Consider the following 111356-nt stretch of genomic DNA (forward strand, 5'->3'; position numbering starts at 1 on the left):
GATGGCGAAGGAAAAGTTTGACCGTTCGAAACCGCACGTGAACATCGGCACGATTGGTCACGTTGACCACGGCAAGACGACGCTGACGGCGGCGATCACGAAGTATTTTGGCGATTTCCGGGCCTATGACCAGATCGACGGCGCGCCGGAGGAGAAGGCGCGCGGGATCACGATCTCGACGGCGCACGTGGAATACGAGACCGACGCGCGCCACTACGCCCACGTCGACTGCCCCGGCCACGCCGACTACGTCAAGAACATGATCACGGGTGCCGCGCAGATGGACGGCGCGATCCTGGTGGTGAACGCCGCCGACGGGCCGATGCCGCAGACGCGCGAGCACATCCTGCTGGCGCGCCAGGTGGGGGTGCCGGCGCTGGTGGTGTTCCTCAACAAGGTCGACCAGGTCGATGACGAGGAGCTTCTGGAGCTGGTCGAGATGGAAGTGCGCGAGCTTCTGAGCTCTTACGATTTCCCCGGCGACGACATCCCGATCATCGCGGGCAGCGCGCTGGCGGCGATGGAAGGGCGCGACCCGGAGATCGGCGAGAACAAGATCCGTGAGCTGATGGCGGCGGTGGACGAGTTCATCCCGACGCCCGAGCGCGCGGTGGATCAGCCGTTCCTGATGCCGATCGAGGACGTGTTCTCGATTTCCGGCCGCGGCACGGTGGTGACGGGGCGCGTGGAGCGCGGCGTGATCAACGTCGGCGACGAGATCGAGATCGTCGGCATCCACGACACCAAGAAGACCACCTGCACCGGTGTCGAGATGTTCCGCAAGCTGCTCGACCGCGGCGAGGCGGGCGACAACATCGGTGCGCTTCTGCGCGGGATCGACCGCGAGGGCGTCGAGCGCGGGCAGGTTCTGTGCAAGCCGAAATCGGTGACGCCGCACACCAAGTTCGAGGCCGAGGCCTATATCCTGACCAAGGAAGAGGGCGGGCGGCACACGCCGTTCTTTGCCAACTACCGGCCGCAGTTCTACTTCCGCACGACGGACGTGACCGGCACGGTGGAGCTTCCCGAGGGCACGGAAATGGTGATGCCCGGTGACAACCTGAAATTCGCTGTCGAGCTGATCGCCCCCATCGCCATGGAAGACGGCCTGCGCTTCGCCATCCGTGAAGGCGGCCGCACCGTCGGCGCCGGCGTCGTCAGCAAGATCATCGAGTAATCCGCCAAGCCTGGCGAAAGGATTGAAAAGGGCGCCCCCGGGGCGCCCTTTTTGCGTGGCTGGGGCAACATGCCGCGCCTGCGGGCCTGCGCGGCATGCGCGGGCCGCCCGCCGCTATTGGGGCTGTTCTGGCCCGCGTCGGGCCGGGATTGGCCAATGTTTTCAACGCCTGTGTGGGCTTTCTGCGCGTGCGAAGCCGCTGTTGCATACAGCGGTATCCAGTTAACTATTTGAAATATTGACTTTTTTTCGGGATCGGGCAGGCTTTGCCCCCGGGAGGATCGTCACAGATGAGCGCAGGCGAACATGCCGTCTTTCAAGGGCGCACCGAGAAGAAGTCGGGCAGCATCACGCCGGTGCAGGCCGCGCAGTTGCACGCGACGCTGGGTGATGCCGACCGCCCCGCGCCGGGGCCGGGAGAGGACATGCCGCCGCTGTGGCACTGGTGCGCGTTCAACCCCACCACGCCGCTGGCCGGTCTCGCGCGCGATGGCCACCCCGTGCCCGGCGGGTTCCTGCCGCCGGTGCGGCTGGCGCGACGGATGTGGGCGAGTGGCTCTCTGAGGTTCCTAGCCCCGCTCAGGGTGGGCGAGGCGCTGCGGCAGCAGTCGCGGCTCGCGCGGGTCGAGGAGAAGGAGGGCCGCACCGGTCCGATGGTGCTGATCACGGTGGAGCACGAGGTGTCGGGCGCGCGGGGGGTGGCGATCGAGGAGGTGCAGAACATCGTCTATCTCGACATCCCCGAGAGCTTTGCGCCGCCACCCAAGAAGCCGATGCCCGGCAACCCGTCGCTGAGCGAGACGCGCATGTTGAGCGAGGCGCTGCTGTTTCGCTACTCGGCGCTCACGTTCAATGCACATCGCATCCACTACGACCTGCCCTATGCAAGGGAGGTGGAGCATTATCCCGGCCTCGTCGTGCACGGGCCGTTGCAGGCCACATGGCTGATGGAAATGGCCTGCCGGGCGCGGGGGCGGTGCCCGTCGGCGTTCGAGTTCCGGGCGGTGCATCCGATGCTGCTCACCGGTGGGCGAGCGGCGCAGGTCATGGCCGAGGAGGCGGAGGCCGGTGCGCTGCGGCTGATCACGGGGCAGGACGGCCATCAATGCACGCAGGCCACGGCGCGCTGGGAGGAGACGGCATGAGCGGGGTACTGAACGGTATGCGCGTGGTCGAGGGATCGGCCTTTGTCGCGGTGCCGTTGGCGGGCATGACGCTGGCGCAGATGGGGGCCGAGGTGATCCGCTTCGACCGGATCGGCGGCGGTCTCGATGCCGGGCGGTGGCCGCTGGCGCCAAGCGGGCAGAGCCTGTTCTGGGCCGGGCTCAACAAGGGCAAGAAATCCATCGCCGTGGACATGCAGCGACCCGAGGGGCGCGAGCTTGTGACAAGGATCATCACGGCGCCGGGCGGGGATGCGGGGATGTTCCTGACCAACCTGCGGGTGCGCGGATGGATGGATTACGAGACGCTGTCGCAGTACCGTGCCGACCTCGTCATGGTGACGCTGATGGGCGACCGGCACGGGCGGCCGCAGGTGGATTACACGGTCAATCCGTCGCTCGGCGTGCCGGACATGACCGGGCCGGCCGGCTGGACCGACCCGGTGGCCCACGCGATGCCCGCGTGGGATGTGGCGGCGGGGCATCTGGTGGTGTCGTCGCTTCTGGCGGCAGAGCGCGAGCGGCTGCGGCGCGGGCGCGGGCAAGAGGTGGAACTGTCGCTCAAGGACGTGGCGGCGGCCACCATCGGGCATCTCGGGCTGATCGGCGACGCGGCGGTGAACGGGTGTGACCGGCCCAAGGCGGGTAACGCGCTCTACGGGGCCTACGGGCAGGATTTTGTCTGCGGCTGCGGGCGGCGGGTGATGGTGATCGGGCTGACGTTGCGGCAGTGGCGCGGGCTGGTCAAGGCCACCGGCAGCGAGGCCGCGATGGCGGCACTGGCCGAGCGGACGGGGCGCGACCTGTCTGACGAGGGCGCACGGTGGCAATTGCGCGCCGAGATCACGGCGATCCTTCGCCCGTGGTTCGCCGCGCGAAGGGTGAGCGATTTTGCCGCCGATTTCGATGCGGCGGGGCTGACATGGTCGGTGTTTCGCACGGTGCGCGAGGCGCTCGACGAGGATGCGGACCTCGGGCCGGGGAACCCGATGTTCTCGGTGCTCGATCAGCCGGGTTTGGGGCGGTTCCCGGTGCCGGGGCACCCGGCGGCGTTTTCCGCGCACGCGCGCGCCGCGCCTGCCCCTGCGCCCGCGCTCGGGGCCGATACCGAGGCGGTACTGGGCGACGTGGTGGGGATGTGCGAGACCGAGATCGCGCAACTCTTCGACAATGGCGTGGTGCAGAGCCCGCGTTATTCGGCGGTGGCGGCGGGGTGAGGGCAGGGGTTGGCGTAGAGCACTCGTCGGGTAAGCCGAGTATCGACGGGCCGCGGCGCGGCGATCCAACTCTGGTTCTGCCGCGCTTTATGGCAGCCAAATCCGAAAAAGGCCCGAGCGGGACGCAGGTTCCAGCCAAATCGCCGGGCCGTGGGTGCGGCCCGTCGATGCGCGGCGGCGCGTAAACGCGCCTTTACTCCGCGCATTGGCACCAAGACCTGAACGACCGCTCCAGGCCAGCACCAGACCCATGCACCCCCCGTCACACCGCTCGGGCGCGCATGCCGTCATCGGCGGCGCTGGTGGGGACAAGCGCGCGCACGAGGTCCTGCATGTCGAGGACGCCGACCTGCCGACCCTCGCGCATGACCCGGTAGCTGAGCGCGGTATCCCCGCCCGAGACCGCGATCACCGATTCCAGGGTGTCGTCGGGGTCCACCTCTCCGGCGAACGGCCCCTCGTCCGTCGCGTTCTCTGTCATGACCGAGCGCACGCGCAGCACCCGCGCGCGGTTGATGTCGCTGATGAAGTCGACGATGTAGGGGTCGTTGGGGTGTAGCAGAATCTCCTGCGGTTCGCCCTGCTGGACCACGCGGCCATCCTTGAGGATGACGAGGTGATCGGCGAGTTTCAGCGCCTCGTCGAGATCGTGGCTGATGAACACCACGGTTTTCTGCAACTCCGCCTGCAACTCGAGCAGGAGATCCTGCATGTCGGTGCGGATAAGCGGGTCGAGCGCCGAGAACGCCTCGTCCATCAGCATGATGGGCGAGTCGGAGGCCAGCGCACGGGCGATACCCACGCGCTGTTGCATCCCCCCCGAGAGCTGGTGCGGATACTGCCCGCCCTGGCCGCCGAGGCCCACGCGATCGAGCCACTTGAGCGCGTCGTCCTGGTAGTCGGCCCGGCTCTCGCCGCGCACGGCGCGGGCCATGCCGGTGTTTTCCAACACGGTGCGGTGCGGCAGGAGTGCGAAATGCTGGAACACCATCGACATCTGCTGACGCCGTAGCCGCCGCATGTTGCGCTCGTCATAGGCGAGCACGTCCTCGCCATCCAGGAGGATCTGGCCCGCGGTCGGCTCGATCAGCCTGTTGAGGTGGCGGATGAGCGTCGATTTGCCCGAGCCCGACAGCCCCATGATGACGGTGATCTCGCCGTCCTGCATGTCGACATTGATGTCCTGAAGGCCCAGAACGTGGCCGTGCTTTTCCCACAGTTCCGGCTTGCCCACGCCTGCGTGGACATGCTCGAGCGCGCGCGCCGGATCGGGGCCGAAGATCTTGTAGAGATTGCGGATCGAGAGCTTGACGTGTTTGTCCATCGGTGCGGCCCCGTTCATGAGTTTCTCTGCACGGCACTTGCGGCATTGACGCGGGCCAGCGCCGCCTTGGTCACCCGGTCGAGGATCACCGCCAGAAGCACGATGCCCAGACCGGCGATGAGGCCCACCCCCAGCTCAAGGTTGCGGATGCCGCGCAGGACCAGCACGCCGAGCCCCGGGGCCGAGACCAGAGAGGCGATGACCACCATGGCGAGGCTCATCATGATGGTCTGGTTTACCCCCGCCATGATGTTGGGCAGCGCGAGCGGGATCTGCACCCCGTAAAGCTTTTGCCGTTTGGTCATGCCAAAGGCGTCGGCGGCCTCGATCACCTCCTTGTCCACCAGCCGGATGCCGAGATCGGTCAGGCGGATGACCGGCACGATGGCGTAGAGGATGATCGCGATGCCGTAGAGCTTGGGTTCGGTGACCGAGAACAGGAAGATCAGGGGAATGAGATAGACGAAGGGCGGCAGCGTCTGGAGCATGTCCAGAACCGGGATCGTCAGGCGCTGCATCGTGTCGCTGCGTGACATGGCGATGCCTATGGGCACGCCGAATAGCACGCAAAGGAAGGCGCAGACGAAGATGATCGCCAGCGTTTGCATGGCGAAATTGTAGTGGTCGATGAACGCGAGGAAGAGGATCGAGAAGGCCACGAAACCGACGAGCTTCAACGATTTCGAGGCGAAATAGACGACCGCGAGCAAGAGCGGGATCATGATGAACCACGGCGTGTTCTGGAACGTGTAGAGTGCGCCCTCCAGAAACCAGCTCAGTGGTTGGGTGATCGGGTCGAGCACGATCTTGAGCGAATCCTTGATGTCGAGAAAGCCGGTCTCGACGCCCTTGGTCACGTCGCGGGTGCGGGCGATGGCCGGGCAGGCCTTGTTGAGCGCGTCGAGAGAGGGGAAGGGCAGTTTCCAGATGGAGGTGCCCGCGCCCCCGCCCCCGGCCCCCTGCGCCAGCAGTTCGGCCATGCTCATCGGGGCGTCGGAGGCGTCCTTGTCGCACCATTCCCGCAGGCCGAGCCCGTCGAAGATGAAATCATATGTCGCCATTGTCCGGCTCTCCCTGCGCAGGCCCTTGGCGGGCCTTGTCTTGTTCGTTGGGCGGGCGGGGCCGCGCGCGTGGCACGGCCCCGCCCGGGGGTATCGATCACTTGATGATGCCGCTCAGCTTCTCGCCGGCCTCGTCGTTCACCCAGCCCATCCAGGTGTCCTTGTTCTGGGTCAGGTAGTAGACGGCGGCCTCTTCGGCGGAGGCGCTGTTATCCGCCTGCCATGCCAGCAGGTTGCTCAGCTCCTGGGTGCCGAAGGAAATGTTGCTGACCAGGTCGAAGATCTCGGGGTTGCGCTCGGCGAAATCCGAGGTGACGACGGTCAGAACCGGTGCCGCCGGGTAGGCCGACTTGCCCGGATTGTCGCAATCCTGCGTCTGGTTGCAATCGTGGACTTCGGGGATATGCGGCCCCATGTCCACGGCCACCATGTTGTAGCGGCCCAGCACGGCGGTCGGGCCCCAGTAATAGCCGAACCACGGTTCCTTGTTCTCGTAGGCCGAGGCCATCGCGGCGGGCAGCGTGTCGCCAGAGCCGTGGTTGAACACCTCGATGCCGTGGCCCTCGAAGTCGAACGCCTTGACGAGGTTGTCATTGGCGATCCGGCAGCCCCAGCCGTCGGGGCAGTTGTGGAAACGCCCGCCGACCAGTTCGGGGTTGGCCAGAATGCCTTCGATGGTGGCGAATTCCGGGTGCTCCTCCACGAGGTAGTCGGGCACCCACCAGTTCTCGCTGCCGCCTTCGGAGAAGACATCGGCGGCCTTGAGCACCTTGCCCTCTTCGTTGAGCTTGAAATAGGCCGGGGCCGAGTTGACCCACAGTTCGGGCACGACGTCGGGCTCGTTGTTCTCGGCCAGCGAGGTGATGGCGGTGGTGGTGGCCGAGGGCACGAGCGTCACGTCGCAGCCATAGCCCTGTACCATCAGGAACTCGGTGATCTTGGTGATGATCGAGCCGGAGGCCCAGTTCATTTCCGCCACGGAGACCTCGCCGCATTCGGCATGGGCCGCGACCGGCGCGGTCAGCGCGCCGAAGGCCAGTGCAAGTGTCAGTTTTTTCATGGTCTTACTCCCTGTTGAGTGGGTTGGTTGATGGTCGATCGTCGGAATGCGGGTCAATCATTGTCGTCCCCCGCGGCACCTGCCCCGGCACGCGATTGCGGCGAGGGCGGAACGGTGATGCGCAGCGCCAGGGCGTCTAGCGCCTGCCAGTCCCCGAGGGCGACGGCCGTGACGGTCGCGGCCTCGTGGCGCGTGGCGCCCGGTGTGGCCGGATCATGTTTGGGCGCGATGGTGATGACTGTCGCCTCGCGATGGTCTCGCTCCGGCATGGCGAAAGCCGACATGCGGCCCGCTGCGTCGAGCAGTACCTCGAAATCAGCCCAACCGATCGAGAGCCCGAGGTCAAGCCGCCCGGCCGCCCGCGCCACGAAGGGCAGGGTGACGAGCGGGTGCGCCACACGCTCCACGATCAGGGCCCCGTCCCCCGGTCCCTCGGGCAGCCCGGCGAAATCGGCGAGGGCTGCGCCGGTGCGCAGGGGGCAGTGGGCGTGCGCCCGCGCCGCCCAGCGATCGGGGGACGGGGCCGGGCGGGCCAGCGTGGCCGCGTCTTCGAGCCATCCGAGGATGATCTTCGGCCCGGCAAACCCTGCGCGCGACAGCCACGCGGCGGCCCATCCGGCCTCCTCTGCCTCGCCCCAGCCGAGCCCCGCGCCGCGCGCCGCCTTGAAGCACAGCGCGTTGATCTCCGACAGCGACAGCCGCACCGTCGCGGCCTGATGCCCGTCAGGGGCGGAGGCGCTGCGCGTGGGATCGTTGGGCGGCAGCATCACGGTGCGTCCTCCCGGTGCAGATCGTCGGGGTAGGGCGCGTCCTGGAACAGGCTGATGCGCACCCAGCGGTCCGAGCGCGGATCGAACCGCGTCGCGCCGAAGAACGCCAGCTTGCAGCGAAGCAGGTCGATGGGCAGCATGTCCGCGGCGATCAGGTTGTCGCGGATCTCGGCGAAGGGGTGGCGCGCGGCGATCTGTGCGCGGCGCGTGATGAGGCGGTGTTCGGGGTGGGCGAGCAGCAGGCGTGCGACGGGCGTGTCATCGGCCTCGTTGCGCAGGGCGTGCCAGAGCGCGGCGGCCTGCCGCCCGGTGTCGAGCGGCAACTCGCGGTTTGCGCCGTCCTCTTTGAGTCGCTCGCCAAGGCGCGGCTCCAGTTTCTCCTCGGAGATGTACCAGAAGCGGGCGCAGTGCGCGGGATCGCTGTAATCGGTGTGGATGGCCCAGTCGTAATGCTCTTGCAGGATGGCGCGCAGATCGGAGACGGGCATGGTGCCGTCGATGCCGAAATGCGCCTCCTCATCGGCCTGCATACACGCGCCCAGCCCGTCGATCAGGTCGCCATGCGGTTCCAGCATCGCCGCGAGCAGGGCCTCCTGTGCCTCCATCGGCAGGTGCGCCTGCGCCCAGCGCCAGAGCGTGTCCCAGGGGTGGGGGGCGGCAGTGTCCCATTCGGTCGCGACGAATTTCTCCAGCCGCGCCAAGCCGCCCTGCAGATCGCCGAGCTTGGTTTGCTGAATGGGGTGCGCGCTCTGCCAGTCGGTGGCGTTTTGCACCGCCGCCGCGAGCGCCGTGTGAAAGCCGGCAAGTGTCGCCGCGTCCGCAGTCTCTTGCGCGCGCACGCGGGCCAGTGCCTCTTCGCGGGCCATCATCCAGTTGTTGAGCAGCACCGGGTGCCGCACGAGGAAGGGGGCCATGCCGAGGCCGGTGGAATTGCCCACCCCCAGCCCCCGGCGCAGGTCGGGGCGCAGGCGCACCGCGCGGTCGCCGCCGCGGGCGCGGGCCAGGTGCTCGACCAAGTCGGTGGTAAAGGCGCGGGTCAGCCAGACCGACAGCATCTCGGCCTGGAACGGGGCCGAGAGCGCGGGGCGCCCGGCGATCATCGCGCGGTCGGCAGCGCCGAACTTGCCCGAGCCGTAGACGGCGGTGGTGCGCATGAGATAGCCGGTCTCGCGCAGCATCGTCTCGTCCGGCTGCCGCCCCGTCGCCAGCCGCTCGACCACATGGTTGAAGAGCCGAACCGACCGGTTCGCGCGGCTGAGCGACAGCTCTCGGGGCGTGACGCGCCCGGCCTCCTGCAGCGGCACGTTGGCCGCGAGCCGGTCGAGATCAGCCGCGTCCGGTGTGCCGTCGAAGAGCGCGAAGGTCGCGTCCCACGCGGTGGCGATCACACGGTCGGAGCGTTGGTCGGCGGGCAGGTCGTGGCCAAAGGCCACGAGGCTGAGGCTGCCGCCCGGAGTGCGCATCCGGTAAACCGCGCGGCCCACGCCGCGCGCGTCCATGTCCCACACGGGGCGGTCGAAGGCCCAGCCCTCGGCCTCGACCCGGCGCAGCAATTGGCGCAGGAACGACAGCCGCGTCGGGTGGCTGCATCCCATCCGGTCGAGGCGCATGACCTGCGCCGGGGAGCGTCGGAACGCCGCCGCCTGCGGCATGGGGTTGCGGCTCTCGCAGGTCACTGCGCGGCCTCCTTGCAGCGGGGGGCAAGGCTGCCGAAGCTCTCGGCGAAGAAGCGTGCCCAGTTGCCGCCCATGATGCCCGTCACCTCCGTCTCGCTCATGCCGGTGGCGCGCAGCCCTTGGGCGATATTATCGAAATCGCGATTGTCGCGGAACCAGTCGGGCATGGGCGGAAAGCCGGGATTGTCGGCGCTGCCCTCGCCGAAGTCGCGGCGTTTCGTCCAGCGGCCCGCGCGCATCCAGTCTACCACGCTGTCGGGTTGATCCTGGCACAGGTCCGACCCGATGCCGACGCGGTCGGTGCCCATCCGCTCGGCGGTGCGCGCGATCATCTCGCAAAACTCCGTGAGCGTGCAGTCGCCGCCGCCCTTGAGGTGGTGGGGGTAGATCGAAAAGCCCAGCATCCCGCCGCTTTGCGCCAGCGCGTCGAGCACGCGGTCGGACTTGTTGCGCAGGGCGGGATGCCAGCTTGCGGGGTTGGCATGGGTGATGGCGATGGGGCGGGTGGAGTGCTCGATGGCCTCGAGCGTGGAGCGCTCGCCGGAATGGCTCATGTCCACGACAAGCCCGACGCGGTTCATCTCGGCCACCACCTCGCGGCCCATGCGGGTGAGGCCGGTATCCTCGGCCTCGTAGCATCCCGTCGCCAGCAGCGACTGGTTGTTGTAGGTCAGTTGCATGAAGCGCAGGCCCAGCCGGTGCAGCACCTCGATCAGGCCGATATCGTCCTCCATGCAGGAGGGATTCTGCGAGCCGAAGAAGATCGCGGTGCGATTGGTCGCTTGGGCCAGCGCGATGTCATCGGCGGTGAAGCCCTGGAAGATCAGGTCGGGGTAGCGCTCGAACCAGCGGTTCCACGCCTCGATGTTGAGCACCGTTTCGCGGAAATTCTCGTGGTACGTGATGGTGACATGCACCGCATCGACATTGCCCGCGCGCATCTGGCGAAAAATTGTCTCTGACCAGTTGGCATATTGCAGGGCGTCGATGCGGGGCGGTGTCATGCGGGCACCCCCGAATGGATGTAGGACGTCTTGACCGTGGTGTAGAATTCCTGCGCCGAGCGGCCCTGTTCGCGGGGGCCATAGCTCGATGCGCCGCGCCCGCCGAAGGGGACGTGGTAATCGGTGCCGGCGGTGGGCAGGTTTACCATCACGCAGCCCGCGCGCGCGTTGCGGCGGAAATGCGTGGCGCGGGCGAGCGAGCGGGTCATGATCCCGGCGGTCAGGCCGAATTCGGTGTCGTTGGCCATGTGCAACGCCTCGTCGTAGCTGCCCGCCTTGAGGATGCAGGTGACGGGCGCGAACATTTCCTCGCGGTTGATACGCATGGCGTTGTCGGTGCCCGCGAAAACGGCGGGGGCCATGTAATAGCCGTCGGTCGGGCGCTCCAGCCGCGTGCCGCCGCAGAGAAGCTCTGCGCCCTCGGATTGGCCCAGCTTGATGTAATCGAGATTGCCGCTGAGTTGCCCTTCGCTGACGACGGGGCCGATCTGCGTGCCGTCTTCCAGCGCGTGGCCCACCTTTAGCGCCTGCGTGGCCGCAACGAGTTTCTCGACGAAGGCGTCATGGATGCCGTCCTGCACGATCAGCCGCGATGCGGCGGTGCATTTCTGCCCGGTGCCGCCAAAGGCCGCGTTCGCGGCATGGGCCACCGCCAGATCGAGATCGCAGTCGTCGCAGATCACCATCGGGTTCTTGGAGCCCATTTCCATCTGGATTTTTGTCATGTTGGCCATCGCCGCCGCCGCGATGCCCCGGCCCACGGGGACCGATCCGGTAAAGCTGATGGCGTCCACGCCTCGGCTCTCGACAAGGCGCTGCCCCACCTCGCGCCCCGGCCCCATGACGAGGTTGAACAGCCCCCCTGGCAGGTCCTGCCGCGCGATGATCTCTGTCAGTGCCACGGCGCTGGCGGGTGTCTGGTTGGCGGGTTTCCAGATCACGGCGTTGCCGAAGGCCAGCGCCGGCGCGATCTTCCACGCGGGGGTGGCGATGGGGAAATTCCACGGGCTGATGATCGCCACCACGCCCACCGGCTCGCGGCGCACGTCGATCTCGATATCCGGGCGCACGCTATCGGCGGTGTCGCCCAGTTGGCGCAGCGCCTCGGCGGCGAAATAGGTAAAGAACTGCCCGGCGCGATAGGTCTCGCCCTTGCCCTCGGCCAGCGGCTTGCCCTCTTCGCGGGCGATCATGGCCCCGATTTCCCCGGCGCGGGCCATCAGCTCGGTGCCGATGGCCATCAGCACGTCATGGCGTTTCTGCGGGCCGGTGGCGCCCCATTGGGCCTGTGCCTTGCGGGCAGCAGAGAGGGCGGCGTCGAGCTGCGCCGCGTCGGCCTGCGCGTAGTGGCCGATCATGTCCGAAAGGTCGGACGGGTTGCGATTCTCGACGGTGCCTGCGCCGTCCTGCCAGTCGCCTGCGATGAAATTGCGGGTCTCGTTGGTCATGCTCGTCCTTTTGGTTGTCGCGGGGCCTCAGGCCGCCGCGATCCGGTCCAGTAGCTCTTGTGGTACGGCGACGCCCTCGGTCTCGATGCGGGCGCGGTTGGCGGCGCGGCGGGCGCCGGGCAGGCGGGCGCCCTCTTGTTCGGCGATGCTCTGGGCCAGCCGCGCCATGGCGGGGCCGAAGGCGTCGCCGGAGAATGCCGCCGGGTCGATCGCGATGAAGAATTGCCCGGTGCCGGGTGGCCCGCCCTTGGGGCCGGAAAACGGGCTGGCGTCGAGCCCGAGATTGCCCCCGGAGAGGGCGGCGGCGAATATCTCGACCATCAGCCCCGCGCCGAAGCCTTTTTGCCCGCCCGCGGGGCGCATCGAGCCTGCGAGCGCGGCCTCGGCGTCCTCGGTCGGGTTGCCGCTCGAGTCGAGCGCCCAGCCCGGCTCGATCTTCTCGCCCTGGCGCGCGCGCAGCACGATCTCGGATTTCGCGATGGCGCTGGCGGACTGGTCGATGACCAGCCGTGCGCCGCCCGCATCATCGGGCACGGCGAGCGCGAAGGGGTTGGTGCCGATCACCGGGCGGTGGCCGCCGGTGGGGGCCATCGAGGCGGGGGCGTTGGTGAAGCAGAGGCCCACCAGCCCGTCCCCGGCCAGCCGCTCGGCATGGTGGCCCAGCACGCCGCAATTGTAGGAGCGGTGCACGGACATCGCCGCGATGCCCTGATCGCGGGCGGCAGAGGTGAGGGCGGGCCAGCCCGCGTCGATGGCGGCATGGGCAAAGCCGTGCGCGGCATCGACCCGCACCGCGCCGGGGCGGGGCTGTGTGAGCTGTGGCTCGGCGTCGCCCAGAACCTTGCCGCAGCGCAGATGCTCGGCATAGACGGGTACGTACATGAGGCCGTGACTGCGGATGCCGTCGCGTTCGGCGAGTCGGGTGGAGCGCGCGACCGGGGCCGCCTGCGCGGGTGAGGCTCCGGCGCGCAGGAGTGCGTCGCGCGCCAGGGTTTCGATGGTGTCGAGATCCAGATGCTGTGCCGTCACGCGGGCCCCCCTTTGCAACGACCCGAGAGTGTGGAGGGGGAGAGATAAGGTCAATCGAATTTAACTTGAATGAACTTCAGTTAATCTGAAATATGGGTGCATGATCGGCATCACCTCCCTGCGCGTTTTCGTGCATGTCGCGGATTGCGGCAATATCCGCGACGCGGCGGCGCGGCTCTATCGCACGCCCTCGGCGGTTTCGATGACGCTCAAGAGCCTCGAGCAGGACCTGGGCGCGCCGCTGTTCGAGAGCGACCGCAAGAATCGGCTGACCGCGCTGGGCGCGGAGGTGCGGGGGATCGCGGCGGAGATGCTGCGCGAGCACGACCGCGCGCTGGAGCGGGTCGAGGCGGTGGCAACGGGACGGCAGGGGCGGCTGCAACTGGCGTCGGTGCCCTCGGTTGCCGCCGAACTGCTGCCGGGGCTCCTGGCGGAGTTTCTCGATGCGCGGCCCGGGGTGACGATCGAACTGGTCGATACCGACAGCCGCAGCGTGCACGCGATGGTGGCGGATGGCACGGTCGAGCTGGGCATCGCGGGTGTGGCGGCCCCCGCTGCGGGGCTGAGCTTTGCGCCGCTGTTTCGCGATCCGTTCCGGCTGGTTTGCCGGCGGGGTCACAAGCTGGCGGCGCGGGCGCACCCGTTGGGCTGGACCGATCTCGCAGGGGAGCGGATCATCGGCAACAACGCCGCGGCGGCGATCGTGGCGGAGGAGTACCGGGCGCTGGTCGCCGCCTCGACGCTGCGGGCGCGCAACGTCATTTCGCTCCTGGCGCTGGTGCGGGCGGGGGCGGGGGTGACGCTCTTGCCGCAGCTGGCCACGGTGTCGCTGACGCCGGACCTGGTGGCGCTGCCGCTGGCGGATCCGGCGGCCGAGCGCGAGGTGGGCGTGGTGCTGCGAGAGGGGCGCAGCCCGAGCCCGGTCTGCCGCGCCTTTCTCGGCGGTCTGACCGAGGCCTGCCGCGCCCCGATTTCCGCCGCGCGCCCGCTTGACGGAGCGGGCGAAAGACAATAACACCGCCGCCACGATAGGGGTATAGCTCAGCTGGTAGAGCGACGGTCTCCAAAACCGTAGGTCGCGGGTTCGAACCCTGCTGCCCCTGCCATTTCCTCCCGCTCTCGCATTTCGTCGCGCTACGGCTGCGCTGGCTTGTGCGCGCGGGGCCGATTGGCTAAACGGCCCGTATTCTCATCCCGGGGCCGCCCATGAAACAACTGTTGAAGCGCGCCATTCCGCATTCTTTGCGGCGGCGTGTCCACGAGGGCAAGCGGACCCACATGCGCGCGGCGATGAAGCGGATCGCGGGGCGCGGCGGGCTCGACATCGGGACGGTGATCGACGTGGGGGCCTCTGACGGGCGCTGGTCGGCGCAGGCGATGGAGTATCTGCCCCCCTGCGATTACGTGCTGGTCGAGGCCAACCCGCACCATCGCCCGGCGCTGGAGGCGTTCTGCGCCACCCATCCGCGCACCCGCTTTGTTATGGCGGCGGCAAGCGACCGGGCGGGCATGGTGCGCTTCAACGCCGACGACCCGTTCGGCGGCAAGGCCGAACCCGGCGAGGGGCAGGCGGCGCTCGAGGTCGAGGCGGTGCGGCTCGACGACGTGGTGAGCGCGGGTGACGGGCCGTTCGCGATAAAGCTCGACACGCATGGCTACGAGGTGCCGATCCTCGAGGGGGCCGAGCGGTGCCTGAAAGAGGCCGCGCTGGTCATCATCGAGACCTACGGCTTTCGCATCGCGCCAGAGGCGCTGCTGTTTCACGAGATGGTCGCACTGATGCGCGAGCGTGGCTTCGGCGTGGCCGATATGTCCGATCCGCTGTGGCGGCCCGGCGACCGGATGTTCTGGCAGGTGGACCTGTATTTCCAACCGCTGACGCGCCCGGAATTCGCGCGCGCGACCTATGCCTGAGACCGCCGTGGACCGGCCCACGATCGTGGAGAATACGTCTAAACTGTGGTGAAAATGCGAATCTCCACAGTTTTGACGCTTGTTTGCCACGTTTGTGCCACATTTGCGCCTCATCCACGCCACCAATCGGCATGGGCCTTGCGCTATATGCTGATCCGCGTGGGGGCGTGGAACGGGATGAAGAGTGCTGCCGTCATGACATATCGCATGGAATCGGGGACCGCCCCTGCCGACCATTTCGCTGCCGGTCTCGAGGAATACGAGGGCCGGACGCCCGAGGACGCGGCGACCACGGAGATCGCCGTGCGCAACGCCGTGCACACCATCGAAAAGCTGATGCGCGAGGAGCGCAAGCGCCGCGTGCGTGCGGGGCTGCCCGAACTCGTGCTGCCCGACGAGATCGCGGCGGAGCAGCAGGCGCACGCGCGGCGCAGGTCGGGAATTCGAAAGACGGCGCGCGTGGGCGACACGCTGGCGCGGTTGCGGGCATGGCGGCCCGGCCCCGTGCACGCGGCATGGGCCGCGGCCTTCGTGGCGGTGCTCATGTGGCCGAAGGGGGTGCTTGTCGCGCTGTTCGCGGCGTTCGTGATCTGCCTGGCCTGCGTGGCGCTGTTTGGCCCCGAGTTCCTCGAACGGTCGCGCGACCGCGCGGCGCGGCTGTTTGCGCGGCGCGACGATGGACGTGGCGCGCGCGGGGACACCGGTGATGAAGAGATGCCCGAGGCGCGCCCCGATCCGTTCGACCGGCTGCATGACCTGCGTGGCTGAGGCGGTGCTCTGCCCTTGAATTCGGCGCGTGGCCCGCGTATGTCGCGCCATGACGATTTCAGGAAAGACCGTGCAGATGGCTCAAACCAACCCGCTCCAGTTCATTCAGCAGGTCCGTTCGGAAGTGGCCAAGGTGGTCTGGCCCGCCCGGCGCGAGGTGCTTCTGACCACTGTGATGGTGTTCATCATGGCGACGCTGACGGCGATTTTCTTTGCGCTGGTCGATCTGGCGATCCGCGGCGGGTTGCAGGGCATTCTGGGGATATTCGGGTGAGCCGCCGTCGTGAGGGGCGTGCCGGCGGCGAGAAAGGCCTTGAAATCAGCACGAAACGGGGATAGTTCGCCCCACACTCCGGATGTTGGCGCGCGGCGATTCGTGTTGCGCGCCGCTTTTCATTGTGGGGATGGCGGCTGCAGCCGCTTGAAAGTTCAAGGAAACACGGCGCAAAGCCGGTGAATACAAGGGCATGGATCGGCGATGGCAAAGCGGTGGTACTCGGTGAGCGTTCTCTCGAATTTCGAGAAGAAGATCGCCGAGCAGATCAGGCAATCGGTCGCCGATACCGGTCTCGAGGACGAGATCGACGAGGTTCTGGTACCTACCGAGGAAGTGATCGAGATCCGCCGCGGCAAGAAGGTCACCGCCGAGCGGCGATTCATGCCCGGCTACGTGCTGGTGCACATGGAGATGTCGGACCGGGGCTATCACCTGATCAACTCGATCAACCGGGTTACGGGCTTTCTGGGACCGCAAGGGCGCCCGATGCCGATGCGCGATGCCGAGGTGAACGCGATCCTCAACCGCGTTCAGGAAGGCGAGGAGAGCCCGCGCACGCTGATCCATTTCGAGATCGGCGAGAGGGTCAAGGTCAACGACGGCCCGTTCGAGGATTTCGACGGGATGGTCGAGGCCGTGGACGACGACAACCAGCGCCTGAAGGTGTCGGTGTCGATCTTTGGCCGGGAGACGCCGGTCGAACTGGAATTCACACAGGTCACCAAGCAGACCTGACGATGTGAGCCGTGGGAGGCGAGGCGGCCGCGGCCGCCGGACCGGACCACACAACGCAAGAGCCGGAGGGGCGCGCCCCGACGGTGTTGGAAGCGAAGGAGAGGCCATATGGCCAAGAAACTGATCGGGAAGCTCAAGCTGCAGGTGAAAGCCGGGCAAGCCAATCCCAGCCCGCCCGTCGGCCCGGCACTGGGCCAGCGCGGCATCAATATCATGGAATTCTGCAAGGCGTTCAACGCGCGTACCGCGGACATGGAGCCCGGTGCGCCGTGCCCGACCGTGATTTCCTATTACCAGGACAAGTCGTTCGACATGGAGATCAAGACGCCGCCGGCGTCGCATTATCTCAAGCAGGCGGCGAAGCTGAAATCCGGCGGCAAGACCCCGGGCCGTGCCACCGCGGGCACCGTGAGCACCAAGCAGGTGCGCGAGATCGCCGAGGCCAAGATGCAGGACCTCAACGCAAATTCTGTCGAGGCGGCCATGCAGATCATTCTGGGCAGCGCGCGCTCCATGGGCATCGAGGTGAAGTGATGGCAAAGCTTGGAAAACGGACCCGCGCGCTGCGCGAAGCTGCCGCTGGCAAGGACAATCTCAGCGTCGAGGACGCGGTCGCGCTCATCAAGGGCAACGCCACCGCGAAATTCGACGAAACGGTTGAAATCTCGCTGAACCTGGGCGTCGATCCGCGCCACGCGGACCAGATGGTTCGCGGCGTCGTGGGCCTGCCCAACGGCACCGGCAAGACGGTGCGCGTGGCGGTCTTTGCCCGTGGGGCCAAGGCCGAGGAAGCACAGGCCGCGGGCGCCGACATCGTGGGCGCCGAGGACCTGATGGAAACCGTCCAAGGCGGCACGATCGAGTTTGATCGCTGCATCGCCACGCCCGACATGATGCCCGTCGTGGGCCGTCTGGGCAAGGTGCTGGGCCCGCGCAACCTGATGCCGAACCCCAAGGTCGGCACGGTGACGATGGACGTGGCGCAGGCCGTCAAGGACGCCAAGGGCGGACAGGTGCAGTTCAAGGCCGAGAAGGCCGGTGTGGTGCACGCGGGCGTCGGCAAGGCGTCGTTCGACGCCGAGAAGCTGGCCGAGAACGTGCGCGCCTTTGTCTCTGCCGTGCAGAAGGCCAAGCCGACGGGGGCCAAGGGCACCTACGTGAAGAAGATCTCGCTGTCGTCCACGATGGGCGCGGGCGTGACGATCGACATCAACAGCGCCGCTGTTGAGTAAGAATTCGCGCCCGGATCGGTGATCCGGGCCGAATGGCGGGGCCGTATCCCGGCCCTGTCCTGTCCGAGACGGAGGGTTCGCCCGGTGGTTTGTAAGCCAGGGGTGTATAAATCCTTCCCGAGATGGGGAACGAGATGAGATTTCCGGCGGCGGCATTCGCTCTCGGGTGATCTTGGCCTCGGGACCCTGACATTGGACCCGAACGCCGCCCCATGGAGGGTGGCAAAACTGAGCCGGGGGGAAACCCCCAGATTTGGAGTGAAACTGTGGATAGAGCCCAGAAAGAGAAAGTGGTCGATGAACTCGGCCAGATCTTCGAAAGCTCTGGCGTCGTGGTGGTTGCCCACTACACGGGTCTGACAGTTGCCGAGATGCAGGATCTTCGTGCCCGTGCCCGTGCGGCCGAGGCATCGGTCCGCGTCGCCAAGAACAGGCTCGCCAAGATCGCCCTTGAGGGCAAGCCGTGCGCAAGCATTGCTGACTTCCTCTCGGGCATGACCGTGCTGACCTTTTCCGAGGACCCCGTGGCAGCAGCCAAGGTGGCCGAGGATTTCGCCAAGGATAACAAGAAATTCGAGATCCTTGGCGGGGCAATGGGCAGCACGGCTCTGGACCGTGCCGGTGTCGAGGCCACGTCGAAACTGCCGTCGCGCGATGAGCTCATCGCGACGATTGCAGGCATGATCGGCGCACCTGCCTCGAACATCGCGGGGGCCATTGGCGCACCTGCCTCGAACATCGCGAGCATCCTCTCGACGATCGAGGAACGGGCCGAAGCGGCCTGAGGCAAACTGTCAAACGCGTGTGGGGCGGTGCCCCGACGTTGGAACACATCTAGATACGGAAAGAGCTGAACAATGGCTGATCTGAAAAAACTCGCGGAAGAGATCGTCGGTCTGACGCTTCTCGAAGCACAAGAACTGAAAACCATCCTCAAGGACGAGTACGGCATCGAGCCCGCCGCCGGCGGCGCGGTCATGATGGCCGGCCCCGCAGGCGACGCCGGTGGCGAAGCCGCCGAGGAGCAGACCGAATTCGACGTGATCCTGAAATCGGCCGGTGCGTCGAAGATCAACGTCATCAAGGAGGTCCGCGCGATCACGGGCCTTGGTCTCAAGGAAGCCAAGGACCTCGTCGAGGCCGGTGGCAAGGCCGTCAAGGAGCAGGTCTCCAAGGACGAAGCCGAAGAGATCAAGGGCAAGCTGGAAGCAGCCGGCGCCGAGGTCGAACTCAAGTGATCGCCGCACAACGTGTGGCATGACCATAGGCTGGGCCCGGAAAATCCGGGCCCGGCCGAACCTGTCTCAGAGAGGCCCTGGCCGTGCCGGGGGTTCTTTCAGGCGAGGTTCGTGCGATCGGGAGGCCTCTGGTGGGACAGGGGCCGGGAATGGATCGCCCCGCCCTCTCGGAAGACCGCGGCGCTGTAGCCCGACAGCGTAGGCGGCCGGTGAGAAACGAAAGGTGAGATCAATCATGGCTCAGACCTACCTCGGCCAGAAGCGTTTGCGCAGGTATTACGGCAAGATTCGTGAAGTCCTGGAGATGCCGAACCTCATCGAGGTTCAGAAATCCTCGTATGACCTGTTCCTTAATTCCGGCGACCAGCCGGAGCCGCAGGACGGCGAGGGGATCAAGGGCGTCTTTCAATCGGCCTTTCCGATCAAGGATTTCAACGAGACCAGCGTGCTCGAATTCGTCAGCTACGAGCTGGAGAAGCCGAAATACGACGTCGAGGAGTGCATGCAGCGCGACATGACCTATGCCGCGCCGCTCAAGGTCAAGCTGCGGCTGATCGTGTTCGATGTGGACGAGGATACCGGCGCGAAATCCGTCAAGGATATCAAGGAGCAGGACGTGTTCATGGGCGACATGCCGCTCATGACGCATAACGGCACCTTTATCGTCAACGGCACCGAGCGCGTGGTCGTCAGCCAGATGCACCGTAGCCCTGGCGTGTTCTTTGACCATGACAAGGGCAAGACGCACAGCTCGGGCAAGCTGTTGTTCACCTGCCGCATCATCCCCTATCGCGGCTCGTGGCTCGATTTCGAGTTCGACGCCAAGGACATCGTGTATGCCCGCATCGACCGGCGCCGCAAGCTGCCGGTGACGACGCTGCTCTATGCGCTCGGTCTCGATCAGGAAGGCATCATGAATGCCTATTACGACACCGTCGACTACAAGCTGAAGAAAAAGAAGGGCTGGGTCACCAAGTTCTTCCCCGAGCGGGTACGCGGCACGCGCCCGACCTATGACCTGGTGGACGCCAAGACCGGCGAGGTCATCTGCGAAGCGGGCAAGAAGGTCACGCCGCGCGCCGTCAAGCAGCTCATCGACGAGGGCAAGGTGGCCAACCTGCTGGTGCCCTTCGACCAGATCGTGGGCAAGTTCGTTGCGCGCGACATCATCGACGAGGAAACCGGCGCGATCCATGTCGAGGCGGGCGATGAGCTGACGCTGGAATACGACAAGGACGGCACCGCGACCGGCGGCACGCTTCAGGCGCTGCTCGACGCCGGGATCACCGATATCCCGGTGCTCGACATCGACGGGATCAACGTGGGCCCCTACATCCGCAACACGATGGCGGTGGACAAGAACATCAGCCGCGAGAGCGCGCTGATGGACATCTATCGCGTGATGCGCCCCGGCGAGCCGCCCACCGAGGAGGCCTCGACGGCACTTTTTGACACGCTGTTCTCGGATTCCGACCGCTACGATCTTTCGGCGGTGGGCCGCGTCAAGATGAACATGCGCCTCAACCTCGACAAGCCCGACACGCAGCGCACGCTGGACCGCGACGATATCGTGGCCTGTGTCAAGGCGCTGGTGGAGCTGCGCGACGGCAAGGGTGACGTCGATGATATCGACCACCTCGGCAACCGCCGGGTGCGTTCGGTGGGCGAGCTGATGGAGAACCAGTATCGCGTGGGTCTTCTGCGGATGGAGCGCGCGATCAAGGAGCGGATGAGCTCGGTCGAGATCGACACCGTGATGCCGCAGGATCTCATCAACGCCAAGCCCGCGGCGGCGGCTGTGCGTGAATTCTTCGGCTCTTCGCAGCTGTCGCAGTTCATGGACCAGACCAACCCGCTGTCGGAGGTCACCCACAAGCGGCGCCTCTCGGCGCTCGGGCCGGGGGGTCTGACGCGCGAGCGGGCGGGGTTCGAGGTGCGCGACGTGCACCCGACGCACTACGGCCGCATGTGCCCCATCGAGACGCCGGAAGGGCCGAATATCGGCCTCATCAACAGCCTCGCCACATTCGCGCGGGTCAACAAGTACGGCTTTATCGAGACCCCGTACCGCCGCGTCGAGAACGGGCAGGTCACCGACGAGGTGGTCTACATGTCCGCCACCGAGGAGATGCGCCACACCGTGGCGCAGGCCAACGCGACGCTCGATGAGGATGGCAGGTTCGTCAACGAGATGGTCAACACGCGGCGGTCGGGCGAATACATGCTCGCCCCCGTGGAGCACGTGGACCTGATCGACGTGAGCCCCAAGCAGCTCGTCTCTGTGGCTGCCTCGCTGATCCCGTTCCTGGAAAACGACGACGCCAACCGCGCGCTCATGGGCTCGAACATGCAGCGGCAATCGGTGCCGACCCTGCGCTCGGAAGCGCCGCTCGTGGGTACCGGCATCGAGAGCAAGGTGGCCGAGGATTCCGGCGCTGCCATCATGGCGCGGCGCGCGGGCGTGATCGACCAGGTGGATGCGCAGCGCATCGTGGTGCGCGCCACCGAGGATCTCGAGATCGGCGATCCCGGTGTCGATATCTACCGGCTGCGCAAGTTCCAGCGTTCGAACCAGAACAGCTGCATCAACCAGCGTCCGCTGGTCAAGGTGGGTGACACGGTCGAGAAGAACGAGGTCATCGCCGACGGCCCCTGCACCGACATGGGCGAGCTGGCGCTGGGCAAGAACGTGATCGTCGCGTTCATGCCGTGGAACGGCTACAACTACGAGGACTCGATCCTGATCTCGGAACGGATCGTGCGCGACGACGTGTTCACCTCTGTTCATATCGAGGAATTCGAGGTTGCCGCCCGCGACACCAAGCTGGGACCGGAAGAGATCACCCGCGACATTCCCAACGTCGGCGAGGAGGCGCTGCGCAACCTCGACGAGGCGGGGATCGTCTATATCGGGGCCGACGTGCAGCCCGGCGACATCCTGGTGGGCAAGATCACCCCCAAGGGCGAAAGCCCGATGACGCCCGAGGAAAAACTGCTGCGCGCGATCTTTGGCGAGAAGGCGAGCGACGTTCGCGACACCTCGCTGCGGGTGAAGCCGGGCGATTTCGGCACCGTGGTCGAGGTGCGCGTGTTCAACCGCCACGGCGTGGAAAAGGACGAGCGCGCGCTGCAGATCGAGCGCGAGGAGGTCGAGCGTCTGGCGCGTGACCGCGATGACGAGATGGCGATCCTCGAGCGCAACATCTACGCGCGTCTTCAGCAGCTCATCCTCGGCAAGGTGGCGGTCAAGGGGCCCAAGGGCGTCAAGGCCAATTCCGAGATCACCGAGGAATTGCTCAGCACGCTGACCCGCGGCCAGTGGTGGCAGCTCGCGCTCAAGGACGAGGCGGATGCGCAGGTGGTCGAGGCGCTGCACGAGCAGTTCGAGGTGCAGAAACGCACGCTCGAGGCCCGCTTCGAGGACAAGGTCGAGAAGGTGCGCCGCGGCGATGACCTGCCGCCGGGCGTGATGAAGATGGTCAAGGTCTTCATCGCCATCAAGCGCAAGCTGCAACCCGGCGACAAGATGGCCGGGCGCCACGGCAACAAGGGCGTGATCTCCAAGGTGATCCCGATGGAGGACATGCCGTTCCTCGCCGATGGTACGCCGGTCGATGTCTGCCTCAACCCGCTGGGCGTGCCCAGCCGGATGAACGTGGGCCAGATCCTCGAGACGCATATGGGCTGGGCCGCGCGCGGCCTCGGGCTGCAGATCGACGAGGCGCTCAAGGACTATCGCCGCAGCGGCGATCTGACCCCGGTGCGCGAGGCGATGCGTATCGCCTATGGCGACGAGGTCTACGAGGAGGGCATCGCCGGCATGGACGAGGGTGCTCTTGTCGAGGCGGCGAGCAACGTGACTGGCGGTGTGCCGATCGCGACGCCGGTCTTTGACGGCGCCAAGGAGCCCGATGTCAACGACGCGCTCAAGCGTGCGGGCTTTGACGAGAGCGGCCAGTCGCAGCTCTTCGACGGGCGCACGGGCGAGCAGTTCTCGCGACCGGTGACCGTGGGCGTCAAGTACCTGCTCAAGCTGCACCACCTGGTGGACGACAAGATCCACGCGCGCTCGACCGGGCCGTACAGCCTGGTGACCCAGCAACCGCTGGGCGGCAAGGCGCAGTTCGGCGGCCAGCGCTTCGGCGAGATGGAGGTCTGGGCGCTGGAAGCCTATGGCGCCGCCTACACGCTGCAGGAGATGCTCACCGTCAAGTCCGACGACGTGGCGGGCCGCACCAAGGTCTACGAGAGCATCGTCAAGGGCGAGGACAATTTCGAGGCCGGCGTGCCGGAATCGTTCAACGTGCTCGTGAAAGAGGTGCGGGGTCTCGGCCTCAACATGGAACTCCTGGATGCGGAGGAGGATGAGTAAGCGCCGCGCGCCGGACCCTTTGAAAGGGTCCGGCCCGTTTTCTTTGCAAGAAAACGGCGCTGTTCCTCCCTCTACCGCCAGCCTCTAAGGATTTTAAAATGAACCAGGAACTCACGAATAACCCGTTCAACCCCGCGGCCCCGGCCAAGGTGTTCGACGAAATCAAGGTCAGCCTTGCCAGCCCCGAGCGTATCCTCAGCTGGTCCTATGGCGAGATCAAGAAGCCCGAGACCATCAACTACCGGACGTTCAAGCCCGAGCGTGACGGCCTGTTCTGTGCGCGCATCTTTGGCCCGATCAAGGATTACGAATGCCTGTGCGGCAAGTACAAGCGCATGAAGTATCGCGGCGTCGTGTGCGAGAAATGCGGTGTCGAGGTGACGCTGCAAAAGGTCCGGCGCGAGCGCATGGGCCATATCGAGCTGGCCGCGCCCTGCGCGCATATCTGGTTCCTGAAATCGCTGCCGTCGCGCATCGGCCTGATGCTCGACATGACGCTGCGCGATCTGGAACGGGTGCTGTATTTCGAGAACTACGTGGTGATCGAGCCCGGCCTGACCGATCTGACCTATGGCCAGATGCTGTCGGAAGAAGAGTTCATGGACGCGCAGGACGCCTATGGCATGGACGCCTTCACCGCCAATATCGGCGCCGAGGCGATCCGCGAGATGCTGGCCAATATCGACCTCGAGAACGAGGCCGAGACGCTGCGCGCCGATCTCAAGGAAGCGACCGGCGAGCTCAAGCCCAAGAAGATCATCAAGCGGCTCAAGGTGGTGGAATCCTTCCTCGAATCCGGCAACCGCCCGGAATGGATGATCATGACGGTGCTGCCGGTCATCCCGCCGGAACTGCGCCCGCTTGTGCCGCTGGACGGTGGCCGGTTTGCCACTTCGGACCTCAACGATCTCTATCGCCGGGTCATCAACCGCAACAACCGCCTCAAGCGGCTGATCGAGCTGCGCGCGCCCGACATCATCGTGCGCAACGAAAAGCGGATGCTGCAGGAGGCGGTGGACGCGCTGTTTGACAACGGCCGCCGCGGCCGGGTCATCACCGGCGCCAACAAGCGTCCGCTCAAGTCGCTGTCGGACATGCTCAAGGGCAAGCAGGGCCGTTTCCGCCAGAACCTGCTGGGCAAGCGGGTCGATTTCTCGGGTCGTTCGGTGATCGTGACCGGCCCAGAGCTCAAGCTGCATCAATGCGGCCTGCCCAAGAAGATGGCGCTGGAGCTGTTCAAGCCGTTCATCTACTCGCGGCTCGAGGCAAAGGGCCTCAGCAGCACGGTGAAGCAGGCCAAGAAACTCGTGGAAAAAGAGCGCCCCGAGGTCTGGGATATCCTCGACGAGGTGATCCGCGAACACCCGGTGATGCTCAACCGCGCACCGACGCTGCACCGGCTGGGCATCCAGGCGTTCGAGCCGATGCTCATCGAGGGCAAGGCGATCCAGCTTCACCCGCTGGTCTGTGCCGCGTTCAACGCCGATTTCGACGGCGACCAGATGGCCGTGCACGTGCCGCTGAGCCTCGAGGCACAGCTCGAGGCGCGGGTGTTGATGATGTCCACCAACAACGTGCTCAGCCCCGCCAACGGCGCACCGATCATCGTGCCGTCGCAGGACATGATCCTCGGGCTTTACTACGTGACGCTGGAGCGCGAGGGGATGAAGGGCGAGGGCATGGTGTTCTCGTCGCTCGATGAGGTGCAGCATGCGCTCGACGCGGGCGAGGTGCACCTGCACGCGCGCGTGACCGTCCGTGCCCCGCAGATCGACGAGGAGGGCAACGAGACCTTTGCCCGCGTCGAGACCACCCCGGGGCGCGCCAAGCTCGGCGCGCTGCTGCCGCCCAACGCCAAGGCGCCGTTCAGCCTGGTGAACCGGCTGTTGCGCAAGAAGGAGGTGCAGCAGATCATTGACACCGTCTACCGCTACTGCGGTCAGAAGGAATCGGTCATCTTCTGCGACCAGATCATGACCATGGGTTTCCGCGAGGCGTTCAAGGCCGGGATTTCCTTTGGCAAGGACGACATGGTGATCCCCGAGGAGAAATGGCCAATCGTCGAGGAGACACGCACGCTCGTGAAGGGGTTCGAGCAGCAGTACATGGACGGTCTCATCACGCAGGGCGAGAAGTACAACAAGGTCGTCGATGCCTGGTCGAAGTGCAACGACAAGGTGACCGAGGCGATGATGAACGCCATTTCCGCCGAGAAGCGCGACGAAGACGGCGGCGTGATGGAACCCAACAGCGTCTATATGATGGCCCACTCCGGTGCCCGTGGCTCGGTCACGCAGATGAAGCAGCTGGGGGGCATGCGCGGCCTGATGGCCAAGCCCTCGGGCGATATCATCGAGACGCCGATCATCTCGAACTTCAAGGAAGGCCTGACCGTTCTCGAATACTTCAACTCGACCCACGGCGCGCGTAAGGGCCTGTCCGATACCGCGCTCAAGACGGCAAACTCGGGCTACCTGACCCGTCGTCTGGTGGACGTGTCGCAGGACTGCATCGTGCGCCAGCACGATTGCGGAACCGAACGCGCGATCACCGTGGAGGCAGCGGTCAATGACGGCGAGGTAATCGCCTCGCTCGCCGAGCGTAGTCTCGGGCGGGTCGCCGCCGACGACATCGTCGATCCGGTGTCGGGCCGCGTTCTGGTCGCTGCCGGTCAGCTCATCGACGAGCGCATGGCCGACATACTCGACGAAACGGCGGTGCAGACCGTGCGCCTGCGCTCGCCGCTGACCTGCGAGGTCGATGACGGTGTCTGCGCCATGTGCTACGGGCGCGATCTGGCACGCGGCACGCTGGTCAATATCGGCGAGGCAGTGGGCATCATCGCCGCGCAGTCGATCGGCGAGCCGGGCACGCAGCTTACCATGCGGACCTTCCACATCGGCGGCGTCGCGCAGGGCGGGCAGCAATCGTTCCAGGAATCGAGCCAGGAGGGCGTGATCGCGTTCGAGAACGCGCAAACGCTGGTCAATTCGCGTGGCGAGACGCTGGTGATGGGCCGCAACATGAAGCTGCGCATCATGTCCGATGCCGGCGTGGAGCTTGCCGGGCACAAGCTGGGCTATGGCACCAAGCTGTTCGTCGAGGACGGCGAGCGCATCACCCGTGGCCAGAAGCTGTTTGAGTGGGATCCCTACACCCTGCCGATCCTCGCCGAGAAGCCCGGCAAGGCCAAGTTCGTCGATCTCGTCACCGGCGTCGCCGTGCGCGATGTCACCGACGAGGCCACCGGCATGACCCAGAAGATCGTGACCGACTGGCGTGCGGCACCGCGCGGCAACGAGCTCAAGCCCGAAATCTTCATCATCGGAGAGGATGGCGAGCCGGTGCGCAACGACGTGGGCAACCCGGTGATCTACCCGATGTCCGTCGATGCGATCCTGTCGGTCGAGGACGGCGAGACCGTCGAGGCAGGTGACGTTGTGGCGCGCATCCCGCGCGAGGGCGGCAAGACCAAGGACATCACCGGCGGTCTGCCGCGGGTGGCGGAACTGTTCGAGGCGCGCCGACCCAAGGATCACGCCATCATCGCCGAGATCGACGGTTATGTGCGCTTTGGCAAGGACTACAAGAACAAGCGCCGCATCAGTATCCAGCCCTCCGACGACAGCCGCGAGCCGGTGGAATACATGGTGCCCAAGGGCAAGCACATCCCGGTGCAGGAGGGGGATTATGTCCAGAAGGGCGACTATATCATGGACGGCAACCCGGCGCCGCATGATATCCTGGCGATCCTGGGCGTCGAGGCGCTGGCCAACTACATGATCGACGAGGTGCAGGAGGTCTATCGTCTGCAGGGCGTCAAGATCAACGACAAGCACATCGAGGTCATCGTGCGCCAAATGCTCCAGAAATGGGAGATCGACGAGTCGGGCGACACGACGCTGCTCAAGGGCGAGCATCTCGACAAGGTCGAGTTCGAAGAGGCCAATGCCAAGGCCGAGGCCCGTGGCGGACGTCCTGCCACCGGCGCGCCGATCCTGTTGGGCATCACCAAGGCGTCGTTGCAGACGCGCTCGTTCATCTCGGCGGCGTCGTTCCAGGAGACGACGCGCGTGCTGACCGAGGCCTCGGTGCAGGGCAAGCGTGACCGGCTCGTGGGGCTCAAGGAGAACGTGATCGTCGGGCGCCTGATCCCGGCGGGCACGGGCCGGGCCACGGCAGAGGTACGCCGCGTCGCGCAGAGCCGCGACAACGTCGTGATCGAGGCCCGCCGCGAGGAGGCCGAAGCCGCCGCCGCGCTGGCCGCGCCGGTGGTGGATGACGATGTGAGCGCCGACGACGTGTTCGACAACTTCGTGGAAACGCCGGAGGGCCGCGAGGACTGATCACCTCGGCCAGACGAGACAGGAAAGCCCGGCCATCTGGCCGGGCTTTTTTTGTGGACGGCTGTCAGGCGCAATGGTCGATGCTGCGGGTGCGCAACTTGTGTGCAAATGGCAGGGGTGAGCCTGGAGGGGACATTGGGGTGAGCCGCGCCATCGCATGTCCGCGGGCAGGCGATCCATCGGTCTTTTCAGTGCGCTTTATCCATCCATACCCGCAAAACATGCGATCGGCGCGCTGGCTTGACCATATCGCCTGTCCGGGGGGCGGACATGCGATGGCGCGGCGGGCTTCGCCCTTGATTCCGCGCCGGGACCAGAGAGGCAAACGACCGCAACAGGCCAAACCGCGCTCTTCACAACGGATTCAGGCATAGACTGTTCCGGCTCGCATACCCGGCATCGCGGATCGCAAGCGCGGCGAAATTCGGCGCCGCTGCTTTCTTGACGGGGTGCTGCCATGCAATGAAAGCGGCCCCGAAATCTGTTCAGGACGCCGCCTGTTTCCCCTCCAGCGCGTGCAGTTCGTCGAGCGGGATATGGCAATGGATGACGTGGCCGTCCGCCGTCTGCCGCGCGGGCGGCGTGTCTGTCTCGCAAATGGCGCCGCGTTTCACCGGGCAGCGCCGCTGGAACGGGCAGCCCCGTGCGGGCGGCGCAAGCTCGACGGCGTCCTCGGCCAGAAGCCGCGGTGCGTGGTCGGGATCGGGGGCGAGCACCGCGCCGAGCAGGACATCGGTGTAGGGGTGATGGGGCGGGGCAAAGACCGCCTCGGTCGGCCCCGCCTCGCAGATGCGCCCCTGGTAGAGCACCGCGACCCGGTCCGACAGCGCGCGCACAACCGTCAGATCGTGGCTGACGAAGATGAAGCCGGTGCCGTGGCGCGCCTTGAGATCGCCCAGCAATTCGAGCACGGCGGCCTGCACCGAGACGTCGAGCGCCGAGGTGATCTCGTCGCACAGCACGGCCTCGGGCCCGGCGGCAAAGGCGCGCGCCACCGCCACGCGCTGTTTCTCGCCCCCCGAGAGCTGCCCCGGCAGGCGGTCGAGGTAATGCGCGCCGAGGCGCACGGTCTCGAGCAATTCGGCGGCGCGGTCGTGGCAGGGCTGTCCGTGCAACCCGAAATAGAGCCGCAGGGGCTGGGCGAGGATGTCGCCCACGGATTGGCGCGGGTTGAGGCTCTCGTCGGGGTTCTGGAATATCATCTGGATGCGGCGCAGGGTTTCGGGACGGCGGCGTTCGGCCGAGGTGGCCAGATCGGTTCCGTCCTCCAGCGCGATCCGCCCGCTGGCGGGCGGCAGTAGCCCGGCGATCGCGCGCAGGATGGTGGATTTTCCGCTACCCGATTCGCCCACGAGGCCGAGCGTCTCGCCGTGCCGGAGCGTGAGGTCTATACCTTCGACAGTGGCCGGGGGGCGGGGGGTGCCACGGAGCCGTGCCAGAAGGCCGGGGCTGTCATAGCGCACCGAGAGCGCGCGTGTGGAGAGAAGCGGCGGGCCGTCGGTTGCCGCGCCGGGCGCGGTGCTCTCCGACGGGGCGGGGGACGCCACCTTTTCGGGATAGAGGCAGCGCGCGCGCTGGCCGTCGCGTGTCTCGGCCATCGGCGGCGGCGCGGCGCGGCAGTCATCGGTCGCGAGGGCGCAGCGCGGGGCAAAGGCACAGCCCGTTCGCGGTATGTCGGGCGTGGGCGGTCGCCCATCGAGTGCGCGGGGCAGGGTGCGCGCGCCGAGCCGGGGGATCGCCGCCAGCAGCGCCGCCGCGTAGGGATGCGAGGGTGCGGTCAGCACCGACCTCGCCGGACCCGCGAGCACCGTCTCGCCCGCGTAGAGCACATGCACCCGGTCACAGACCTGTGCGATCACACCGAGATCGTGGCTGACATAGACCATCGCCATGTCGCGCTCGCGCGCCAGCCCGCGCAGCAGCGCGAGGATATGGGCCTGCGTGGTCACGTCGAGCCCGGTGGTGGGCTCGTCGAGCAGCAGGGCCTCGGGCTCGCCCGCCAGTGCCATCGCGATGGCCACGCGCTGTTGTTGCCCGCCCGAGAGCTCGTGCGGGTAGCGCCGCAGGATCGTGTCGGGATCGGGCAGGCGCACCTGCGCGAGCAGGTCGCGTGCGCGCGTGCGGTGGGTGGCCGGGTCGTGGTCGCAATGGAGGCGCAGCGCCTCGGCGATCTGCGTGCCGATGCGCTGCGTGGGTGTCAGCGCCTGCCCGGAGTTCTGCGGGATCAGGCCCAGCTTGCCGCCGCGGATGCGCGCGAGGGCAGGGGGCGCGAGGGCGAACATGTCCTGCCCGTCGAACCGCGCCGCGCCACCCAGCCGTGCCAGCCCGTGGCGCAGGTAGCCCATCGCCGCCAGTGCCAGCGTGCTCTTGCCCGAGCCGCTCTCGCCCACGATGCCCACGCTCTCGCCCCGGCAGACCGCCAGATCGACCTCGTGCAACACCGGCAGCATTGCCCCTGACCGCCCGCGAAAGCCCACGCTGAGCCCGGAAATGTCGATGAGGGGGGGCTGTGCGCTCATCTCAGATCACTGCCTTGCGGCTGCGGTCCAGCCCCAGCGTCTTGGCCAGCGCGTCGGCGGTGAGGTTGATGCCGATGATGAGCGTTGAAAGTGCGACCACCGGCGCGATCACGCCCAGCGGCGCCAGCGACATGTAGACCCGCGCATCCGACACCATCAGCCCCCAATCCGGGCGCGGCGGGGCCACGCCAAAGCCGAGGAACGACAGCGCCGAGAAGCCCAGGAGCATCCACGACCAGCGCATCGCGCCCTCCACCAGCAGCGTGTCGGTGACGTTGGGCAGGATCTCGCGGCGCACGATATCGAACGGGCGATGCCCGCGCGCCCGCGCCGCCGAGACGAAATCGCGGGCCACCACCTCGTGCGCGGCGGCCCGCGCCACCCGGATCACCGGGATGCCGAAGAAGAAGGCGAGCGTGGGCAGGAGCACCTCGCCGCCGGTGCCGAACACGGTGATGAGCACCAGCAGCGGCAGGATGCCCGGCAGGGCGAGGAATGCGTCCACCACCCGCATCGCCACCTCGTCCGGCCAGCCGCCGCGCAGCCCCAGCCACACGCCGGTCAGCCCGCCCCAGATCATCGCCACCGGCGTGGCGATGCCGGTGATGACCAGCGCCTCGCGCCCGCCCAGCATGACGCGGGTCAGCACGTCGCGCCCGAGGTGATCGGTGCCCAGCCAATGCGCCGCCGAGGGCCCTGTAAGAGTACCGGTGGCGTCCATCGACTTGTAATCGTAGGGCACGATCCACGGGCTCGCGAGCGCCAGCGCAAGGTGAAGTGTCACCAGCGTCAGCCCGATCGCCCCCGAGGGTCGCGCCATCATGTCGCGCAGCACGCCGCGCGCGCGCCCGGCGGTGGAGAGCGCCGCGCCGCTCATCGCTGCCTCGCGCGGTGGCTGCGCAGGCGCGGGTTGAGCGCCAGGCTGAGGATGTCGGCCACGAGGTTCACGCCGACATAGGTCGCCGCGACGATCATCGTGATCGCCTGCACGACCGGCAGGTCGCGGTCGGAAATGGCATCGACCAGCAGGCGACCGAGGCCGGGATAGTTGAACACCACCTCCACCACCACCACGCCACCCAGCAGCCACGCCACGGTGAGCGCGATGACGTTGATCGCGGGCAGCAGTGCGTTGGGCAGCGCGTGGCGGAACACGATGCGCCAGTAGGGCACGCCCTTGAGCGTGGCCATCTGCACGTAATCCGAGGCCATTGCCTCGATCACGGAGGCGCGGATCATCCGCATCACGTGGGCGATCATCAGCATGGTCAGCACCGTCGAGGCGAGGATGAACTCGGGAAAGAACTCCAGTGGCGGCGCGTCGGCGGGGGTGAGCACGATGGCGGGCACCCATCCCAGCCAGATGGCGAAGACGAGGATCAGCACCGTCGCGGCGACGAATTCAGGGATCGTCATGGCGAGGATCACGCCGGTGGAAAACAAGAGATCCGGCCAGCGGTCGCGGGTGAGCCCCGCCACCACCCCCAGCGTGATCGCCAGCGGGATGCCGACGGCCAGCGCACCCGCCGCCAACAGCAGCGAGTTGCGCACCCGGTAGCCGACCATCTGGGCGATGCTTTCCTGTCCGCCCGCCGACATGCCGAAATCGCCCTGCACGACACCCGCCGCCCACTCGGCATAGCGGGCGAGGGCGGGGGTATCGAGCCCCATCGCCTTGCGGCAGGCAGCGAGCGCCTCGCCATGGGCGTCACGTTCGAGGATGGCGGTGCAGGCATCGCCTGGCAGCGCCTCGACCCCGAGAAAGATGATGACCGACACCAGCCACACGGTCACCAGACCGAGCGCGAAACGCCGTGCGATCAGCCCGTACATGCCGTCGTGTCTCCCCAAGCCGGCCTTTGAACGGGCCGTTTGCGTCTCAAGCCTAGACCAGCCCCGTGGTTCGCGTCGATAGAGGGGCTGTGCTGCGACCATACTTTGCGATCAAACTCGCGTGTGGCAACGGAAAATATTCTCTTGTTGTTGAGAATCAGGTGCGTTTGGCTCGATGAGGGTGCAAATTTTGCGCGTATTCACCGCGTTTCACCCTTTCACGGGCAGTGGTTCACGCTCCCGACCCGCCAGCCCTTCCCGTGCCAGTGCAGGTCCGTCACCGACAGCGGGTCGATGCGGTGGCCGAACGCCTCGTAGGCCGTGATCCCGAGCGCCGCCTGCACCTGTGTCAGGATGGTGCCCATATGCGCCACGGCGACAATATCGCGCCCGGGATGCGCCGCACGCAGGCGCGCGACCGCACGCCCGACACGGGCGGATACCTCGTGCCAGCTTTCGCCGCCGGGCGGGCGCACATCGCCCGGCGCGTCCCAGAAGGCGCGCAGGCGGGGCTGGTCGGGGATGGTGTCGAAGCGCTGCAATTCCCAATCGCCGAAATGGATTTCGCGCAGGTCCGGGTCGTCCGCGAGGCGCGGGCGCGGGCCCGCGATGGCGTCGGCGGTGGCCCGCGCGCGGGCGAGATCGGAGGAGATCACCAGCGCGTCCCCCGGCAGGTGTGCCGAGAGCCGTGCGAGCCTGGCAGTATCGCCCAGATCGGCGGGCAGGTCTGACCAGCCGACCATGCCGGTCGCATGGGTGGGCCCATGCCGGACCCAGAAGACACGGCTCATGGCAGGTGTCCCTTGAGCACCTGCGGCAGGCCAGCGATGACGTTGACCACCAGCCCCGCGCGCGCTGCGAGCTGCTGGTTGAGTGCGCCCTGCGCGTTCTGAAACCGCCGCGCCAGCGCGTTGTCGGGCACCACCGACAGGCCGACCTCGTTGGAGACCACCACCACCGGCGCCGCACAGGCGTCGAGTGCGTCGAACAGCGCGGCCTCGGCCTCGACCATATCGCTGTCGGCCAGCAGGTGATTGGACAGCCACATGGTCGCGCAGTCGAGCAGCACCACCTCGTCCGCCCGCGCCGCGCCGAGCGCCGGGGCGAGATCGCGAGGCGCCTCGAGCGTGCGCCACGCGGGGCCGCGCCGCGCGCGGTGGCGGTCGAGCTTGGCGCGCATCTCGGCGTCATGCGCCTCGGCCGTGGCGAGATACAGCCTCGCACCGCCCGCTGCGGCGACAAGCCCCTCTGCAAAAACGGATTTTCCAGAGGCCGCGCCGCCGAGAACGAGGCTGAGCCGTGGTAACATGAGTCACAAACTCTCCATATTGTGATCCGATCACCTCTTGTCTGCGTAGCACCGAGTGAATTGCTCGGAAAGAGCGCATCCGCACCAGACGCATGACAGGGGGATCACATGCCGCTCGATGCACCGCAGACAAGTTCCATGTCCCGCACCGCGATGAAGGCGGAGATGCTGGACGCAGAAACCGAACTCGCGCTTGCCTATGCGTGGCGCGACCATCGCGACGAGCAGGCGCTGCATCGGCTCATCAACGCCTATATGCGGCTGGCGATCTCGATGGCATCGAAGTTCCGCCGCTACGGGGCGCCGATGAACGACCTGATCCAAGAGGCGGGGCTGGGCCTGATGAAGGCTGCCGACAAGTTCGACCCCGATCGCGGCGTGCGGTTCTCGACCTATGCCGTGTGGTGGATCAAGGCCAGCATCCAGGATTACGTGATGCGCAACTGGTCGATGGTGCGCACCGGCTCGACCTCCAGCCAGAAATCGCTGTTCTTCAACATGCGCCGCGTGCAGGCGCGGCTTGAGCGTGAGGCGATGGCCAATGGCGAGGAGCTTGACGGCTACCAGCTGCGCGAGATGATCGCGCACGAGGTGGGCGTGCCGCTTCGGGACGTGGAGATGATGGAGGGGCGGTTGTCGGGCTCCGACTTCTCGCTCAACGCCACGCAATCCACCGAGGAAGACGGGCGCGAGTGGATCGACACGATCGAGGACGAGGGCGCGCGCGGCGATGTGGGTGTCGAGCACGATCTCGACATGGGCGCGCTGCGTGGCTGGCTCGCCGAGGCGATGACCCACCTGAGCGAGCGCGAAAGTTTAATCGTGCGCGAGCGCAAACTGCGCGAGGCGCCCCGCACGCTCGAAAGCCTGGGCGAGGAGCTCAACCTAAGCAAGGAGCGGGTGCGACAGATCGAGGCGGCGGCGTTCCAGAAAATGCGCCGCTATCTTGAAAGACACGCCGGCGAGGTGCAGAACCTGCTCGCATGAGCCTGCGCCTTGCCCTCGCGTTTGTCCTGAGCCTGGTTGCCCTACCGGTGGCGGCACAGGACGTTGTGGTCCTCGGCGAGGTGCATGACAACCCCGCCCACCACGCCGAACAGGCGCGTCGTGTGGCTGCGCTTGCGCCCCGCGCGCTCGTCTTCGAGATGCTGACGCCCGGGCAGGCGGCGCGCGTGACGCCCGCGTTGATTGCCGACGTGGACGCGATGGAAGAGGCGCTTGACTGGGCCGAGAGCGGCTGGCCGGATTTCTCGATGTATCACCCGATCTTTGCCGCCGCCCCCGAGGCCACCGTTTACGGCGCGCAGGTGCCGCGCGACGCGGCGCGGGACGTGTTCGAGGTCGGCGCGGCAGAGGCGTTTGGGCCGGAGGCCGCGGCCTATGGTCTGACCGAGCCGCTGTCTGATGCGGAGCAGGCGGGGCGCGAGACGATGCAGAAGGAAGCCCATTGCAACGCCCTGCCCGAGGAGGTGCTGCCCGGCATGGTGGCGGTGCAGCGGCTGCGCGACGCGGTGCTGGCGCGCGCCGTGGTCCGGGCGATGGAAGAAACCGGCGGACCGGTGGCTGTCATCACCGGCAACGGCCATGCGCGGCGCGACCACGGCATGCCCGCCTATCTTGCCCGCGTCGCCCCCGATCTGACGGTATACGTGCTGGGCCAGACCGAGGACGGCGCGCCGCTTGCGAGCGGATTTGACGAGGTGATCTCGGCCCCGGCGGCGGCGCGCCCCGATCCCTGCGCCGCCTTGCGTTGAGCCGCGCGACCTTGCACCGCCCTGCGCCGCGCCATACTGTCGGCTCCGAATTGGCGGGAGACACGGCCATGCTGGCCTCACGGCGCATTCTTCTGATCGTCGGCGGCGGGATCGCCGCCTACAAGGCGCTCGACCTCATCCGGCGGCTGCGCGAGCGCGGGGCGGAGGTGGTACCGGTCCTGACGCGGGGCGGGGCGGAATTCGTCACGCCGCTGTCGGTTTCGGCGCTGGCGGGGCGCAAGGTGTTCTCGGATCTGTTCGACCTGACCGACGAGGCCGAGATGGGGCATATCGAGCTCAGCCGGTCCGCCGACCTGATCGTGGTGGCCCCTGCCACGGCCGACCTGATGGCGAAGATGGCGCATGGCCACGCCGATGACCTGGCCTCGACGCTGCTGCTGGCCACCGACACGCCCGTGCTGCTGGCGCCCGCGATGAACGTGCGCATGTGGCAGCATCCCGCGACGCAGCGCAATATCGCGACGCTCAAGGCCGACGGGATCGGATTTGTCGGCCCGGACGTGGGCGACATGGCGTGTGGAGAGCACGGGCCGGGCCGCTTGGCCGAGGTGCCGCAGATCGTGGACGCGATCGGGGCGGCGTTGGCCGATGGGCCGCTCGCGGGCCGCCGCGTGCTGTTGACCTCGGGGCCGACGCACGAGCCCATCGACCCGGTGCGCTATATCGCCAACCGATCCTCCGGCGCGCAAGGTGCCGCGATTGCGCGGGAATTGGCCGCGCTCGGGGCCGAGGTGGTGTTTGTCACTGGCCCCGCCACGGTGCCGCCGCCCGGTGGGGTCGAGGTGATTCGGGTGGAGACCGCACAGGAGATGCTGGCGGCGGTGGAGGGCGCGCTGCCCGCCGATGCCGCGATCTTTGCCGCCGCGGTGGCCGACTGGCGCGTGGTGGGGGCAAGCACCCGCAAGATCAAGAAGGGGGCAGGTGGTACCCCGGCGCTGGAGTTTGCCGAGAATCCCGACATCCTCGCGACGGTGAGCGCGATGGAGGCCGGGCGCCCGCGTCTCGTCGTGGGCTTTGCCGCCGAGACCTGTGACGTGATCGGCCACGCCACCGCCAAGCGTGCGCGCAAGGGCTGTGACTGGATCGTTGCCAACGATGTGAGCCACGCTACCGGGATCATGGGCGGAACCGAGAATGCCGTTACGCTCATCACCGGGGACGGTGAGGAAGAGTGGCCGCGCATGGGCAAGCGCGAGGTGGCACGCAAGCTGGCCGAGCGGGTCGCGCGGGCGCTGGCCTGAGGAACCTGGATATTTCTGGCAAGATGAAGAGGGACGCATGCTGATCGTCGCGTTTCAATGGGAGGAGGGGGCGGACCGCGCGCTGGGCCTGCCCGCCTATGAGACGGCGGGGGCGGCGGGGGCCGATCTGCGCGCGAATTTCCCCGACCGCGGTGCGGTGACACTGGCACCGGGCGCGCGGGCGCTGGTGCCCACGGGGCTACGGTTGGCGGTGCCCGCGGGATACGAGGTGCAGTTGCGGCCGCGCTCGGGGCTGGCGCTGAAACACGGGATCACCCTGCCCAACAGCCCCGGAACCATCGACAGCGATTATCGCGGGCCGCTGGGGGTGATCGTGATGAATGCCGGGACCGAGCCGTTCGAGATCACCCACGGCGCGCGGATCGCGCAGATGGTGGTGGCCCCGGTGGCGCGCGCGCGGTTCGAGATGGTGGAGCGCCTTGACGACACCGCGCGCGGCGCGGGCGGCTTTGGCTCGACGGGCGTGGGCTGATGCTTCTGGTTCTGGTCATGGCCGCCGCCCTGTGGGGGATCGGCGCGGCGATTGGCACGCCCCGGCGGCTACGCTGGGGGATGATCGCGGGGTTGTGGGCTGCCGTCACACTGGCGCATCTGGTCTTGCCTTTGGGTCATCCCATTCGGGCCGCGACCGGCGAGAGCGCGGCGCTGTGGCTGATGATCGGCGGCGCGGCGGCGCTGGTGCAGGTCTATCGGGTGGGGCTTGGGCGATTGCGCGCGCGCGCCGGCGCGCGCGAGGCCAAGGCGGCGGAGACGGGCCCCGCGCCGCTCTTCTCCGAGGCCGAGCTCGACCGTTATGCCCGCCACATCGTGCTGCGCGAACTGGGTGGGCCGGGGCAGAAGGCGCTCAAGCAGGCGCGCGTTCTGGTGATCGGCGCGGGGGGGCTTGGATCGCCCGCGCTCTTGTATCTGGCCGCCGCCGGCGTTGGCACGATTGGCGTGATCGACGATGACGAAGTGGACAATTCCAACCTGCAACGACAGGTTATCCACCGTGATGCCGATATTGGTTTACCAAAAGTGCAATCGGCCATGCGAGCGATGCAGGAGCAGAACCCCAATGTCGTGGTGCGCCCCTACCAGCGGCGGCTGAGCGCTGAGATCGCTGCCGATCTCTTTGCCGATTACGATCTGATCCTCGACGGCACCGACAATTTCGACACCCGCTACCTCGCAAATGCCACTGCAACTTTGCATGGGAAGCCGTTGATTTCCGGGGCCCTGTCCCAATGGGAGGGGCAATTGAGCGTGTTCGATCCCGCCCATGGTACGCCCTGCTACGAGTGCATCTTTCCCGAGGCGCCGGCGCCGGGGCTTGCGCCCTCCTGCGCCGAGGCGGGCGTGCTCGGACCGCTGCCCGGTGTGGTGGGGGCAATGATGGCCGTCGAGGCGGTGAAGATCATCACCGGCGCGGGCGCGCCGCTCAGGGGCGAGATGCTGATCTACGACGCGCTCTATGGCGAAAGCCGCAAGATCGCGCTCAACCGCCGCGCCGATTGCCCGGTCTGTGGCAACCAAGGAGACGAAGATGACCAACCCGCTGCTGGCTGAGTGGGCCACGCCCTTTGCCCTCGCGCCGTTCGACGAGATCGCGGACGCGGATTTCGCGCCTGCCTTCGAGGCTGCGCTGACCGAGGCGCGGGCCGAGATCGCGGCGATCGCCGGCAATCCAGAGCCGCCCAGTTTTGCCAACACGATTCAAGCGCTGGAATTCTCCGGTCGTACGCTTGACCGGGTGCTGTCGGTATTTTTCACCGTGGCCGGGGCCGACAGCAATCCGGCGCGGCAGGGCCTGCAGCGCGATTTCGCGCCGAGGCTGGCGGCGTGGTCTTCGGAGCTATACGGTAACAAGACGCTTTTCACCCGGATCGAGGCGCTGTGGCAGGCGCGCGACACGCTCGGGCTCGCCCCAGAGGAGGCGCGGCTGTTGCTGCTGACGCGCCGGGCCTTCGTGCGGGCCGGGGCGGCGCTCACCGGCGAGGCGGAGGCGCGGATGCGTGCGATCATGGCGCGGCTCGCCGAATTGGGCACGGCGTTCACGCAGAACCTGCTCGCCGACGAGGCAGGCTGGCGAATGGAACTGGGCGAGGGCGACCTTGACGGGCTACCGGATTTCGTCGTGGCGAATGCGCGGGCGGCGGGGCGTGAGGCGGGGCTCTCGGGACCGGTGATTACCCTGTCACGCTCGCTCATCGTGCCGTTCCTGCAATTCTCGAACCGCCGTGACCTGCGCCGCCGGGCCTTTGAGGCCTGGGCCGCGCGTGGGGCCGGGGGCGGCGACACCGACAACCGCGCGATCGCCGCCGAGATCCTCGCCTTGCGCCGTGAACGCGCGGCGCTCTTGGGCTACGACAGCTTCGCTTCCTACAAGCTCGAGACGCAGATGGCCGGGACACCGGAGGCCGTTCGCGACCTGCTGATGGCAGTCTGGGAGCCCGCGCGCGCGCAGGCCGCCCGCGATGCCGATGTTCTCACCGCGATGATGCGCGAAGACGGGATCAACGGTGATCTGGAGCCGTGGGACTGGCGCCACTACGCCGAGAAGCGGCGGCAGGCGGAGCACGATCTGGACGAGGCGGCGGTCAAGCCGTACCTGTCGCTCGACGCGATGATTGCGGCGGCGTTCGACTGCGCGCACCGGCTTTTCGGTCTCGAATTTCGCCCGCTCGACGTGGCGCTCTATCACCCGGATTGCCGGGCGTGGGAGGTGACGCGGCAAGGCCGCCACGTCGCCGTCTTTATCGGCGATTATTTCGCCCGCGCGTCCAAGCGGTCGGGGGCGTGGTGCTCGGCCATGCGCGGGCAGGCGAAACGGCCGCAAGTGCAAGGGCCGGTGGTCATCAACGTGTGCAATTTCGCCAAGGGCGATCCGGCGCTTCTGTCCTACGATGACGCGCGGACGCTGTTTCACGAATTTGGTCACGCGCTGCACCAGATGCTGTCGGATGTCACCTACGAGAGCCTGTCGGGCACCAACGTTGCGCGCGATTTCGTGGAATTGCCCAGCCAGCTTTTCGAGCATTGGCTGGAGGTGCCCGAGGTGCTCGACACCCACGCCCGCCACGTCGAGACCGGCGCGCCGATGCCGCGCGACCTGCGCGACAAGGTGCTGGCGGCCGCCAATTTCGACATGGGGTTCCAGACCGTGGAATACGTGGCCTCGGCGCTGGTGGACCTCGCTTTTCACGAGGGCGTGCCGCCCGAGGACGTGATGGCGCGGCAGGCAGAGGTGCTGGCCGGGATCGGCATGCCGCGCGCCATTGCCATGCGCCACGCGACCCCGCATTTCGCGCATGTGTTCAGCGGTGACGGCTATTCGAGCGGCTATTACAGCTACATGTGGTCCGAGGTGATGGATGCCGACGCCTTCGCCGCCTTCGAGGAGGCGGGCAGCGCGTTCGATGCCGAACAGGCGCAGGCGCTGGAACGTCATATCCTGTCGCGGGGCGGCTCGGAGGAGGCGGGCGCGCTCTACGAGGCGTTTCGCGGGCGGATGCCCGGGGTGGCGGCGCTTCTGCGGGGGCGGGGCCTCGCGGCGTGAGAATTCCGGCGGGGCGAATCACTCTCTGTTGACTGATTCGCGGGATTTGCCCTATATCTGGGGGCGAGAGGTCGCGATGCGATCCACCGGGTAACGGCGGCAGGTATGGACGAGGGGCCGATTCAACGGCCCCCGTTCATTTTGGACAGGTGTCTCACGCGCGACCGTCCTTGGGCGAGCCCATCACGACATAGGATGTGATCGCGTTGACCTGCGGCAGCGTGCCGAGCACCTCGGTGTGAAAGCTCTTGTAGGCGGGCAGGTCGGCCACCTCGACGCGCAACAGGTATTCCACCGCGCCAGTGATATTGTGGCATTCCACCACCTCCGGCGCGCGGTCCATCGCCCGCTCGAATGCCTCCTGGCTGGCCTTGGTGTGGCTGCTCAGCCCGACGGTGACATAGGCGCTGAACCCCACCCCGAGCGCGGCCCGGTCGAGCACCGCGCGATAGCCCGCGATCACGCCGCGCCGTTCGAGTTCCTGCACCCGGCGCAGGCAGGCCGAGGGCGAGAGACCCACGCGGTCGGCCAGTTCGAGGTTGCTGACCCGCCCGTCCCGCGACAATTCACGCAATATACGTTCGTTTATATCGTCCATAAGAAGAAATGATTGCATACATCATAAAAAATCACAATAAAACGCAATTCAAATGCGCCAATGATCGCATAAGGTTGCTCTCATGACACTTGATCTTCTTGCCGCGCTCGCCACCTTTGCCCTCGTCACGGTCATCACGCCGGGGCCCAACAACCTGATGCTCATGGCGTCGGGGACGAATTTCGGCTTCGTGCGGACCATTCCGCACATGCTGGGGATTGGTCTGGGTTTTCCGCTCATGGTGGCCTGCGTGGGGCTGGGGGTGATGCAGGTCTTCGACCTCTGGCCGCTCAGCTACACCCTGCTCAAGACCGTGTCGGTGGCCTATCTGCTGTATCTCGCGTGGAGGATCGCCAACGCGGCACCACCCGCATCGGCGGACGGACCGGCGGAGGGCAGGCCGCTCACCTTTCTGCAATCGGCGGCGTTCCAATGGGTCAACCCAAAGGCGTGGACCATGGCGCTCTCGGCGATCACACTCTACGCCACGGGCCGCGACCTGATGGCGGTGCTGTGGGTGGCGGGGGTCTACGTGGCCGTGTCGACGATCAGCACGACAAGCTGGACGGTTCTGGGTCAGCAAGTCCGGCGGCTGCTGAAGAACCCGGCACGACTCAGGGTTTTCAACTGGGTGATGGCGTTGCTTCTGGTGGCAACCCTTGTGCCGGTGCTGTGGCCGGTGGGCTGAGGGGGAGGCCCTTGGCCTTTTGCCACCGTTTGGGAGGGCCGCGCATTGGGACCAAGCTGTACGGGTCCGCTTCACGCCAGGAGCCGCCGATACTGCCCGCGCAGGCCCGCTATGAGCCCTTGCCCGCGCGGTTGCGATTGCAAATCCCGGCCAAGCCCGCCATATACCCGGGCGGCAGACCGGAGGGCTTGAGCGCGATGACCCATTACCTCGACTTCGAAAAACCCCTCGCCGAGATCGAGGGCAAGGCCGAAGAACTGCGTGCGCTCGCGCGCTCCAACGAGGAGATGGATGTCGAGGAAGAGGCCGGCGCGCTCGACCGCAAGGCGGCGGACATGCTGCGCGACCTCTACAAGTCGCTGACGCCGTGGCGCAAATGCCAGGTGGCGCGCCATCCCGAACGCCCGCATTGCCGCGACTATATCGCCGCTCTCTTTGCCGAGTACACGCCGCTGTCCGGGGACCGCGCCTTTGGCGAGGATGCCGCCGTCATGGGCGGGCTGGCGCGGCTGGGGGATCGCCCGGTCATGGTGATCGGCCACGAAAAGGGGCACGACACCCAGAGCCGCCTCGCCCGCAATTTCGGCATGGCCCGCCCCGAGGGCTATCGCAAGGCGGTGCGCCTGATGAAGATGGCCGACCGATTTGGCCTGCCGGTGGTCACGCTGGTGGACACGCCCGGCGCCTATCCCGGCAAGGGCGCCGAGGAGCGCGGGCAGTCCGAAGCCATCGCCCGCGCCACCGAGACCTGCCTGCAGATCGGTGTTCCGCTCGTCTCGGTCATCATCGGCGAGGGCGGATCGGGCGGCGCGGTGGCCTTTGCCAGCGCCAACCGCGTGGCGATGCTGGAACATTCGGTTTATTCGGTCATCAGCCCCGAGGGTTGTGCTTCGATCCTGTGGAAGGATGCCGAGAAGATGCGTGAGGCCGCAGAGGCGCTGCGCCTCACGGCGCAGAACCTTGCCAAGCTGGGCGTCGTGGATCGCATCATCCCCGAGCCGCTCGGCGGCGCGCATCGCGACCGAGAGGTCGCCATCGCGGCGGTCGGCACAGCGATCTCTGCGATGATCGACGGGTTGGCGGCCAAGGATCGCGCCGCGCTCATCCGCGACCGGCGCGAGAAGTTTCTCAAGCTGGGGGCCAAGGGCCTCGCGGCCTGAGCGGGATCAGCCGTCGCCTGTGCCCACCCGCCGCGCGGTGAGCAGCGTCGCCAGCGGGCCGATCACCTCGAAGATCACGGTGGTCGCCACGGTCAGCCCGAGGATCAGATCGGCGTGGTCGGGAAATTCCCGCGCGGCGATGAGCGCCATGCCCACCGCCACGCCCGCCTGCGGCAGGAGCGCCAGGCCATACCACAGGCGATGCGCCGCCGGTGTTCCCGCCAGCGTTCCGCCGATCCATCCGCCCGCCAGCCGCCCGCCGATGCGCAGCACGACATAGGCCGCCCCGATCAGCCCGAACGTGGCGATGCGCGCCGGGTCGAGCGAGGCCCCCGCCAGCACGAAGAACAGGATCATGAACGGCCACTGCACATGTTCGATCTCGTGAAAGGCGCGCTCGTGATGATGCGCGCGGTTGGCGATCACGGTCCCCGCCGCCATCCCCGCCAGCAGGAACGACACGTCTGCCACCAGCGCCAGCCCGGCGGTGAGAAACACCACCCCCAGCGCCTCGGTGAGTTGTGGCTCGCCCGGGGCGAGGCGCCCGGTGAGATGCGCCGCGGGCAACCCGACCAGCAGCCCGAGTCCCAGCGCGCCGCCGATCTCCCACAGCGCGCGCCCGAGATGGGCAATATCCGCGCCGCCCGCGATGCCGCCGGCCACCACCACGGCGAGCGCAAAGGCCAGCACCCCCCAGGCGTCGTCGACGGCGACGATCCCGCGCAGGAGGTTGGGAAACGCGCCGCGCGCGCCCGATTGGCGCAGCGCGTCCTGCGTCGCCGCCGGATCGGTCGCCGTCGCGATCGCCCCGAGCAAGAGCGCCACCGGCGCGGGCACGCCCATGAGCCACAGCCCCGCGGCCACCAGCGCCACCGTGGCCAGCACCACCATGATCGAGATCGACAGGATCGCGCGCCCGTGCCGACGTAGTGTTTCGCCGGTTAGCGCGTTGCCCAGCAGGAAGGCCACCATCGTCAGCGCCGTCACCGACAGGATGTCATATAACGCGCTCAAATCCGCCGGGATGACATCTAGCCCGGCCCCACCCGCCGCGATTCCGCATATCAGCAGCAGCGTCACCCGCGGCAGCCGCGTGCGCTCTCCGATTGCGTCTGCGGCGAGACCAACGAGAAACAGCACACCGAGCGCAATGAGGACGGGGCCGAACGCCATGCCTCAGCCCACCAGCATCCGCAGCCCCTGCGTCACGTCCGAGCGCACGGCGAGCCGCAGCCCCGGCTCGTCGCCCGCCTTTAGCGCGGCGATGATGAGGCGGTGGAAATGCGGCGGCTCCTTTTGCCGCAGCCGGCCATAGAGCGCGCGCATCGTGGGGCCGAGTTGCAGCCACACCGTTTCGGCCATGGCCAGCATCGCGGGCGCCTGCGCGCGCAGGTAGAGGGTGCGGTGAAATTCGAGGTTGCGCCGGATATACCCGACCGCGTCGCGCCGGGCGATATCCTCGGTGATGCGCGCATTGATCGTCTGAAGCCGGTCGATGAGCGCGATATGCGCGCGCGGCAGGGCGCGGCTCGCCAGCTCGACCTCCAGCAGCGAGCGCAGCGCCGCCAGCTCCTCGATCCGATCGTTGCCCAACTCGGGCGTCGAGACGCGGCCCGAGCTCGACAGCGTGAGCGCGCCCTCGGCGGCGAGCCGCCGCAGCGCCTCGCGCGCGGGGGTCATCGACACGCCGAACTCGGCGGCGATGCCGCGCAGGGTGAGCGCCTGCCCGGGGGCGATCTCGCCATGCATGATGCGCGTGCGCAGTCCGCGATAGATGCGGTCATGGGCGGCCGGGGCCGGATCGGGGCGGGGCGAGATCAACATGGCCTTATGTGATCACAAATTACGCGACGGTCAATCGAAACGATATCGGTGCAGCCCTGCCCCCTCGCGCCGCAACCACGCGCGCGGGCCCTCGTACTCGGGCCGCAGCCGCGCCACCACCGCCCAGAAGGCGGGCGAGTGGTTCATCTCGGCCAGATGCGCCACCTCGTGCGCGGCCACGTAGTCGAGCACATCGGACGGCGCGAGAATCAACCGCCAGGAATAGCTGAGCCCACCCCGCGCCGAGCACGACCCCCAGCGCGAGCGCGTGTCCCGCAGCGTCAGCCGACTGTAGCCCAGCCCCAGCCGCGCCGCGTAAATGTCCGATGCCGCCGCCAGCCGGTCGCGCGCCCGCGCCTTGAGCCACGCGCGCAGGCAGGCGGGCATCGTCTCTTCGGGGCCGGGGACATGCACGACCTCGTCCCCGTCGAGCCGCACCTGCCGTCCGGGGCCCGGTACGATCCGCCGCATCGTGCCCTCGATGGGCAATGTCACGCCGGGCCCGACGGCCACGCGGCCGGGATGCGCGGCCAGCGCCCGGCGCAGCCAATCCTCGCGACTCCGTGCAAAGCCCAGCGCCTCGGTCTCGCTCACCCCGCGCGGCACCGTCAGCGTCACTTCGCCGTCGAGCCCCGAGACCCTGAGCGACAACCGCCGCGCCCGCGCGCTGCGTCGCAGGGTGACCGCAACAGGGGGGTTGCCGGGGATGAGATGCTGGCCCATATAGCCTCCGATGAGCGCGTCGGCGCACCCGCTTCAAAGCCTTTGACAGTTGCTGAAGGTTATGGCAGGTGCGCCGGATCGCGTGCAAGATCGACAGTTGAAAGAGGATCACCCATGCCCAAGGAAGAATGGGGCGTCAAGCGTGTCTGCCCGACCACCGGCAAGCGTTTCTACGACCTGAACAAGGATCCGATCGTCAGCCCCTATACGGGCGAGGTGGTCGAGATCGTGTCGGGCAAGTCGCGCGCCATGACGCCCGATGCCGAGGACGCGGCCACCAAGAAGCTGAAGACGAAGGCCAAGGATGACGAGAGCGGTGACGTGATCGAGGACGACGCGGTGGATGTCGAGCTTGACGACGACCTGCTCGAGGATGACGACGAGGACACGGTATCGCTCGACGATATCGCGGACGTGGAATCCGACGAGGATATGTAATGCCGCGAGGGCGGGATTTTCTTCTTGATCCCGCTCGCCGCTTTGTCTAACAGCGGCGCACGGTCTGGAAGGGCCGGAAAACCGGGGCCTTAGCTCAGCTGGGAGAGCGCTTGCATGGCATGCAAGAGGTCAGGGGTTCGATCCCCCTAGGCTCCACCATCGCCTTACAGATCAATATGTTAGCTGAACATTAGAGTGGTGTGACACACAGGTGTGACACACAATGCGGCTACATGCGTATCTGAGCCAATCACGACACGGTATCTCTCCGTCATGGCGCGCACTCTCATTCTCGCGGGCATCGTGCTCATCGTTATCGGCCTTCTCTGGGGGCCGCTGTCGCGGCTGGGGCTGGGGCGGCTGCCGGGTGACATCGTGGTCGAGCGCGAGAATTTCACCCTCTACATCCCCGTCACCAGCGCGATCCTCGTCTCGGTCGTGCTGTCGGTGGTGGTGGCGCTCATCCGAAGCTTCCTGGGGCGCTGAGGGCGCCCTTGACGCCCCCCTTTGAAAACCGCACTGTCCGCGCGATTTCCCGCGAGGAGCCGACATGGCCGCGACGCCCCCCCCTTTCGCTGCTTTCGAATGGCTGATCGCGTGGCGCTACCTGCGCGCGCGCCGGGCAGAGGGCGGGGTCAGCGTGATGACCTGGATCAGCCTCCTGGGCATCACGCTGGCGGTGTTCGCGCTCATCGCCACGCTGTCGGTGCGCTCGGGCTTTCGCGCCGAGTTCGTCGACACCATCCTCGGGGCCAACGCCCATGCCACGGTCTATGTGGCGGGCGAGGCGGACGCGGTCACGGGCCGGGTCGACCGGACCATCGCCGATTACGACGCGATGGCCGAGCGCCTGCGCGCGGTGCCCGGCGTCACCCGCGCGGCCCCGCTCGTCAAGGGGCAGGTGATGGCCACGGCAGAGGGGCGCAACGCGGGGGTCGAGGTATTCGGCATCGCGCCAGAGCATCTCGCCACCATCCCGCGCGTGGCCGACCCCGAGACCGCGCAGGGCGACCTCTCGCGCTTCCCCGAGGGCATCGCCATTGGCTCTGGCGTAGCGCGCGAGTTGGGTGTGGGCGTTGGCGACCGCATCCGCATCATCTCGCCCGACGGGGTCAAGACGCCGCTGGGCACCTCGCCGCGGATCAACGCCTACGATGTGGTCTATATCTTTACCGCCGGGCGCTACGATATCGACCGGGTGCGCGTCTACCTGCCGTTCGCCGAGGCGCAGCGGTTCTTCAACCGTGACGGGCGGGTTGACGAGATCGAGGTTATGGTGTCCAACCCCGAGCGCATCGAGGCGCTGACGCCCGCACTGTTGCGCGCGGCGGGCGAGCGCGCACTGGTCTGGACGTGGCGCGATTCCAGCGGTGCGTTCCTCAGGGCGCTGGAGGTGGAGGACAACGTGATGTTCGTCATCCTGTCGATCCTCGTGCTGATCGCGGCGCTCAACATTACCTCGGGCCTCGTCATGCTGGTCAAGAACAAGGGCCGCGACATCGGCATCCTGCGCACGATGGGCCTGAGCGAGGGCTCAGTCCTGAGAATATTCTTTATCTGCGGGGCGTTGACCGGTCTGCTGGGTACGGTTTTCGGGGTCATCCTCGGCTGTCTCTTTGCCATTTACATCGACCCGATCTTCAGTTTCGTGAACGTGATGATGGGCGGGCAGGTGTGGGACCCGTCGATCCGCGGCATCTATCATCTGCCCGCGCGGTTGGAGGCGGGGGACGTGCTGACGGCGGTGGCGCTGTCGCTGGGGCTGAGCTTTGTCGTCACGATCTTTCCGGCGCGGCGGGCGGCGCGGATGAACCCGGTGGAGGCGCTGCGCTATGAGTGAGCCGATGCTGCGTCTCGAAGGGGTGGAGAAGGGATACAACCGCGGCCGCGTGGGCGAGATCCTCGTGCTTCAGGGCGTGAACCTGCAGGTTCGCCGCGGCGAGATGGTGGCGCTGGTGGCCCCCTCCGGGGCGGGCAAGTCGACGCTGCTGCACATCGCCGGGCTGCTCGACACCGCCGACGCCGGCGTGGTCGAAATCGGCGGACAGACGGCCACCGGACTGGGCGACCGGCGGCGCACGGCGCTGAGGCGGCGCGGGATCGGTTTCGTCTACCAGTTTCACCACCTGCTGCCGGAGTTCTCGGCGCTGGAGAACGTGGTGCTGCCACAACTTGCCAATGGCGTGCCGCGCCGCGAGGCCGAGGCGCGGGCGCGCGCGTTGCTGGACGAGGTGGGCATCGCCGACCGCGCGGATCACCGCCCCGCGGCCATGTCGGGGGGCGAGCAGCAGCGGGTGGCGTTCTGCCGGGCGCTGGCGAATCGGCCCGGCCTGCTTCTGGCCGATGAGCCCACGGGCAACCTCGATCCCGGCACCGCCGATCAGGTCTTTGCCGCGCTGGGGCGGCTGGTGCGCGACGCGGGGCTGGCGGCGCTCATTGCCACGCACAACCTCGATCTCGCGGCACGGATGGACCGTGTCGTACGGCTCGACAAGGGCCGGGTGGTGACGCAATGAAGTGGCTGGTTGCAACAATGGCAGTCGTGGCTGCGGGCGCATCCGCCGCGCAGGACGTGCGCATCGGCGAGCAACTCTACGCCCGCTATTGCAGCGCCTGCCACGGCGAAACGGGCAAGGGCGACGGCCCGATGAAGCGGGTGCTGACGCCGCACCCGCCAGACCTCACGCGGCTGGCCGCGAAAAATGGCGGGACGTTCCCGCGCCGCAGGGTGATCTGGCGGGTCGACGGGCGCGACCCGATCCTCGCGCATGGCAACGAGATGCCCGTCTATGGCGATCTGCTGGCGGGCGACACGCTCGATATCCGCGACGAGACCGGCGAGACGCTGCATAGCACGCAACCGATGGCGGACCTGCTGGCCTATCTCGAAAGCTTGCAGGGCGGGTAGATCGCGCTATCTCCGCCCCAAACAGCGGAGGAGAAACCGTGCGTAGTGTCATCTTGTCCATCCTGTTGACGATCCTGGCCGCCATGCCGCTCAGGGCCGACGAGAACGCCGCCCGCGATGTCATATCGGGGCAGATTTCGGCCTTCGAGACCGAAGAGATTGGCCGCGCCTTCGGGTTCGCAAGCCCCTTCATTCAAGAGAAATTCCAGACGCCAGAGACATTCGGCCGGATGGTGCGCGAGGGTTATCCGATGGTGTGGCGACCCTCGGAGGTCACGTTCCTTGAGGCACGCGAGATCGGCGGCAAGCTGTGGCAGGAGGTATTCCTGCGCGATGCCGCGGGGCGCGGCTGGATCGCCGAATACGAGCTGGTCGAGATCGACGGCGAGCTGCGCATCAATGGTGTGCGCATCCGCGAGGCCCCAGAACAGAGCGTGTGAGCGCCGCGCAGGGCACCGTCACGGTGGCCTGAGACCCGGTTAACCGGGCGTTGATAGCTCCTTTTCCCGTCACGCGGCCCGCAAGCGGCAGATGGAAAGGGACCCCCATGAACAAGGCAATCACCCAAGGCATCGTCTTCATGCCCCAGCCCTTTGCGGCGGGGCTCGATCAATGGTCGAGCGGCGATGGCCGGCCCGGATCCGACACTTACGAGAACGCGCCCAACGCGGCCTTTGTGCCCGCCGATCAGGATTTCGGCGGCGCGCTGGAATTGCAGAAGGTCGAAAGCGTTCAGCGCCTGCGCTACATGGGCGAGACGCCGATCCTGCCGGGCTGTTACCTGCGCGTCCGCGCGCGTGTGAAGGCGGTCGCGGGCAATCTGCCCGATGTGCGCATCGCCGCCTTCGCCGGGGATGCGGGCGGCGGGGCGCTGCCCGGCGTGGTGGTGACCGGGCCGCAGGTGACGCTGACCACGTATGGCGAGGTGGTCGAGATCACGGCCATCGTCGGCACCGGGCAGCGCGCCGGCGTGGACATGGTCTGGGGTCCGCAGGCCATTTTCGGCCATTTCGGGATCGACCTCACCGGCCCCTCGGGAGGTGTGGTGCGGATCGACGATATCGAGATCGAGGACGTGAGCCGCTTCTTCCTGCGTGACGTGATCGCCACCGTGGACGTGCGCGACTTTGGTGCCATCGGCGACGGGGTAACGGACGATCACGCCGCGTTCGAGGCCGCCGATACGGTGGCGGGCGGCCGAGAGATCATCGTGCCCGCGGGCACCTACTTCCTGGGCCAGAGCACCACGATTCAGAGCCGCATCCGCTTCGAGGGAACGCTGGTCATGCCCGACGAGGCGATCCTCGCGCTGACCAAGAATTACGACCTGCCCGCCTATATCGACGCCTTCGGCGACAGCGAACTGGCCTTCAAGAAGGCGTATCAGGCGCTCCTGAACAATGCGGGCCACGTGACGCTCGATCTTGCCGGGCGCAAGATCGCGCTGCGCGAACCGGTGGACATGGCCGCCGCCGTTGGCAACCGCACCACCTACAACCAGCGCCACGTGATCCAGAACGGGCAATTCTCGGTCTTTCCCACGCCCGCCTTCGATACCGAGGTTTTCACCTCGCAGGCGACCTACAATCCCGAAACCGCCGTGAAGGAGCTGACCGGCGTGGTCGACGTGGCCAACGTGCCGGTGGGCGCGCTGGTGGAGGGCAACGGCGTGGGCCGCGAGGTCTATGTCACCGCGCGCAACGTGGCGGCGGGGCGGATCACACTGAGCCAGCCGCTGTTTGACGCGGCGGGCACGCAGGTCTTCACCTTCCGGCGGTTCAAGTACATGCTGGATTTCAGCGGCTTTCAGGACGTGTCGCGAATGGTCTTCTCGGAGGTGGATTTCCAGTGCACGGGCGATTGCAGCGGCGTGCTGTTGCCGCCACAGGGCTCGGCCAACCATTTTCGCGACTGTTTCGTCACACGGCCCAAGGATCGCGGCATCACCAGCCACGGCGAGGGCGACCAGGGCATGATGATCGACCGCTGCCAGTTCATCTCGGACGAGGCCCCGCTGCTGGTGAACCAGCGCCGCACCATCGGTTTCAACGCCAATGCCAACGACCTCAAGGTGCGCGACAACCGCGCGACCTTCTTCCGGCATTTCGCGGTGATGGCCGGGTCAAGCTCGCTCATCAGCGGCAACCACGTTTTCCAGGGTGATTCCGCCTCGGGTGGGGTGCGCAGCGCGGGCTATGTGCTGACCCGCACCAACAATCGCGGCACGATCACCGGCAACTATATCGACAACTGCTTCATCGAATGGGGCAACGAGCACGATTCCGCCCCCGATTTCGCCAGCGAATTCTCGTTCAGCGCGCTGAGCGTCACCGGCAACGTGTTTCTCGCCAGCGACATGGCGCCGTGGTTTACCTACATCACGGTCAAGCCGCACGGGCCGGGGCATTTTCTCGATGGCATGACGGTGACCGGCAACACATTCCGCGCAATCGGCTCGATCGACCGGGTGGAGGCCGTGGATACGAGCTTTGCCGATCTCGATTACGACCGCGTGCGCAACATCACCTTTGCCGAGAACAGCTTTCACAACGTGGATATCCACGCGCAGAGCCCGCTGGTGATGGAGCATGTCGAGGCCAGCGCGGCGGCCACGTGGGTGGTGACGCCAGCGCCGCGGCTGCCGTTCGGGGCGTGGGCGCAGGTGGTTGAATCGGTGTTGCCCGAGGGCGCGCTGCGCAACGGTATCGGCGATGCGGTGCATGCCAGCCCATGGTTCGAGGCACGGCAGGGCCCGGAGAACGACCGGGTCAACCTGCATTGGCCGCAGGCTGTGTCGGGCAAGGTAATCCTGAAGGTGCGCATCGACGACGCGCTCTGAGCCGTCAGAAGGTGCGCCACAGGCCAATCTTGAACCCACGCTCGCCGCCGCCCGTTAGCGGCTCGGTCAGCCCGAGTTCGATCTGCGTGCCGGGCCGAGCCTCGTACACGACGGAGGGGGCGAGGCGCAGGTAGTCGCGCCCCCGTGCCGGTGCCCCGGCCTGAAGCTGCACTATCCCCTTGACGCGCGCGCCGAGCGACAGCCCGGCGGTGAGGTCGGTCTCGTAGGCCGTCGTGCCACCGTCGAACAGGATCGCCCGGGTGTCGGCATTGAGCCAGCCGTGGTGCTCACCGATGGAAATGCCACGCCCGACCGAGAAAGCGGGGCGCAAGGCGGCTTCCTGATCCACCTGGCCCGCGCCGACCTCCAACGCCACCCGGAGTTGGCGCTCGGAGCGGCCAAGCGGCCAGCGCAAGAAGGCGATGGCCTTGGACATGCGCCCCGCGTCGCCACCGAGATCGACCCCCAAAGTAAGCCGCTCGGTCGCCCCATATTCGGCAAAGAGGCTGAAGCTCTGACTGTAGAGGCCGAATTCATCTGGCCCCTCAACCGTCCCGGATGCCGCGAGGAACCCCTCGCCCTCGGCACGCGGCCAGGCCCCGCCGAGGACCGCCGTGGCAAGCCACGGCAGCAGCGCGAGAATGGCAAGCAAGCGTCCGGGCATGGCAACCTCCACCTTGACCGTCGTCAAAAAGGGTAAACCGAAGGTTAAGACCGGCGCGGAATTTACCGGCGCGCCGGGGCGTGCTACCCAGTCAACAGGAGGACAGCGCCATGCTTACCATCAGTTCCGACAACACCCACCAGACCGTTCTCACCACCTTCGAGGTCACGCCCGGCACCTGCCAGGACCTGCTCGACCTGCTCACCGATGCCTACCGCGAGGTGATCTCGAAACAGCCCGGCTTCATCGCGGCGGCGCTGCACGTGAACGACGCGCAGACCCGCATCGCCAGCTACTCGCAATGGCGCGCGCGCGAGGATTTTCAGGCGATGCTGCGCGGCGAGGAGATGCGCAGGCGCAACCGCCACATCAACGAACTGTGCAAGGGATTCGAGCCGGTCATGTATGACGTGGCGGTCGTTTTTTAATGAGCGGGCAGCCGCCGGAAAACGACGATCTCACAAGCGAGATCCGCGCCCTGCGCATCGAGCTGGCACGCCTCAACAGCCACCGCTTCGTGCGCATCCACAACAACCTGCCGCGCCTGCTCGCGTTCAATTTCGCGCGCGGGATGGTGCTGGGGCTGGGCACTGTGCTGGGCGCGACGGTGCTCTTGTCGGTGGTGGTCTGGTCGCTCAGCAAGATCGAGTTCCTGCCGATCATCGGCGAATGGGCGGCACAGATCGCCGAACAGATGCGCGCGCAAGAGTGAGCGCGAGTCGTGATCTGGATCAAGGCGACAAGGCCCCGTTCGGGCGAGACTGCGGCAAAACAACGCGAAAGGACCAACCCCATGTATTCCCACGTTCTGGTACCCGTTTCCTTCGATGTCGAGCGCGACAGCGCCGGTGCCTTCGCCGTTGCGCGCCTTCTGGCGGACGACAATGGCCATATCAGCCTGCTGCACGTGATCGAGCAGGTGCCCGGCTACGCCGCCTCCTACCTGCCTGCCGGCTACCAGAGCGAGACGCGCAAAACCATTGAAGCGCGCCTCGCTGAACTGGCCGCCGACCTGCCGGACGCGAGCACCCACGTGATCGAAGGACATTCGGCGCGCACCATCCTGGACTGGGCCGAGAGCCACAAGCCCGATTGCATCGTGATCGCGAGCCACCGTCCCGGCATGCAGGATCTGCTCCTGGGCTCGACCGCGGCCAAGGTGGTCCGTCACGCCGCCTGCGCGGTGCATGTGATCCGCTGACCGGAAAGCTTGCCAAACGGCCGCCCTGGCACCACCTGACGTGTTGACCAACACGGACAGGAGGATACCGATGCAATGCCCGATTGACGGAACCGAACTGGTTCTCGCCGAGCGCGCCGGGGTCGAGATCGACTATTGCCCGAAGTGCCGCGGCGTCTGGCTCGACCGGGGCGAGCTTGACAAGATCATCGACCGTTCGGCCGTGGCGGACGCGCCACCGCCACGCGACCACCACGGTGGTGATTATCGGGACGATCACGGCGGCAAACCGCGCAAGAAACGCGGCGGGTTCCTCGAAGACCTGTTCGACTTCTAAAGCCCCGCTTGCCCCGCACGCCGGGGACGACTAGCAAGGCGGTCATGGCCCACGCCCTGACCGTCCTTATCGTTTTCGTCATCGCACTGCTGACCCTCATCCCGCAGGCCTCGGGGCCAGTGGGCATACCCGGGTTCGACAAGTTGGCGCATTTCGTGGCCTTCGCCGTGGTGAGCGCGCCGCTCGCATGGCGTTTCCCGCATCTCTGGCGGGGCGTGGCGCTCGCCGCGCTCGCCTATGGCGGGATCATCGAGATCGTGCAGCCGTTCATGGGCCGCGCGGCGTCATGGGGCGATCTGCTGGCCGACGGGGCAGGCGCGTTTGTCGGAGCCTTCATCGCGTCGCGGATCGGGAAACGGCGGCGCGGCAGGGCGGATTTCGCACAACCGAACAACAGGTGATCCCGTGAACGGACCCGATCCCTGAGTAACAACACCTGAACGAGAAATGGTGGAGCCAAGGCGTTTGATCCCATGGTTTGATGGTGCGATCCTTTCGCGGGAATGGAAAAAAGCATCATGGGACAAGTTCGCCCCCCGTGCGCCCGCCACCGACGCGATACCGGCGAAATACCGACGCGCCACAGCCAGCGGTTTTCACCCGTCCCCCGCCGTCCCCGCGCCCGGCACCGGCAGCGCGCTCTCGCTCTCCGGGGCCAGTTCCTCGAAGTCGAAATTATCGAGCCGCCGCGCCCGCCGCCCGGCCTTGTCGGCGGAAATCTTGATCTCCGAGACGTCCTTGGCCGCTTGGTGGAAATGCCGGTCGAGGTTCTCCACTCGCGTGCCCAGCCGGTCCACATCCGCGAACAAGAGCCCCAGCTCGCGCCGGATTGCCCCCGCCTGCTCGCGCATCCGCGCGTCCTTGAGGATGGCGCGCATGGTGTGCAGCGTGGCCATGCATGTGGTCGGCGACACGATCCACACCCGCGCCGCGAACCCCTCGCGCACCACCTCCGGGAAATTGGCGTGCAACTCGGCATAGACGGCCTCGGAAGGCAGGAACATCAGCGCGCCATCGGCGGTCTCGCCCTCGATGATATAGCGCTCCGCAATATCCTTTATGTGTTTTTTCAACGAGTTACGCAAGAGCCGCCCGGCCTCTGTCACCTCCGCATCGGTGGTGGCCCGGCGCAGCGCCTCGTAGGCCTCCAGCGGGAACTTGCTGTCGATGCAGATGGGGCCGGGCGGGTTGGGCAGGTGGATCAGGCAATCGGCGCGCTTGCCATTGGATAGCGTCGCCTGCAGCGCATAGCTGTCCGACGGCAGCGCCTTGGTCACGATATCGGTGAGCTGGATTTCTCCAAATGCCCCGCGTGTCTGCTTGTTGCTGAGGATGTCCTGCAACGACAGCACGTCGCCCGACAGCTTGGTGATGTTGTCCTGCGCCTTGTCGATCGCCTGCAATCGCTGCTGCAATTCGCCCAGGGATTGCGCCGTGCGCCGGGCAGAGCCCTGCAGGTTCTCACTCATGTTTTCGGTCACCTGCGCCAGCCGCTTTTCCATCAGTTGCAGCATGTGCGCCTGCGCCGAGGCCTGCGCCTCCGACACATGGTTAAGCCCCCCGGCCAACTGGTGCTGCCCGTCCGACAGCCCCTGCACCCGCTCGCCCAGATGCGTCATCTGCCAGGCCAGCGGCTCGGTCATCCGCGCCGTGCGCGCGGCGGCGCGCAGCGCGAGGAGGAGCAGCAGAAGGATCAGCAACAACGCCCCGCCGCCGATCAGCGCGGCAAGGGTGAGCGGCTCGGCGGGGTCGAGCGAATAGGGACCGATCTGGATCATGTGCGCCCGAAAAGCCGTTCGATGTCAGTTAGTTGCAACTCCACATAGGTGGGTCGCCCGTGGTTGCACTGACCCGAGAGCGGCGTGCGCTCCATCTCGCGCAGCAGTGCGTTCATCTCGTCGCCGCTCATCCGGCGGCCCGAGCGCACCGACCCGTGGCAGGCCATGCGCGACAGCACCGCGTCGATCCGCGCGCCGAGCAGACCGCTTGCGCCCCCGTCGTGCAATTCGTCGATTATGTCGCGCAATAGCGCCTCGGCGTTCACCTCGCCGAGGATCGCGGGTGTCTCGCGCACAACGATGGCTCCGGGGCCGAAGGGCTCGATCCCGAGGCCGAGCGTGGCGAGATCGCCGGCATGCTCGCCAAGCAGGGCGCAGTCGGCTTCCGACAATTCCACCACCTCGGGAATGAGCAGCGCCTGCGCGGCGATGCCCCTCTCCGCAGCCTGACCCTTCAGCCGCTCGTAGACCAGCCGCTCATGGGCGGCGTGCTGATCGACGATGACCATGCCGGTGTCGGTCTGGGCGATGATATAGTTCTCGTGCACCTGCGCGCGCGCGGCCCCCAGCGGGAGGGCGGTGGCGGGCGTGTTATCCGTCGCCGGGGCCGCGTCCTCGACCCGCGCACTCCAGTCCCCGGCCATCTCGGCGAATCCCGGTGCCTGCGCCTGGTAGGCGGCCCCGCGCGCCTGTGCCGACGGGCGATCCATCTGGTAGACGCGCGCGCCCGTCGGTTCGGGCCGCATCGCGCCCAGCGTCGCCCCCGCCACGGTCGAGGACGCCCGGTGCCCGGCCTCGGCCAGCGCGTGCCGCAGCGCCGAGACAACGAGGCCCCGCGCCACCCCCGGCTCGCGGAACCGCACCTCGGCCTTGGCGGGATGCACGTTCACGTCGACCAGCTTTGGCTCGCAGTCGATGAACAGCGCCGCCGCCGGGTGCCGGTCGCGCGCCAGCACATCCTGGTAGCCCGCCCGCAGCGCGCCGATGAGCATCCGGTCGCGCACGGGCCGCCCGTTGACAAAGAGGTACTGCGCCACCGCCGCGCCACGCGAATAGGTGGGCAGCGCCGCGAATCCCGACAGCCGCAACCCCTCGCGCGTGGCGTCGATGCGGATGGCGTTATCGGCGAACTCGGCCCCGAGGATACGCCGCAGCCGCCCCTCCAGCGCGTCGAAGAGGTCGCCCGGCTCAGCGTCGGCGCGAAAGGTCACGCGCCCCTCGCCGCCGCCCGACACGTCGCGCAGCACAAATCCCACCTGTGGTGCCGACATGGCGAGGCGTTTGACGGTATCGGAAATGGCCTGCGCCTCGGCGCGTTCGGAGCGCAGGAACTTGAGCCGCGCGGGCGTGGCATAGAACAGATCGCGCAGCGTGACCGTGGTGCCGCGCCCGCGCGCCGCCGGTTTTACCGCGCTCATCCGCCCGCCCGCCACGGCGATCTCGGCCGCATCAAACCCCTCGGCCCGCGCGGCGACACTCAGCCGTCCGACCGCGCCCAGCGAGGGCAGCGCCTCGCCGCGAAAGCCGAAGGAATGGATGTCGAGCAGGTCGGAGCCGTCGATCTTGGACGTGGCGTGGCGTGCCAGCGCGAGGGCCAGGTCATCGGGTGCGATGCCGCAGCCATCGTCGCTCACGCGGATCAGCGTCTTGCCGCCATCGGCCTGCGCAATCTCGATCCGGCGCGCGCCCGCGTCGAGCGCGTTCTCTACCAGCTCCTTGACCGCCGAGGCGGGCCGCTCGATCACTTCGCCTGCGGCGATGCGATTGATCGCGGCCTCGTCGAGTTGGCGAATCGCGGGGCGTTGGGCGCTTATATTGGGGTTCGGCCTGTTCATGCCGCAATACTTAGCATGGCATCGGGCGATTCTGCCAGCCTGCCGGACACGGAAAAAGGCCCCGGGCGCGAACGCCCGGGGCCGGTTTCTCTCAGGGCTGACAGGGAAGAGGAGGTCTCAGCCCCTGGAGAACTCGGGGTAAGCCTCCATGCCCAGCTCGGCCATGTCGAGACCGTTGATCTCTTCTTCCTCGCCGACACGGATACCGACGGTTGCCTTCAGGATGAACCACAGGATCAAGCTGGCCACGAAGGTAAACACACCGTAGGCGGCGATGCCCAGAAGCTGCGTCGAGAGGCTCGCGTCGCCATTGTAGAAGATGACGGCGATGGTGCCCCAGATGCCCGCGAACAGGTGCACCGGGATGGCCCCGACCACGTCGTCGATCTTGAGCTTGTCGAGCATCGGCACGGCAAAGACCACGATCACGCCACCCACGGCCCCGATCCACAGTGCGCCGAACAGCGTCGGTGCCAGCGGCTCGGCGGTGATCGACACAAGGCCCGCCAGCGCACCGTTGAGCACCATTGTCAGGTCGGGCTTTTTATACATCACCTGCGTCAGGATCAGCGCGGTCACGGCACCGGCCGCGGCGGCCATGTTGGTGTTGGCAAAGATGCGGCTCACGTCCGAGACGTCACCCACGGTGCCCATCGCCAACTGCGAGCCGCCGTTGAAGCCGAACCAGCCCAGCCACAGGATGAACGTGCCCAGAGTCGCCAGTGCCAGGTTCGAGCCCGGGATCGGGATGACCTTGCCATCCTTGCCGTATTTGCCGATGCGTGGTCCCAGAACGATGGCACCGGCCAGCGCGGCCCAGCCACCCACCGAGTGCACGATGGTCGAGCCGGCGAAGTCCGAGAAGCCCGCTTCGGACAGCCAGCCGCCGCCCCACTGCCACGAGCCCGAGATCGGGTAGAACACGCCGGTCAGCACGACCACGAAGGCCAGGAACGGCCAGAGCTTGATCCGCTCGGCCAATGCACCGGACACGATCGAGGCGGTCGCGGCCACGAACACGAGCTGGAAGAAGAAGTCCGAGCCGATCGACGCATAATCAAGTGCGGCATCGGCGGCGGCCACCCCCACCGGGTCCAGTACTGTCGGCACGAAGAAGCTGCCGACATAGCCGTTGAAGTCACCCGGATACATCAGGTTGAAGCCCATGAACCAGTACATGATCGCGGCAACCGAATAGAGCGCGATGTTCTTGGTCATCTGCATGGTGACGTTCTTCGAGCGCACCAGTCCGCCTTCGAGCATGGCAAAGCCGCAGGCCATGAAGAACACCAGAAAGCCCGCCATGCAGAACAGCAGGGTGGTCATGATGTATGGGCCGATCTCGTCAAACCCGGGTGCGGCCGCCTCTGCCGCCTCCTGTGCAACCCCCATCGAGGGCAGCGCCAGAAGCGTCGCGGCAAGGCCGAGTGTCAGTGTCGATTTCATTGGTTTGTCCTTTCCCTCGCGCGCTCTTAAAGCGCGTCCTCGTTGGTCTCGCCCGTGCGCACGCGCAGGGCCTGCTGAATGTCGAGCACGAAGATCTTGCCGTCGCCGATCTTGCCGGTGCGCGCGGCCTTGGTGATGGTCTCCACGACCTGGTCGGCCATCCCGGCCGACACGGCGACCTCGAGCTTGATCTTGGGCACGAAATTCACGGCATACTCGGCCCCGCGATAGATCTCGGTGTGGCCCGATTGTGCGCCGAAGCCCTTGATCTCGGTGACCATCATGCCGCGGACACCGATGCCGGTGAGCGCCTCGCGGACCTCCTCGAGCTTGAATGGTTTGATCGTTGCGATGATGAGTTTCACGTCTTCCCCTTTCGGTTGGCGCGCGTGATCCGTGCGCTTTGCAGGTGCAGAAAAATCGTTCTGCCCCTGTTTGGGAAAGGGAAATGAGGGATTTCCGGCGCGGGGATGCGCTTGAATTGTTCAAAATTTGGGCGTAATGAATGGTATGCTTAATTTTTATGCACAATGAGAACGCACGCAACGCGGGCCGGGGTCTCTACATTCCCGCGCGCCCGCGCTAGAGTGCGTGCAGAGAAACGCGGCCGGGCAGGGCAGGCATGGGCAATTCAGGACGACGAAAACCGCCGCTCGCGGCCCCCAAACGCTCACGCGCAGGCGGGGGGCGTGCGCGCAAAAGCACCCGCCGCGCGCCGCGCAGGCGGTCGCGCAACCCGCTGGTGCGGCTGATGCGGACGGTGCTGCGGCTCTTGTGGCGGCTGGTTTGGGGGATCGGCTGGCGCGTGGGCGTGGTCGTGTTGCTCGTTACCGGGCTCGCGGTAGCCTATACCTACACCACGCTGCCCGCCTACCAGACCCTGATGGACGGGCGCGCGCGCGGCTCGGTGACGCTTCTCGATCGCGATGGCGAGGTGTTCGCGTGGCGCGGGGACCAGTTCGGCGGCGTTGTCACCGTCGACACGGTCAGCCCGCATTTGCGCGATGCCGTCATCGCGACCGAGGACCGCCGCTTTCACTACCACCCCGGCGTCGATCCCATCGGCATCGCCAGCGCTATCCGCATCAACCTGAGCGAGGGGCGGGGGCCGCTCTCCGGCAACGGCGGCTCGACCATCACGCAGCAGACCGCCAAGCTGCTGTGCTTTGGCGAGACCTATGACGAGACCCGCTGGAAGAGCGAGGCCGAGTATGTCTCCTACTGCCGGCGCAGCTCGATCTGGCGCAAGGTGCGCGAAGCCGTCTACGCGCTGGCGATGGAGGCGAAATACACCAAGGATCAGATCCTCACGATCTATCTCAACCGCGCATATCTGGGGGCAGGGGCCTACGGTGCCGAGGCCGCGGCGCAGCGCTATTTCGGCAAGTCCGCGGCCGAGCTGAACCCGTCGGAGGCGGCGATGATCGCGGGGCTTCTGACCGCGCCCTCGACGCTGGCCCCCACCGCCAACCTTGCCCGCTCGCAGAACCGCGCTTCGGTGGTCATCGGGCTGATGCGGGGGCAGGGCTATCTGAGCGCGGACCAAGCCGAGGCGGCGCTGGCCCGCCCCGCACAACTCTCGGAGGCGGCAGAGCAGCAGGCCGGCGGTTATTTCGCGGACTGGGTGATGGGCTCCGGGCCCGAGTTCCTGACCCGCGACACCACAGAGGATGTCATCATCCGCACCACGCTCGACCAGCGCATCCAGCGCGCCGCCGAAACGGCGATGAAGAGCACCTTCACCGACAAGGTGCGCGAGGAATCAAAGGCGCAGGCGGCCATCGTGGTGATGTCGGCGGATGGCGCGGTGCGCGCGATGGTCGGTGGGCGCGACACGACCGTGATCGGCGCGTTCAACCGTGCCACCATGGCGAAACGCCAGACCGGCTCCGCCTTCAAGCCCTTCGTCTATGCCACCGCGCTCGAGCTGGGGTTCGACCCCAACACCGTGGTGATGGACGAGCCCTACTGCCTCGATATCCCCGGCTCGGGCCGTTGGTGCCCGGAAAACTACAGCCGCGACTACAAGGGCCGGGTGACGCTCACGCAGGCGCTGGCCCAGTCGATCAACGTGCCCGCGGTCAAGATCGCCAGGCGCGCGGGCCTCGACAAGGTGCGCCGCGTGGCGGGCGACTTCGGCATCGAAAGCGATCTCGCGGACGGCCCGGCGCTGGCGCTCGGTGTCTCCGAGAGCACGCTGCTGGAGATGACCGGCGCCTATGCGGGCATCCTCAACGGCGGCTCTTCGGTCACGCCCTATGGCCTGACCGAGCTGCGGCTCATGGGCGAGCAGACACCGCTGATGTCGCGCGAGACCGGGATCGGCGAACGGGTAATCCGCGAGAGCGCGGCGCGCGAACTCGTTTACATGATGAGCCGCGTGGTCGAGGCGGGCACCGGGCAGCGCGCACGCCTTCCGCGCCGCGAGGTGGCTGGCAAGACCGGCACCACGCAGGCCGCCCGCGATGCGTGGTTCCTGGGCTTCACCGCCGATTACGTGGCGGGCGTGTGGATGGGCTATGACGACAACACCCCGCTCACCGGGGTGACGGGCGGCGGGCTGCCCGCCGAGATATGGCGCGAGACGATGACGCGCGTCCACGAGGGCCTGCCGCCCAAGCCCCTGCCGATGCAGCGCCCGGCGCCCCGTTCCAGCTCGTCAGAGCCGCTTCCGCAACAGCGCGCGCCGGTGGACCGTCGCAACCCGATCGAGACCATCCTGCGCAGCCTGTTCGGGAATTAGCGGTCGGGGGCAGCGAAGGCCGTGTCTGGGCCTGAAGCGGAGGGTCGCGGCCTGGTGCCAATGCGCAGCTCATTGCTGTGCCCCGCCAGTCCGCTCAAGGCCCCCGTGTCCACGCCACCTTGTTCAGCCCCGCGCACTGGGCTATCACCGCCACCCGAGCCGACAGGATGGATGCGATGCGCGCAGAGACCCAGACCCTTTTGACCGAGATCGAGAAGTCGCTGGAGCTTTTGCGCCAGCGGCTGGGGTGGGAGACCGCGCGCCACCGGCTAGAGGAATTCAACGCCCGGGTCGAGGACCCTACGCTCTGGGACGATCCCGCGCAGGCGCAAAAGCTCATGCGCGACCGGCAGGCGCTGGTCGATGCGCTCACCACCCATGACACCATCAAGCAGGAGCTCGAGGATCAGCTTGGCATGATCGAGCTGGGCGAGGCCGAGGGCGACGAAGAGGTGGTGGCCGAGGCCGAGGAGGCACTGCGCTCGCTGGCGAAAACCGCCGCCGCCAAGGAGCTCGAAGCGCTGCTCGACGGCGAGGCGGATGCCAACGACACGTTCCTGGAGATCAACGCAGGCGCAGGCGGCACCGAGAGTTGCGATTGGGCGGCGATGCTGGCGCGGATGTATGTGCGCTGGGCGGAAAAGCGCGGCTATACCGTCGAATTGCAGTCGGAATCGCCCGGCGAAGAGGCCGGGATCAAGTCCGCCGCCTACAAGATATCGGGCCACAACGCCTATGGCTGGCTGAAATCCGAATCGGGCGTGCACCGGCTCGTGCGCATCTCGCCCTTCGATTCGGCGGCCAAGCGGCACACCTCGTTCTGCTCCGTCTGGGTCTATCCGGTGGTGGACGACAATATCGAGATCGAGGTGAACCCCGCCGACATCCGCATCGACACCTACCGCTCTTCGGGCGCGGGCGGGCAGCACGTCAACACCACCGATTCGGCGGTGCGGATCACCCATATCCCCACCGGCATCGTGGTGACGTCCTCGCAGAAATCCCAGCACCAGAACCGCGACATCGCCATGAAGGCGCTGAAATCGCGGCTCTACCAGCAGGAACTCGACCGCCGCAACGCCGCCATCAACGAGGCCCATGACAGCAAGGGCGACGCGGGGTGGGGCAACCAGATACGGTCCTACGTGTTGCAGCCCTACCAGATGGTCAAGGATCTGCGCACCGGGCACGAGACCTCGGATACCAAGGGCGTGCTCGACGGCGATCTCGACCCGTTCATGGCCGCGACCCTCGCGCTCAACGTTTCGGGCAAGAGCCGCGCCGAGGCACAGGGAGAGGACTGAGCGCCGCGGATTCGTGGAGGCGGACGCGGATTGGTGCTTTCATCCGCCGCAGTGAATGTCTAGATAAGGCCAATGATGTTGCCGGGGGCGCGTCCCCCGTGACTAGGGAGAAGAGAGATGCTCAACAATATCGGCCTTCCGGGCCTTCTGCTCATCGCCGTGGTGGTGCTTGTGCTCTTCGGGCGCGGCAAGATCTCGTCGCTGATGGGCGAGGTCGGCAAGGGGATCACCTCGTTCAAGAAAGGCGTGTCCGAGGGCACCAAGGAGCTCGAGGACGAGACCGAATCCACCGAGGCCGCGCGCGACGTGACGCCCGCGGACAAGGGCAAAGAAAAAGACAAGGTCTGATACCCCCATGTTCGACCTGGGCTGGACCGAGCTTTTGCTCATCGGCATTGTCGCGCTGATCGTCGTCGGCCCCAAGGATTTGCCCGGCATGTTCCAGGCCTTGGGCAAGTTCGTGGGCAAGGCCAAGGGCATGGCGCGCGATTTCAGCCGTGCGATGAACGATGCCGCGGATCAGTCCGGCGTGGGCGACATCCAGAAATCGTTCAGGGCCGCCTCGAATCCCATGAAGACGGCGATGAACGAGGTCAAGAAGACCACCGACGGCGTGGCCCGCGACATCGACAAGGCCGCCCGCCCGCCGCTCGATCCCGAGCGTCAGGCCGCCGCCGACAAGATTCGCGAGAAATCCACCGAAATGGCCAACGCCCGTCGCGCCGCCGAGGCCGAGGAAAAGGCAAAGGCAGAGGCGCAGGCCGCACCTTCGGACACTGCGACGGAAACCGCCACCGCCGCGCCCGCTGATGACAGCGCCGGGAACAAGGCCGGGAACAAGGCCGGGAGCAAGGCCGGGAACAAGGCCGGGAGCAAGGCCGGGAACAAGGCCAAGAACAAGGCATGAGCATGCGCGATGACGAGCTCGAGGACAGCAGCGCCCCGCTGATCGAACACCTGGCCGAGCTGCGCACGCGCCTCATCCACTCGGTGCTGGCCTTCATCGTCGGGATGGTGATCTGTTTCACCATCGCCACTCCGATCTTCAATTTCCTCACCGCGCCGCTGTGCCAGGTGCTGGCCGACCGGGGGCAGGATTGCGACCTGATCTTCATCTCGCCGCAAGAGGGCTTCTTCGTCGCGATCAAGGTCTCGCTTCTGGGCGGGTTCATCCTCGCCTTTCCCTATATCGCCAACCAGATGTGGCGCTTTGTGGCGCCGGGGCTCTACCGCTCGGAAAAGGGCGCGTTCCTGCCGTTCCTCATCGCGTCCCCGTTCATGTTCTTTCTTGGCGCGGCGTTCGCCTTCTACGTCGTCACGCCGCTGGCCTATGACTTCTTCCTCGGCTTCCAGCAATTCGGCGGCGAGGGCGAGGCCGTGGAGGGCGGGCAGAATGCCGCGCCGCTCTCGGTGGTGTTCCAGGGTTCGGCGCAGGAATATCTCAACCTCACGATCAAGTTCATCGTCGCCTTCGGCCTGTGCTTTCAGCTTCCGGTGCTGCTCACGCTGATGGGCAAGGCGGGGCTGGTCAGCGCGCCGGGCCTGCGCTCGGTGCGCAAATACGCGGTTGTGGGCATCCTGCTCCTCGCCGCGCTGGTGACGCCGCCGGATGTCATCACCCAGATCATCCTCTTTGTCGTGGTCTACGGCCTCTACGAGGTGTCGATCCAGCTTGTGCAGCGCGTCGAGAAGAAGCGCGAGGCGGAATTGCGCGAACAGGGCCTTTGGTTCGACGATGACGACGACGAAGATGTCGCCGACGATGAGGATGTCGACGACGATCCGCTCGCCGGGACCGACGAGGACAAGGACAAGACCTGAATGACGACCGACACGCTCGACCGGATCGCCGCGGCGCTGGAACGGATGGCCCCCGCGCCGCTCACCGCGCCGGATTTCGACACGGCCGACGCCTTCGTCTGGCACGTCTCGCCTGACCGGCTGGAGCCCGTCGCGACGGTCAATCGGGTGGACATGTCGCTCCTCGTGGGGATCGACCGGGCGCGCGATATCCTACTGGAGAACACACGCCAGTTCGCCCGCGGCCTGCCGGCCAACAACGCGCTTCTCTGGGGCGCGCGCGGCATGGGGAAATCGAGCCTCGTCAAGGCCGTGCACGCCGTCGTGCAGGCCGGGGGGCTGCCGCTCAAGATCGTGGAATTGCAGCGCGAGGACCTGCCCTCGGTGGGCCGGTTGCTCAATCTTCTGCGCGGCGCGGATGCACGCTTCCTGCTCTTCTGCGACGATCTCAGCTTCGGCCATGACGACGAGCATTACAAATCATTGAAGGCCGTGCTCGACGGCGGGATCGAGGGACGGCCCGAGAACGTGCTGTTCTACGCCACCTCCAACCGCCGCCACCTGATGCCCCGCGACATGATCGAGAACGAACGCTCCACGGCGATCAACCCCTCCGAGGCGGTCGAGGAAAAGGTGTCGCTGTCGGACCGGTTCGGCCTGTGGCTCGGCTTCCATCCCTGCGATCAGGATGCCTACCTGTCGATGATCCGGGGCTATTGCGATGCCTACGGGGTCGCGATCGACGACGACACGCTGCGCGCCGAGGCGATCGAATGGCAGGCCACCCGCGGCGCGCGCTCGGGCCGCGTGGCGTGGCAGTTCTTCACCGATCTCGCGGGGCGTCGCGGCGTCCGGGTGTGAACCGCGCCAGCACCCCGATCACCAGCACGGTCAGCACGATCCGGTAGATATGGTGCAGCGTGACAAATGCCGGATTGGCGTTGAGGCTCAGCGCCACCAGCGCCATTTCCGTCACGCCTCCGGGCGCGAGGCTGATGACCAGCACATCCACCGCCTCGCCGGTGAGCGCGTGCAGCCCCGCCGCCAGCGCGCCCCCGATCGCCAGCATTGCCCCCACGGCCATGAGCGCAAGCCCCGTCCCGCGCGCCAGCAGCGCCCGGCTCATCCCCGTGAACCGCATCCCCAGCGCCGTGCCCAACACCATCTGCGCAACGTTCACCAGCCATTGCGGCACCTCGAGGCTCAGCCACCCGGTGAGCGACAGCACCGCCGCCAGCGCCATCGGCCCGGTCATCTGCCCGGCGGGCAGGCGCAGCACGCGGCCCAGCACCACGCCGCCCATGACCGCCAGCGCGATCACCGGCAGGTTGGACCAAGGCACATCGCCGCGCGCCAGCGTCACGCCCCCAGCCGAGCCCACGGGACCGCCCAGCCACAGCGACAGGCCCAGTGGCAGCACCGTCACCACCACGATGATGCGCAGGAATTGCTGCATCATCAGCCGCGTCACGTCCGCCCCCGCCGCCGCGCCCATCTCGATACTCTCGTAGAGCCCGCCGGGCGCGCTCGCGTAAAACGCGGTGACGGGGTCATAGCCGCCGAGGCGGCGGTAGATCGCATAGCCCGACCCGTGCGCCAGCCCCACGAACAGCGTCACCGCCCCGAAGCTCAGCGCATAGTTCCCCGCATCCGAAAACAGCGCGGGCGTCACCTGCGCCCCGATCATCAACCCGATGATCGCGATGAAGCCGATCCGCAGCGCTGTCGGGAACCGGTACCCCTCGGGCAGCCTGTGCGGCAGCACCGTGGCAATGAGCGCCGCGCCCACGAGCGGCCCCAGCATGAACGGCAGCGGCGTGCCCACCGCCTGCGCCGCCAGCCCCCAGAGGACAGCAAGCGCCAGCAGTGCGAGGGTGGTCAGTATCTGTGGCATGATCCCTTGAACCACCGGCGCGGGGCAGGGGCAAGGGGGCGACGGCGGGCGCGGTGGTTCTGGCCTGGAGGGGACCTTCCGGTCTTGGCCCACTTGCGCGGAATCAAGGCGCGGAACGCGCCGCCGCGCAGCGCCCGACCGCCCCCTCGGGCGGGCGCTCTTCGTCGTTGCAAGTAGCTATGATCGCAGAAGTATCTTGCACCATAAATCGCAGAGCGTAATCGAGTTTGCGCCCACCCGGCGGTCAGGCGCTGCGCGGCTCCTCAAGCGTTGTGCTCAACGACCGCTCCAGCCCAAAACAACCCGCGCCCGTTGGCCTGCCCCCGTCTCAGCCGACGAACGCCACCTCCCGGTCAAACGGCATCTCGCGCAGCCTCTGCCCCGTGGCGGCAAAGATCGCGTTGGCAAGCGCCGGCGCGGCGGGTGGCACCGGCGGCTCGCCGATCCCGCGGATCTTCCCGGCGGTCTCCAGCCCCCGCACCACGATCTCCGGGCACTCACGGAGCCTCATGGACCGGAACGTGTCGAAATTCTGCTGCTCCACCGCACCATCCGCATAGGTGAGCGCCCCGTGCATCGCGTGGCCGAGGCCCCAGACCACGCCGCCCTGCATCTGCGCCTCGAAATTCACCGGATCGACGATCCGTCCCACGTCGGCGGCCACCCAGACGCGGGCAACCCGCAGGCCATCGCCTGTCTCGCGTACCTCCACCACCTGCGCGCAGGGCACCCCGAACGACAGGCAGAACCCGATGCCGCGCCCCTGACCGGCGTTCAGCGCGCCGCCCCAGCCCGACATCTCGCCCACCGCCTCCAGCACCGCGCGCGACGGCGCGTGGCTGCACAGCCGCAGCCGCTCTTCCAGCGGGTCGGCCCCGGCGGCGTGGATCAACTCGTCGAGCAGGCAGTCGTGAAAGAACCCGTTGGTGGATGCCCCGACCGACCGCCAGCTTGAGACCGGCGCAAGCGCCGGCGCGCGGTATCCCGTCACCCGGTACTCGGGGATGGCGAAGGGCTGATCCCACGCGCCCGCGACGATCTGCAGATCGGGCCCCGGCGTGGGGATCGCCTGCCGTCCCATCTGCGAGGCGATGATCGAGGGCATGGCGATGCCAAGGTCATAGGCCACAACGCGGCCCCCCGACACGCGCCCGCGCCCCCGTGCCATCGCGATCTGACGGGGGAACTCGTGGCCCATATCCTCCTCGCGCGAATAGGTGAGCTTCACCGGCTGCCCCGGCACCGCCATGGCCAGGTGCGTGGCGTGGCGCACCACCGCGTCCTCCAACCGGTGGCCGAAGCTGCCCCCGGCGACGCGCACATGCACGTGCACATCGTCCGCATCCTGTCCGGTGATCGCGGCGGCATTGCCCTGCACGAAACGCGGCACCTGCGTGCCCGTCCAGATATCCGTGCGCTCCGGGGAATAGCGGACGGTGGTATTGAGCGGCTCCAGCGGCGCGTGGGCGAGGTAGGGCGCGCGATATTCCACGTCGATATCCGCAGCCCCGTCCAACGCCGCCTCCACATCGCCTTCGTCGCGCAACCGGCTGTCCTGCCGCTCGGGGGTAAAGCTCTCCGCGAGCGCCTGCCAATGGCCCTCCATCCCGGCAGGGTAGGGGGCCGGGGCCCAGTCGCATTTGATCGCCTGCGCCGCCTGCATCGCGCGCCAGGTGTTGTCGGCGATCACGCCGACGCCGCCGGGCACCTCGACGATCTTCCTCACCCCGCGCATCGCCTTGGCCTCCGACGCGTCAAGGCCGCGCAACGCCGCCCCCTGCGCCGGGTTCAGCCGGATCGCGGCATGCAGCATCCCGGGCTGTTCCTCGTCGATGCCATAGGCTTGGCGGCCGGTGGATTTCGCCACGATATCCACGCGCTGCACGGGCTGTCCCACCAGCCGCCACGTCGATGGGTCGCGCAGCACCACATCCGTCACCGGCTCGGTCCGCGCGGCCTCGGCGGCCAGGCTCTCGTAGCGCAGCCGCGTGCCGTCGGGCAGGATCACTGCGCTGCCCTCGGTGCCGAGCCGGTCAACGGGCTGCCCGTGCAGGCGCGCCGCCGCCGCCTTCAGCGTCTCGCGCGCCACGGCCCCCGCGCGGCGCAGCTTTTCATACCCGTCGGGCACGGTGGTCGAGCCGCCGGTAATCTGCATGCCGAGGAATTTCATCGGCGCGTCCATCACGTCGCGCGCGCTCTCGGCCAGCCAGCCCTGGTCGGTGGATCGGAACGGCACCGCCTCGTCCGACAGCGCGGTGTTCCAGTAGGCGCGGTCGGGCGGTCCGAACTCGGTCGCCACCTGCGCCGGGTCAACGTCCAGCTCTTCGGCGATGAGCATCGCCTGCACCGACACCGCGCCTTGCCCCACATCGGCGCGCGGGGTGATGAGGGTGATCGCATCCCCGGTGATCCGCACATAGGGCGTCAGCGCCGCCGCCCCCTCGGGCAGATCGGCCATGAGCGGGTTGTCATAGGGCGTCCGCATGCGCCAGACGCCAAAGGCGACGCCGCCCGCGACGGCCACCGACCCGACCAGGAATGTCCGCCGCGCGATGGTCTTTGCCCGCCCCATCTCAGGTGCCCTCGCGCATGGCGCGGGCCGCCGCCTTCACCGCCGCGCGGATGCGCGGATAGGTGCCGCAACGGCACAGGTTGCCCGACATCGCGTCGTCGATCTCGGCATCGCTCGGCTCCGGCACCTCGGCCAGCAGGCTTGCCGCCTGCATGATCTGCCCTGACTGGCAATATCCGCATTGCGCCACCTGTGCCTCGATCCACGCCGCCTGCACCGGGTGCGGCGCCCCGGGCGTGCCCAGCCCCTCGATGGTGGTCACATCGCCCCAGACATCGCCCACCGGCACCTGGCAGGAGCGCACGGCCTGCCCGTCGATATGTACCGTGCAAGCCCCGCACTCCGCGATGCCGCAGCCGTATTTCGGCCCGTGGACGCCCAGCACGTCGCGCAGCGCCCACAGAAGCGGCATCTCCGGCTCCAGGTCGTCGAGTGTGTGCTCGGTGCCGTTGACGGTCAGGCGCATGATGCAGGGGTCCTTTCCGGTGCTCTCACGCGAAAGGATAAACCGTTCGGTTCAGGTGTAAAGCGCGACGTGGCGACAGGCGCCCGCCCGCCGTCACGTTCCCGCGAGGCCCCTCAACCGGTGCGGCGCATGACACACCATTCCACTCCCGGCCGCACGGTGCGGCCCGTCGGGGTCGGGATTATGCAATGCCGGGTTTGCAGGCAGGACAACGCGCGCGCAAGCGAGGTTTGGCCTTGGCCGGATGATCGGCGAGTTGGCCCGCGCGGAAGCAAGGTGCTCGCGCGGCCTTTGGCTACCCCGCCTTCTTCAGGTCGGTGATCAGCGCGCCGATATCGCCATTTCGACGGTCGAGCATCGCCCCGATCTCGGTGCGTTCGCTCAGCCGCAGGCTGATGCCCTCGATCACCATGTCGAAGAACAGGTCCTTCCCCGAGCGGTCCGACACCAGAAAGCTCACCTCGAAGGGCGACTGCCCGCGCAGGTAGACCATCGAGCGGACCTCGTACCACGATTTCACCTCGCGCACGTCCTTGACCTCGATCCGCCCGCCCACGAACTCGTTGAAACGCTTGCCGTATTTGCGGGAGATGTAGCCGCGGAACGCATCGGTATAGGCGCGCATCTGTGCCCCGGAGAGGCGGTTGGCATCCGCCCCTAGCGTCGAGCGCGCGATGATTGACACATCTGCATAGCGCGCGAAGATGCGCTCGAACTCCACGATCATCTGCGACAGCGGCTGCCCCGAGGCGATCACCCGGTTGATGTCACTCACCACCTGGTCGATGAGCGCGCGGGCGCGCGCTTTGGTCAGGGCGCGGGCGGTGTCGGGCATCGAGGCCAGCCCCATCGCGGCCAGCCCGGCGGACATAAAGAAACGTCGTGTCGGCTTACTCGTCAGTTTACTCGTCATAAGGATCCTCCAACGGGGTCGAAGCGGCGGCACCGCCACCGGCCGTGCCGTCATAGGGATCGGTATAGGCCGCACCCGTGGTGCCGCCAACCTTGAACCGTCGATTCTGCAGGAAAATCGAGCGCGACAGCGCGTAGCTGTCCTCGCTCTCGTAGAGAATCTGGTCGATCGTTTCCGTGAACCGCTCGCGCCGCGACAGGCCCGAGGCCACGCCCGCCGCGGTGCCGGCGAGGTTCTCGGGGCTGTCCAGTACATAGGTGAGCGGGTTGGTGAACAGGTCCGCGAAAATGCCAAAGGTGTGCCGCGTCGTCGATGGTCCGAGGAACGGCAGCTCGATATAGGCGCCCTCGCGCGCGCCCCAGACATGCAGTGTCTCGCCGAAATCGGTGTTGGTGGGCGCGGCCATGCCCATCTCGCTGGCCGGATCGAACACGCCGCCGAGGCCCACGGTGGTGTTGACCACCAGCCGCGCGGTGTCCTGCAACGCGCCGCGCATGTTCAACTGCAGGATGTTGTTCACGATGTCGGCGGGCAGCGACAGGTTCTCGGCGAGCCGGATCACGCCGGTCTCGATATCGTCGGGCACCACGCTGGCATAGCCCTTGGACACGGGCCGCACCAACACCCGGTCAACCCCGCGGTTGAACTCGTGCATGCGCCGGTTCTCGGTCTCGTAGGGATCGAACACGTCCCGCGTGGCGGCAGGGTCCTGCGCGGCGCAGCCCGCGACAAGCGTCGCGGCCGCCAGGATCAGGGCGGGGACGGCACGGCGTAACGTACAAGAAATAGGCGGGGTCACGGCAAGAATCCACGTCCTGAGTCGAATGCTATGTTACATAACCGATCGCCCGCGCAAACCCACCCCTGACCGACGATCGGTCACATTCCTGTGGCAGAATGGCGACATGCGCCCTGACGGCGGATGCTTCCAACGATGCCGCATTCGGCAAGGCTGGAGTCGTGCCTGACGACATTGCCGCCGGTGCTGTCGCGCAAATGCACCGGTCAGGTCCGGGCAGGCGCGGCCCGCTTTTCCCAGCGAGACCCGCGCCACGCAGCAGACATCCCGAGGGGGCTTTTCATTACCCCGTGCCGCCGCTAGCGTCAGGGCAAATCGCGCCACAGGAGAAAACGACATGAGCCAGTTCGAAACCAGACTTGCCGAGATGGGCGTGACCCTGCCCGAGGCGCCGATGCCCGCCGCCAACTACGTGCCCTACGTGCAGGTGGGCGAGATGCTCTACGTCTCGGGCCAGATCGCCAAGGACGGCGACCGCCTGCTCACCGGCAAACTCGGGGCCGACATGGACATGGCAGCGGGCACCGAGGCGGCGCGCGTCTGCGCCATTGCCCTCCTGGCACAGGTCAAGGCCGCCTGCGGCGGCGACCTCGACCGGCTGGTGCAAGTGGTGCGGCTCACCGGCTTCGTCAATTCCACCCCGGATTTCACCCAGCAGCCGCAGGTCATCAACGGTGCGTCCGATTTCCTCGGCGAGGCGCTCGGCGAGGCAGGCAAGCACGCCCGCGCCGCCGTCTCCGCCGCGTCACTGCCCTTCGGCGTCGCGGTCGAGATCGACGGGATATTCCGCGTCCGATGACCCCGCTGCCCGAGGCGTTCCTTCGGGTGCCGCTGGCGCATCGCGGCCTTCATGACCGCGATGCTGGCCGCCCCGAGAACTCGCGCGCCGCGGTCTGCGCGGCGATCGCGGCAGGCTATGGAATCGAGATCGACCTGCAAGCCAGCCGGGACGGCCACGCAATGGTGTTCCACGATTACGACCTCGGGCGGCTCACGTCCGAGACGGGCCCTGTGCGCCAGCGCGATGCCGCCCAACTCGCGCAAATCCGCCTCAAGGGCGGCGACGAGGGCATCCCCGACCTGCCCGAGATCCTCGCCCTCGTCGCCGGGCAGGTGCCGCTCCTCGTCGAGCTCAAGGACCAGCATGGCCAGATGGGCGAGACGAGCGGCGCGCTCGAGTCCGCCACCGCGGCGGCGCTTACGGATTATGCGGGGCCGGTGGCGGTGATGTCCTTCAACCCGCACATGATGATCGCGATGGCCGCGCGCGCGCCGCAGGTCCCCCGTGGTCTCGTCACCGGCGCCTTCTCCGCCGAAAACTGGCCGCTCCTGCCCGAGGAGACCCGCGCGCGGCTCCGCGCCATCCCCGATTACGACGCGGCGGGCGCGGGTTTCGTCAGTCACGAGGCGGGCGACCTCGACAGCCCGCATCTCGCCCGCCTGCGCGCGCGCGGCGCGCCGATCCTGTGCTGGACCGTGCGCAGTGCCGAGGCCGAGGCGCGCGCGCGCCGCGTGGCCGATACCGTCACCTTCGAGGGATACCTCCCCGATCTGCCCGCTTGATGCGCGCGCCCGATGCGCCAGATACACATGCGTCCGCACGCAACCGGGGACTTGCGAGGATGAGCGAGACCGAGCTGACCGTCACCGCCCATGACAGCATCCACGCCATCGGCGCGGAGGCGTGGGATGCCTGCGCCTGCCCCGAGGCCGAGGGTGGCGGCCGCCCCGAGGATCCGTTCACCACCCACCGCTTCCTCGCCGCGCTCGAGGACAGCGGCTCGGTCGGTCCCGGCAGCGGCTGGCATCCGCATCACCTGACGGTGACGCGGGCGGATCAGGTGATCGCCTGTGCGCCGCTCTATCTCAAGGGTCACAGCCAGGGCGAATACATCTTCGACCACGCCTGGGCCCATGCCTACGAGCGCGCGGGCGGGCGCTACTACCCCAAGGCGCAGATTGCCGTGCCCTTCACCCCGGTGACCGGGCGGCGGCTGCTGACCCGCCCGGGGAACGAGGACGAGGGGCGCGCAGCACTCCTGCAAGGTGCCACGGCGCTGGCGGCGCAGAACCGGCTTTCGTCGCTGCACGTCACCTTCTGCACCGATGACGAGGAGGCGGCGGGCGAACGGGCAGGGCTCCTGGCCCGGCAGACACAGCAATACCACTGGCACAACCGTGGCTATCGCGATTTCGACGATTTCCTCGGGCATCTCTCGTCGCGCAAGCGCAAGACCATCCGCAAGGAACGCGCCCGCGCGCAAGCCTTCGGCGGCGAGATCGTCTCGCTCACCGGCGACGACATCCGCCCCGCGCACTGGCAGGCGATGTGGGAGTTCTACCAGGACACCGGCGCGCGCAAATGGGGCACGCCCTACCTCACCCGGGCCTTCTTCGATCTCGCACAGGACCGCCTGCGCGACGACGTGCTGTTGGTGCTCGCCCTGCGCGGCGGCCGCCCGGTGGCGGGGGCGATGAACCTGATCGGGCGCTCGGCACTCTTTGGCCGATACTGGGGCTGCGCCGAGGACCACCCCTGCCTTCATTTCGAACTGTGCTATTACCGGGCCATGGATTTCGCCATTGAACACGGGCTGCAAAGGGTAGAGGCTGGTGCGCAGGGCGAGCACAAGCTCGCCCGCGGCTACCTGCCCCGGGCCACTCATTCGCTGCACTGGCTGCGCGACCCGGGCTTCGCCGAGGCGGTGGCACAGTATCTCGATGCCGAGCGCGCCGCCGTCGAGGAAGAGATCGAGATCCTCACCGGCTACGGCCCCTTCCGCAAGACCCCGATGGAGGACCACGAATGACCGAGAAACTCAGCAACACCGCCCGCAAGACCACGCTTCAACCGCTCCTGGAAAACGGCTGGTCGATGGTCGAGGGGCGCGACGCCATCGCCAAGACCTACAAGTTCGGCGATTTCGTCGAGGCGATGGGCTTCATGACCCGCGCCGCGCTCTGGGCCGAGAAATGGAATCACCACCCGGAATGGTTCAACGTCTACAACCGCGTCGAAATCACATTATCGACCCACGATGTGGGCGGCCTGAGCGCGCTCGACGTCAAGCTCGCGCGCAAGTTCGACGGCCTTGTGGACTGAGACCGGGGGATCCGAGTATCTGGGCCAGGAAGAAACCCGGCGCGGCTTCATCTTGCTGAAAATATCCCCGGCCTGACGGCACGAGAAGGGGGCGCGGTGCGAGGATCAGCGCCCCCGCACCAGCGTCGGCAGTCACATCGCGGCGAGCAGCGATTCGCCCGCGGTGGCCTCGCAGGTGCCGGGGCTTTCCTCGACATGCAGCACCGTTACGCGGCCGTCCTCGACCGCCATCGCATAGCGCTTCGAGCGCCCGATGAGCCCGGCGGGGGGCGCGTCGAAATCCATGCCGATCGCCTTGGTGAATGCGCCCTGCGGGTCGCCCAGCATGGTGATCCCGGCCTTTGCCGCGCCGGTCGCATCGCCCCAGGCCTGCATCACGAACGGGTCGTTGACGCTGACGCAGATGATCTCGTCCACGCCCTTGGCGTCAAAGCCGTCCTTCGTGCGGATGAAGCTCGGGACATGGGCCGAGGAACAGGTGGGGGTGTAGGCACCCGGTACGGCAAAGATCACCACCTTGCGCCCCTTCGTCAGGGCCGACAGGCTCACCGTCTCGGGGCCGCCCTCGCCCAGTTTCAGCAGGTCCGCGTCGGGCAGCTTGTCGCCGGTGGATATGGTCATGGTCGCTTCCTTTCTCCTGTCGCGTTGCCGTTTGATGTAACCATAGGCCGGTGCTAGGCAAGGGGCCACGGCAAAGATGGGCGGGAGACGGGAATGACGCACGTGGTGGTGATCGGGGCCGGGCAGGCCGGGGCGTCGCTGGTGACGCGGCTGCGGACCCAGGGCTTCGACGGCGCGATCACGCTCATCGGGGACGAGCCCGTGCCGCCCTACCAGCGGCCGCCGCTGTCCAAGAAATACCTGCTGGGCGAGATGGCCCTCGAACGCCTCTTCCTGCGCCCCGAGAGCGCCTATGCCGAGGCCGGGATCGACCTGCGCACCGGCACCCGCGTCACCGCCATCGACCGCACCGCCCAAGAGGTGGTGATGGACGCGGGGCGGCTCGGCTATGACACGCTGGTGCTCGCCACCGGCTCGCGCCCGCGCCGCCTGCCCGCGGCCATTGGCGGCGATCTGGGCGGCGTGCACGTCGTGCGCACGCTGGCGGAAGTCGATGCGATGGCGCCGGGCGTGGTGCCGGGGGCGCGGGTGCTGATCGTCGGCGGCGGCTATATCGGGCTCGAGGCGGCGGCGGTGGCGGCAAGCCGCGGCATGGCCGTCACCCTCGTCGAGATGGCCCCCCGCATCCTGCAACGCGTGGCAGCAAAGGAGACCTCGGACTATTTCCGTGCGCTGCACACCCGCCACAGCGTCGATATCCGCGAGGGCGTCGGGCTCGAGCGGCTCATGGGCGAGGGGCAGGTGACAGATGCCCGGCTCACCGACGGCAGTGCGCTGGAGGTGGATATGGTGATCGTCGGCGTCGGCATCGTGCCCGATACCGCGCTGGCCGAGGACGCGGGGCTCGCCATCGACAATGGCATCGCCGTGGACGCGCAGGGCCGCACCGACGACCCGGCGATCTGGGCCGCAGGCGATTGCGCCTCGTTTCCATACGGCGACGGACGGCTGCGGCTGGAAAGCGTGCCCAACGCCATCGACATGGCCGAATGCGTGGCCGACAACATCACCGGCGCGGGCCAGGACTACGTGCCCAAGCCGTGGTTCTGGTCGGATCAATACGACGTGAAACTCCAGATCGCCGGGCTTGGCACCGGCTATGACCGGATCGTGACGCGGGCGGTGGGCGACGCGGTGTCCTTCTGGTACTACGCGGGCGATCGGCTGCTTGCGGTGGACGCCATGAACGATCCGCGCGCCTACATGGTGGGCAAGCGGCTGATCGAGGCAGGGCGCAGCGCCGATCCGGACCGCGTCGCCGATCCCACCACCGATCTCAAGGCGCTTCTGAAGTGAGGATCATCGGCGGCGCGCATCGTGGCCGGGCGCTGGCCAGCGTCGGCAAGGGGGATGCAGCGGCGCATCTGCGCCCCACCTCCGACCGGGTGCGCGAGGCGCTCTTCAACGTGCTGGCGGGCGGCTATGGCGATCCCGTCACCGGCGCGCGCGTGCTCGACCTCTTCGCCGGCACCGGCGCGCTCGGGCTCGAGGCGCTGTCGCGCGGCGCGGCACAGGCCAGCTTCGTCGAGAGCGGGCGCAAGGCGCTGGCGCTCCTGCGCGACAACATCGGGCGCTGCGGGGCAGGGGATGCCGCGCGGGTGTTCCCTCTCGATGCGCGCAGGCCCGGCCCCAACCCGGACGCCCCCCATGACCTCGTCTTCCTCGACCCCCCCTATGGCAAGGGTCTGGGCGAGGCGGCGCTCGCGGCGGCACTGGCGGGCGGCTGGATCGCCGCCGACGCACTGATCGTGTGGGAGGAGAGCGCCCCCATCACCCCCCCCGAGGCCCTGCGCCTGATCGAAGAGCGGCGCTACGGCGACACGATGATCCGGTTTCTTGGCCGGGACTGACGGTCAGCAAGGCAGGGCGGTGTTGCCGGTGGAAGATTGCGTCGTGAGGGCAGCGATTGGCCTTGAGCGGTCGTTGCAGTGAGCCGTGTCATCGTATGTCCGCGGGCAGGCGATCCAACGGTTTTTCAGGGCACTTTATTTCTGCTTTCCCGAAAAACATGCAATCGGCGCATTGGCTTAGCCAAATCGCCTGTCCGGGGGGCGGACATGCGATGGCGCGGCGGGCTTCGCCCTTGATTCCGCGCCGGGACCAGACGGCAACGTCCCCTCCAGGCCATTCCCCGTCGGCTGTTCCGACCCGTCATAACCCACACCCCGCCCTCCACCTCACTATCTGACGTATCGCACAAGGCTGTCAGGCCACCGCTTGCCTCCCACACACACAAAAAACCGGCCCGCACGAGGGCGGGCCGGGACGAGGTGTCGTCATTGCTGACGAGGAGGACACCGGTGCCTTGTCCTCACCAGTCCGTCGGACCTTTCTGGGCGAACTGGTGGACAAGGAAGTCAATGAAGGCGCGCACCTTGGGCTGGGTGAAACGGCCCGGCGGATAGACGGCATAGATACCCTGTGTCTCCATCGGCAGGTCGGGCATCGCGTCCTCCACCTGGCCCTCGGCCAGCGCCCGGGCATAGAGGAACGATGGAAGATAGGCGATCCCGAGGCCCGAGATCGCGGCGTTGAGCAGCGATTGCCCGTCATTGACGCTGAGGCCCCCCGCCGTGCGCACCTGCCGCTTCTCGCCCGAGGGCGCGGTCAGCTTCCACACCGCGTTGCCGCCCTGGCTGGAATAGTGCAACAGCTTGTGCTCGTTGAGATCGTCGATCTTCTGGGGCCGTCCGTATTTCTTGAAATAGGCGGGGCTCGCGATCATGCGGCGGGTGGTGTTCGACAGCTTGCGCGCGCGTAGCGTGCTGTCCTCCAGGTCGCCGATCCGCACCGCCATGTCGAATCCTTCGGAGATCAGCTCCACATAGCGGTTGTTGAGCACCATGTTGACGGTGATATCCGGGAAATCCTCGAGAAACTGGCCCAGAACCGGGCTCAGGTGATTGACGCCGAAATCGGTGGCCACCGAGATGCGCAACAGCCCCGAGGGGTCCGACTGCATCGAGCTTACCAGCGCATCCGCCTCGCCCGCGTCGTTGAGCACCCTGAGCGCCCGGTCGTAATAGGCCAGCCCGATCTCGGTGGGACTGACCCGCCGCGTGGTGCGGTTGAGAAGCCGTGCACCGAGGCGTGCCTCGAGCGAAGAGACATGCTTGGACACGGCGGATTTCGAAATACCCATCTTGCGGGCCGCGTCGGTAAACCCGCCCTGGTCCACCACCGTGGCAAAGGCCTCCATTTCCGTCAGGCGATCCATACTGCTACCTCATTCTCCGATCACCTGATGGTGTGACGGAAAAATCAGGCGCAACTGCGGCGCGCGACTGACAATATCGGGGTGCTGTCGGAATCGTCGCCGCACGGGAAACACCGAAACACGGCAAATTGAGGCTATGATCTGTCCTGCGGGGGTATGCTTTGCCCGAGTTGTGGTCGCATTCAGGGCGGATATGCCATGAAACCGCATATCGTAGTGACATTCGCCATCACGCTTGCGGCTGCCGTCCCCGCGTTCGTCGGCGACACCCCCGCGCCCGAGGGGGCCGTTCAGAGCGCCGCAGCCAGCCGCGTGCCCTGGTCTATCGCGCGTTTCGCGTCCAACTCGGCGGCGACATCCGCGCCGCCGATCACGTGGGCCTTCACGCCACGGGCCTCCAACGCATCGGCCAGGCTGCGCTCGCTCAACTGCCCGGCGCAGAGTACGATCGTGTCGGCCTCGATCAGCGTCGGGTTCTCCCGTGCCTCGCCGAAACTGATGTGCAGCCCGTCGCCGTCGATCCGCTCGTAATTGACGCCGCTCACCATCTCGACCCCCTTCATCCGGAGCGCCGCGCGGTGAATCCACCCCGTGGTCTTGCCCAGCCGCTTGCCGGGACGCTCGGCCTTGCGCTGCAACATCGTCACGGCACGCGCGGGCGGCTCGGGCTGCGGCCCTTGCGGGGCCAGCCCGCCACGCACGTCTGCCGGGTCGCCCACCCCCCATTCCTCGCGCCAGAGCGCGATATTCTCCGTCGGGCTCTCGCCCGCGTGGACCAGGAATTCCGCCACGTCGAAGCCGATCCCCCCCGCGCCCACCACGGCGACGCGTTTGCCCACCTTTGCCTTCCCGCGCAGCACGTCGATGTAATTCACCACGTTGGGGCCATCCTGTCCGGGGATACCCGGGTCGCGGGGGATCACCCCGGTGGCGATGATCACCTCGTCAAAGTCCGCGAGGTCATTTGCGCCCACATCCTGCCCCAGCTTCACCTCGACGCCCGCCTCGCCGGCCATCACGCCGAACCAGTCCACCAGCCCGTGAAACTCCTCCTTGCCGGGGATCACGCGCGCCATGTTGAGCTGCCCGCCGATCTCGCCCGCGCGGTCAAATAGCGTCACGCCATGCCCCCGCCCCGCCGCCGTGATCGCCGCCGACAGGCCCGCCGGCCCCGCGCCGACCACCGCGATGCGCTTGGGGGCATCCGTGGGCGCGATCACCAGCTCCGTCTCGTGGCAGGCGCGCGGATTGACAAGGCAGGTGGTCAGCTTGCCCGAGAAGGTATGATCCAGACAGGCCTGGTTGCAGGCGATACAGGGTGCGATGGTCTTGCCGCGCCCCTCGGCGGCCTTCTTGACGAACTCCGCATCGGCGAGGAACGGCCGCGCCATGCTCACCATGTCGGCCACGCCCTCCGACAGCAGGCCCTCGGCCACCTCGGGCGTGTTGATCCGGTTCGAGGTGATGACCGGGATACCCACCTTGCCCATCAGCTTTTGCGTAACCCAGGCCCATCCCGCCCGCGGGACAGAGGTGGCAATCGTCGGCACCCGCGCCTCGTGCCAGCCGATCCCGGTATTGAGGATCGACGCGCCCGCATCCTCCACCGACTGCGCCAGTTGCACCACCTCGTCGTGGGTGCTGCCCTCGGGGATGAGGTCGATCATGCTCAGGCGATAGATCAGGATGAAATCGCGGCCCACCGCCGCGCGCACCCGGCGCACCACCTCCAGCGGCAGGCGCATCCGGTTCTCGTAAGAGCCGCCCCAGCGGTCCGTGCGCTTGTTGGTGTGGGTGACGAGGAACTGGTTGAGGAAATACCCCTCGCTCCCCATGATCTCGACCCCGTCATAGCCTGCCTCACGGGCGCGCTCCGCCGCTGTCACGATATCGGCGATCTGCTTCTCGATCCCCGCCTCGTCCAGCTCATGCGGTGTGAAGGGCGAAATCGGTGACTTGATGGCCGAGGGGGCCACGCATTCCTTGCCATAGGCATAGCGGCCCGCATGCAGGATCTGCATCGCGATCAGCCCGCCCGCGTCATGCACCCGGTCGGTGACGATGCGGTGATTGGCGATATCCTCGGGCGTGAACAGCCCCGCCGCCCCCGGAAACACCCCGCCCTCGCGATTGGGGGCCATGCCGCCGGTGACCATCAGCCCGACGCCGCCGCGCGCACGGGCGGCGTAGAACTCCGCCACCCGGTTCCAGTCGCGCGTCTCCTCCAGCCCGGTATGCATAGACCCCATGAGCACGCGGTTCTTCAGCGTGACATGGCCCAGATCGAGGGGCGCGAGAAGATGCGGATAGTTGGTCATGGCTCTCTCCCTTGGCTTATCCCCGTGATGCCTCGCCTGCGCGCGCTTGTCACCCGTGAACGCTGCGTTACGGTGGGCGGCGGGTCTGCGCCCCGCCGTGTGGGTATTTGTGCCAAGAAGAGGCCGGGATGGGTATGACGTCAGTCCTGTTCGTCCGCAAAACTCAGCGCCGCCCAGTTGCGTCGCTCATGCACCACCCGCAGGATCACGACATCCGACCCAACCTGACGGAAGAACACGAGGTGTTGCCCGGTTTTCAGCGATCGTGCACCCGGCACGAAGACGGACCGGTCGCGCCCTGTCCCCGGTGCGGCCACCGCGCGGGCGAAACATTCGAATATCCCGGAGACATAGGCTTCCGCTTGGGCCGGTCCCCATGTTGCGCTTGAATAATCCCAGATGTCATTCAGGTCGGCCATCGCCGCCCGTGTCAGGCGAAATCCCGTCACGCCGATGCTTTGCGCTTGGCGGCGAGGAAGCGTTCGGGATCGACGTCGAGGGTTTCACCGCTCGCCGCCTGCCTGTCGGCCTCCTCAAGGCTGGCCTTCAGTCTGTCGAACTCCAGTTCCGCCTCTTGACGTTCCAGTATCCGCAACCCCGCGCGCACGACATCGCTGGCCGAGTTGTAGCGGCCGCTTTCCACGGCGCGGGCGATGAACTCGTTGAAGTGGTCGCTGAGCACGACAGAGGTGTTGCGGGGCATGGGGCATCTCCTTTGACCGCAATGTACCAATTCCTGGTATCCGGTTCAATTGGCCCGGCCCTCACTCCTCGCCGTCCACGCGCCCGCGCAGCGCCTTGACCTCGCCGCGCTGCTTCTTCGCCGCCACGCGCTTGCGCTTCTGGTTGGCCGAGACCCGCGTCGGGACACGTCGCTTGGGCTTGACCGTGGCCTGCCGGATCAGCTCGGCCAGCCGGTCGCGCACGATCTCGCGGTTGCGGGTCTGGCTGCGGGTCTCGTCGCATTGCAGCACCACCGCGCCCTCCTTGGTCCAACGCCGCCCCGCCAACCGACGGAGCCGCGCCTTCACCGGGCCGGGCAGGTTGGGCGAGCGGTCGGCCTCGAAGCGCAGCTCGACCGCGCTCGCCACCTTGTTGACGTTCTGCCCGCCGGGACCCGAGGCGCGGATGAACTGCTCGGTCAGCTCCCAATCCTCGATGGCGATGTCGTCGGTAATCCTCAGCATGGGCAGATCCGGTTAACGCGGCGGTCGCAGGTTGGCGTGAACCGTGCGGTTCGAGCCGCGAACCTACAGGTTGAAAAGGGCCGCCCCGGTTCGGGACGGCCCTCCAGAAGTCACGGAGGCGGGCCGGTCAGGCACGCGCCAATCCGGGTGGCTTTCGCCTCGGGGCTGCCCTAGACGGCGGCCTCCCGGACTGTCCCGACACCTCGCTCCAATACCTCTATAGACACTGGACCACCTCCTTTCGCTTTGTTGAACCTGAGACAAGCGTGCCACAAATTCCGCTCATGTCAAAACAAAATCATGTGGCGGGGACAAAATCCGACGCAGGATGCTGATTCATTCGGCTTGCAGCACCGCCACGCATTGCCTCGGCAGGTCGGCCATCGTCAATTCGCGCCGGGGCTTGGGCTTGGGCGCGTCCGGGTCGGGCGGCGGCGGGTTCAGGATATTGCGCACCCATTGTTGCGCCTCGGCACAGCCATCGCCGGGCGGCGGCGCGGCCTGTTCCACACAACCTCTTGCATTTTCGGGACAATTCAAGCGCACATGGAAATGGTAGTGGTGCCCCCACCACGGCCGTACCTTGCGCAGCCAGGCGCGATCCCCGGTTTCGTCCTTGCACATCTGCACCTTGGCCCCGGGAAAGATGAAGATGCGCGCCGTGCGCGGGTCCTTGGCTGCAGCCTTGACGATCTCGTGTTGCGCGCGTGTCCAGTTGCCGTTGGTATAGGCACCATTCGCCCTTCTCATTGAAATCGAAGAGATATTTTCCCTCGCCGCGCGGTTCAGCGCCAGATCGTCGGCGGGCCGCAGCCAGATATCCGCGTCCAGCCCCATCTGGTGACTGCGATGCCCCGACAGCATCGGCCCGCCGCGCGGCTGGCTGATATCGCCGACGTAGAGCCCGTTCCAGCCCGGCTGCTGCGCCGCGCGGCGAGAGAGTTTCTGAATGAGATCAATAGTTTCCGGATGGCCCCAGTTACGGTTGCGGCTCAGGCGCATGGCTTGCCAGGTGGGGCCGCTTTCAGGCAGGGCCACTGCCCCGGCGAGACAGCCCTTGGCATAGCTGCCATAGGCGGCGGGCGCATGCTCGCTTCCGCGCGGCTGTGTGCCGAAAAGTTGTTTGGCATGAACACCTTGCATCGAGGCGGGGATGCTCTGGCTCGACAAGATGCCGGGGGTGGGCGCGCGTTCCTGCGCATCCATGCATCCGCCAAGCGCCAGTGATGCGATGAGTGTGGCGATGCATCTCATGATGTGCGATCTCCCTCGGAGTTGACCCATCTTAGCAGCAACAACCCGATTACGAAAAGCCCGATGACCGGCGCGATGCCGATCCGCGCGCTGCCTGACATGGTGGTGACGAGGCCGATCAGCGCCGGGGCGAGAAAGGCGGTGGCCCGTCCCGACAGCCCGTAAAGCCCGAAATTCTCGGTCGGGGCGGCGGGATCGGTGTGGCGCACCATGAGGGTCCGGCTTGCCGCCTGAAGGGTGCCGCCGAGGCCCCCGATCAGCACGCCGCAACCAAAGAATACAGCATCCGGAATGGCCGATCCCTCGGCCAGCGGGACGCCGAATATCTGGCTCCGGTCCATCCCCACGACCGTCACGCAGACCGCGATCAACCCCCAGATTGCGGTGATGATCACCGGCTTGGGTCCGAAGCGGGCGTCGAGTTTACCGCCCAGCCAGCTGAACAGCGCCGCCGAAATCGCGCCGACGATTCCGAAGATACCCACCGAGGTGATCGACCAGTTGAGCACGAGAATGGCGTAGGTGCCGCCGAAGCCATAAAGGCCGTTGAGCGCATCGCGGTAGAACATCGACGAGCCGAGATAAGCGCTCAGGCTCAGGCGATGGCGCAAGCCCTTGATCGTGTTGACAAGAAGCCCGAGCGCGTCGCGCATGCCGCGCCCCTGCCGCGGCGGGCCGGTATCGCGCACCCACAGGAAATAGGGGATCATAAAGAGTGCGAACCACAGCGCCGTGAACGGCCCGACAAAGCGCGTCCCCTCGCGCGCTGCTGCATCCAGGCCGAAAGCCGGGTCGAGGCCGATCAGGGTCTTGCCGCTCGGCTGTTCGACGAAGAGCGCCAGCATGAGCAAGAGCGACACCACCCCGCCCGCGTAGCCAAAGGCAAAGCCCGAGCCCGAGATCGCGCCGACCTCTTCCTCGTTACCGAGCGACGGAAGCTGCGAGTTGATGAAGATCAGCGCGTATTCCGCCCCGATGAAGCCGAGGCCGAAGGCCAGCAGGCCGAACCACAGGTTCGACCCGTCGGGCATCATCCCCCAGATCGACGCGGCCCCGACCACGTACATGAGCGAAAACACCATGATCCACGGCAGCCGCCGTCCCGTGGTGTCGGCGAAGGCGCCCATGATTGGCGCACCAAGCCCGATGATGAGCCCGCTGACCGTCAGCCCGGTGGACCACAGCGCCTGCGCGCGCGCGTCCGCCGCGTGCTCGGGCAGGCCGGTATTCATGTAATACTCGGCGGCGACAGAGGCAAAATAGGGGCCGAAAATGAAGGTGATGAGCAGCGTGTGATAAGGCTGGCTCGCCCAGTCGAAGAAAAACCAGCCCCAGATGCGCTTGCGCGTCGATATCGCCGCCATGCCGTCCCCCGCCCGTTTTCCGCGATAAGACAGGCTCGGGCGTGGGCTGGCAAGCTATTCCTCTATGGGGTCCTGCATCGGCGGCCAGGGGCGCGCGGCATCGGCCTCGATCCACGCTCGGACCCAGCCGGGCAGGGGCGGCGCGGCGAGCCCGGGGTGCCCAAGCGCGTCCAGCACGTCGGCAGGCGGCACGATCCCGTCGCGCCCGGTCACAGCCGCACGGTAGAGGATGTGGTTGGCGCACTCTCCGTCACGCCGCCACATGGATTGCTCAAGATACATGAACCGCGCATCCCACGACAAAAGCCGCGATCGCATCTCGATCCGGTCGAACATGCGGACGCGGCGGCGATATCGCACGCTCGCCCCCGCCATCGTCAGCCCCCAGCGTTCGCGCCGCAAGACCGTGATCAACCCGGTGCGGCCCGCGAGTGGGATGCGACCCAGATCGTAGAGGGTCAGCGTGCGCCCATTGTTTAGCTCGCGCCACAGGTCGATATCCCAGGGCAGGCAGGTGTGGTGCGAAACATGGGTTCCGGTGACCGGCAGCGGCGGGTCGTTGCGGTGGCGCCAAAGCTGCCAGAACAGGCGTATGACGGGATACATGGGGCGTCTCCGGTGGTTCCGGCGCGGCCTTGGCAGGCGGTTGGCCCGGCGTCAACCGCGACCGCGCGTCAGGCTTGCGCTCGCGCCCGAGCCCGCATAGGTCTTGGGGCGTTCAGACAAGAGGGCCAGGCCACCATGCAATCGCTTTTCCAGATCCTGATGCTGCTGCTCGATGTGCTTTGGTTCTTCGTCATCGCGCATGTCGTCATGTCCTGGCTCATCAATTTCCAGGTGCTGAACCTCCGGCAGCAACTGGTGGCGCAGATCTGGTACGTGCTTAACCGGCTGCTCGAGCCGCTCTATGCTCCGGTGCGTCGCATCCTGCCGAATATGGGGGGCATCGACCTCGCGCCGTTGGTGGTGCTGATCGGGGTCTACGCGCTGCGGATCATCCTGATGAACAATGCGGCGGCGTTTTACTGAGGCAAGGTCTTGTTCACCGAATCTTAGTGTGAAACACTTCCCGTAAGAGCAGATAATAAAATCTTACAGGACTGCCATGCCGAGCGCTGCCACGCTTTTGCGCGATGTCTTCGGGTTCGACGCGTTCCGTCCGGGGCAGGAAGAGATCGTCCACACCGTCGCCACCGGCTGCAACACGCTCGCCATCATGCCCACGGGGGGCGGTAAATCCCTGTGCTTCCAGCTACCTGCGATGATGCGCGAGGGGGTGACGGTGGTCATCTCGCCGCTCATCGCGCTGATGCGCGACCAGGTGCGGGCCTTGCGCGCGGCCGGGGTCGAGGCGGGCGCGCTCACCTCCGGCAATACCGAGGAGGAGACCGCCGAGGTCTGGGCCGCGCTAGAGGAGCGGCGGCTCAAGCTGCTCTACATCGCGCCCGAACGGCTCGCCGCCGGTACGGCGCTAGGGATGCTGCGGCGCATTGGCGTCAGCCTCATTGCCGTGGACGAGGCGCATTGCGTCAGCCAGTGGGGCCATGATTTCCGCCCCGATTACCTGCGTATCGGGGAGCTGCGCCGCGCGCTCAATGTTCCGCTTGCCGCCTTCACCGCGACCGCCGATGCCGAAACCCGTGACGAGATCGTGGTCAAGCTCTTCGACGGACAGCCGCCGCAGGTCTTCCTGCACGGCTTCGACCGGCCCAACATCCATCTCGCCTTTGCCGCCAAGGACAAGCCGCGCCAGCAGATCCTGAGCTTTGCCGCCGCACGCAAGGGACAATCCGGCATCGTCTATTGCGGCACCCGTGCCAAGACCGAGAGCCTCGCGCAGGCGCTCTCCGAGACCGGGCACAACGCCTGCGCCTATCACGGCGGGATGGAGGCCGATCGGCGCCGCCATGTCGAGCACCGCTTCAACACCGAGGACGGGCTGATCGTGGTGGCCACTGTCGCCTTCGGCATGGGCGTGGACAAGCCCGATATCCGCTGGGTCGCCCATGCCGACCTGCCTAAATCCATCGAGGCCTACTACCAGGAAATCGGGCGCGCCGGGCGCGACGGCGCGCCTGCCGAGACGCTCACCCTCTATGGCCCCGACGACATCCGCCTGCGCCGCAGCCAGATCGACGAGGGGCTCGCCCCGCCTGAGCGGCGCGGGGCGGATCACGGGCGGCTCAATGCGCTCCTGGGTCTTGCCGAGACGCTGGAATGCCGCCGGGTAGCGCTGTTGCGCTACTTCGGCGAGCAGGCCACGCCCTGCGGTCATTGCGACCTGTGCGAGACGCCGCCCGAGACATTCGATGGCACCGAGGCGGTGCAAAAGGCGCTCTCGGCGATCCTGCGCACCGAGGAACGCTTTGGTGCCGGGCATCTGATCGACATCCTGACGGGCAATGCGACGGACAAGGTGCGCGCCCGCGGGCATGACGATCTGCCCACCTTTGGTGTGGGCCGCGACATGGACCGGCGCGGCTGGCAGGGGGTATTTCGCCAGATGATGGGACACGATCTGGTACGCCCCGATCCCGAACGGCACGGTGCCCTGTTGATGACCGAGGCCGCCCGCCCCGTCCTGCGGGCCGAGACCCCGATCCGCCTGCGCCGCGAGGTGGCGGGCCGCACGCCGCGCCCGGCGGTCAAGGCGCTGGTCTCGGAGGAGGATGCGCCGCTCCTGTCGGCGCTCAAGGCGAAACGCCGCGCGCTGGCCGAGGCGGCGGGCGTGCCGGCCTATATCGTCTTCAATGATCGCACGCTGATCGAGATGGCCGAGACCCGGCCCGCCGATCTCGACGCGATGGCCCGGATCGGGGGCGTGGGCGCGACCAAGCTGGAGCGGTACGGCGCGGCATTTCTCGAGGTCATCAACGGCGCGGTGGAAGAGGTGCATCCGACCCGACGCAAGCTCGCGGGGCGCGCGGCGGGCGAGGTCTATGACCGGCTGATAGAGGTGCAGCGTGACCTGGCGCGCGGCGATTGTGGCACGCTGCGCCCCCTGTCCTGCACCCATTCCACCCTTCGCCAGATCGCCGAGCGGCGGCCCTCGACGCTTGAGGCGTTGGAACGCCTGCCCGGCATGGGGCCGCAAAAGGCCGAACGTTTCGGCCCGGCCTTTCTGGACGTTCTGCGGATGGCGGGCTAACTCACACCCGTTGCCGTCACGAGAGGGATTTCGCGCATGCTGGTTGTCGTCTCACCCGCCAAGAAGATGGACATGAGTCCCGCTCACGGTATCACGCCCACGCGCCCCGCCTTTCGCGCCGAGGCCGAAGAACTGGCGCAGGTGGCGCGCGGCCTCGACGCGGGCGAGTTGCAAAAGCTGATGAAGATCAGCGACAGCCTCGCCCGGCTTAACGTTGACCGGTTCTCCGCTTTCGGCACGATGGAGGTGAAGCCTGCCGCGCTCGCCTTTGCCGGTGACACCTACCAAGGGCTGGAGGCCGGCTCGCTGGACCCGGACGAGATGGCCTGGGCACAGGATCATTTCCGTATCCTGTCCGGGCTTTATGGTCTCTTGCGTCCGCTCGATGCCATCGAGCCCTATCGTCTGGAAATGGGCAGCCGTCTCGCGACTGACCGTGGCAAGACGCTTTACGACTACTGGGGTGACAAGATCGCCCGGACGCTCAAGGCGCAGGCCGAGGAGATCGGCACCGATACGCTTGTGAACTGCGCGAGCCAGGAATATTTCAGCGCGGTCGATCTGGCCGCGCTCGGGCTGCGGGTGGTGACGCCGGTGTTCATGGAAGAGCGGGGCGGCGAGCCAAAGATCGTGAGCTTCTACGCCAAGCGCGCGCGCGGCGCGATGGCACGTTTCATCATCCAGAATCGGTTGTGTGACCCGGAGAGCCTCTCTGATTTCGACACCGGTGGCTACCGGCACGCGCCCGCCTTGTCAGCGCCCGACCGGCCCGTGTTCCTGCGCGATCAACCCGCTACCTGAGCCGCTGCGCGCTCGGGCGGGCGCAACGCCGGGTCTGCCGCCGCGGTGATGTGTTCGACGATGGCCGCGCGCTTGAGCGGCTTGGGCAGGTAGTGATCGAGCCCGGCGGCGAAGATATCGGCATCGTCCCCCGACATTGCATGGGCGGTCATCGCCACGATCGGTACGTGCCCGCCCGTGTTGGCCTCGATCATGCGGATGGCGCGGGTGGCATCCTTGCCGTCCATCTCGGGCATGGATATGTCCATGAACACGATATCGGGCACCACGCTCTGAAAAAGCGCGACCGCCTCGCGCCCGTTCTCGGCGAAGGTCAGGTCTATATCGAGCGTCTGCACCATCTTGGAAAAGACGAGTCGGTTAGTTTTGTTATCCTCGGCGGCGAGCACCCGCATCGCGCGCGGTGTGACGGGGGCGCGGTCCATGCCGCATCCGTCACCGGCTGAGGCGATGACAGGATCCGGCGCGGAGAGCGCGGCAAGCGCGGTGATGAGATCACGCCGCACCACCGGTTTCTGGAGCACCGCCCGAACGTCGCCATACGCTGGATCCTGCGCGGCGCTGCCGGAATTGCTGCTTAGCACGATGACGTGCATAGCATACCCCCCCGCGCGCAGCGCGGTGGCAAGCTCGAACCCGTCCATGCCCGGCATGTGGTGGTCGCAGATCACCAGATCGGGCGCATTGGCGGCAACAAGATCGAGCGCGGCGCATGCATCCGCACAAGTGGTCACCCGCATACCGAGCGCGCCAAGCTGGCGTTCTAGAAGTGCACGGCAGGTATCGTGCGGCTCGACCACCAGCGCGCGCGTGAGCGCCGGGTCGGGGCGGGTTTCCTCAGACATGCCTGCCTCGACCGAGGGCAAGGGCAGCGAGAGCCCGAAGGTCGAGCCGCGCCCCTGTTCGGACTCGACCCACAGATCGCCGCCCATGAGCCGCACCAGCTTGCGCGAGATGGCGAGGCCGAGCCCGCTGCCCTCGAACTTGCGGCTTTGCGCGTCGTCGGCCTGGTTGAATTCGCCGAATATGTGATCGAGCTTGTCGGGTGGAATGCCGATGCCGGTATCCTCGATGGTGACGCGAATATCGGCTTCAGCCCCCTCACTAGCCTGCATGCCGGTGACGCGGATCATCACGTGCCCGGCCTCGGTGAACTTGACCGCGTTGCCCACGAGGTTGGTCAGGATCTGGCGGATGCGTCCCGGATCGCCGATGAACCGCGTCGGCAGGAACAGGTCGTAATCCACCAGCAGGTCGATCCCACGATCGCGAGCATGGGCCTGCATCAGCGTGACAAGCTCGTGAATGCAACGCTCCAGGTCGAAGGGCTCGGGATGCAGGACGAGCCTGTCGGCCTCGATCCTGGAATAGTCCAGCACGTCGTTGATGATGACGAGAAGCGCCTCTGCCGAATGCTTGATGGTGTTGACATAGAGCTGCTGCTCGTCGTCGAGCGAACCCTCCATCAGCAGGTCGGCCATGCCGACAACCCCGTTCATCGGTGTGCGGATTTCGTGGCTCATATTGGCGAGAAAGGCGGATTTGGCGCGGTTCGCGGCCTCGGCACGGCGGCGGGCCTCTTTCAATTCCTTCTCGTAGCGGATCGTGGCGGTGATGTTCTGCACCAGGCTAACCATGTCGCCGCCTGCGCCGCGCCGGTCGGTGAGGCGGATATAATGCCCGTTCCACAACCGGATTACTTCGGGCTCGGGGGCGGGACCCTGCCAGCGGTCGAGCATACGCTCGCGCCAGGCATGCGGACTCATGTCGCCGATATTGACGATGCCCTCCTCGGTGATGACCTGCAAAATCTCAATATAGCTAGCACCTGGCCGAACCGCCTCGACCCCGTCGAACGCGGCAAGCCAGGCGTCGTTGGCGGCGATCATCCGGCTGTCGGCATCGAAGAAGGCAAAGCCATCCTCGATCGTCTGGATCGAGTGCCAGAGTCGGCGTTCTGCGATCTCGATCTTCTGGTAGGCGACGCTGAGATCGGATTTGACGCGCTGGTTCTCGTTGCGCACGGTCTGGACTTCGGCGCGTGTCTCGGTGATCTCGTGACTGAGCGCGCGGGCATGCAGCCCGAGCTTGCGGTTGGCGGCGTGCAGTTCCGCCTGTTTCTGTTCCAGCAGACGTTCGGCGGCGAGGCGCGCGCGCCGTTCCTCTGCCAGCTTGTTTGCCAGGCTCATGCCCGCCCTCCGCCGCGCCGGATCGTGGTCATCCCACAATCCGGCATCGTCGTGAACAAGCGGTTAAAGCTTGAAAATAAAGGCTCAGAGCGCCTCGATCGCGAGCGCGATGCCCTGGCCGCCACCGATGCACATGGTGATGAGCGCGCGTTTGCCCCCGGTCCGCTCGAGCTCGTAAAGCGCCTTGACGGTGAGGATTGCCCCGGTGGCGCCGACGGGGTGGCCGAGTGCGATGGCGCCGCCATTCGGGTTGACGCGGGCGGCGTCAAGACCGAGGCCCTTGTTGACCGCAAGTGCCTGGGCTGCAAAGGCTTCGTTGGATTCCACCACGTCGAAATCCGAGGCCGACAGCCCGGTGCGCGCCAGCAGTTTTTCCACCGCCGGGACCGGGCCGATGCCCATTACCTCGGGGCGCACCCCGGCATGGGCATAGCCCAGAACCCGGGCGCGCGGCTTGAGGCCCGCGCCCTCCGCAGCCTCGGCACGGGCAAACACGAGCGCGGCGGCACCGTCGTTGATTCCGCTTGCATTTCCGGCGGTTACGCTGCCGTCTTTCTGGAATACCGGGCGCAGACCGGCGAGCGCCTCGGGTGTCGTGGGCTTGGGGTGCTCGTCGGTGTCGAAGGGGACCATGTCGCGCTTCACGCGCACCTCGACCGGCACGATCTGCGATTTGAACCGTCCCTCTTCGATGGCGAGCGCCGCGCGGCGCTGGCTCTCGAGCGCGAAGGCGTCCTGATCGGTGCGGCTAATCCCATGTTCCGACGCGACATTTTCCGCCGTCACGCCCATGTGGCCGGTGCCGAAGGGGCAGTTGAGCGCGCCGAGCATCATGTCGCGCGTTGTTACGTCGCCCATCTTGGCGCCCCAGCGCTGATCGGGGATGATGAAGGGCGAGCGGCTCATGTTCTCGACACCGCCGGCGAGGCCGAAATCGGCATCGCCCAGCATCAGGGATTGCACAACGGAAACAATGGCTTGCGCGCCGGAGCCGCAGAGGCGGTTGACGTTCATCGCGGGCGCCGTGTCGGGAATGCCGGCGTCGATGGCGCTGACACGGCTGACATACATGTCGCGCGGCTCGGTGTTGATGACATGGCCGTAGACCACGTGACCGATCTGCCCACCCTCGACGCCGGATCGCGCAAGTGCTTCTTTTGCAACGATAGTTCCGAGCGTGGTGGGCGACGTGCCCGCGAGGCTGCCGCCGAACGTGCCGATAGCGGTGCGGCAGCCGTCGAGAATCACGATATCGGTCATGGGGGTCCTCCCTGTCTGGTTGCGCGCAGAGTAGCCACAGGGGGTCCGCGAAGGCAACGGTGACATGGGGGCGCATCGGGCGAACCTGCAGGTTCAGCGCACGAACCGGGAGGTTCGCGGGGGCAGCGCGCGGCTTGTCAGGGAATGGGTAAGGTGGTTGTCTGGGGCACGCCCCGATATCCCCTTGCGCGAGTGAGATGTGATGACGATCCGGACCTATGACGACATCGAAGAGGCGATGTTGACCACCGCCGAGAAGACGCTGCTGAAGAACTGCCGGGCGGGGGAGCCGACAGTTCTGGGGGATGGCAAGCTACCCGCTGGCCCGAGCGATGCGCGGACCGTCCGGGCGGACCTGCTGCGCTACCTGATCTGCGGCGGGTGCGAGACGTGCCCGACGCAGGATGCAGGGGTGGCTCTGATGGGGGCCTATGTGACGGACACGCTCGACCTGGATTTCGCGACGGCGAAGGGGACGACCGGGCTTCATGCCTGCCGGTTCGAAAACCGAATCAAGGCGCTGCAAGCGCGGTTCGAATTCCTGATCCTCAGTGACAGCCACCTTCCGGGGCTCAACGCGCAGGGCGCACATGTATCAGGCGATGTGTTTCTGCGTGAGATCACTGCGACAGGGGAAGTGCGGCTCTCCGGAATCAAGATCGGCGGGCAGTTGGCTTGCAATGGTGCGCGTTTCTCGAATGCAGGAGGCAAAGCGCTTAATGCGCAGCGCGCAAGAGTGGCTGACGGTGTGTTTCTACGCATGGTGAAGGCGGAAGGAGAAGTGAATTTCGTTGGTGCTATAATTCATGGACAGTTGGCCTGTGACGACGCGCAGTTCCTGAATGCCGGGAGTAAAGCGTTTTATGCGCAGAGTTCTCAGGTGACTGACTCCGTTTTTATGCACAAGGTTTACGCGGAAGGAGAGGTGAACCTAACTGGGGTCCGGATCGGCGGGCAGTTTGCCTGTCTAGCCGCTCGGTTCGACAATTCAGAGGGCAAGGCAGTTAATGCGCAGAATATGGGGGCAGAGGACTTTCACTGGCATGGGGTCAAGGCGGTCCGCGGAGCAGTCGACCTGAACGCTGTGCATGTGGTGAATTTGGTCGATGACGCTGAGAGTTGGGAGAAGGTCGGGCACCTCCATCTCAACGGGTTTCGGTATGAGAGCATTCACGGACCGATGGACACGCGGATGCGGTTGAAATGGCTGGCCAAGGATGCCGAGACGGCACACGACTTTCGCCCGCAGCCCTATGAGCAGCTTGCGCATGTGATGCAAAGCATGGGGCATACAGGCGACGCGCGGCGGGTACGGTTGGAGAAGGAAATCCTGCTGTCGAGGGACTGGAAACGCCGCGCACTCGATGAGCAGAAACACTTGCGCGAGCGGCGCGATGCGCAGGTGACGCCGCTTGATCATCATCAAATACAGAACCGGCTGGCCCGCCTCTGGCTGGAACTTCGCATCATGCCGCTCTGGCACGGGGCGTTGCGCCTGATGGTCGGCTACGGCCACGCGCCACAGCGGGTTCTGTATTGGGTAGTGGGCACGATTGCCGCAATGGGATCGTTCTATCTCTGGGTCTGGAACTTTGGCGGCATGGTTCCGAATTCCGATATCATCCTTACCTCGCCGCACTGGGCGCAGGCGATGGCGGCCAATCCCGACATGCCTGCATTGGCGTGGGAGGCGTCGGAGGTGGGGCAGCATTACCAGACCTTCGCCGCCGCGACCTATGCGGCGGATGTGTTCATCCCGCTGGTCGATCTGGGGCAGGAGGCGGCCTGGACCGCAACCACGGCGACCGCATGGGGCAGTGTGGCATGGGTGCTTTCGTGGTTTCTCAAGCTGTTCGGTTGGATCGTCACCGCCGTGGGGGCGGCGGCGATCACCGGGATCATCCGGCAGGAGTGAGCAGGGTGCGGCCGGTGTCGTCCAGAAGCCAGCAGTCGCGGCCCTCGAACACCGCGGGCCAGAGCGCGCGGCCAAACCCGGCGCCGCCGTCGAGGTCGATGCGGTTGCCGAAATGGGCGGGGTGGTCGAGCGCGGTGTGGCCGTGGACCACCAGCCACGGGTGCGGGTCGGGGTGGTCGAGAAACCCCGCGCGGATCCACATCAGATCGTCGGGGTCCTGGGCGTTGAGCGCGATACCGGGGCGGATCCCGGCGTGGACGAAGAGCAGCGGCCCGGCCTTGTGCCAGAGCGGCAGGGAGGCAAGCCAGTCGCGATGCGTCTGCGGCACCTCGGTTCGGGCCTCGGCATGGGCCACCTCCGGGTCGGGTGCGGCGACGCCGTAGGAGGCGAGCGTCGCGGTCCCGCCGAGGTGGAAGTGGAGCCACGCCAGTCCCGAGGACACGCGCGGCGAATGCAGTGTCGCGCTGTCGAGGAAGTCCAGGAACATCTGGTCGTGATTGCCGCGTAGCACCGTCCACGGGCGACCCTCGGCCTGGCCCAGCATCAGCCGCTCGATCACCGCGCGGCTGTCGGGGCCGCGATCCACGAGATCGCCGAGAAACACCACCCGCGCGCCCGGCCCGCCATCGCGGGCGATGCGGTCGAGCGCCTCTTCGAGCAGGGCGTCCTGCCCGTGGATGTCGGGGATTGCATAGATCGGATCGGTCATGGCGGCATGTAGAGCGCGGGTGGGGCGCGATGTCCAGAGGCGCGCCCGTTCATGGTGTCACGCTGCCCGGTGGCGGGGGGATGGGTGACGTGATGAATGGTCTGGAGGGGACCCTCACAGCTTGGTGCCAATGCGCGGAGTAAAGGCGCGTTCACGCGCCGCCGCGCAGCGCCCGACCGCCCCCCGGGCGGGCGCTTTTGTGACGTCTAACTCCGCACAATTGTTGCAGTACTTGGTACCATAAAGCGAGGACCACACCCGTTTGAGCGCCCACCCGCGGTCGGGCGCTGCGCGGCACCTCGACCGTTGCATGGAATGGCAGGAACAGGCCAACCGCCGCCGCCCGGCGCCGCGTGTCAGGCGGCAGCCCTAGCCCAGGAACCGCGCCGCCGCCTCGCCGGAGAGGTAGCTCACCCGCCCGCCGCTGATCGTGGCCGTGACCCGGCGGGTGGCCGGGTCGATCACCGTGAGGTCGGCGCGCAGGCCGGGCCGCAATTCGCCGCGGTCGTCGAGTCCGAGCATCCGCGCGGGCCCGCGCGAGACGAGGGACCATGCCGCCGCGAGGTCGCAGATGCCGGCATCGACGAGGGCGAAGGCCGCGCGGGCGAGCGAGGGCGGGTGGTAGTCCGAGGCGAGCGCGGTGACGAGACCGGCGGCCACCATCTCGCGCGCCCCGGCGTTGCCCTTGTGCGATCCGTCGCGCACCAGGTTGGGTGCCCCCATCACCACCGCGTCGCCCATCTCGCGGGCGGTCTCGGCCGCGGCCACCGTCTCGGGGAACTCTGCGATGCGCGCGCCGCGGGCATGGGCGGCGTGGCGATCCCCGGCGGTGGTGTCATCGTGGCTGCCAAGGCGCACGCCTTGGGCGGTGAGCCGCGCGGCGAGGGCGTCGAGGGCGGCGGGTACCTCGGCGGCGTTGCCGTGCAGGCGCTGGAGCAGAGCGAGATGCGCCTCGGGGCTGCGCCCGGCCTTGAGCGCCTGCCCGGTGAGGCGCGGCGGGCGTTTGTCGGCAGCCAGTGCCGCGTGGGGGACATGGTCGTTGAACACCACGTAGCCGACGCGGTGGCGCGCGACCATTTCCTCGAGCGCGGGGTAGGCATCGAGAAACGCGGTTTCCAGCCGGAGCTGGACGCGCAGGTCGGTGGCGAGCCCGTCGCGCGCATGATCGAGCGCTGAAAGCATCCGGGCGGCGAACTCTGGCCCGCGCATCCCACCCTCCCAGCTGACGAACTGCGCCAGCATCGCGGTGGAGATGCCGCTTGCCGCCAGCTCGGCCTCGGCGGCGGGCAGGCCGAGGGCGGGCTCGGCGAGGGCGCCGCGGCGCGGGGCGAGGTGATGCTCGAACCCGTCGCCATGCGCGTCCACCATCCCCGGCAGCACGAGAAAGCCTGACAGGTCTACGCGGCGCGGGGCGGGATCGTCGGTTATCAGCCCGTCGCGCAGGCTGAGCGGGCCGGGGCCGGGGCCGTCGGGCCAGAGAAACTCGGCCCCCGTCAGCGTGAGCGCGGGCAGGTTCATTTCTCGTCACGCCCGAAGATCACGTCGGCGAGCGTCAGGTCGGGATCGAAGCGGCCATGCGCGAGGAACTCTGTCACCTGCGCGATGACCAGCGGGTTGTTCATCATGAAGGTATGCGTGACCGGCAGGGTGATGTGATCGGCCATGCCCTCTACCCGGGTGGAGGCGACCGAGACCTTGCCATCGTCCGGCCCCGCGATCAGCGAGGAGAAATACGGGTTGAGCGAGCGGTTGCCCGCGATCACGCCGAGCTCGAAATCCACCGGCGGCAGGGTTTCGGGCAGGCCCTCGGGCCCGGTTTCAAGCTGCATCCCCGCCGGACCGTTGAGCCAGCGAAAGAGTTCCAGCCCGCCCAGCTCGTCCACCAGCTGGCTGCCGTGGTTGGGGGGGGCGAGCATCACCACGCGGCCCAGGTTGGCGGGGCGCTGCTCGGCCAGCCAGGCGCGGAGCAGGATGCCGCCCATCGAATGGGTGACAACATGGGTGGTGGTGTCGCCGCAGACGCGGAAGGCGAAGGGCAGGATGTCCTCGGCCAGCCGTGCGATGCGGTCCTCGGTGGAGGGGTAGCCGGGGCTGTAGACGTCGAGGCCGCGTGCCTCGAGCGTCTCCTGCATCACGAGGAAGGACGCGTCGCTGCGCGCCAGCCCGTGCAGAAGCACGACGCAATCGGCCCGCGCCGGGGCGGCGGCGAGGGTGAGGGACAGGGAGAGGAGGAGGGCGCGCCCGATCATGGGTTCGAGATAGGGGGAAAGGGGGCAGGAGGGAAGAGTGCACCGAGCCGGCGCGGAAATTTCGGCGGGTGATGGGGCCGGGCATGTGGTGGACAATGAGGCGGTGCGGGGGGACGGAGAATGGTCTGGAGGGGTCTTTCAGCGCAAGGCTTGGGGGGGCCGCGCAGCGCCCGACCGCCGGGTGGGCGCGAATGCGGTTGTGCTGTGCGATTTATGGTGCAGTATACTTCTTATATTACCGCTACATGAGCCGTTGAGGAGCGCCCGCCCGAGGGGGCGGTCGGGCGCTGCGCGGCGGCGCGTTCCGCGCCTTGATTCCGCGCATTGGCACCAAGTTGTGAGGGTCCGCTTCAGGCCATTCACGACGCGCCCCACGCCCGCATATGGTCGTGCGGGCCGGTAGCCCGTCTCGGGCGGCTGGCGCTACGGCTGTCCTCTCACGCCTTCATCAGCGCGGGCAGGTCGCCGGTGAGGCCCGCCGCCTCGCGGATGAAGCCGCGGCGCAGGGCGGGCATGTGGCCGATGGCGCCCATGCCGAGATCGCGGGCCGCGCGCAGGAACGGGTTGTCGTTGGAGAAGAGCCGGTTGGTGAGGTCGGTGGCCATCGCCAGCGTGGCCGTGTCGAAGCGCCGCCATTGCTGGTAGCGCCGCAGAACGTCCGCCGCGGCGATATCCTCGCCGCGGCGCGCGGCCTCGGTCAGGACCTGCGCCAGCGCCGCCACGTCGCGCAGCCCGGCGTTGAGCCCTTGCCCCGCGATCGGGTGCATCCCGTGCGCCGCGTCGCCCACGAGCGCGAGGCGCGGGGCGATGAAGCTCTGGGCGACGGTGAGCGAGAGCGGGTAGGTGTAGCGCTTGCCACGGAGCCGGATATCGCCGAGGAAATCGCCGAAGCGCGGGTGCAGCACCTCCATGAATTCGGCATCGGAGAGGGCGGCGAAGCGCGCGGCGGTGGCGTCGGTCTCTGACCAGACGATGGAGCTGACATTGCCGGGCAGCGGCAGGATGGCGAGCGGGCCGGGGGGCATGAAGAACTGGTGCGCGATGCCGTGATGGGGCAGCGCGTGCTCGATGGCGGCGACGAGGGCGGTCTGGCCATAGCCCCACCCGGTGCGTTTTATCCCCGCCCGCGCGGCGGTGCCCGAGCCGCGCCCGTCGGCCCCGATGAGCAGATGCCCGCGCCGCGCCTTGCCCGAGGCGAGGGTGACGGACACGCCGGTGGCGTCTACCTCTTGCCCCGTCACCGTGTCATTCGAGACCTGCGCGATGCGGGGCTCCTCGGCCATCGCCTCCATCAGCGCGCGGCGCAGGAAGCGATCCTCGAGCATGTGGCCCATCGGGCCTTCCTCGATCTCGGCATGGTCGAAATGCATGAAGAATGGCGACGCCCCCTGGCCCGCGCGCCCGTCGGAGACCTTGATTTCCAGCATTGGCTGGGCGTTTTCCGCCACCCGGTCCCAGACCCCGAGATTGCGCAGGAGCCGCACCGAGGCCAGCGCCAGCGCATAGGCGCGCCCGTCGAAGGCGGCGTTCTTGCGCGCGGGTTCGGGCAGGGCGTCGATCACCGTGCTGGAAAGCCCCGCCCGTGCCGCCGCGAGCGCGAGGGCCGGGCCGTTGAGCCCGCCGCCGACGATGAGGAGATCGCTGTCATGGTCCATGCCCCTCAATATGTCGGTGCGCGCGGGATTGTCCATGCGCAGCTCTGCCGCTAGCAAGGAGCGGAGCACGAAAAACGGGAGCGGGCGATGCAGGACTGGCTGATGATGAGCGCGGGCGATCTGGGGCGTGGGATCGGTCGGGGAGAGATCGACGCGGAGGCGCTGTGCGATACCTACCTGGCCGCGATCGCCGCGCATCCCGCGCGCGACCGCATCTACAGCGCGGTGACCGAGGACCGTGCCCGCGCCGAGGCGGCGGCGGCGGGCGCGCGCGCGAAGGCCGGGCAGCGGCGCGGGCCGCTCGACGGGGTGCCGGTGAGCTGGAAGGACCTCTTTGACAGCGCGGGCGTGGCCACCGAGGCAGGATCAGCGCTGCTGGCGGGCCGGGTGCCCGTGCGCGACGCGGAAGTGCTGCGCAACGCCACCGCGGGGGGGCTGGTGTGCCTGGGCAAGACGCATATGAGCGAGTTGGCGTTTTCCGGGCTGGGGCTCAACCCGATCACCGCGACGCCGCCCTGCGTCAACGACGCGGAGGCCGTGCCGGGCGGGTCGTCCTCGGGGGCGGCGGCGAGCGTGGCCTTTGGCCTGGCTGCCTGCGGGATCGGCTCGGACACGGGCGGGTCGGTGCGCATCCCCTCGGCATGGAACGACCTGGTGGGGCTCAAGACCACCGCGGGGCGGGTGTCCTGCGAGGGCGTGGTGCCGCTTTGCGCGCGTTTCGACACGGTGGGGCCGCTGGCGCGCAACGTCGAGGATGCGGCGCTTGCCCTGGCGGCTATCGAGGGCGGACGGTCCGCCGATTTGCGGGGCGCGTCGCTGAAGGGCGCGCGGTTTGCCGCGCTGCAAACGGTGGTGATGGATGATCTGCGCGAGGGCCCCGAGGCCGCCCACGCCGCTGCCATCGCGATGCTGCGCGAGGCCGGGGCGGTGATCGACGAGATCGCCGCGCCGGAAGTGGCCGAGGCGATGCCCTTGTCGCCGGTGCTTTATACAGGCGAGGCCTATGGGCTGTGGCGCGACGAGATCGAGGCCGCACCGGAGAAGATGTTCGCGCCGATTCTCGAACGGTTCCGCGGCGGGGCCGCATTCTCGGCCGCCGATTACGTGGCTGCGTGGCGCAAGCTCGACAGCTTGCGCGCGGCGTGGCACGCGCGGGTGGCGGGGTATGACGCGGTGCTCATGCCCGCGGCGCCCAACCTGCCGCCCGATCAGGCGCGGCTGATGCGCGACGACGAGTACTATGTCACCGAGAACCTGCTGACGCTGCGCAACACGCGGGTGGGCAACCTGATGGGGCTGTGCGCGGTGACGCTGCCAACGGGGGTGCCAAGCTGTGGCATCATGCTGTGCGGCAAGCCCAATCAGGAGGAGCGGCTGCTGCGCGTCGCTGCGGCGGCGGAGGCGGCGCTTGGCACGTCGTGAGCGGTCGGTCATGGTGCGGGATGGGGGTGGTTGGCCTTTTGCTGCCAATTGGCACGTCGGTCGGGGAGCCGCGCAGCGCCCGACCGCGGGGGGGCGCTCAAACGCTTGTGGTCTTCACTTTATGGTGCAGAATACTTCAACGATTGTGCGGGTTTGGACGTTGCAAAAGCGCCCGCCCGGGGGGCGGTCGGGCGCTGCGCGGCGGCGCGCAAGCGCGCCTTGATTCCGCGCATTGTCACCAAGACCTGAACGACCGCTCAAGGCCAGAACCTACACCTGCCATCCGAGTCTAAGATCGCCCCGGCGGGCCCTCAGCCGGCCTTGAAATCTGCGGCGATGCGCAATTCGCGCAGCGGGCGCACGCGGGCGATACAGGCGGCATAGACGGGATGCGCCTTGTAGGCGGCGAGCGCCTCTTCGTTGTCGAACTCGGCATAGACGACGAGATCGACCCGGTCGGCGGATATGGCGTCGCTCTGGAGGTTGCGGCCCACCTCGAAATGGCTGGAATGCGGGATATCCGCGAGCATCATCAGCCCCTCGCGGATGTGCTCGACATCCTCCGGGTTGGTGGCGGAAAAGAAGACGATATGGCGGATCATGGGCTCAGTCTTTCGGGCGGGACGCTTTTTCATTCAGGCCGGATGTGCCCTGGCGGCGCGCCAACTCTGTCATCACGTCATCCAGCGCCACCCCGCGCGATTGCAGCATGACGAGCAGGTGAAAAAGCACGTCCGCCGCCTCTGCCGTCAGGCCCTCGCGGTCGCCCTTGACCGCCTCGATGATCGCCTCGACGGCCTCCTCGCCGAATTTCTCGGCGCATTTCTCGGGGCCTTTCGCGAGCAGTTTCGCGGTCCAGCTATCGGACGGGTCGGCGCCGGCGCGGTCGGCGATGATGCGGGCGAGATCGTCGAGGGTCATCGCGAAAGCCTCATCGGGATGCCTGCGGCGGCCATGTGGGCCTTGGCCTCGGCGATGGAATAGGTGCCGAAGTGAAAGATCGACGCGGCGAGGACGGCGGAGGCATGCCCCTCGGTCACGCCCTCGACGAGGTGGTCGAGCGTGCCGACGCCGCCGCTTGCTATCACCGGGATGTCCACCGCGTCGGCGATGGCACGGGTGAGGGGAATGTTGAAGCCTTGCTGCGTGCCGTCGCGGTCCATCGAGGTGAGCAGGATTTCGCCCGCGCCCTTGCTTGCGACAAGCCGGGCAAAGTCGACCGCGTCGATGCCGGTGGGTTTGCGGCCACCGTGGGTGAAGATTTCCCACTTGCCGGGCGCGACGGTCTTGGCGTCGATGGCCACCACGATGCATTGGCTGCCAAAGCGGTCGGCGGCGCGGGCCACCACGTCCGGGTCGGCCACGGCGGCCGAGTTGAAGCTGATCTTGTCGGCACCTGCGAGCAACAGCGCGCGCACGTCCTCGGGGGTGCGCACGCCGCCCCCCACGGTGAGCGGGATGAAGCATTGCTCGGCGGTGCGGCGGACCACGTCGAACATGGTGCCGCGATTCTCGTGGGTGGCGTGGATGTCGAGGAAACACAGCTCGTCCGCGCCCGCCGCGTCATAGGCGCGCGCGGCATCGACCGGGTCGCCCGCGTCGCGCAGATCGACGAAATTCACACCCTTGACCACGCGGCCATCGGCGACGTCGAGGCAGGGGATGATCCGGGTCTTGAGCATATTGTTGCCGTTACAGGAATTTCACGGCGTTGTTTATGGGCATTCCGGTCCGGATGCCAGAGGATGCGCGCATTATCTGTTCTGGAATCGAGGGAGTTTATCATGAAGCGTTTTCTTGCAGCGGCGGCGATGGTCATGGCGGGGCTGCCCGCGCTGGCCAGCAGTGACGATATCGTCAAGGTCAAGTCCTACTCGGACGTGGGCACCACGATGGACCGGCTGGAAGCGGCGGTGACGGGCGCGGGTGCCAACGTATTCGCGCGTGTCGATCATGCCGCCGGCGCGGCGTCGGTCGATATGGAGCTTGCGCCCACGCAGGTGCTGATTTTCGGCAACCCCAAGATCGGCACGCAGGCGATGCAGGATGACCCGGTGGCGGGGCTGTTCCTGCCGATGAAGGTGCTGGTCTATCGCGACGGGGCGGGGCAGGTGTGGCTCGCCTACGAGGACCCCAAGGAGATGTTCGACGACCTCGCGATCGACGATGACGCCGAGTATATCAAGATGATGACCGGCGCGCTGGGAAAGCTGACGGCGAAGGCGGCGGGGCAGTAACGTCCCTGCGCCGCGCTCAGCCCTTGAGCGCGGCGAGTGCGGCGCGCAGGTCGAGCGCGCCGTCGTAGAGCGCGCGGCCCGAGATGGCGCCGTTGAGCGATGCGCCGCAATCCCTGAGCGCGATCAGGTCGTCGAGCGAGGACACGCCGCCCGAGGCGATGACGGGGATTTGCACGGCGCGGGCGAGCGCTGCCGTTGCCTCGATATTCGGGCCCTGCATGGCGCCGTCGCGCTCGATATCGGTGTAGATGATCGCGGCGACGCCCGCGTCCTCGAAGGAGCGCGCGAGGTCGGTGGCGTCGACCTCCGTCACCTCGGCCCAGCCCTTGGTGGCGACGCGGCCCGCGCGCGCGTCGATGCCCACGGCGACCTGTCCGGGAAAGGCGCGGGCGGCCTCGCGCACGAGGCTGGGGTTCTCGACCGCGATCGTGCCCAGGATGACCCGCGCGAGCCCCTTGGAAAGCCACGCCTCGATGGTGGCCATGTCGCGGATGCCGCCGCCAAGCTGCGCGGGAACGCGGGCCTCGGCGAGGATCGCCTCGACCGGGGCGGCATTGACCGGCGCGCCGGCGAAGGCGCCGTTGAGATCAACGAGGTGCAGCCATTCGCAGCCCGCCTCGACAAAGGCGCGCGCCTGCGCCGCCGGGTCGTCGTTGAATACCGTGGCGCGGTCCATGTCGCCGCGCAGGAGGCGCACGGCCTGCCCGTCCTTGAGGTCGATGGCGGGGTAGAGGATCATCGGCGGAGCCCTTCGCTGACTGTGTCCGGCGCGCTTATGCAGGCGCGGCGCGGGATTTGCAACGCGACCCCACGTCAGGCTTGATTTGGCCCCGGCCTTGGGCTCAGGTTTTGCGCGATATCTCAGGGAGGAGACGAGATGCGTAAACTGGTGATGATGGCGGCCGTTCTGGGCCTTGGGGCGGGAATGGCGTCTGCCGAGCCGCTTCTGGGCATGTGGCAGACGGCCAAGGATGACAACGGGCATTTCGGCCTCATCCAGGTGGCCCCCTGCGGCAACAAGCTGTGCGGCAAGCTGGTGAAGTCCTACGACGAAAACGGCAACGAGACGCAAAGCGACCATATCGGGCGCAATATCATCTCCGAGACGGTCCCCGTGGGCGGCGGCGAATACAAGGGCAAGGTCTACAGCCCCGACCGCGACAAGACCTACAATTCCAAGCTGGAACTGAAGGGCGAGCGCCTTGAGGTCAGCGGCTGCGTGATGTTCATCTGCCGCGACGGGGGCACCTGGCGCAAGATGCAGTGAGCGCCGCGCGGTTTCGCGCGCCGCCGCGCCGCGCTATGATGGCGGCATGAGTGACACCGACCTGCCCGCCGCGCCCGCGCCCGCCATTCTCGAAGCCGCGCTCTATGCCGCCGACCTGGACGCGGCGGAGCGGTTCTATGGCGGGGTGCTGGGGCTGGAACGGGTCGTCCGGGTGGGCGCGCGGCACGTTTTCTATCGCGTGGGCGAGGGCGTGCTGCTGATCTTCAACCCCGGGGAGACGTGCAAGCCGCCCTCGAACCCCGATATGCCGGTGCCGCCGCATGGCGCGCAGGGGCCGGGGCATTTCTGTTTCGCGGTGGACGGCGCGGCGCTCGACGCGTGGCGCGCGCGGCTGGAGGCGGCGGGGGTGGAGATCGAGGCGGATTTCCACTGGCCGAACGGTGCGCGCTCGATCTATTTCCGCGATCCGGCGGGGAATTCCCTGGAGATGGCCGAGCCGAAACTGTGGGCGCGGTAGTGTACAGGGGCTGGGTCTGGCCTGGAGCGGACGTTGCAGTGAGCCGCGCCATCGCATGTCCGCGGGCAGGCGATCCAACGGCTGTTCAGGGCACTTTATTTCTGCTTTCCCGAAAAACATGCAATCGGCGCGCTAGCTTAGCCAAATCGCCTGTCCGGGGGGCGGACAGGCGATGGCGCGGCGGCCTTCGGCCTTGATTCCGCGCCGGGACCAGACGGCAACGTCCCCTCCAGGCCATCCGCGACGCGCGCCTAGCCGCATGTCCGCAGCATGTCACGCCAGACCACCACTTGGCACAGTGTGCCGGGTGTCAGGCACCAGCGCATCAAGGTCCGCTCACAGCGTTGCGTGCGGCCTTTCAGACCCCGCCATCCGGCCCGAAGACCGACCAGCCGGTGCGCGCGGCCAGCCGTTCCATCGCCTGTGTGCCGAGGTGGGAATTGCCGTAGTGGTTGAGCCCCGGCGACCACACCGCGACCGACGCCACCCCCGGCACGATGGTCAGAATCCCGCCGCCCACGCCGCTCTTGCCCGGCAGGCCCACGCGAAAGGCGTAATCGCCCGACCCGTCGTAATGCCCGCAAGTCATCATCAGCGCGTTGATGCGGCGGATGCGGGCCTGTGACACGAGGCGGGGGGCGCCCGCGCCGCCCACCAGAAAGAGCCCGGCATTGGCGAGTTGCGTGCAGGTCATCTCGACCGCGCATTGGTGGAAATAGGTTCCCAATGTCATCTCGGGTGGGTTGCTGAGGTTGCCATGCGAGCGCAGGTAGTGGGCGAGCGCGAAATTGCGGTGGCCGGTAGTGGTCTCGGAGGCGGCCACGCGGTCATTGATATGGATTGCCTCGTCCCCCGCCGCCGCGCGAATGAAGCGCAGGAGCGCGCCCAGCGCCTCGCGCGGGGTGGCGCCTTCGAGCACGGCATCGGTGGTCACGATGGCGCCCGCGTTGATGAACGGGTTGCGCGGGCGGCCCTTCTCCAGTTCCAGCAGCAGCATGGAGTCGAAGGAATGGCCCGAGGGCTCGCGCCCGACGCGATTCCACAAACGGTCGCCGAGCCGACCCAGGGCGAGTGCCAGCATGAACAGCTTGGAGACCGACTGGATCGAGAACGGCACAGCCGCGTCGCCCGCCGTCAGCGTGGGCTGTCCGGGCCGCGCGATGGCGATGGCGAATTGATCGGGGTCGATGGCGGCGAGTTCGGGGATGTAGTCGGCCACCTTGCCGCGGTCGCGGCTGGCGCGGGCCTCTGCCGCGATCTCTTGGAGGATCGCGGGGAGTAGGTCTGGTGCCGTGTCCACGGCCATTCAGGGCCGCCAGCGCAGGAAATTGGCGATGAGGCGCAAGCCGGTGGCCTGGCTCTTCTCGGGGTGGAACTGCGTGCCGAGGATGGTGTCGCGCCCGACGATGGCGGTGACGCGCGCGCCATAATCCACATGCGCCACGAGATGGGCGGGGTCGTCCACGCGGAAATGGAAGGAATGCACGAAATAGGCGTGATCGCCTGTCGCGATCCCGGCGAGCACCGGGTGGGCGTGGTCGATGACCAGATCGTTCCAGCCCATGTGCGGCACCTTGAGCGCGGGGTCGGCGGGGGTGATCGCCTCGACCGTGCCGCCGATCCAGTCGAAACCGGGGGTTTCGCCGTATTCCATCCCGCGCGTGGCCAGCATCTGCATGCCGATGCAGATGCCGAGGAAGGGGCGGCCCGCCCGCGTGACCGCGTCCTCGATCGCCTCAAAGACGCCGCGATGATCGTAGAGTTCGCGGCGGCAGGCGGGGAAAGCCCCGTCACCGGGCAGCACGATCCGGTCCGCGTGGCGGATGGTATCGGGGTCGGCGGTGACGATGACCTCGCCAGTCCCCGTCTCGCGCGCCATGCGCTGAAACGCCTTTTGGGCCGAGTGCAGGTTGCCGCTCTCGTAATCGACGATGACGGTGGTCATTATTTACAAGCTGCCCTTGGTGGAGGGGATCGCGTCGGATTTGCGCGGGTCGCTCTCCATCGCGTCGCGCAGGGCGCGGGCGACGGCCTTGAAGGCGGCCTCGGCCATGTGGTGGCTGTTGATCCCCGCGAGCGTCTCGACATGGAGGGTGATGCCGCCATGGGTGCTGAACGCCTGGAAGAATTCGCGCACGAGTTCGCAATCGAACGTGCCGATTTTCGCGGTGGGCAGGTCCATGTTCCACACCAGATAGGGCCGTCCCGACAGGTCGAGGGCGGCGCGCACGAGCGCGTCGTCCATCGGCAGCAGGCAAGCCCCGTAGCGGCGGATGCCGCGCTTGTCGCCGATGGCGTGGGAGAGCGCCTGCCCGAGGGCGATGCCGACGTCCTCGACGGTGTGGTGATCGTCGATATGCAGATCGCCCTTGCAAGCCACGGTCATGTCGATCAGCGCGTGGCGTGCCAACTGGTCGAGCATGTGATCGAAGAAGCCGACGCCGGTACGGTTGTCGTAGCTACCGGTGCCGTCGAGCGCGATCTCGACGGTGATATCGGTCTCGGCGGTCTTTCGGGTGATCCGGGCGTTGCGCATGGGGCCTCCGCTATTGCGTGGGTGCTCTATACTGCGGGCCGCGCCCGCGCGAAAGGGGCAAGCGCCGACCGGGCAGGGCGGTACGCCCCGTAAATCCCGTGATGTGGTCTTGGGAAAAATGGAGCGGGCGAAGAGATTCGAACTCTCGACCCTTACCTTGGCAAGGTAATGCTCTACCCCTGAGCTACGCCCGCGTCCTTGGGTGAGGTGGGAGATACAAAGCCTCGGCTGGGGCTGCAAGAGGAAAATTGCAGGCGCGGCGCAGAAAATTCGAAACGCGCCAGCCGCCCGTGCCGCTTGTCAATCCATCGGCCCCGGCGCATTCTGGCACGGGGCAGGGAACCGAGATGGTGAACGATATCGTAACCGGGCTTGGCGGGGTCGGGCTGTTCCTGCTGGGCATGGAAATCATGACCGACGCGCTGCGCCAGGTGGCGGGGCGCGAGTTGCGGCAGGCGCTGGTGCGGCTGACCGCCTCGCCCTTGCGCGGCGTGGCGACGGGGGCGGCGGCCACGGCGGTGATCCAGTCCTCCACCGCCGTCTCGCTCATCACCATCGGCGCGGTCGGCGCGGGTATCCTGAGCTTTGGCGCGTCCCTGGGCGTGCTCTACGGGGCCAATATCGGCACCACGATGACCGGCTGGATCGTCATGGTCCTCGGGCTGAAGCTCAAGCTGGGGACGCTGGCGCTGCCGCTGCTCTTTGTCGCCGCCATGCTGATCCTGCTTGGGCGGGAGCGTGTGGCGCGGGCCGGGCGCGGGCTGGCCGGGTTCTGCCTGCTGTTCATCGGGCTGGACATGATGCAGGCGGCGACGGGCGGGCTCGGCGCGTGGCTGTCGCCGGAGGTGCTGCCGGGGGATGGCTGGGGCGGGCGGTTCCTGCTGGTGCTGATCGGGGCGGGGATCGTGGCGCTGATCCAGTCCTCCTCGACGGCGCTGGCGCTGGTGCTGGTGCTGCTGGGCGCGGGGGCGCTGGGCTTTGCGCAGGCGGCGGCGCTGGTGATCGGCTTCAACATGGGCACGACGGCGACGGGGCTGCTGGCCTCGCTGGGCGGCGGGCGCGCGATGCGAATGACGGCGTTGGCGAACCTGCTGTTCAATATCGCCACGGCGGCCTTGGCGTTTCCGCTGCTCGACCTGGTCACGCCGCTGCTGCATGGCGCGTGGCTGGGCGCGGATGACCAGACGGCGCTGGTGCTGTTTCACACCGGGTTCAACCTGATCGGTGCGGCGGTGTTCCTGCCGCTGACGCAGCACTTTGCCGCGCTGGTGGAGCGGCTGGTGCCGGAGCGCCCGGTGCCGCTGGCCGAGGGGCTGGATCGGCGGCTGCTGGCCGACGAGGGCGCGGCGCTCGATGCCGCGCAGGCGGTGGCCGACCGGCTGCGGCGCAAGCTGTTTGCGGCGCTGGCGGGGGCACTGGGGCCGGAGGGAGACCTGCGGGCGCTGTCGTCGATCACGGTGCAGGGGCGCGAGGCGGTGGCCGCGCTTGGCACGTTCCTGTCGCAGGTGCGCATCGCGCGGGACCGCGCCGACGACGCGGCGCGCCACGCCGCGCTGCTGCATCAGATCGACCATTTCCAGCGGCTGTTGGGGCGGTGCGGGCAGCGCGATCGTCTCGCCACCCTGCGGCAGGAGACGCGGCTCGCCCGCGAGGTGGCCGTGGTCGCCGCCGCGCTTCGTCAGGACCGGATGCGCGAACGGCTGGTGGACCTTATCGAGCGCCGCGGGCGTCGTTATCGCCGCGGCGTGTTGTTGCAGGAACATGTGGGCCTTGTGGCCGTGGCCGAGGTGTTCGAGCGCACCGATGCGCTGCGCTGGCTGGTGCGCGTGACGCACCACGCGGCCCGGCTGTCACGGCATGCCCGCGAGGGGCGCTGAAGGCTCCCTCGGCGCTCTTGGGGAGAAGAGGAAGGCGCCGGGGGAGGGCGGCGTTCAGAGGTTGCCGCGCGACAGCTCTCCGGCGATGTGGTCGGCCCGCCGGATGGCGAGCGTCGGGTTCCCGGCGGCACCGGTCAAGATCACCGATGACGCCTGGGTGCCCGAATATGCGGCCAGAACCCACCATATCGCCGCCAAGCATGGCGGGCGGTATCTGTCGCGGAGCGCCAACATCGAGACGCTGGAGGGGGAGGCACCGGATACCACGCTGATCGCGCTGATCGAGTTTCCGTCGGCGGAGGCGGCGCGCGCGTTTGCCGGGGATGCCGATTATGCGCCGCTGGCCGAGGCGCGGCAAGCGGGCAGCGAGGGGCATTTCTGGGTGATCGACGACACCGATATTGCCGGAGCGATCTCGTATCTGCCGAAAGGGTAGGGGTGATGAGCGCCTGGAGCGGTCGTTGGGATGAGCCGCGCGAGCGACCGACCGCGGGTGGGCGTTCCGACGATTGGTTGATGTACTTTATGGTGCGGCATACTCCTTCGTTATCAACAACTTGAGAGGTTGAATAGCGCCCGCCCGGGGGGCGGTCGGGCGCTCGCGCGGCGGCGCGTTCCGCGCCTCGATTCCGCGCGGGGCGTTGCTCGGAAGGTCAGCAACAGGCCATTCCTGCCCCGCCCCCGAGCCGCGTTTCCCCCGGCGCTCTTGGGGAGAGGAAGGCGCCGGGGGAGGGCGGCGTTCAGAGGTTGCCGCGCGACAGCTCTCCGGCGATGTGGTCGGCCTGCCGGATGGCGAGGGCGACGATGGTGAGCGTCGGGTTCTCCGCCGCGCCGGTGGTGAATTGCGACCCGTCCGAGACGAAGAGGTTGGCGATGTCGTGGGTCTGTCCCCACTTGTTTACGACCCCGTCGCGCGGGTTCTCGGACATGCGGTTGGTCCCGAGGTTGTGGGTCGAGGGATAGGGCGGCGTCGGGAAGGTGCGCGTGGCGCCCACCGCGTCATAGATTGCCGCGCCGCGCTCGTATGCGTGGGCGCGCATCGCGACATCGTTGGGGTGATCGTCGAAATGCACATTCGCCACCGGCAGGCCGTGCTGGTCGGTGACGTCGTGGTTGAGGGTGACGCGGTTGGTTTCCTGCGGCATGTCCTCGCCGACGATCCACATGCCGGCCATGTTCTCATACGCGTCGAGCGCGGTGGTGAACTCGCGCCCCCACGCGCCGGGATCGAGGAACGCCGCCATGAAGGGCAGGCCCAGTGACAGCGTTTCCAGCTCGTACCCGCCGACGAATCCGCGCGAGGGATCGTGGCGCGCCTCGTCCTGGATGATGCCCGCCATCGTGGTGCCGCGCCACATCTTCACCGGCTGTTCGAACACGCCGTAGACCGAGCCGGTCATGTGGCGCATGTAGTTGCGCCCGACCTGGCCCGACGAATTGGCGAGCCCGTCGGGGAACATCGACGAGGCGGAATTCAGCAGAAGGCGGGGCGATTCGAAGGAATTGCCCGCGACGCAGACCGCGCGCGCCTTCTGCATCTGGAGATTGCCGTCGGCGTCGAAATACTCCACGCCCGTGACCTTGCCGCTGTCATCGTGCAGGATGCGTGCGACATGCGCCTTTTCGCGCACTTCGAGATTGCCGGTGGCCTCGCCGCGCGGAATATCGGTGTAGGCCGCCGACCATTTCGCGCCCCATTTGCAGCCCTGGAAGCAGAACCCGGTCTGCTGGCAGGCCATGCGCCCGTCATATTCCTCGGAGTTGATGGCCATGCGGCCGGTATGGACCTCCTTGTAGCCGAGCGCCTTTGCGCCCGCCTCGAACACCTTGTAATTGTTGCAGCCGGGCAGGCCGGGCAGCCCGTTGGTGCGGGTCACGCCCAGTTTCTTCTCGGCCTTGTCGTACCAGGGGGCCATCTCGTCGCCGTCGATCGGCCAGTCTGCGAGGTTGGCGCCCTGCACGTCGCCGTAGTTCGTCGCCGCCTTCCATTCATGGTCCTGAAACCGCAGGGACGCGCCTGCCCAGTGGGTGGTGGTGCCGCCCACGGCCTTGACGATCCAGGCCGGAAGCCCCGAGAAATCGCGCGCCACGCGCCAGTCGCCCGAGGTGGTGCGGGGGTCGAGCCAGGCGAGTTGCCCGAAGCTTTCCCATTCGTCGTTGACGTAATCCTCGGGCAGGTAGCGTCCGCCCGCCTCGAGCGCCACGACGGACACGCCGCGTTGCGCCAGTTCATTCGATAGCACGCCGCCGCCGGCGCCGGTGCCGATGACGACGATCACATTGTCGTCGTTCATGTCAAAAGGTGCAGCCATAGTCTTTCCTCCCTTGATGGCTATGGCTCAGAGCCAGGTGATGTCGTCGAAGCCGCGGTCGATGTAGCCGCCCTTGGAATAGGACTCGCCCTCGTAGCCGAAGAGGGGCCAGACCGCTTTCTGGTTATAAAGCCCGGTCACGAGCCCGCCGCGCACCTGCTGGAAGAAGGCGCTGTCCTCCATCCCGCGCAGGATGTCGACGCGGTCGCGCTCCCATCCGACGCTGAGATAATCGGCGTGGCCCTTGCCTTGTGCCGCGGCGTCGAGCGCGGCGATGCCCGCCTCAACGGTGTCGGCGACCTCTGCGTCGTCGTAGCCCTTGACCGCGATGGCGTAGTATTCGTCGCCCACGTGGTCGTGCGGGTAGATGTCGCGCGCCATCTGGATGAGCGTGGCCATGGTTTGCGGCTGGAGCGCCTTGGTCTCGAGCGCCCATGCGGCATCGGGGCTGGCCACGAAGCCCGCGCCCACCACGAAGCTTGCCCCGGCGGCCATGCTGCGCGAGAGCAACTCGCGCCGCGTCAGGCCCCTTTGCTGGCTGATATCTTTCATCGTCTTCCTCCCTTGAATGAAACGGGGCGGCCCTCCCCGGCCGCGCCCGCGCCTATTTGAACCGCCCGCCCCGTTGCAGAACCTCGATCTCGTAGCCGTCCGGATCGGCCACGAAGAAGAACTTGCCGACGAGTTTGCCGTCGGGGGCGAATTCCACGATCTTGCGCGGCGCGAGGCCCTCGTCGGTGAAGCGCGCGTGCTCGGATTCCAGATCCTCGACCAGAACGGCGAGGTGGCCATAGCCGTCGCCGAGATCATAGGGCTCGGTGCGGCCCTTGTTGACGGTCAGCTCCACCTCGAAGGGGCTCTCGTCGTTGGACATGTAGACGAGGGTGAAGTTTTCGAAATCGAGCCGGTCGGCCACCTCGAGGCCGAATGCGCGCTTGTAGAAATCAACCGACCGCGCCTCGTCGAGAACGCGGATCATGCTGTGAATGGCTTTGGCCATCGTGCCCTCCGGAACGTTGCAGTTGGTTTGGAAAGTTTACCAACGCGGGCGCGGGGGTGGGTAGTAAGGGGTTACTACAGGGGGGAATGGGGATGGCCTGAAGCCGTCGTTGGGACGCATAGCGGTAAGCCGCGCATTGGCGGGCCGTGGCGTCACGCCAGAGGCGTGCCAACTACATCGGCGCACCTCCGGTGCGACGGTGCGGCCCGGCGACGTGCAAGCACGCCTTGTCCCGCGCGAGGTGAAGCCCTGACCGTTCGCTTGAAGCCAATATCGTCAAG

General features: G+C 67.3%; 108 protein-coding genes and 3 tRNA genes. 58 read left to right on the forward strand and 53 right to left on the reverse strand.

Annotated elements, in window-relative coordinates; translation table 11 throughout:
• The first annotated feature begins 1 nt into the window (after window position 1).
• The 3 genes from tuf (at window position 2) to CRJ03_RS02925 (ending at window position 3557) form a co-directional block, all read left to right on the forward strand.
• On the forward strand, window positions 2-1177 hold the full coding sequence (gene tuf / locus CRJ03_RS02915; protein ID WP_104017425.1) for an elongation factor Tu: 1176 nt from the start codon (window positions 2-4) through the stop codon (window positions 1175-1177).
• 290 nt (window positions 1178-1467) lie between these two features.
• On the forward strand, window positions 1468-2322 hold the full coding sequence (locus CRJ03_RS02920) for an HTD2 family dehydratase (RefSeq protein ID WP_104017426.1): 855 nt from the start codon (window positions 1468-1470) through the stop codon (window positions 2320-2322).
• Window positions 2319-3557 (forward strand): CoA transferase, encoded by a 1239-nt coding sequence (locus CRJ03_RS02925; protein ID WP_104017553.1) that lies wholly within the window; start codon window positions 2319-2321, stop codon window positions 3555-3557. Before CRJ03_RS02920 ends, CRJ03_RS02925 begins: the two co-directional genes overlap by 4 nt.
• A gap of 262 nt (window positions 3558-3819) precedes the next feature.
• On the opposite strand, the gene CRJ03_RS02930 is transcribed toward CRJ03_RS02925, so the two are convergent.
• From CRJ03_RS02930 to CRJ03_RS02965, 8 genes are all read right to left on the reverse strand, one after another.
• The gene (locus tag CRJ03_RS02930; RefSeq protein WP_104017427.1) at window positions 3820-4881 is read right to left on the reverse strand and encodes a betaine/proline/choline family ABC transporter ATP-binding protein; all 1062 of its coding nucleotides are present in this window, start codon (window positions 4879-4881) and stop codon (window positions 3820-3822) included.
• 14 nt (window positions 4882-4895) lie between these two features.
• The gene (locus CRJ03_RS02935) at window positions 4896-5942 is read right to left on the reverse strand and encodes an ABC transporter permease (RefSeq protein ID WP_104017428.1); all 1047 of its coding nucleotides are present in this window, start codon (window positions 5940-5942) and stop codon (window positions 4896-4898) included.
• A gap of 97 nt (window positions 5943-6039) precedes the next feature.
• Window positions 6040-7002: an ABC transporter substrate-binding protein gene (locus tag CRJ03_RS02940; protein ID WP_104017429.1), complete on the reverse strand. Its 963-nt coding sequence runs from the start codon at window positions 7000-7002 to the stop codon at window positions 6040-6042.
• Window positions 7003-7055: 53 nt separating this feature from the next.
• Window positions 7056-7769 (reverse strand): DUF3726 domain-containing protein, encoded by a 714-nt coding sequence (locus tag CRJ03_RS02945; protein WP_104017430.1) that lies wholly within the window; start codon window positions 7767-7769, stop codon window positions 7056-7058.
• On the reverse strand, window positions 7769-9424 hold the full coding sequence (locus tag CRJ03_RS02950) for a hypothetical protein (RefSeq protein WP_104017554.1): 1656 nt from the start codon (window positions 9422-9424) through the stop codon (window positions 7769-7771). Before CRJ03_RS02950 ends, CRJ03_RS02945 begins: the two co-directional genes overlap by 1 nt.
• Window positions 9425-9444: 20 nt before the next feature.
• The gene (locus CRJ03_RS02955; protein WP_104017431.1) at window positions 9445-10452 is read right to left on the reverse strand and encodes a membrane dipeptidase; all 1008 of its coding nucleotides are present in this window, start codon (window positions 10450-10452) and stop codon (window positions 9445-9447) included.
• Window positions 10449-11900 (reverse strand): aldehyde dehydrogenase family protein, encoded by a 1452-nt coding sequence (locus tag CRJ03_RS02960; protein WP_104017432.1) that lies wholly within the window; start codon window positions 11898-11900, stop codon window positions 10449-10451. Before CRJ03_RS02960 ends, CRJ03_RS02955 begins: the two co-directional genes overlap by 4 nt.
• A gap of 27 nt (window positions 11901-11927) precedes the next feature.
• A complete protein-coding gene (locus tag CRJ03_RS02965) occupies window positions 11928-12929 on the reverse strand; it encodes an Ldh family oxidoreductase (protein ID WP_104017433.1) in 1002 nt (333 codons plus the stop codon).
• Between the two features lie 100 nt (window positions 12930-13029).
• Here CRJ03_RS02965 and CRJ03_RS02970 point away from each other — a divergent pair, with 100 nt between their 5' ends.
• The 12 genes from CRJ03_RS02970 (at window position 13030) to rpoC (ending at window position 27811) form a co-directional block, all read left to right on the forward strand.
• The gene (locus tag CRJ03_RS02970; protein WP_104017434.1) at window positions 13030-13944 is read left to right on the forward strand and encodes a LysR family transcriptional regulator; all 915 of its coding nucleotides are present in this window, start codon (window positions 13030-13032) and stop codon (window positions 13942-13944) included.
• Window positions 13945-13959: 15 nt separating this feature from the next.
• A tRNA-Trp gene (locus CRJ03_RS02975) sits at window positions 13960-14035 on the forward strand.
• 100 nt (window positions 14036-14135) lie between these two features.
• The gene (locus CRJ03_RS02980; protein WP_104017435.1) at window positions 14136-14843 is read left to right on the forward strand and encodes an FkbM family methyltransferase; all 708 of its coding nucleotides are present in this window, start codon (window positions 14136-14138) and stop codon (window positions 14841-14843) included.
• A 138-nt stretch (window positions 14844-14981) separates the two neighbouring features.
• On the forward strand, window positions 14982-15611 hold the full coding sequence (locus CRJ03_RS02985) for a hypothetical protein (protein WP_206018282.1): 630 nt from the start codon (window positions 14982-14984) through the stop codon (window positions 15609-15611).
• 76 nt (window positions 15612-15687) lie between these two features.
• A complete protein-coding gene (secE, locus tag CRJ03_RS02990) occupies window positions 15688-15885 on the forward strand; it encodes a preprotein translocase subunit SecE (protein WP_104017437.1) in 198 nt (65 codons plus the stop codon).
• Window positions 15886-16089: 204 nt separating this feature from the next.
• Window positions 16090-16623 (forward strand): transcription termination/antitermination protein NusG, encoded by a 534-nt coding sequence (nusG, locus tag CRJ03_RS02995; protein ID WP_104017438.1) that lies wholly within the window; start codon window positions 16090-16092, stop codon window positions 16621-16623.
• A gap of 108 nt (window positions 16624-16731) precedes the next feature.
• On the forward strand, window positions 16732-17157 hold the full coding sequence (gene rplK, locus CRJ03_RS03000; protein WP_104017439.1) for a 50S ribosomal protein L11: 426 nt from the start codon (window positions 16732-16734) through the stop codon (window positions 17155-17157).
• Window positions 17157-17855 carry a 50S ribosomal protein L1 gene (rplA, locus tag CRJ03_RS03005; protein WP_104017440.1) on the forward strand — a complete coding sequence of 233 codons (699 nt, stop codon included), beginning with the start codon at window positions 17157-17159 and terminating at the stop codon, window positions 17853-17855. The genes rplK and rplA overlap by 1 nt, the downstream gene beginning before the upstream one ends.
• A 266-nt stretch (window positions 17856-18121) precedes the next feature.
• Window positions 18122-18640, forward strand: coding sequence for a 50S ribosomal protein L10 (rplJ, locus tag CRJ03_RS03010; RefSeq protein ID WP_104017441.1), 519 nt, complete (start codon window positions 18122-18124; stop codon window positions 18638-18640).
• A gap of 72 nt (window positions 18641-18712) precedes the next feature.
• The gene (rplL, locus tag CRJ03_RS03015; RefSeq protein ID WP_104017442.1) at window positions 18713-19093 is read left to right on the forward strand and encodes a 50S ribosomal protein L7/L12; all 381 of its coding nucleotides are present in this window, start codon (window positions 18713-18715) and stop codon (window positions 19091-19093) included.
• 235 nt (window positions 19094-19328) lie between these two features.
• Window positions 19329-23465 (forward strand): DNA-directed RNA polymerase subunit beta, encoded by a 4137-nt coding sequence (rpoB, locus tag CRJ03_RS03020; RefSeq protein ID WP_104017443.1) that lies wholly within the window; start codon window positions 19329-19331, stop codon window positions 23463-23465.
• Window positions 23466-23563: 98 nt separating this feature from the next.
• Window positions 23564-27811 carry a DNA-directed RNA polymerase subunit beta' gene (gene rpoC, locus CRJ03_RS03025; protein WP_104017444.1) on the forward strand — a complete coding sequence of 1416 codons (4248 nt, stop codon included), beginning with the start codon at window positions 23564-23566 and terminating at the stop codon, window positions 27809-27811.
• Window positions 27812-28296: 485 nt separating this feature from the next.
• Here rpoC and CRJ03_RS03030 read toward each other — a convergent pair whose 3' ends face one another.
• From CRJ03_RS03030 to cobU, 5 genes are all read right to left on the reverse strand, one after another.
• Window positions 28297-30330 (reverse strand): dipeptide ABC transporter ATP-binding protein, encoded by a 2034-nt coding sequence (locus CRJ03_RS03030; RefSeq protein WP_104017445.1) that lies wholly within the window; start codon window positions 30328-30330, stop codon window positions 28297-28299.
• Window position 30331: 1 nt separating this feature from the next.
• Entirely contained in the window at window positions 30332-31207 is an 876-nt protein-coding gene (locus CRJ03_RS03035) for an ABC transporter permease (protein WP_104017446.1), read from the reverse strand.
• A complete protein-coding gene (locus tag CRJ03_RS03040) occupies window positions 31204-32181 on the reverse strand; it encodes an ABC transporter permease (RefSeq protein WP_240611538.1) in 978 nt (325 codons plus the stop codon). Before CRJ03_RS03040 ends, CRJ03_RS03035 begins: the two co-directional genes overlap by 4 nt.
• A 200-nt stretch (window positions 32182-32381) precedes the next feature.
• Window positions 32382-32954 carry a histidine phosphatase family protein gene (locus CRJ03_RS03045; RefSeq protein ID WP_104017448.1) on the reverse strand — a complete coding sequence of 191 codons (573 nt, stop codon included), beginning with the start codon at window positions 32952-32954 and terminating at the stop codon, window positions 32382-32384.
• On the reverse strand, window positions 32951-33472 hold the full coding sequence (gene cobU / locus CRJ03_RS03050) for a bifunctional adenosylcobinamide kinase/adenosylcobinamide-phosphate guanylyltransferase (RefSeq protein WP_104017449.1): 522 nt from the start codon (window positions 33470-33472) through the stop codon (window positions 32951-32953). The genes CRJ03_RS03045 and cobU overlap by 4 nt, the downstream gene beginning before the upstream one ends.
• 108 nt (window positions 33473-33580) lie before the next feature.
• Between cobU and CRJ03_RS03055 the strand changes: the two genes are divergently transcribed.
• The 6 genes from CRJ03_RS03055 (at window position 33581) to CRJ03_RS03080 (ending at window position 40047) form a co-directional block, all read left to right on the forward strand.
• Window positions 33581-34459: an RNA polymerase factor sigma-32 gene (locus CRJ03_RS03055; protein WP_104017450.1), complete on the forward strand. Its 879-nt coding sequence runs from the start codon at window positions 33581-33583 to the stop codon at window positions 34457-34459.
• Window positions 34456-35226 carry a ChaN family lipoprotein gene (locus CRJ03_RS03060; RefSeq protein ID WP_104017451.1) on the forward strand — a complete coding sequence of 257 codons (771 nt, stop codon included), beginning with the start codon at window positions 34456-34458 and terminating at the stop codon, window positions 35224-35226. Before CRJ03_RS03055 ends, CRJ03_RS03060 begins: the two co-directional genes overlap by 4 nt.
• A 68-nt stretch (window positions 35227-35294) precedes the next feature.
• Complete coding sequence (gene coaBC, locus CRJ03_RS03065) at window positions 35295-36488, forward strand: bifunctional phosphopantothenoylcysteine decarboxylase/phosphopantothenate--cysteine ligase CoaBC (protein WP_104017452.1); 1194 nt, start codon at window positions 35295-35297, stop codon at window positions 36486-36488.
• Window positions 36489-36525: 37 nt separating this feature from the next.
• The gene (gene dut, locus CRJ03_RS03070) at window positions 36526-36981 is read left to right on the forward strand and encodes a dUTP diphosphatase (RefSeq protein ID WP_104017453.1); all 456 of its coding nucleotides are present in this window, start codon (window positions 36526-36528) and stop codon (window positions 36979-36981) included.
• Entirely contained in the window at window positions 36981-38057 is a 1077-nt protein-coding gene (locus CRJ03_RS03075) for a HesA/MoeB/ThiF family protein (RefSeq protein WP_104017454.1), read from the forward strand. The genes dut and CRJ03_RS03075 overlap by 1 nt, the downstream gene beginning before the upstream one ends.
• Window positions 38035-40047, forward strand: a complete 2013-nt coding sequence (locus CRJ03_RS03080; RefSeq protein WP_104017455.1) for a M3 family metallopeptidase — start codon at window positions 38035-38037, stop codon at window positions 40045-40047. Before CRJ03_RS03075 ends, CRJ03_RS03080 begins: the two co-directional genes overlap by 23 nt.
• Window positions 40048-40201: 154 nt before the next feature.
• On the opposite strand, the gene CRJ03_RS03085 is transcribed toward CRJ03_RS03080, so the two are convergent.
• On the reverse strand, window positions 40202-40645 hold the full coding sequence (locus tag CRJ03_RS03085) for an Lrp/AsnC family transcriptional regulator (RefSeq protein WP_104017456.1): 444 nt from the start codon (window positions 40643-40645) through the stop codon (window positions 40202-40204).
• Window positions 40646-40727: 82 nt separating this feature from the next.
• Here CRJ03_RS03085 and CRJ03_RS03090 point away from each other — a divergent pair, with 82 nt between their 5' ends.
• Together CRJ03_RS03090 and CRJ03_RS03095 are read left to right on the forward strand one after the other, a co-directional pair.
• Window positions 40728-41333, forward strand: a complete 606-nt coding sequence (locus CRJ03_RS03090; RefSeq protein WP_104017457.1) for a LysE family translocator — start codon at window positions 40728-40730, stop codon at window positions 41331-41333.
• Window positions 41334-41530: 197 nt separating this feature from the next.
• Window positions 41531-42493, forward strand: a complete 963-nt coding sequence (locus CRJ03_RS03095) for an acetyl-CoA carboxylase carboxyltransferase subunit alpha (protein WP_104017458.1) — start codon at window positions 41531-41533, stop codon at window positions 42491-42493.
• A gap of 6 nt (window positions 42494-42499) precedes the next feature.
• Here the strand turns inward: CRJ03_RS03095 and CRJ03_RS03100 are convergent, their stop codons facing one another.
• The 3 genes from CRJ03_RS03100 to CRJ03_RS03110 are packed head-to-tail and all read right to left on the reverse strand — an operon-like array spanning window position 42500 to window position 45040.
• Entirely contained in the window at window positions 42500-43633 is a 1134-nt protein-coding gene (locus CRJ03_RS03100; RefSeq protein ID WP_439126613.1) for a cation:proton antiporter, read from the reverse strand.
• A gap of 36 nt (window positions 43634-43669) precedes the next feature.
• Complete coding sequence (locus CRJ03_RS03105; RefSeq protein ID WP_104017460.1) at window positions 43670-44317, reverse strand: GntR family transcriptional regulator; 648 nt, start codon at window positions 44315-44317, stop codon at window positions 43670-43672.
• 30 nt (window positions 44318-44347) lie between these two features.
• Complete coding sequence (locus tag CRJ03_RS03110) at window positions 44348-45040, reverse strand: M48 family metallopeptidase (protein ID WP_104017461.1); 693 nt, start codon at window positions 45038-45040, stop codon at window positions 44348-44350.
• Between the two features lie 114 nt (window positions 45041-45154).
• Here CRJ03_RS03110 and CRJ03_RS03115 point away from each other — a divergent pair, with 114 nt between their 5' ends.
• From CRJ03_RS03115 to CRJ03_RS03150, 8 genes are all read left to right on the forward strand, one after another.
• On the forward strand, window positions 45155-45478 hold the full coding sequence (locus CRJ03_RS03115) for a TIGR02300 family protein (protein ID WP_104017462.1): 324 nt from the start codon (window positions 45155-45157) through the stop codon (window positions 45476-45478).
• A gap of 83 nt (window positions 45479-45561) precedes the next feature.
• A tRNA-Ala gene (locus CRJ03_RS03120) sits at window positions 45562-45637 on the forward strand.
• 114 nt (window positions 45638-45751) lie between these two features.
• Window positions 45752-45964 carry a DUF2905 domain-containing protein gene (locus CRJ03_RS03125; RefSeq protein ID WP_104017463.1) on the forward strand — a complete coding sequence of 71 codons (213 nt, stop codon included), beginning with the start codon at window positions 45752-45754 and terminating at the stop codon, window positions 45962-45964.
• 64 nt (window positions 45965-46028) lie between these two features.
• On the forward strand, window positions 46029-47318 hold the full coding sequence (locus tag CRJ03_RS03130) for a lipoprotein-releasing ABC transporter permease subunit (protein WP_104017464.1): 1290 nt from the start codon (window positions 46029-46031) through the stop codon (window positions 47316-47318).
• Window positions 47311-47994: an ABC transporter ATP-binding protein gene (locus CRJ03_RS03135; RefSeq protein ID WP_104017465.1), complete on the forward strand. Its 684-nt coding sequence runs from the start codon at window positions 47311-47313 to the stop codon at window positions 47992-47994. The genes CRJ03_RS03130 and CRJ03_RS03135 overlap by 8 nt, the downstream gene beginning before the upstream one ends.
• Window positions 47995-48011: 17 nt before the next feature.
• Complete coding sequence (locus CRJ03_RS03140) at window positions 48012-48386, forward strand: c-type cytochrome (RefSeq protein ID WP_240611539.1); 375 nt, start codon at window positions 48012-48014, stop codon at window positions 48384-48386.
• A 38-nt stretch (window positions 48387-48424) separates the two neighbouring features.
• Window positions 48425-48826 carry a DUF4864 domain-containing protein gene (locus CRJ03_RS03145; RefSeq protein ID WP_104017467.1) on the forward strand — a complete coding sequence of 134 codons (402 nt, stop codon included), beginning with the start codon at window positions 48425-48427 and terminating at the stop codon, window positions 48824-48826.
• Window positions 48827-48933: 107 nt separating this feature from the next.
• Window positions 48934-51225: a glycosyl hydrolase family 28-related protein gene (locus tag CRJ03_RS03150; protein WP_104017468.1), complete on the forward strand. Its 2292-nt coding sequence runs from the start codon at window positions 48934-48936 to the stop codon at window positions 51223-51225.
• 4 nt (window positions 51226-51229) lie between these two features.
• Here the strand turns inward: CRJ03_RS03150 and CRJ03_RS03155 are convergent, their stop codons facing one another.
• Entirely contained in the window at window positions 51230-51889 is a 660-nt protein-coding gene (locus CRJ03_RS03155; RefSeq protein ID WP_104017469.1) for a hypothetical protein, read from the reverse strand.
• A gap of 110 nt (window positions 51890-51999) precedes the next feature.
• On the opposite strand from CRJ03_RS03155, the gene CRJ03_RS03160 reads away from it, so the two are divergent.
• From CRJ03_RS03160 to CRJ03_RS03180, 5 genes are all read left to right on the forward strand, one after another.
• Window positions 52000-52317: an antibiotic biosynthesis monooxygenase family protein gene (locus CRJ03_RS03160; protein ID WP_104017470.1), complete on the forward strand. Its 318-nt coding sequence runs from the start codon at window positions 52000-52002 to the stop codon at window positions 52315-52317.
• Window positions 52317-52601, forward strand: coding sequence for a DUF5665 domain-containing protein (locus CRJ03_RS03165; protein WP_104017471.1), 285 nt, complete (start codon window positions 52317-52319; stop codon window positions 52599-52601). The genes CRJ03_RS03160 and CRJ03_RS03165 overlap by 1 nt, the downstream gene beginning before the upstream one ends.
• An 81-nt stretch (window positions 52602-52682) precedes the next feature.
• On the forward strand, window positions 52683-53090 hold the full coding sequence (locus tag CRJ03_RS03170) for a universal stress protein (RefSeq protein ID WP_104017472.1): 408 nt from the start codon (window positions 52683-52685) through the stop codon (window positions 53088-53090).
• A gap of 70 nt (window positions 53091-53160) precedes the next feature.
• Window positions 53161-53406: a TFIIB-type zinc ribbon-containing protein gene (locus CRJ03_RS03175; protein WP_104017473.1), complete on the forward strand. Its 246-nt coding sequence runs from the start codon at window positions 53161-53163 to the stop codon at window positions 53404-53406.
• 44 nt (window positions 53407-53450) lie between these two features.
• Complete coding sequence (locus tag CRJ03_RS03180; protein ID WP_104017474.1) at window positions 53451-53807, forward strand: VanZ family protein; 357 nt, start codon at window positions 53451-53453, stop codon at window positions 53805-53807.
• 195 nt (window positions 53808-54002) lie between these two features.
• Here the strand turns inward: CRJ03_RS03180 and CRJ03_RS03185 are convergent, their stop codons facing one another.
• The 4 genes from CRJ03_RS03185 to CRJ03_RS03200 all read right to left on the reverse strand — a co-directional run bounded on the left by CRJ03_RS03185 (window position 54003) and on the right by CRJ03_RS03200 (window position 58830).
• Complete coding sequence (locus CRJ03_RS03185; RefSeq protein WP_104017475.1) at window positions 54003-55184, reverse strand: DNA recombination protein RmuC; 1182 nt, start codon at window positions 55182-55184, stop codon at window positions 54003-54005.
• Window positions 55181-57019, reverse strand: a complete 1839-nt coding sequence (mutL, locus tag CRJ03_RS03190) for a DNA mismatch repair endonuclease MutL (RefSeq protein WP_104017476.1) — start codon at window positions 57017-57019, stop codon at window positions 55181-55183. Before mutL ends, CRJ03_RS03185 begins: the two co-directional genes overlap by 4 nt.
• 117 nt (window positions 57020-57136) lie before the next feature.
• On the reverse strand, window positions 57137-58465 hold the full coding sequence (locus tag CRJ03_RS03195; RefSeq protein ID WP_104017477.1) for an ammonium transporter: 1329 nt from the start codon (window positions 58463-58465) through the stop codon (window positions 57137-57139).
• Window positions 58466-58491: 26 nt separating this feature from the next.
• Entirely contained in the window at window positions 58492-58830 is a 339-nt protein-coding gene (locus CRJ03_RS03200) for a P-II family nitrogen regulator (protein WP_104017478.1), read from the reverse strand.
• Window positions 58831-59087: 257 nt separating this feature from the next.
• On the opposite strand from CRJ03_RS03200, the gene CRJ03_RS03205 reads away from it, so the two are divergent.
• The 6 genes from CRJ03_RS03205 (at window position 59088) to CRJ03_RS03230 (ending at window position 65173) form a co-directional block, all read left to right on the forward strand.
• Complete coding sequence (locus CRJ03_RS03205) at window positions 59088-61208, forward strand: transglycosylase domain-containing protein (protein WP_104017479.1); 2121 nt, start codon at window positions 59088-59090, stop codon at window positions 61206-61208.
• A gap of 176 nt (window positions 61209-61384) precedes the next feature.
• Window positions 61385-62512, forward strand: coding sequence for a peptide chain release factor 2 (prfB, locus tag CRJ03_RS03210; protein ID WP_104017480.1), 1128 nt, complete (start codon window positions 61385-61387; stop codon window positions 62510-62512).
• Between the two features lie 117 nt (window positions 62513-62629).
• Window positions 62630-62860: a twin-arginine translocase TatA/TatE family subunit gene (locus CRJ03_RS03215; RefSeq protein ID WP_104017481.1), complete on the forward strand. Its 231-nt coding sequence runs from the start codon at window positions 62630-62632 to the stop codon at window positions 62858-62860.
• A gap of 7 nt (window positions 62861-62867) precedes the next feature.
• Complete coding sequence (tatB, locus tag CRJ03_RS03220) at window positions 62868-63419, forward strand: Sec-independent protein translocase protein TatB (RefSeq protein ID WP_104017482.1); 552 nt, start codon at window positions 62868-62870, stop codon at window positions 63417-63419.
• Window positions 63416-64333, forward strand: a complete 918-nt coding sequence (gene tatC / locus CRJ03_RS03225) for a twin-arginine translocase subunit TatC (RefSeq protein WP_104017483.1) — start codon at window positions 63416-63418, stop codon at window positions 64331-64333. The genes tatB and tatC overlap by 4 nt, the downstream gene beginning before the upstream one ends.
• Window positions 64334-65173, forward strand: a complete 840-nt coding sequence (locus CRJ03_RS03230) for an ATP-binding protein (protein WP_104017484.1) — start codon at window positions 64334-64336, stop codon at window positions 65171-65173.
• Here CRJ03_RS03230 and CRJ03_RS03235 read toward each other — a convergent pair.
• From CRJ03_RS03235 to CRJ03_RS03255, 5 genes are all read right to left on the reverse strand, one after another.
• Window positions 65136-66206, reverse strand: a complete 1071-nt coding sequence (locus CRJ03_RS03235; RefSeq protein WP_104017485.1) for an AbrB family transcriptional regulator — start codon at window positions 66204-66206, stop codon at window positions 65136-65138. The two genes, CRJ03_RS03230 and CRJ03_RS03235, sit on opposite strands and share 38 nt — an antisense overlap.
• Window positions 66207-66534: 328 nt before the next feature.
• Complete coding sequence (locus CRJ03_RS03240) at window positions 66535-68778, reverse strand: xanthine dehydrogenase family protein molybdopterin-binding subunit (RefSeq protein ID WP_104017486.1); 2244 nt, start codon at window positions 68776-68778, stop codon at window positions 66535-66537.
• 1 nt (window position 68779) lies between these two features.
• A complete protein-coding gene (locus CRJ03_RS03245; protein ID WP_104017487.1) occupies window positions 68780-69244 on the reverse strand; it encodes a (2Fe-2S)-binding protein in 465 nt (154 codons plus the stop codon).
• 295 nt (window positions 69245-69539) lie between these two features.
• On the reverse strand, window positions 69540-70157 hold the full coding sequence (locus CRJ03_RS03250) for an MlaC/ttg2D family ABC transporter substrate-binding protein (RefSeq protein WP_104017488.1): 618 nt from the start codon (window positions 70155-70157) through the stop codon (window positions 69540-69542).
• Entirely contained in the window at window positions 70147-70956 is an 810-nt protein-coding gene (locus tag CRJ03_RS03255; RefSeq protein ID WP_338066330.1) for an MlaA family lipoprotein, read from the reverse strand. Before CRJ03_RS03255 ends, CRJ03_RS03250 begins: the two co-directional genes overlap by 11 nt.
• Window positions 70957-71293: 337 nt before the next feature.
• Here CRJ03_RS03255 and CRJ03_RS03260 point away from each other — a divergent pair, with 337 nt between their 5' ends.
• Genes CRJ03_RS03260 through CRJ03_RS03275 form a run of 4 tightly spaced genes read left to right on the forward strand, consistent with a single transcriptional unit; the run spans window position 71294 to window position 74059 of the window.
• Window positions 71294-71755, forward strand: coding sequence for a RidA family protein (locus CRJ03_RS03260; RefSeq protein WP_104017489.1), 462 nt, complete (start codon window positions 71294-71296; stop codon window positions 71753-71755).
• Entirely contained in the window at window positions 71752-72519 is a 768-nt protein-coding gene (locus CRJ03_RS03265; protein WP_104017490.1) for a glycerophosphodiester phosphodiesterase family protein, read from the forward strand. The genes CRJ03_RS03260 and CRJ03_RS03265 overlap by 4 nt, the downstream gene beginning before the upstream one ends.
• Before the next feature lie 59 nt (window positions 72520-72578).
• Window positions 72579-73766, forward strand: coding sequence for a GNAT family N-acetyltransferase (locus CRJ03_RS03270; RefSeq protein ID WP_104017491.1), 1188 nt, complete (start codon window positions 72579-72581; stop codon window positions 73764-73766).
• The gene (locus CRJ03_RS03275) at window positions 73763-74059 is read left to right on the forward strand and encodes a 4a-hydroxytetrahydrobiopterin dehydratase (RefSeq protein WP_104017492.1); all 297 of its coding nucleotides are present in this window, start codon (window positions 73763-73765) and stop codon (window positions 74057-74059) included. Before CRJ03_RS03270 ends, CRJ03_RS03275 begins: the two co-directional genes overlap by 4 nt.
• Window positions 74060-74191: 132 nt before the next feature.
• Here CRJ03_RS03275 and CRJ03_RS03280 read toward each other — a convergent pair whose 3' ends face one another.
• Entirely contained in the window at window positions 74192-74680 is a 489-nt protein-coding gene (locus CRJ03_RS03280; protein ID WP_104017493.1) for a peroxiredoxin, read from the reverse strand.
• Between the two features lie 93 nt (window positions 74681-74773).
• Between CRJ03_RS03280 and CRJ03_RS03285 the strand changes: the two genes are divergently transcribed.
• The gene (locus CRJ03_RS03285; RefSeq protein ID WP_104017494.1) at window positions 74774-75976 is read left to right on the forward strand and encodes an NAD(P)/FAD-dependent oxidoreductase; all 1203 of its coding nucleotides are present in this window, start codon (window positions 74774-74776) and stop codon (window positions 75974-75976) included.
• The gene (gene rsmD, locus CRJ03_RS03290) at window positions 75973-76530 is read left to right on the forward strand and encodes a 16S rRNA (guanine(966)-N(2))-methyltransferase RsmD (RefSeq protein ID WP_104017495.1); all 558 of its coding nucleotides are present in this window, start codon (window positions 75973-75975) and stop codon (window positions 76528-76530) included. Before CRJ03_RS03285 ends, rsmD begins: the two co-directional genes overlap by 4 nt.
• Before the next feature lie 461 nt (window positions 76531-76991).
• Here the strand turns inward: rsmD and CRJ03_RS03295 are convergent, their stop codons facing one another.
• From CRJ03_RS03295 to CRJ03_RS03330, 8 genes are all read right to left on the reverse strand, one after another.
• Window positions 76992-77897: a LysR family transcriptional regulator gene (locus CRJ03_RS03295; RefSeq protein ID WP_104017496.1), complete on the reverse strand. Its 906-nt coding sequence runs from the start codon at window positions 77895-77897 to the stop codon at window positions 76992-76994.
• Between the two features lie 290 nt (window positions 77898-78187).
• A complete protein-coding gene (locus CRJ03_RS03300) occupies window positions 78188-80215 on the reverse strand; it encodes an NADPH-dependent 2,4-dienoyl-CoA reductase (RefSeq protein WP_104017497.1) in 2028 nt (675 codons plus the stop codon).
• 140 nt (window positions 80216-80355) lie between these two features.
• Window positions 80356-80664 carry a type II toxin-antitoxin system RelE/ParE family toxin gene (locus CRJ03_RS03305; protein ID WP_165375223.1) on the reverse strand — a complete coding sequence of 103 codons (309 nt, stop codon included), beginning with the start codon at window positions 80662-80664 and terminating at the stop codon, window positions 80356-80358.
• On the reverse strand, window positions 80661-80918 hold the full coding sequence (locus CRJ03_RS03310; protein ID WP_104017499.1) for a type II toxin-antitoxin system ParD family antitoxin: 258 nt from the start codon (window positions 80916-80918) through the stop codon (window positions 80661-80663). Before CRJ03_RS03310 ends, CRJ03_RS03305 begins: the two co-directional genes overlap by 4 nt.
• Before the next feature lie 61 nt (window positions 80919-80979).
• Window positions 80980-81402 carry an alternative ribosome rescue aminoacyl-tRNA hydrolase ArfB gene (gene arfB / locus CRJ03_RS03315; protein ID WP_104017500.1) on the reverse strand — a complete coding sequence of 141 codons (423 nt, stop codon included), beginning with the start codon at window positions 81400-81402 and terminating at the stop codon, window positions 80980-80982.
• Window positions 81403-81738: 336 nt separating this feature from the next.
• Window positions 81739-82545 carry a penicillin-insensitive murein endopeptidase gene (gene mepA / locus CRJ03_RS03320; RefSeq protein WP_439126614.1) on the reverse strand — a complete coding sequence of 269 codons (807 nt, stop codon included), beginning with the start codon at window positions 82543-82545 and terminating at the stop codon, window positions 81739-81741.
• Between the two features lie 107 nt (window positions 82546-82652).
• Entirely contained in the window at window positions 82653-84020 is a 1368-nt protein-coding gene (locus tag CRJ03_RS03325; protein ID WP_104017502.1) for an MFS transporter, read from the reverse strand.
• Between the two features lie 54 nt (window positions 84021-84074).
• Window positions 84075-84626: an acyl-CoA thioesterase gene (locus CRJ03_RS03330; RefSeq protein ID WP_104017503.1), complete on the reverse strand. Its 552-nt coding sequence runs from the start codon at window positions 84624-84626 to the stop codon at window positions 84075-84077.
• Window positions 84627-84761: 135 nt separating this feature from the next.
• Between CRJ03_RS03330 and CRJ03_RS03335 the strand changes: the two genes are divergently transcribed.
• The 3 genes from CRJ03_RS03335 to yaaA all read left to right on the forward strand — a co-directional run bounded on the left by CRJ03_RS03335 (window position 84762) and on the right by yaaA (window position 87969).
• The gene (locus CRJ03_RS03335; protein WP_104017504.1) at window positions 84762-85049 is read left to right on the forward strand and encodes a YggT family protein; all 288 of its coding nucleotides are present in this window, start codon (window positions 84762-84764) and stop codon (window positions 85047-85049) included.
• A gap of 76 nt (window positions 85050-85125) precedes the next feature.
• Entirely contained in the window at window positions 85126-87168 is a 2043-nt protein-coding gene (gene recQ / locus CRJ03_RS03340) for a DNA helicase RecQ (protein WP_104017505.1), read from the forward strand.
• Window positions 87169-87204: 36 nt separating this feature from the next.
• Window positions 87205-87969, forward strand: a complete 765-nt coding sequence (gene yaaA, locus CRJ03_RS03345) for a peroxide stress protein YaaA (protein WP_104017506.1) — start codon at window positions 87205-87207, stop codon at window positions 87967-87969.
• On the opposite strand, the gene CRJ03_RS03350 is transcribed toward yaaA, so the two are convergent.
• Window positions 87954-90158, reverse strand: coding sequence for a response regulator (locus CRJ03_RS03350; RefSeq protein WP_104017507.1), 2205 nt, complete (start codon window positions 90156-90158; stop codon window positions 87954-87956). The two genes, yaaA and CRJ03_RS03350, sit on opposite strands and share 16 nt — an antisense overlap.
• Before the next feature lie 84 nt (window positions 90159-90242).
• Window positions 90243-91418: an acetyl-CoA C-acyltransferase family protein gene (locus CRJ03_RS03355; protein ID WP_104017508.1), complete on the reverse strand. Its 1176-nt coding sequence runs from the start codon at window positions 91416-91418 to the stop codon at window positions 90243-90245.
• A gap of 241 nt (window positions 91419-91659) precedes the next feature.
• Between CRJ03_RS03355 and CRJ03_RS03360 the strand changes: the two genes are divergently transcribed.
• Window positions 91660-93333, forward strand: a complete 1674-nt coding sequence (locus tag CRJ03_RS03360) for a hypothetical protein (protein WP_165375224.1) — start codon at window positions 91660-91662, stop codon at window positions 93331-93333.
• On the opposite strand, the gene CRJ03_RS03365 is transcribed toward CRJ03_RS03360, so the two are convergent.
• The 4 genes from CRJ03_RS03365 to CRJ03_RS03380 form a co-directional block, all read right to left on the reverse strand.
• Window positions 93317-94042, reverse strand: coding sequence for a metallophosphoesterase family protein (locus CRJ03_RS03365; RefSeq protein WP_104017510.1), 726 nt, complete (start codon window positions 94040-94042; stop codon window positions 93317-93319). The genes CRJ03_RS03360 and CRJ03_RS03365 overlap by 17 nt on opposite strands.
• 369 nt (window positions 94043-94411) lie before the next feature.
• Complete coding sequence (locus CRJ03_RS03370; RefSeq protein ID WP_104017511.1) at window positions 94412-95560, reverse strand: alpha-D-ribose 1-methylphosphonate 5-triphosphate diphosphatase; 1149 nt, start codon at window positions 95558-95560, stop codon at window positions 94412-94414.
• Entirely contained in the window at window positions 95557-96291 is a 735-nt protein-coding gene (locus CRJ03_RS03375) for an alpha/beta hydrolase (protein WP_104017512.1), read from the reverse strand. The genes CRJ03_RS03370 and CRJ03_RS03375 overlap by 4 nt, the downstream gene beginning before the upstream one ends.
• Before the next feature lie 437 nt (window positions 96292-96728).
• Complete coding sequence (locus tag CRJ03_RS03380) at window positions 96729-97982, reverse strand: FAD-dependent monooxygenase (protein WP_104017513.1); 1254 nt, start codon at window positions 97980-97982, stop codon at window positions 96729-96731.
• A gap of 51 nt (window positions 97983-98033) precedes the next feature.
• On the opposite strand from CRJ03_RS03380, the gene CRJ03_RS03385 reads away from it, so the two are divergent.
• Window positions 98034-99368 carry an amidase gene (locus tag CRJ03_RS03385; RefSeq protein WP_104017514.1) on the forward strand — a complete coding sequence of 445 codons (1335 nt, stop codon included), beginning with the start codon at window positions 98034-98036 and terminating at the stop codon, window positions 99366-99368.
• Between the two features lie 311 nt (window positions 99369-99679).
• Here CRJ03_RS03385 and CRJ03_RS03390 read toward each other — a convergent pair whose 3' ends face one another.
• From CRJ03_RS03390 to hisF, 3 genes are read right to left on the reverse strand one after another with little or no spacing between them, the layout of a single operon-like run.
• Complete coding sequence (locus CRJ03_RS03390) at window positions 99680-99970, reverse strand: Dabb family protein (RefSeq protein WP_104017515.1); 291 nt, start codon at window positions 99968-99970, stop codon at window positions 99680-99682.
• A gap of 4 nt (window positions 99971-99974) precedes the next feature.
• Window positions 99975-100289, reverse strand: a complete 315-nt coding sequence (locus tag CRJ03_RS03395) for a phosphoribosyl-ATP diphosphatase (RefSeq protein WP_104017516.1) — start codon at window positions 100287-100289, stop codon at window positions 99975-99977.
• Window positions 100286-101050: an imidazole glycerol phosphate synthase subunit HisF gene (gene hisF, locus CRJ03_RS03400; RefSeq protein WP_104017517.1), complete on the reverse strand. Its 765-nt coding sequence runs from the start codon at window positions 101048-101050 to the stop codon at window positions 100286-100288. The genes CRJ03_RS03395 and hisF overlap by 4 nt, the downstream gene beginning before the upstream one ends.
• A 102-nt stretch (window positions 101051-101152) precedes the next feature.
• On the opposite strand from hisF, the gene CRJ03_RS03405 reads away from it, so the two are divergent.
• The gene (locus tag CRJ03_RS03405) at window positions 101153-101605 is read left to right on the forward strand and encodes a DUF302 domain-containing protein (RefSeq protein WP_104017518.1); all 453 of its coding nucleotides are present in this window, start codon (window positions 101153-101155) and stop codon (window positions 101603-101605) included.
• A gap of 16 nt (window positions 101606-101621) precedes the next feature.
• Here the strand turns inward: CRJ03_RS03405 and hisA are convergent, their stop codons facing one another.
• Complete coding sequence (hisA, locus tag CRJ03_RS03410; protein ID WP_104017519.1) at window positions 101622-102344, reverse strand: 1-(5-phosphoribosyl)-5-[(5-phosphoribosylamino)methylideneamino]imidazole-4-carboxamide isomerase; 723 nt, start codon at window positions 102342-102344, stop codon at window positions 101622-101624.
• A 138-nt stretch (window positions 102345-102482) separates the two neighbouring features.
• Here hisA and CRJ03_RS03415 point away from each other — a divergent pair, with 138 nt between their 5' ends.
• Complete coding sequence (locus CRJ03_RS03415; RefSeq protein WP_104017520.1) at window positions 102483-102872, forward strand: DUF2147 domain-containing protein; 390 nt, start codon at window positions 102483-102485, stop codon at window positions 102870-102872.
• A gap of 46 nt (window positions 102873-102918) precedes the next feature.
• Complete coding sequence (locus tag CRJ03_RS03420) at window positions 102919-103350, forward strand: VOC family protein (protein WP_104017521.1); 432 nt, start codon at window positions 102919-102921, stop codon at window positions 103348-103350.
• 358 nt (window positions 103351-103708) lie between these two features.
• On the opposite strand, the gene CRJ03_RS03425 is transcribed toward CRJ03_RS03420, so the two are convergent.
• The 4 genes from CRJ03_RS03425 to CRJ03_RS03440 form a co-directional block, all read right to left on the reverse strand.
• On the reverse strand, window positions 103709-104656 hold the full coding sequence (locus tag CRJ03_RS03425) for a glutaminase (RefSeq protein ID WP_104017522.1): 948 nt from the start codon (window positions 104654-104656) through the stop codon (window positions 103709-103711).
• On the reverse strand, window positions 104657-105295 hold the full coding sequence (hisH, locus tag CRJ03_RS03430) for an imidazole glycerol phosphate synthase subunit HisH (RefSeq protein WP_104017523.1): 639 nt from the start codon (window positions 105293-105295) through the stop codon (window positions 104657-104659).
• A gap of 3 nt (window positions 105296-105298) precedes the next feature.
• Entirely contained in the window at window positions 105299-105886 is a 588-nt protein-coding gene (gene hisB, locus CRJ03_RS03435) for an imidazoleglycerol-phosphate dehydratase HisB (protein WP_104017524.1), read from the reverse strand.
• Window positions 105887-106005: 119 nt separating this feature from the next.
• Window positions 106006-106080: transfer RNA gene (locus CRJ03_RS03440), tRNA-Gly, on the reverse strand.
• A 153-nt stretch (window positions 106081-106233) separates the two neighbouring features.
• On the opposite strand from CRJ03_RS03440, the gene CRJ03_RS03445 reads away from it, so the two are divergent.
• Together CRJ03_RS03445 and CRJ03_RS03450 are read left to right on the forward strand one after the other, a co-directional pair.
• Entirely contained in the window at window positions 106234-107763 is a 1530-nt protein-coding gene (locus CRJ03_RS03445; RefSeq protein ID WP_129590226.1) for a Na/Pi cotransporter family protein, read from the forward strand.
• Window positions 107764-107848: 85 nt separating this feature from the next.
• Window positions 107849-108199 carry a DUF1330 domain-containing protein gene (locus CRJ03_RS03450; protein ID WP_240611540.1) on the forward strand — a complete coding sequence of 117 codons (351 nt, stop codon included), beginning with the start codon at window positions 107849-107851 and terminating at the stop codon, window positions 108197-108199.
• A gap of 304 nt (window positions 108200-108503) precedes the next feature.
• Here CRJ03_RS03450 and CRJ03_RS03455 read toward each other — a convergent pair whose 3' ends face one another.
• Genes CRJ03_RS03455 through CRJ03_RS03465 form a run of 3 tightly spaced genes read right to left on the reverse strand, consistent with a single transcriptional unit; the run spans window position 108504 to window position 111075 of the window.
• Window positions 108504-110075 (reverse strand): GMC family oxidoreductase, encoded by a 1572-nt coding sequence (locus tag CRJ03_RS03455; protein WP_104017526.1) that lies wholly within the window; start codon window positions 110073-110075, stop codon window positions 108504-108506.
• Window positions 110076-110102: 27 nt separating this feature from the next.
• Entirely contained in the window at window positions 110103-110627 is a 525-nt protein-coding gene (locus CRJ03_RS03460) for a Twin-arginine translocation pathway signal (RefSeq protein ID WP_104017527.1), read from the reverse strand.
• A 52-nt stretch (window positions 110628-110679) separates the two neighbouring features.
• The gene (locus CRJ03_RS03465; protein WP_104017528.1) at window positions 110680-111075 is read right to left on the reverse strand and encodes a VOC family protein; all 396 of its coding nucleotides are present in this window, start codon (window positions 111073-111075) and stop codon (window positions 110680-110682) included.
• Window positions 111076-111356 lie beyond the last annotated feature (281 nt).

The sequence above is a fragment of the Roseovarius nitratireducens genome, from assembly GCF_002925845.1.
Classification (GTDB): domain Bacteria; phylum Pseudomonadota; class Alphaproteobacteria; order Rhodobacterales; family Rhodobacteraceae; genus Roseovarius; species Roseovarius nitratireducens.

Coding starts and splice junctions, on each gene's coding strand:
- tuf (WP_104017425.1), top strand. CDS start 2: ATGGCGAAGGAAAAGTTTGACCGTTCGAAACCGCACGTGAACATCGGC.
- CRJ03_RS02920 (WP_104017426.1), top strand. CDS start 1,468: ATGAGCGCAGGCGAACATGCCGTCTTTCAAGGGCGCACCGAGAAGAAG.
- CRJ03_RS02925 (WP_104017553.1), top strand. CDS start 2,319: ATGAGCGGGGTACTGAACGGTATGCGCGTGGTCGAGGGATCGGCCTTT.
- CRJ03_RS02930 (WP_104017427.1), bottom strand. CDS start 4,881: ATGGACAAACACGTCAAGCTCTCGATCCGCAATCTCTACAAGATCTTC.
- CRJ03_RS02935 (WP_104017428.1), bottom strand. CDS start 5,942: ATGGCGACATATGATTTCATCTTCGACGGGCTCGGCCTGCGGGAATGG.
- CRJ03_RS02940 (WP_104017429.1), bottom strand. CDS start 7,002: ATGAAAAAACTGACACTTGCACTGGCCTTCGGCGCGCTGACCGCGCCG.
- CRJ03_RS02945 (WP_104017430.1), bottom strand. CDS start 7,769: ATGCTGCCGCCCAACGATCCCACGCGCAGCGCCTCCGCCCCTGACGGG.
- CRJ03_RS02950 (WP_104017554.1), bottom strand. CDS start 9,424: ATGCCGCAGGCGGCGGCGTTCCGACGCTCCCCGGCGCAGGTCATGCGC.
- CRJ03_RS02955 (WP_104017431.1), bottom strand. CDS start 10,452: ATGACACCGCCCCGCATCGACGCCCTGCAATATGCCAACTGGTCAGAG.
- CRJ03_RS02960 (WP_104017432.1), bottom strand. CDS start 11,900: ATGACCAACGAGACCCGCAATTTCATCGCAGGCGACTGGCAGGACGGC.
- CRJ03_RS02970 (WP_104017434.1), top strand. CDS start 13,030: ATGATCGGCATCACCTCCCTGCGCGTTTTCGTGCATGTCGCGGATTGC.
- CRJ03_RS02980 (WP_104017435.1), top strand. CDS start 14,136: ATGAAACAACTGTTGAAGCGCGCCATTCCGCATTCTTTGCGGCGGCGT.
- secE (WP_104017437.1), top strand. CDS start 15,688: ATGGCTCAAACCAACCCGCTCCAGTTCATTCAGCAGGTCCGTTCGGAA.
- nusG (WP_104017438.1), top strand. CDS start 16,090: ATGGCAAAGCGGTGGTACTCGGTGAGCGTTCTCTCGAATTTCGAGAAG.
- rplK (WP_104017439.1), top strand. CDS start 16,732: ATGGCCAAGAAACTGATCGGGAAGCTCAAGCTGCAGGTGAAAGCCGGG.
- rplA (WP_104017440.1), top strand. CDS start 17,157: ATGGCAAAGCTTGGAAAACGGACCCGCGCGCTGCGCGAAGCTGCCGCT.
- rplL (WP_104017442.1), top strand. CDS start 18,713: ATGGCTGATCTGAAAAAACTCGCGGAAGAGATCGTCGGTCTGACGCTT.
- rpoB (WP_104017443.1), top strand. CDS start 19,329: ATGGCTCAGACCTACCTCGGCCAGAAGCGTTTGCGCAGGTATTACGGC.
- rpoC (WP_104017444.1), top strand. CDS start 23,564: ATGAACCAGGAACTCACGAATAACCCGTTCAACCCCGCGGCCCCGGCC.
- CRJ03_RS03030 (WP_104017445.1), bottom strand. CDS start 30,330: ATGAGCGCACAGCCCCCCCTCATCGACATTTCCGGGCTCAGCGTGGGC.
- CRJ03_RS03035 (WP_104017446.1), bottom strand. CDS start 31,207: ATGAGCGGCGCGGCGCTCTCCACCGCCGGGCGCGCGCGCGGCGTGCTG.
- CRJ03_RS03045 (WP_104017448.1), bottom strand. CDS start 32,954: ATGAGCCGTGTCTTCTGGGTCCGGCATGGGCCCACCCATGCGACCGGC.
- cobU (WP_104017449.1), bottom strand. CDS start 33,472: ATGTTACCACGGCTCAGCCTCGTTCTCGGCGGCGCGGCCTCTGGAAAA.
- CRJ03_RS03055 (WP_104017450.1), top strand. CDS start 33,581: ATGCCGCTCGATGCACCGCAGACAAGTTCCATGTCCCGCACCGCGATG.
- CRJ03_RS03060 (WP_104017451.1), top strand. CDS start 34,456: ATGAGCCTGCGCCTTGCCCTCGCGTTTGTCCTGAGCCTGGTTGCCCTA.
- coaBC (WP_104017452.1), top strand. CDS start 35,295: ATGCTGGCCTCACGGCGCATTCTTCTGATCGTCGGCGGCGGGATCGCC.
- dut (WP_104017453.1), top strand. CDS start 36,526: ATGCTGATCGTCGCGTTTCAATGGGAGGAGGGGGCGGACCGCGCGCTG.
- CRJ03_RS03075 (WP_104017454.1), top strand. CDS start 36,981: ATGCTTCTGGTTCTGGTCATGGCCGCCGCCCTGTGGGGGATCGGCGCG.
- CRJ03_RS03080 (WP_104017455.1), top strand. CDS start 38,035: ATGACCAACCCGCTGCTGGCTGAGTGGGCCACGCCCTTTGCCCTCGCG.
- CRJ03_RS03085 (WP_104017456.1), bottom strand. CDS start 40,645: ATGGACGATATAAACGAACGTATATTGCGTGAATTGTCGCGGGACGGG.
- CRJ03_RS03090 (WP_104017457.1), top strand. CDS start 40,728: ATGACACTTGATCTTCTTGCCGCGCTCGCCACCTTTGCCCTCGTCACG.
- CRJ03_RS03095 (WP_104017458.1), top strand. CDS start 41,531: ATGACCCATTACCTCGACTTCGAAAAACCCCTCGCCGAGATCGAGGGC.
- CRJ03_RS03105 (WP_104017460.1), bottom strand. CDS start 44,317: ATGTTGATCTCGCCCCGCCCCGATCCGGCCCCGGCCGCCCATGACCGC.
- CRJ03_RS03110 (WP_104017461.1), bottom strand. CDS start 45,040: ATGGGCCAGCATCTCATCCCCGGCAACCCCCCTGTTGCGGTCACCCTG.
- CRJ03_RS03115 (WP_104017462.1), top strand. CDS start 45,155: ATGCCCAAGGAAGAATGGGGCGTCAAGCGTGTCTGCCCGACCACCGGC.
- CRJ03_RS03125 (WP_104017463.1), top strand. CDS start 45,752: ATGGCGCGCACTCTCATTCTCGCGGGCATCGTGCTCATCGTTATCGGC.
- CRJ03_RS03130 (WP_104017464.1), top strand. CDS start 46,029: ATGGCCGCGACGCCCCCCCCTTTCGCTGCTTTCGAATGGCTGATCGCG.
- CRJ03_RS03135 (WP_104017465.1), top strand. CDS start 47,311: ATGAGTGAGCCGATGCTGCGTCTCGAAGGGGTGGAGAAGGGATACAAC.
- CRJ03_RS03140 (WP_240611539.1), top strand. CDS start 48,012: ATGGCAGTCGTGGCTGCGGGCGCATCCGCCGCGCAGGACGTGCGCATC.
- CRJ03_RS03150 (WP_104017468.1), top strand. CDS start 48,934: ATGAACAAGGCAATCACCCAAGGCATCGTCTTCATGCCCCAGCCCTTT.
- CRJ03_RS03155 (WP_104017469.1), bottom strand. CDS start 51,889: ATGCCCGGACGCTTGCTTGCCATTCTCGCGCTGCTGCCGTGGCTTGCC.
- CRJ03_RS03160 (WP_104017470.1), top strand. CDS start 52,000: ATGCTTACCATCAGTTCCGACAACACCCACCAGACCGTTCTCACCACC.
- CRJ03_RS03165 (WP_104017471.1), top strand. CDS start 52,317: ATGAGCGGGCAGCCGCCGGAAAACGACGATCTCACAAGCGAGATCCGC.
- CRJ03_RS03170 (WP_104017472.1), top strand. CDS start 52,683: ATGTATTCCCACGTTCTGGTACCCGTTTCCTTCGATGTCGAGCGCGAC.
- CRJ03_RS03175 (WP_104017473.1), top strand. CDS start 53,161: ATGCAATGCCCGATTGACGGAACCGAACTGGTTCTCGCCGAGCGCGCC.
- CRJ03_RS03180 (WP_104017474.1), top strand. CDS start 53,451: ATGGCCCACGCCCTGACCGTCCTTATCGTTTTCGTCATCGCACTGCTG.
- CRJ03_RS03185 (WP_104017475.1), bottom strand. CDS start 55,184: ATGATCCAGATCGGTCCCTATTCGCTCGACCCCGCCGAGCCGCTCACC.
- mutL (WP_104017476.1), bottom strand. CDS start 57,019: ATGAACAGGCCGAACCCCAATATAAGCGCCCAACGCCCCGCGATTCGC.
- CRJ03_RS03195 (WP_104017477.1), bottom strand. CDS start 58,465: ATGAAATCGACACTGACACTCGGCCTTGCCGCGACGCTTCTGGCGCTG.
- CRJ03_RS03205 (WP_104017479.1), top strand. CDS start 59,088: ATGGGCAATTCAGGACGACGAAAACCGCCGCTCGCGGCCCCCAAACGC.
- prfB (WP_104017480.1), top strand. CDS start 61,385: ATGCGCGCAGAGACCCAGACCCTTTTGACCGAGATCGAGAAGTCGCTG.
- CRJ03_RS03215 (WP_104017481.1), top strand. CDS start 62,630: ATGCTCAACAATATCGGCCTTCCGGGCCTTCTGCTCATCGCCGTGGTG.
- tatB (WP_104017482.1), top strand. CDS start 62,868: ATGTTCGACCTGGGCTGGACCGAGCTTTTGCTCATCGGCATTGTCGCG.
- tatC (WP_104017483.1), top strand. CDS start 63,416: ATGAGCATGCGCGATGACGAGCTCGAGGACAGCAGCGCCCCGCTGATC.
- CRJ03_RS03230 (WP_104017484.1), top strand. CDS start 64,334: ATGACGACCGACACGCTCGACCGGATCGCCGCGGCGCTGGAACGGATG.
- CRJ03_RS03235 (WP_104017485.1), bottom strand. CDS start 66,206: ATGCCACAGATACTGACCACCCTCGCACTGCTGGCGCTTGCTGTCCTC.
- CRJ03_RS03240 (WP_104017486.1), bottom strand. CDS start 68,778: ATGGGGCGGGCAAAGACCATCGCGCGGCGGACATTCCTGGTCGGGTCG.
- CRJ03_RS03245 (WP_104017487.1), bottom strand. CDS start 69,244: ATGCGCCTGACCGTCAACGGCACCGAGCACACACTCGACGACCTGGAG.
- CRJ03_RS03250 (WP_104017488.1), bottom strand. CDS start 70,157: ATGACGAGTAAACTGACGAGTAAGCCGACACGACGTTTCTTTATGTCC.
- CRJ03_RS03260 (WP_104017489.1), top strand. CDS start 71,294: ATGAGCCAGTTCGAAACCAGACTTGCCGAGATGGGCGTGACCCTGCCC.
- CRJ03_RS03265 (WP_104017490.1), top strand. CDS start 71,752: ATGACCCCGCTGCCCGAGGCGTTCCTTCGGGTGCCGCTGGCGCATCGC.
- CRJ03_RS03270 (WP_104017491.1), top strand. CDS start 72,579: ATGAGCGAGACCGAGCTGACCGTCACCGCCCATGACAGCATCCACGCC.
- CRJ03_RS03275 (WP_104017492.1), top strand. CDS start 73,763: ATGACCGAGAAACTCAGCAACACCGCCCGCAAGACCACGCTTCAACCG.
- CRJ03_RS03280 (WP_104017493.1), bottom strand. CDS start 74,680: ATGACCATATCCACCGGCGACAAGCTGCCCGACGCGGACCTGCTGAAA.
- CRJ03_RS03285 (WP_104017494.1), top strand. CDS start 74,774: ATGACGCACGTGGTGGTGATCGGGGCCGGGCAGGCCGGGGCGTCGCTG.
- CRJ03_RS03295 (WP_104017496.1), bottom strand. CDS start 77,897: ATGGATCGCCTGACGGAAATGGAGGCCTTTGCCACGGTGGTGGACCAG.
- CRJ03_RS03300 (WP_104017497.1), bottom strand. CDS start 80,215: ATGACCAACTATCCGCATCTTCTCGCGCCCCTCGATCTGGGCCATGTC.
- CRJ03_RS03310 (WP_104017499.1), bottom strand. CDS start 80,918: ATGCCCCGCAACACCTCTGTCGTGCTCAGCGACCACTTCAACGAGTTC.
- arfB (WP_104017500.1), bottom strand. CDS start 81,402: ATGCTGAGGATTACCGACGACATCGCCATCGAGGATTGGGAGCTGACC.
- mepA (WP_439126614.1), bottom strand. CDS start 82,545: ATGCAAGGTGTTCATGCCAAACAACTTTTCGGCACACAGCCGCGCGGA.
- CRJ03_RS03325 (WP_104017502.1), bottom strand. CDS start 84,020: ATGGCGGCGATATCGACGCGCAAGCGCATCTGGGGCTGGTTTTTCTTC.
- CRJ03_RS03330 (WP_104017503.1), bottom strand. CDS start 84,626: ATGTATCCCGTCATACGCCTGTTCTGGCAGCTTTGGCGCCACCGCAAC.
- CRJ03_RS03335 (WP_104017504.1), top strand. CDS start 84,762: ATGCAATCGCTTTTCCAGATCCTGATGCTGCTGCTCGATGTGCTTTGG.
- recQ (WP_104017505.1), top strand. CDS start 85,126: ATGCCGAGCGCTGCCACGCTTTTGCGCGATGTCTTCGGGTTCGACGCG.
- yaaA (WP_104017506.1), top strand. CDS start 87,205: ATGCTGGTTGTCGTCTCACCCGCCAAGAAGATGGACATGAGTCCCGCT.
- CRJ03_RS03350 (WP_104017507.1), bottom strand. CDS start 90,158: ATGAGCCTGGCAAACAAGCTGGCAGAGGAACGGCGCGCGCGCCTCGCC.
- CRJ03_RS03355 (WP_104017508.1), bottom strand. CDS start 91,418: ATGACCGATATCGTGATTCTCGACGGCTGCCGCACCGCTATCGGCACG.
- CRJ03_RS03365 (WP_104017510.1), bottom strand. CDS start 94,042: ATGACCGATCCGATCTATGCAATCCCCGACATCCACGGGCAGGACGCC.
- CRJ03_RS03370 (WP_104017511.1), bottom strand. CDS start 95,560: ATGAACCTGCCCGCGCTCACGCTGACGGGGGCCGAGTTTCTCTGGCCC.
- CRJ03_RS03375 (WP_104017512.1), bottom strand. CDS start 96,291: ATGATCGGGCGCGCCCTCCTCCTCTCCCTGTCCCTCACCCTCGCCGCC.
- CRJ03_RS03380 (WP_104017513.1), bottom strand. CDS start 97,982: ATGGACAATCCCGCGCGCACCGACATATTGAGGGGCATGGACCATGAC.
- CRJ03_RS03385 (WP_104017514.1), top strand. CDS start 98,034: ATGCAGGACTGGCTGATGATGAGCGCGGGCGATCTGGGGCGTGGGATC.
- CRJ03_RS03390 (WP_104017515.1), bottom strand. CDS start 99,970: ATGATCCGCCATATCGTCTTCTTTTCCGCCACCAACCCGGAGGATGTC.
- CRJ03_RS03395 (WP_104017516.1), bottom strand. CDS start 100,289: ATGACCCTCGACGATCTCGCCCGCATCATCGCCGACCGCGCCGGCGCC.
- hisF (WP_104017517.1), bottom strand. CDS start 101,050: ATGCTCAAGACCCGGATCATCCCCTGCCTCGACGTCGCCGATGGCCGC.
- CRJ03_RS03405 (WP_104017518.1), top strand. CDS start 101,153: ATGAAGCGTTTTCTTGCAGCGGCGGCGATGGTCATGGCGGGGCTGCCC.
- hisA (WP_104017519.1), bottom strand. CDS start 102,344: ATGATCCTCTACCCCGCCATCGACCTCAAGGACGGGCAGGCCGTGCGC.
- CRJ03_RS03415 (WP_104017520.1), top strand. CDS start 102,483: ATGCGTAAACTGGTGATGATGGCGGCCGTTCTGGGCCTTGGGGCGGGA.
- CRJ03_RS03420 (WP_104017521.1), top strand. CDS start 102,919: ATGAGTGACACCGACCTGCCCGCCGCGCCCGCGCCCGCCATTCTCGAA.
- CRJ03_RS03425 (WP_104017522.1), bottom strand. CDS start 104,656: ATGGCCGTGGACACGGCACCAGACCTACTCCCCGCGATCCTCCAAGAG.
- hisH (WP_104017523.1), bottom strand. CDS start 105,295: ATGACCACCGTCATCGTCGATTACGAGAGCGGCAACCTGCACTCGGCC.
- hisB (WP_104017524.1), bottom strand. CDS start 105,886: ATGCGCAACGCCCGGATCACCCGAAAGACCGCCGAGACCGATATCACC.
- CRJ03_RS03445 (WP_129590226.1), top strand. CDS start 106,234: ATGGTGAACGATATCGTAACCGGGCTTGGCGGGGTCGGGCTGTTCCTG.
- CRJ03_RS03450 (WP_240611540.1), top strand. CDS start 107,849: ATGTGGTCGGCCCGCCGGATGGCGAGCGTCGGGTTCCCGGCGGCACCG.
- CRJ03_RS03455 (WP_104017526.1), bottom strand. CDS start 110,075: ATGGCTGCACCTTTTGACATGAACGACGACAATGTGATCGTCGTCATC.
- CRJ03_RS03460 (WP_104017527.1), bottom strand. CDS start 110,627: ATGAAAGATATCAGCCAGCAAAGGGGCCTGACGCGGCGCGAGTTGCTC.
- CRJ03_RS03465 (WP_104017528.1), bottom strand. CDS start 111,075: ATGGCCAAAGCCATTCACAGCATGATCCGCGTTCTCGACGAGGCGCGG.